The following is a 114,772-nucleotide window of genomic DNA, read 5'->3' as shown; positions in this document are numbered from 1 at the left end:
TTGTTTTCATGAGAAAGAAAGAGTAATCAGGGCCTAATTTCTTTTTTGCCCTAAGAATGCTTCTCAAATTTTAATTTTTTACTATTGTCTTTGATTGCTCTTTTTCCGGAGTCGTTCAATTCATTCTTTACAGTCACTTATTTTCATAAAAAAGGCCGCATGAGCCGGATGTTTTTTGGAATTTAGGTCTCAAACGTAAAACTCTCAAACGTAAAAATCTGAAACTTCAGAGTTTAATCCGGCATTTCCAAGAGATAAGGTTTTTATGCCTATTTTTATTGATACAAATATTTAAGTTTTTAAGAAAAAAGTATTTAATACTTGAAGATTATTGTTATATATTATTACTAAATTATGATTTAGTATTACAATTTCTTTCTATTAATACTAAACCATTCTATAAATACCGGAGGAACACAGGTCAATTACAGGGGTCTGACACCGGGATTTCCTTTTCGTTTTCCCTTTTTGTTTTCTTCCGGACTTATGATTAAAGATTGAAATTTGTGAGGGGTAAATTCTTGAAGCAGGAAGCTCAGGTACTGGGAATAAATAAGGTCCCAGCAAGGAAAAAAGACGGTTTGCAGGCTCAGGGAACTTGGGGCAAGTTTTCTCCTGCATCTTCACCTGTCCATTCCTCATTTCCTGCTTCATTTCCGCTCTCAGCAGCTTCCTATCCTGCCCCAGTTCCTTCTCCCTCTCCTTTTTCTTATATCTCTGCGGCCTCTTTCCCGGTTCCAGATTACCCGGCTTTTCCTTCCGGGCTTCCCTCTCTTGATCTGAACATTTACCGGGAACCCCACATAAAAGCCCTTATTAAAGAACAAAGCAGGGACCTTTACAGGCTAATAAAAAAGGTGCATTTTGACGGGCGGTATTACCGGGTAAAATGTGTGCGCTCCGGAGCCTGGGAACATTGCTGGGAGCTTGCAGTGAGAGTCCAGTTTTTCGGGATGATGCAGGGCCTGGCCGTCGAGCCGGAGCGGGTCGTTTCCGCAAAATCCAGAAAAATCATCTACAGGTCCCTTATCCTGGTAAATCCTTACGAGTTGTGGGACGAGGAACTTGTCGAAAGGTTATGGAACCTTCAGGAAAGAATCGAGTTCCTTATCTCAAAGATCCTCTTCCACGAATGCATCCATGTCCTGATCTTCCTTGGAAAATCCCTGCCCGCGGGTTTCGGGCAGACGGACATTTTCCTTGAATTCAGGGAGCTGCTTGAACTCGCAAAATCGGAACAGTTCTACGTAGAAAGGCAGGAAGTCCTGCACTGCCTCCGGAACCTGACCAGGCTTTCCCTCAGCCTTCCCGAAAACCATGGAAAAATTCCTGAACATGGGACAGATCCAGAGCCAGAACCAGAACCAGATCCAAAACCAGAACCAGAGCCAGTCCATGAACTCTATGAATTCCTGGTCCACGAAAAATACAGCATCAAAAAAACCGACCTGGCTTTCGGCCTTTCCTGGAGCAACGGGAAAATTTCCAGGGACTATGCGAAGATCGCAGCTCTGAAGTTCGGCTCCTGCCTCCCTTCCGATAAAAAGTTGTGGGATACAGAAGTCCGCAGGCTGCGCAGGGCTTTGAAAAAGCTCTACGACAGGCTTGACGAAGAACAGCACTCCCGACAGCCGGATTGAAAAATTCCCCTGAAAAGTCCAAAGCCCCGGATTCCCTTTTTATTTTCCAGAGTGTACTTCTTCTTCTTCTTCTTCTTCTTCTTCTTCTATTTCTTCTACTTCCCCTTCTGTGCGAATCCGGATAAATTCCTTTAAATCCGACTTCAAATAGCTCTCAATTTCTCCCCAGCCACTGTCCCTTGTTTCAGTAAAGAGAAAAGCAAAAACCGGATACTGCCTGTAGTCCAGCTTCCGAAGCTCCAGGGGCTTTTCGAAATGGGAAACAAAACCCTCGTAATCAAACGCTTCGATGTCTTCCGTTTCAATGTCATCCGGCTTTTTAGCAATCAAAAGGCAGTAAGTCCTGCTGTCCTTTTCCTTATTCTCATATTCATTTTCATCCCTTTCCTCATTCTCATTTTCATCCCTACCACTCTCTTCCTTCTCCCCGAGGATCTCTTCCCAGTTGGGTTCCAGCCCCTCGCAAAAATACCTGTGGACATTGATCCCGTATGCATAATACGCAATATCGGTGGTACACCACCCCGCAAACCGGATCGGGTTTACTTCCAAAGGTATCAGCCTGTTCCTTTTATCAACCCGCAGCTCAAGATGCAGCGGGAAATCCCGAAGCTCGATACCCCGCAGTTCCGCAACTTCATTTATTTTCCAAAGCAGTTTTCGGACTGCTTCCAGATAGGTCCCTATAGTCTTTTTTGAAGTCGTATAGACCTTATCTTCAACATCATCTTCCGACGGAAACAAATGCTCCAGGATATTCAGGACAACCGGCTTTCCCTCTCTGTTATAGTACGCATCCACCGCCAGTTCCGGCCCGTCAATGTGGTCTTCAAGCAAAAATTTCCCGGAGCTGAACACCTGAGCCGGGAACAGCCCTCTGATGGCTTCCATTTCCTGTTTCAGGGCTGGCAGGACCTTTTTCCATTCTTCCCCGCTGCTGACCTTATAAACCCCCGCACTGAAGAACCCGACTGCTGGTTTGATTATGAACGGCTTTTTGACAGTCTCAATATCCAGTTCATCAAGGCTTGCAAATTCCACTCCCTGATAGGAAAAGTCAGGATAGATCTGCTCCATCAGTTCCCTGAACCTGAGCTTATCTTTGAACAGGTCGATCCTTTCAGGGATGCCTGTGAAGCCCAGGTTGTCTGCTATCCAGGCAATGGCGTTTTCGGAGTTGCTGTAGACTTTGCAGGGGTTCCGGGTTTTGAGAAGTTCGATGAATTCGGCGTCTTTTAGGAGCTTGATTTCTTTGTTGAAACCCAGGCGTTTGGAGGTTGAGTTTTTCAGGACAGGCAGGTTCAGTTCTACGATGGTGTCCTATAGAATTTGAGAAACGTATGGCTCGTCTAAAATTATCAGATGTTCTACCCCCCGGTTTATGAATTTAGGCTTTTTGAGGTTATATGGTTTGGGAGTAAATGCCAATTTTAGGATCTTAAGGATAGTTATTAACTCTGGGATAAATGTGGGGTTGTGGACTAATTTTATGAAGATTAGCTTTTGAAATCCTGTCATTTCTTATGTTTTCTGAAATATACATTTATATATTTATCTCCAATAAAGTTACTTTTAAATATTGTAACTTTTTCTTAAAAGTATGGGTGATTTTAATGTTGAAGATTGGTACATAGAGCGCAGAGGGTTGTATGAACAACTATCTAAAGTTGCTCAAAGTATTTTGCAAAAATCTCTTGATAATAGATCTATAAATTATGCAAAAATCGAATACCGATCCAAAAGTTTTAGAAGCTTTCAAAGAAAATTTTTGGATAAAATTGAACAAAATAAAGATTATCGGCCTAATCAGATGAAAGATTTAGCAGGGATAAGGGTCATATGTTATGTTAATTCCGATTTAGAAAAAATTCGAGATATAATTAGGATTACATTTCCGATAACTAAATATAATGATAAACGAAAAACGCTAGGTCCAGAGGTATTTGGATATAGATCTGAACATTTCATTGCAGTCCTTCCAGAATCGTTAACACGAGATTCTAATTGTGAAAATTTGAATGGATTACAATTTGAAATACAGCTAAGAACAATTCTTGAACACTCTTGGGCAGAAATTGAACATGATAGGAACTACAAGTATAGAGGAGATTTGCCCAAAAGTATTAAAAGACGTCTTTTTTCATTATCCGCAGTCTTAGAACTTGCAGATAATGAGTTTGATTCTATTTCAAGAACAATCGATGAGTATTCTCAGGACATTATTACTAAGAAAATTGAAGGTAAGTTAGATGTCAAAATAGAAAAAAGCTCACTAAACGAATTTTTAAAACTTGAATTTGAAGATAATTCTCACATTTTTCCAAATTTGAGAGATTCAAGTACCTCACAAATAGTCTCTGAATTGAATGATATGGAAATCTTTACTTTGACTGATTTGAAAGGTCTGATCACAGAGGAGTATAAGGAAGTTCTCATGAAGTATGAGAGCAATGGGACTTTTGAATCGATAATTAGAGACTTGTTAATTATAAATTTTAAAGAAGATTATTTTAAAAAAGCTTGGAAAAGACGTTGGAATCTGACTTATGGAGGTAAAATCAAAACGTATCAGGAATTAGGTTTCGACAACATTACTGAAATTCTTGACAAATATAATATTGACTATTGACTATTATTAAGAAGATTACTGTGGGAATGTTTCTTCAGTAAATTGAGTATCGAAATAAAAATTAAAACAATACGTAGTAAATTGAGATTTTTATGGATGAAGAGGATAAATGCCCAATATGTGGCAAAGGAATTCGAGTTAATGAAGAGCTTATTAAAGAAGAGTCTGATGAAATTAAAGTGTATTTACAGGAGTATTCGTGCGGTCATAAAAGAAAACTTGATCAAATATGTTGCCCTGACCCCGGGATAATTGTATCTACTTATTCTAGATCCGATAATTTTAAAGTTGGAAGTAAGCTGCGAACATTAAGATTAAAATCGGGGTATGGAAAAAAAGCTTTAGAGCAGCTTGAAAGAGCTAGACGATGGTATCTATTATTTGAAGAAATATCTATTGGCACTAATGAAAAATATGAATTTGAATATTCTAAAGATGTAATGTATGCTTTTTTTATGAACTGTTTTCATGTTAAGGACTGGTTGATTGAAGATGATTCAATTCCTAAAATAAATTCGGAATATGTTGGAAAGTACATAAAAAATGACCAATGTTTACAAGTCTGTGGATCTATAGCAAACGGTGCTAAGCATCTTAACCTTCGGGAAACACAAGGAACAAATAAAAATTATGAAATTTTCCGATCCGACAGTATACATATCGATTCAACTGCCATAATTAACTCAAAATTTACTTTTTCAAGAAAAGAGAAGGAAAGTTGTGAACAAGGACGAACTAAGTACGAAGCTTTCAAGTTGGCTACAGAATGTCTTGAATCATGGGAGATTTTTTTTGAAAAGAATGATATCATATATATTGAAAGTTGAGATGTGCATTACATTTTTCACTTTTCTGGATAAAATTCCTTTCGGGTAATATCAAACCACTTAATAAAGGATTAATCCCCTCATTCTTCCAACAACATCTTCAGATTCTCCCCCTCCTCTCTCATATGTACCCTGATGCCCTCAACCCTCTTCCCGGCAACCTTCGAAAGCAACCCCCCAAATCGAAAAGAAAGCGTAGCAGTAAAAACACTCCCGCCATTGTAAGGCTCTATAGAAAAAGACCCTCCCGAACAGATCCGAGACTCCGGGAACAGCACCTTATACTCGATCAATTCATTCGGTACACAGCTGGTGATCTCAAAGCTCAATTTTTCCAGTCTGCCCCCGAGGTATTCTTCAGCATAAAGCACGGAGCCTTTTTCGAAATTTTTCCCTTTGACCCACCTGGCAAGTACGTGGTCTTTGTGCCAGGACCTGTAGTTTTCCGTAAAGTGGGTAAACCATTCGAAGATGGCTTCAGGTGGTCGGTTTATTATTACGGAATCTTTCAATGTCGTCATATTTTGCAGCCCCATTTTCCCCTTGTTTATATTATCGGCTGCGATACTTGTTTTTATCTCACGGGTCATCTAGCACTTTTTGATTCCGGCTTGGTTCGTGTTCCACAGTGGTTTAAAATTTGGATATTTCTTGCATCTCTTTTACTGTTGTGTTTCAGGTTTCATCATCCTGAAGATATCGAAATTTTTGCTTTTGAGGTCATTAATTGCGGATTCAAGAGAGTTTGTAGGGGGCGTTGCAGCATGTAACAATACGTTCTGAGTGTCCTGGCATACATAATTTGTTGATACTGACAAGGTTATTATGTCATATTTATCAAATCTCGAAGAGGTGGCGTTATGGAATTCTTTGAAATACTACTCAGGACCGTGGCCGGCCTTGTTGGATTATCGCTTATCCTGGGCGGATTTGCTGGATTCTGGTACGGAATTTACATGATAATTGTAGAGCTGAATACCGCTGATGGTGTCTTAATAGCGTTTGGTTCAATACTGGCCTTAACAATAGGAACTATTCTCGGTAAATTCGCCAGAGGTGATTATGATTTGAAGGAGGAGGACAGGCCTGGATTTAAAAAATAAAATTCAAAAAATTTTTGAGTTTTAGACTCCGATCCAGGTGATTATGCTTGATGATTATGCCTGGTTTTATGTGAGTGGTAGGTGGATGATATTTGCCGTGCTCTTGCTCAAAAAGCCTCTCCCGAACAGATAATGGACTCCGGGAACAACACCTTATATCCGATCAATTTTGGATTTTGAATTTGTTTGTATCTCTTTTGCTGTTGCTTCTTCTTTTTGGACGTGGTCTTCTTAATTTTTATTCTGGAAAAGCCGGACGCCTCTGGCGTCCGGTGAGAACCCCGGTACCTGAAAAACAAGTCGAAAAATGTTTAATGGGATAGTGCCCACTAATGAATACACTGATAAAATACTCCGGCAAATCGTCATAACCTGGGGACGGTGAAAATGGATTCGGGAATTCTTCTTTATGCTCTGGGAATGTGGTTTGTGCTTGTTATTGCAGCTATCCTGAACGCGACATTCAGAGAAGTATTCATAACCCCGAAATTGGGGGAACATGCGGGGCACGTTATCAGTACATTTACTTTCATGTGCATTATTTTAGCTTTGACCTATCTTTTTCTCGGATATCTGGATGCTGACCTTGCCAGGAACGATTTGCTTTTGATCGGGGCTTTCTGGCTGGTGTTGACCGTTGCGTTTGAATTTCTCTTCGGGCACTATGTTATGGGGCATCCCTGGGGGAAGCTGCTTGCGGATTACAATATTTTTAAGGGCAGGGTGTGGGTTCTCGTGCTTATTACCACTTTTCTTGCGCCGTGGCTGGTTGGTACCTATTTAGGAATGAGTCACATATAATATCAAGGATTTCAAAATTTGAGAATAAACCACGGATGAACACAGATGAACACGGATGGCTTAAAATCTGTGTCTATCCGTGTCCATCCGTGGTTCTTTAACGGGAAACCCATAGAGCACTCCTGGTCTGAAAATTTGAAGTTATATTTTCACCATTCCTTAATGAGGAAATGAAATAATTTGGGGAGAAGGTGCTGGGTCTTTAATGCAAATTATTCTTTTTTAAAAAAAATATTCTGTATACCTTTTTCTGAGAGGAGGTTTTCAGAGGTGCTTTCGGAGTGCTTCCGATGCTTTCGGAATGCTTTCAGGGGGGTTTCCGGCCTTTTAGAGGGGGGTCTCGCAAATCGGGGCTTTTCCTCCTGCATAGTATAATACGGTTTCAATTCGATTTAATTCGAAGATTTTAATACAGATGGAAGCCTGATTAAAATTACCTTCTTTATTGGGGTTACCTGCTTGATTAGAGTAACCCGATATTTATTTAGAAGTTTATTTATATTGTGACACTCATTCTGAGCATTTATCGGAAAAGTATTATATGGATTGGGAATATCCTTAATATATTAGTGGTGTGTAAAAAATGAAATCTTTCGCATTAGTCCGAGCAGACAACTCTGACAAAGTAAAAATAGCATTACATGATCTGGAACGGTATGGGGACATTCAGTTTTCAGCCTCTCCCAGAAGTATCGAAGCAAACTATGCCGACGAACTTCTTGTCAGTGTAATGGGAGTGTCCCTCAAGTCAAAGTGCAATTCTGCAGCACTCGTTGAACTGAAAAACCACGCCGGGTTGGCTATTAGCAGGTTGAAGAAGATTCATCCCCCGGCGCATGTAGTCATCATCAGTCCCAAACATAAAGTATTCGAGGAACTTTCAGGCAAGTTCCGGCTCTATCCGGAATTTGACCGGGTGCTAACCCCCCGGGAGAAGCCGGAAGTCCCGGATACTGTTCAGGAAATGGTGGAATCAGGTAAACAGGAAGAAGAAAGTAAAGAATTGGTGGCAGAAGAGCCGGTTAAGACTGAATAACGGCATGTGATCCGGTTTTGTTGAAACGTTCTTGTTTTACTCATAAATCCCGGACACATTCTGCTCCATTCTTTCCAGAAAAGCAGTTTGTAACTGCTTTTCTTCCTTACTGAAACCTGAAAAAACGGTGGTATCCCATTTCAGGGCTATTTTCATCATTTTTTCTTCCAGACTTCTCCCTTTCTTAGTAACGAAGACCCTGTATGCCCTTTTATCTCCCGGGTCCTGCTGCCTGTACGCATAGCCTGTGCTTTCCAGCTTTTTTGTTGCCCGTGCAGCGGTGGCTTTGTCCATTTTATACTTTCTTGCAAGGTCTTCCTGCCTTACCCCCTCCTTCTTTAAAAGGGACATCATAAAACTAAACTGTCCGCTGCCAATGCCGTATGGTTCCAGTTCCCTGTCAAGGAAGATCCGCTGATACCTGTAAATGTACGAAATTATTTTGCCTATCGGTTTTGAAGGGGAAGTTGTTCCTTATGCTTTATTTTTCATCTTTTTGTACATCCACGATGGTTGCATACGCAACTTTTTTATACAAACTGCCGCGTTAACATCTATAGTTGCAAGCGCAACAATCTGTGACAATCTTTTGGAAAAAGGAGTAATCTTCATGAAAGTTCTCGGATTGATAGGAAGTCCTCGGATTAAAGGAAACACTGCGAAACTCGTAAAGGAAATCCTTGCAGGCGCCTCGGAAAACGGAGCCGAGTCCGTCGTGTATAATCTCGCAAAAATGAATCTTAGTGGCTGCAAGGCCTGTTCCGCCTGCCTGAAGAAAGGGACCTGTATCCTTGAAGACGATATGCAGGAACTCTACAGGGAAATAGAGGAAGCCGATGTCCTGGTGCTTGGTTCTCCCGTCTACATGGGGGAAATCAGCGCCCAGGCCAAACCTTTTGTGGACCGCTTACACCCCCTTGTCCATGACAGTTCAAAACCCCTGGCCGGAAAGAAGCTCGTGCTCGCATACACCCAGGGCAACCCCAATGTGGATACCTACGGTAAGTATTTTGAGTATATGGAAGGGATCTTTTCACATGTGGGGTTCGAAGTGAAAGGCACGGTTGCCGCGGCCGGGACCCTAGGGATGAACGACATTCTTGAGCAGGAAGCGCTGCTGGTAAAGGCACGGGAGATCGGAAAGAATCTGCAATAAAAGGCGCCTTGAAAAACGACTCGCGGACCTTGAAAAACAGAACAATGAGAGTACTATTATGAAAACTAACAAAAAAATCCATCTTTTTATCATCTGCCTTACGGTCTTTTTTGGGATGTCGGCAGGGGCTCTGCTGGGGCCCGTGTTTCCGGAAATGGTAGGACCCCTGCAAACAACAGCGCAAAATATCGGGATGTTGGTTTCGGCCATAACCTTTTCCACAGCGCTATTTTCCCTGGTCCTCGGGCCCTTTACGGACCGCATACCGCGCAAAAAGATCCTTATTTTCTGCCTTGTTCTCTATGGATTTACAGGGCTTGCGGCTTATTTTGCAACGGATCTCGAAACCCTCCTTATCCTTCGTTTCCTTCAGGGAATAGGGGTTGCAGGCATGATGCTGCTCTCAATGCTGCTGATAGGGGATCTCTACTCTGGTCCTGAAAGGGTGCATGCTACAAGCAGGGTGGGCATGACAAATGCCATTGGTTCGGTGTTTTCCCCCCTTATAGGAGGCCTGCTGGCCTCACATAGCTGGAACCTGCCCTTCCTTTTCTATACCCTTACCCTGCCCCTGGCTCTATTTGCGGCGGTATGCCTTCCTGAAACAAAGTCCGTAGGGCCGGAGTACAGAGGAAAGGAATGTGGAAATCCGGGCAGAGAAAATGGCAGAGAACAGAACAGAGAAAATGGTAAAATTAAGAAAAACGGAACACCGAACAGAGCCAGAAACAAAAAGACTTTTGCGGAACTTTTAAAGCCATTTCTAGACATTAAAATCTTTTACACCATATTCCTGAGTTTTGCGGTTTTTTTCCTGCTCTATGCGCTGGTATTTTATCTGCCTTTCATGCTCAAGGCCGAATTCGGGTATACGTCAAAGGAATCGGGGCTTGCATTAAGCCTTATGGGAATAACGGTTATTCTGATTGCGTCAAGGGTGAAGGTTCTTGCGTTAAGGTATCCTCTGGTTTGCCTAGTAGGCGCAGGTTTCGGCTTTGCGGGCCTTACCGTGGCAATGATAGGCATTGTACACTCAAAAATCATAATCGTTTTTCTTTTGCTTCTCTTCGGCATGGGCTACGGGCTTTCCCAGATCATGGCTGATACCCTGATCCTCCAGATTGCACCGGAGGATTCCAAAGGCAGTATAATATCGGTGTACAATTCCATGAAATACCTGGGACAAACCCTCTCCCCGATTGTATTTGGCTTTGTTCTGGCCAGTTCAGGGCTTGAAACGGTCTTTCTGTTTGCGGGAGCTTTTGGGCTGGCAGTAGCGGGCCTGAGCTGGCTTGTAAGGGGCAAATTCAGGGCCGGAAGTGGGCATGAAGAAGTAGGGGAAAATACACGCGAACATAGAAATGTACACGAACAGGAATATGAAACCGGGTCTTTGTTTGTGGGAGAGAATTAACTTTTGTTGCAGGAATGTAGCTAAGCTTTTCAATCAAAAAGTTCAGTTATATTCTGCTCCATCCTTTCAAAAAGCGCAGCGTTAAGTCTTTTTTCCTCTTCACTGAAACCTGCTAGCACGATATTGTTCCACTTTATGGCTACTTCTTTCATTTTTGCTTCTATGTCCTTTCCTTTTTCAGTTAAAATGACATTGTATGCTCTTTTGTCTTCTGCATCCTGTTTCCTGTAGACATAGCCGGTTTCCTCCAGCTTTTTTATTGCTCGTGCAACGGTGGCTTTGTCTATTTTGTACATTCTGGCAAAGGTCTCCTGTTTTACTCCGTCCTTTAAGTAAAGCGACATCATAAAGCTAAACTGCCCGCTGCCGATGCCGTATGGTTCCAGTTCTTTGTCCAGGAAAATCCGCTGGTACCTGTAAATGTACGAAATTACTTTGCCTATCGGTTCCAGTTTTTCCATATCATTGTCCTCTTTTTATTGATTTTTGGAGGATTTGGTTTGAGTTGTCTGCTTAGTTGTATAAGCAGCGGAGTTACTTTAAATTGCTTCCTGCGGAAAAGTTCCGGGGGGAATTCTACAGCCTTCAGGATCCATATATAGTTGCCAAGGCAACTTATTTGTCATTTGTTGTGTAAACAACCATGTGGTGATAGAATGGAAAGCAAAATTGCCAGTTCATCCAAGCTTTCTTTTGAACCGGTGGCTATCCTCTGGAGTGATGAAAAACCCGAAGGAGCCCTCCAGTTCTCGGGGCTTGCGACTCTGGCCGGGGTAGTCAGGGACAAATCAGAGGAGATTTTCAGACCTGCCGGGGCGGTAGCCTGCCAGCAGATGGGGATCTACCTGTACAGGGAGGAAGAATCCAAAAACCCGAGGGCTATCCTGGGATTCACGGACCTGGCAGCCCGGAAGCACATCAGGAGAGTTATGGGAGACGACATGCTCACCTTTGCCGTGCCGTACAGGCTCTTTCTTGAGATGGAAACAGAGGTCGAAAACGGGCTCCTTGATTCTCCTTCGTGGGAGATACTTACAGGTGCCGAATAAGGATCATCGGAAAACATTTTAATGGGCAGTTCCATATTTATTTTAGGAAATTAAGTCCGGAATTTTTATCCTGCCGGGCATAGGTTTTCGATGGGGGGGCAATAGTTTATGGAAAACATGTTCAGATTTGCTGATGAGCTTGGGCCATTTAAGATCATTCACGTTTACGAACCTTCGGTTGACCTGAAGGCAGTGCTTGTGGTGGACAATGTGGCCAGGGGGCCTGCCATCGGCGGGGTCCGGATGGCGCCTGATGTGAGTACCGAGGAGTGTTTCAGGCTGGCACGGGCCATGACCCTGAAAAATGCCGCTTCCGATCTGCCCTACGGGGGAGGAAAGATCGTCATGTACGGGGACCCGAAGATGCCGCAGGAGAAGAAAAGCAAGATGCTCAGGGCGCTTGCCTCTGCTCTCAGGTATACGGACGAGTACATCTTTGCCCCTGACATGGGGACCGATGAGGTTTGCATGGCCTGTATTAAAGACGAGATCGGCAGGGTCGTCGGCCTGCCCTGTGAAGTCGGCGGGATTCCCCTGGACGAGATCGGGGCTACCGGCTGGGGAGTTACCCATGCAACGGAGGTTGCTCTCCGCTACTGCGATTTCGAGCTTAAAGGGGCAAGGGTGGCTATCCAGGGTTTCGGGGCTGTCGGGAAAAATGCAGCCCGTTTCCTCAGTGAAAGAGGGGCCGTGATTGTTGCCGTGGCCGACTCCCGGGGAACGGTCTATAATCCCGAAGGCCTTGATGTGGAGATCCTTACCATGCTCAAAAAAGAAGGGCAAAGCGTAACCGATTACCCTGTCGGGGAAAAGCTTGACCGGGACGCAGTCATAGGCGTTCCCTGTGAAATCTGGATCCCTGCCGCCCGCCCGGATGTGATAACCGAAGACAACGTGCATCTCCTGGACACTAAACTGGTGGTGGAGGGAGCCAACATCCCTATCACGGAAGGGGCGGAGAAAATCCTTCACGAAAGAGGAATTCTCTATATCCCCGATTTCATCGCAAATGCCGGGGGCGTGATCTGCGCGGCTTCCGAGTACCAGGGGTCCACCCAGTGTGCAGCCTTCGGGTCAATAGAAGAAAAGGTTCGCAAAAACACGGAACTCGTGCTTGAGGCGTCACAGAGAAAAGGAATCAGCCCCAGGGAAGCTGCTGTAAAACTTGCAATCGAAAGGGTAAAAAGTGCAATGAGATACAGGCGCTGGTCTATTTTTTCTTCTGCGCCCGGTTTTGTGTGATTTTAATTTTTTCCATTTTTTTCATCAGTATTTCTCGAAGCTTTTTCATTTTTTATGCCCGCAAAGCACCGCCGCTGCCCTGACTGCACTTTCCGGGCTGAAAAAGACAGGAATCCCGTTTGCCGCAAAAGCTGAAGCCATTTTCCGGGGGAACTTTCCTCCCGGGGAGCAGATGATAACCGGCTTTCCGGAATTTTCGGCAAATTCCTTTATATTTTCAGCTACTCCTTCCGAAAGCAGGGGCGGTCCCCAGAGCAGGCTTACTATGGCAATGTCGTATTCGTCCCCGAAAGCTTCCCGCAGGGCGGCCAGGTAGTGCTCGTCCCTTACATTTCCTGTCAGGTCCATGGGGTTTCTTACTGCCGCAAATGCAGGAAGGCTTCCTTTCAGCCTGCTGACAGCCTCAGGCGGGAGTTCGGAGACTTCAAGGCCGGCATCTTCACAGGCATCGGCAATGGAAATCCCTATTCCTCCGCCGTCGGTTATGATAAGGACTCTTTTTCCCCTGACCGGGGTGTAGCTGCTCAGGACTTTACAGGCATCTTTCAGCTCTTCATACCCTGCTACTTCAATGATCCCCGTTTTCCGAAAGGCGGCTTCATAGGCTTCGTACCTCCCGCTCACGGCGCCTGTATGGGAACTGGCTGCCTTTGCCCCGGTTTCCCGCTTCCCGACCTTGAGGGCAACAACGGGTTTTTTTCTTGCGCAGCGGGAGGCTACATCAAGGAACTTTCGGCCGTCTCCCACGGATTCGATATAGAGGACCGCGACTTTTGTGGCTTCATCGGCTGCGAGGAACTCAAGGCAGTCGTTTTCATCAATATCGGCTTTGTTCCCGTAACTTATTACCCTTGCAACCCCCATTTCCTCGTTTGCCATCTCGTCCATTATCATGGCTGCAAAGGACCCGCTCTGGGTAAGCACGGAAATTCCATTTCTGGGGGGCCTTTCGATCTTGTCGCTCCCGATAAAGAAGGTGTCCACCTTCGATACGGTATCATAGATCCCCAGGCAGTTCGGGCCTATAGCCCGGATCCCTTTTTCCTTGAGAAGGCTTTTCAGTTCGGCTTCCATCCTTTTTCCTTCCTCTCCGGTTTCCCGGAAACCCGAACTGACGATGACCGCCCCTTTTATGTTTTCAACGGTGCCTCTCAGGATTTCAAGGACAGCCGTAGCCGGGACTGCAAAGACGGCAATGTCGATTTCATCCTCTATTTCCTCCACCGAGGCGTAACATTTGAGCCCTTCTATCTCCCGGTAGCCCGGGTTTACCAGATATGTTTTTCCTTCAAAACCGATCTCACGGAGGCTTTCAAGGATTGTGTGAGAAAGCTTTTCGGGATTTGGGGAAGCTCCTATAAGGGCGATACTTTTGGGTTTAAAGAAGAAGTCCAGATTATCTCCACTGTGCATTCACAACCCCCGGTTTATTTGCCGCTAATATTTGCCACTAATATTTGCAGTTCGTATTTACAGTTCCTTATCCCTTCTTTCCGGCTCGAAGAGATGGGCAGGCCTCCCCCGGGCCCTTCCGGAAATGCGGCAATCCCGAAAATCCGGCTGGTGATTTTTACTCCCTGCAGTTCCTGTTACCCCTGCCGCAGGACCTCACCCGAAGGGTGCGAATTCTTCCCCATTATTCAGTACACACAATATACACAATATAATTTAGGACTCTTTTGTATATAAAATAGTTTCAATGCCCCTGTCCGTGTCCTGTTCCCCTATTTTTTGCGAGAGGGCGGCTGTTGTGAAATTAAAGATTTTTCCGTAATTTTCCGTAATTTTTCCCGCATCTCTCATAATTTTCTCCCTTTTATCTCCTTGTTATCCCGGAGATATTCAAAGGTCGCAGTATTTGCAGACAGACCTGTCGCACTCGCTGTTCTTGAATTTCCACTTCGTGCCCCATTTTTTGATTCCCTGGATAACCTGTATGAAGTCTTCCCCGCTTTCCGTAAGGAAATATTCGGACCTGCCGGGAACCTTGGAGTGGTCTGTTTGCTTTATGATCAGCCCTTCACTTTCAAGTTCCACCAGACGGGCTGAAAGAATTCTCGGGGTGACGCCGCCGAGCTTCCTTTTAAGTTCGTTAAAACCTTTTTCTTTCTTATCTCCTTTGTGCAGCTCCAGAAGGATGTGGATAGTCCATCGTTTTCCCATAATATTCATCGTTTTGTAAACAGTGCAGTTTTTCATGGTATAAACATGGATACTGTCCTTATATAAACAAGTATCTTTAAAATACTACTATTAAAAGGATACCCAACAAAAGATGGATGTATATCTTCTCCGGAAATTCCTTTATTAGGGATGCAGGAGTAAAATCTTTACGTAAATCCTGATATTTTTACAATAAATGTTGAGGCGATACCCATGAAGAAGACAATACCTGAAAAAAATGCTATTATCCAGCGCGACGGAGAAACCTACTTAATTGCCCCAAGGACCCCGGGAGGGCTTGTTGACCCCGCAACCCTGAGAAAGATTGCGGATGTTGCGGAGAAATACGGGGCTGCCACCCTGAAAATGACCTCCGAACAGAAGATGGCAATCGTGGGCTTACAGGAAGAGGACATTGACGCCGCCTGGGCAGATCTCGGTATGGACGCCGGAATGGTTGCCGGACCCTTTGTAAAGGCTGTCAAGATCTGCCTGGGTACGACCTTCTGCAGGAAAGGCCAGCAGGATGCCGTAGGCCTCGGGACGAAACTGGAAGCCAGGTACAGGGGAGTAAAGCTTCCTTACATGCTAAAAATGGCTGTTTCGGGCTGCCCGAGTTCCTGCTCCGAACCCGTAATTAAGGACGTCGGGGTCATGGGCACCGCAAAAGGCTACACTCTCATGGTAGGCGGGGCTGCCGGACTGAAACCGAGGCTCGCAGATGTCGTGGCAAAGGGTCTCACTGAAGACGAAGTCCTGGAAGCTGTCGACAGGATCATTGATTTCTTCAAGGAATACGGAGAAAACAGGAAGAGACTCGGAACAATCATAGACGAGATCGGCCTGGAAGAGTTCAAAAAGGAAGTAGGCCTCTGGGAAAAATAAGATTTTTTCCCATCACTTTTTCACTTTTAGGTTAACCCCTTCATTTTTTATTTTTAAAATTCGTTTCCTCCAAAAACGAATTTTTTATTTTTTATTTTTTGCTGCATTACTGCTGCATTATTTCTTTCAGATTTCCTTATCTTCCCGGTTAGATATCACAATACTTGCAGACTGCCTTTTCACATTCCTTGTTCTTGAACTTCCATTTCAGGCCCCATCTTTTGATGCCCATGATTATCTTTATGAAATCCATTCCGCTTTCCGTCAGGAAATACTCGGACTTCGGGGGATTCGTGGAGTTGTCGAGGTTTTTCTCGATAAGGCCTTCCTGTTCAAGCTCTGTAAGCCTTTCTGAAAGAGTCTTTGGGGTTATGGTTCCAAGCTTCCTTTTCAACTCATTGAAGCGTTTTTCCTTCTTTTCCCCTTTGTACAGTTCCAGAAGGATATGAATGGTCCACCTCTTCCCTACAATATTCATTGTCTTATACACGGTGCAGTCCTTGACATATACAGCACATTCTTTCATGGTATGAAGGTAGAAACTGTCTACTATATAAATTAGTATCTTTAATATATCAGTACCTAAAAGATACCATGTAAACAAGATATTGTGATCAATCATATTCCTTACCCGAAAAGATGCCATACGTCCGAAAACGGAATAAAAACGGCCGGATGCAGGGTGAAAAACGACAGGGTAAAAGAGGAGGCAAAAAATTTGAAACAAAATTTACCCGAAAAAGGCGCAATCGTTCAGAGAGACCGTGAAACATACGCAATAGCCCCCCACCTGCCCGGCGGAATTATGGACCCGTCAGTCCTCAGGAAACTTGCTGACGTTGCGGAAAAATACGGGGCTGCAGCCCTCAAGGCGACTTCTGCCCAGCGGATTGCAATCGTAGGGCTGAAAGAAGAAGACCTGGACGCTGCCTGGGCCGACCTCGGGATGGCGCCCGGAGCTGCCATAGGGCTCTGTGTCAGGAGCGTTAAGTTCTGTCCGGGTACGACTTTCTGCAAGCAGGGCAAGCAGGACGCAGTGGGTCTCGGCCTGAAACTGGACGAGAAGTACCACGGGATGCCCATGCCTTCCAAGTTCAAAATGGCAGTTTCCGGCTGCCCTAACTCCTGTTCCGAGCCCGCGATCAAGGATGTCGGGATTATGGGCACTGCAAAAGGGTACACCCTGATGGTCGGCGGCGCTGCTGGGGCAAAACCCAGGCTTGCCGAGCCCGTAGCAAAGGAACTTTCCGAAGAAGAAGTCCTGGAAGCCGTGGACAGGATCGTTAATTTCTACCAAAATTCCGGTACAAAAAAGAGGCTTGGCTCGTTCATCGAGAGTATTGGCCTGGAAGAATTCAAAAAACAGACCGGGCTGTGAGTGCCAGGCTTGCACTGCTGTCAATACACTTTAAATTGTTTCCTCCGATAAGGCCCGTAGCCCCATTTTCCTTTTATTTCCGGGGCTTCCAACGGGTCTTTCACAATTAAGACATTTAACAAGGAATTCAACAAGAAATTCAACATCTTAAAAATTTGGGTATATTGAGGATTTTCACACACTGTGAGCACTAAAATGTTGAACATTCTGATACATGGGGAGGGATTACCTTCCCCGGGATTCCGGCATATCTGGAGAAACCAGGTTAATCAAAAACTGAATACAAAACGGCCGAAGAGAGATTCACATGAAAATAACGGACATGAAATCAGCACCTGAAAAACCGAACCCTCACAATGTGAGTGTCCGCATGCTTTATGATAATGAAAATGCTCAGGCGGTACATATCGAACTCAAGCCCGGAGAAGCCCTGAAAAAACACATCACGCCGGTGGACGTGTTTTTCTACGTGCTCGAAGGAAACGGAGCCGTTGAGATCGGGGACGAACAGGTAGAAGTCAGCCGGGACATGCTAATAGAAAGTCCTGCAAAAATCCCCCACCGTCTTCTGAATCCCGGAGATGGGACTTTCAGGGTACTTGTCGTAAAAGCTCCAAGGCCGACGGAAAAAACACGCATGCTGTAAATTATTTCTTAATTTCCAGTGAGTGATCGGATAAAACCGCAGAAGGAACGGTGATAAAATGGTCGAAGAAAAAGTGAGTGAAGAAAAAAAGGTCGGAGGCAAAACGGTCAAAGAAATAAAGCCCGCTTCAGAGACCTTAAAACCCACAAAAATAGCGGTCGTTCGCTGTGATATCGTTTCAGAAGCCTGCCCCGGGGTTGGATGTTTCAAGGCGTTCAATGAGAGGGAATCCCATTTCGAAAATTACGATGAAAACGCACAGATGATTGCCTTCTTCACATGTGGGGGCTGCTCAGGTCGGAGAGTTTACCGCCTGCTAAAGGCGCTCAAAAAGCACGAACCTGATGTCGTGCACCTGAGTTCCTGCATGCTGATGGAAGGCTTTTATCCCAAATGCCCGCACCTCGACACCATCAGAAAAACAATCCGGAACGAAGGAATCGAAATTGTGGAGGGCACACACCACTGAAAATCTCATTACCCCTCCACCTTTTCCTTCCTTTGTTCTCCTTTCAACCATTCACGCTAACTTTCGTCCCACACTCCTCTATCAATGATTTACACACCCCAACCTTCGTCCCAATACCCCCTGGCTTGGAGTGTGGGGCTGGAAGTCTTATCCTTACAAACCTGATGTCCTTACAAACCTGATATTAATTTACGAAACTTTGAGAGGTCTAAAATTATGGTAAAACGGATGATTGTAAAAATTGACGAAGAAAAATGCACCGGCTGCGGAAAATGCGTTTCCCCCTGTGCCGAAGGCGCAATCCAGGTCATAAATGGCAAAGCAAAAGTCGTATCCGAAGAACTCTGCGACGGCATGGGCTTTTGCATAGGAGTCTGCCCCGAGGGTGCAATCACTATCGAAGAAAGGCACACAGTTGAATTCAACAGGGAAAAAGCCGAAGCCCAGCCAAGGCAGACCGACGTCTCCATCCGCTGCTTCAGCTGCGGCGCAGGCGAAGACACCCACTACCTCATGCCGCTCAGGCACAAAATGGAGAGCCTTTGGGTTTGCACTCGCTGCCTTCCGCAGCTTATCCACGGTTAAAAGTCCGCTTGAGCGAAACGAAGTGGAGCGAAACGGACCGCGTACTGCAGAGCCGCAACTCTGCTGGGTCTGCACTCGCTGCCTTCCGCAGCTTATCCACGGTTAAAAGTCCGCTTGAGCGAAACGAAGTGGAGCGAAACGGACCGCGTACTGCAGAGCCGCAACTCTGCTGGGTCTGCACTCGCTGCCTTCCGCAGCTTATCCACGGTTAAAAGTCCGCTTGAGCGAAACGAAGTGGAGCGAAACGGACCGCGTACTGCAGAGCCGCAACTCTGCTGGGTCTGCACTCGCTGCCTTCCGCAGCTTATCCACGGTTAAAAGTCCGCTTGAGGGAGCGAAGCGTACTCCCGAGCCTTATTCACGGTTAAGATCTGGTCTGTGAGGACGTTTTATTTGGTCCCCCGTATAACCGGATTAGGTATCTCGTGTCGTTCTTGTCTCCGGTCACCGAAGGTGAGCGGCCTTTCCAGAATTAAGAGAATAAATAAGAAAGACAAAAAAATTAAAAGTAGCCGGAGAAAACGTAAGGAATGGAACCGGTAAGAACACGAGCAAAAAAGGAATATACAGAAATAAATACAGTGTGTAAACATCCCTCTCACTTTCCGCAGATGTACACAAATGTATCATTCATTTACCGATTTGTCCGATATTCTTTGTATTATTGCGAGTTGGTTTTTATTTCATAACCATATTGAGAAAATAGATGGCATTTTTGTGGACTTCTGCGGAAGGTCAGATCCCTTCCAATTTTTCTTTTTTATTTCTCCTGTATATTTTTCGTGAAGGGCCGCCAGGCAAGCTGGCGGAGGAATTTTTAAATGATCAAATTGAAAAACGGTTTCCGGGTTCAAGTGGAATGGTTCAAGCGGAATATTTCCCGAACCCGTGGAACTTTAACGGGAGATCGGAGTTTCTGCTGCTAATTCTTTTCGAAAATTACTTATCATAATAATATTCAGCATTTACTGTGCAGAAGAAAAAGCTCCTCCTGGATATCGGCCTAAACGCCTATGAAGCTGCAGCCTACCTCTCCCTTTTGAAACTGGGGGTATCCGAAGCAAGCTCCGTCTACAGGGATGCGGAGGTGCCCTACGGGAAGATCTATACCGTCCTCGAGTCCCTGGCTGGGAAGGGGTTTGTGGAAGTCCAGACCTCAAGGCCCAAAAAGTTCAGGGCGGTAGACCCTGAGCTCGCTCTTGATGCTTTTTTTGAGAAAAAGAAAATTGAACTTGAAAGGGAAATGGCGCTTTTGAAAGGCTCTGTCGAGGAAGCAAAACAGGCCCTGGAAACCGTATCCCCTCAGAAGCGGATGAACGAGGTCTTCTGGACAACTGCCATCACGGAATCCGAAATTAAAAAGTTTGCCACCTCCGTCTACAGGGAAGTTAAAAAATCGGTCAATGTAATCCCTCCGGCTTTAGGGATGCCCGTAGTCGCCAATCTGCTTCCGGAAATCATAAAAGCCGTAGACAGGGGGGTTAAAATCCGGCTTCTTATTTCCCCTCGTTTCCTTGCTCTTGTTCCCGTGTTTTCAATGCAGGGGGAAGAAACTCTCGGGAAACTGAAAAAAGGTCTGGACATCAGGCTCAGCCAGAACTTTGACTCGTATTTCGGGGTCGTTGACGATAGTGTGGTAATCCTCTTCCAGCCTCATCCAAAAGATAAAGACCGCGTCCTTTCGGTAGTGAAAATCTGGGATGCCGGGCTTGCAAAAAACCTCCGGGAGGAGTTTGAAATTTTGTGGCAGGCAGGGGAAATCGTTGACCTAAAAGTAGAGCTTGAGAAAAAGAAGTGAATATAAGTGAAAATATAGTCACGCCTTCATTTGATGCGACATAAATTGCTTTATTACACATCGTTTTTTGTCGCATTAATTACGCTCGTGACTATAGGTGAAAATAGGTGAAAATAAGTAAAATTAATGAAAAGAAATGGAAACAAAGTTTTCTTTCATTATTCCTGTACGTTATTTCCTGGAAAAGCCGCGCTGAAGCGCGGGGGCAAGAACGGCAGGATAAGGCTATTCAGGTTGCGTCGGTTTCTTGCGATCAAAAAATATTATTACCATCCGCCCTTTTTAGGCACTGAATGATCATCGGCGTGCTGGGGCCCGAAGGCTCATATTCGGAAAGGGCGGCAAAGCTCTGGATGCGTAACAATGGCCTGGAAGCTGCGGAACTGCGGTATTTTGAGGATATCGAGGACGCTTTTTTTGCCGCGGCCAGAGGAAAAACGGATATTTCGGTAATTCCCATCGAAAATTCCATCGAGGGTTCGGTAGGTGTAACCCTGGACCTCCTCCGGGAAGACGGAGCAGTAATAAGCGGGGAGGTCGTGGTCAAAATCGAGCACTGCCTGCTCTCTAAAGGCAGCCCTGAAGCCATCAGGGTCATCCTCTCCCACCCCCAGGCCCTTGCCCAGTGCAGGCATTTCCTGAAAGTGAATTTCCCGCACGCGGAACTCAGGAGCACGGGCAGCACTTCCCATGCTGCAAGACTTGCCGGGGAGTTTGAGGAAATGGCAGCAATTGCCTCCCCCGAGGCTGCCGAAAAGTACGGGTTGAAGGTCTTGCTTTCCAACATCCAGGACCGGGAGGAAAACCATACCCGTTTCATTGTCTTGAGGGCTGAGGTATCCGGAAAATGCAGTCCTTCCGGCTGCAAGGGAGCGGGTAAGGAATCTGACCGGATACGAATCCAATGCAAAACTTCCTTGATCGCCTACCTGGCTAAAGACAGTCCCGGATCCCTCTACGGCTTGCTGGGGGCCTTTGCGGAGCGGGGGATCAACCTGACAAAGATCGAATCGCGGCCTTCCAAAAGGGAACTTGGAGACTATTATTTCTACATCGATTTCGAGGGCTCTGCCAGCGATGCACTTATAAAAGATGCCTTAGAAGATATTAAGGCAAAAGCTGATATCCTAAGAGTCCTTGGTTCATATCCGGCTTTAGGAAATTCGGAAGCTTAAGGCGCGGACTCCGGGACAGGGGACAAAGCTCCAGAGAGAGGCAGAAGCCCGTATCATACTTAAAAAAAGAATAATGTAAATAAAGTATAGGCCACTATCTTAAAATAAAATATCACACAAAAGTACAGGCTCAGATCACTAAAAGTACAGAGTTATACCATTAAAAGTACAGGCTAATAATTACTAAAAGTTACATATCACATTTATATAACCGGGACCGTAGTCCCGGTACTTAGAGGCGGCAGGATGGCTCTCGAGATTGAAAAAATAGTAACTAAACACGAATCGGCCCTTAAGAGGTACAGAGGCTTCTATTTCCTGGCGGACCTGCTTGCCGCGTTCCTGATCCTGTATGCCCTTTTCACGGTCTTCAACATGCAGGACATATTTTTCATGTTCCCCGTCTTTGAGCCTTATACAGGTGCAAGATACGATTTCTTAGGCTTTGAAATCTTTTTTGAGACGCTCGGGATGGCTTCTCTAGCCTTTGTCCTGTCCCTGGCTTTAACGGCAATCAGGCATTACAGGACCGGTAAGAAGGATGCTATTTCCCTGGTTGAGGAAAAGTACCCCGTGCTGAAAGAAAGGCTCAGGACCGCTTATGACAACCGGGAACTTGACAACATCATTGTCCAGGACCTGATTGGCAGCGTTATTCTCGATTCGAAGCCCGTGAAATCTTCAGCTTTCCTGAACCGGAAGAAGCTTGCAAAAAACTTCTTCATGATCGTATGTGCGGTTGTGGTCCTTGTCTATGTTGCCGAGACCGGCTACCAGGGCGAGTTCAGTCCGACGGACCTGGAAGAGGTCATCGAGGACATCCCCTTCCCGGGTTCGGATTCCGACCTTTTCTCGCTGGAGGACGGCGGTGGGACTTCCGAGGAAGAGCCCGGAGAAGACCTCTTCGGGGAACCTGCTGTCATTGTGGTGGAGGGCACGGAAGTGGACCTGAAAATACCTCCAGGGGCAGGACAGGGCTTTACCGTACAGGAAGAGGGGGAAGAGCGGGACGAGGAGTTTATCCAGTCCGCAGCCTACGACCCCGAAGCTATCGCTTCCCAGGCCTATTACGACAACCTCCCCGAAGGGTACAGGAGCATCATCCAGAGTTACTTTGAAGAACTTGCGGAAGAATGAGATAACAAATTTATCTAAAAGTTTGGGTTCCCATTGCCCGGGTAGGAAATCAGTTCCTATCATACTAGCTAACGAATTTATTCCTATTGTAAGAACCGGAAAATCATTATTGTAACACATCAAGTTAACACATTAAGTTAACACATCAAGTTAACACATTAAGTTAACACATCAAGTTAACACATCAAGTTAACACATTAAGTTAACACATCAAGTTAACACATTAAGTTAACACATCAAGTTAACACATCAAGGTTATGAATTATCCTGAGGGGCGGGAAGGGCCCCCGCAGGAAAAAAACGGAAAACGACAGAAAGGGTGAAGCATAATATGTACGAAAATGATGCAGATTCGGAGCAGGCCTCCATGACCTACCAGAACGCGGGCAGGATTTTCAAGAGTTTTTTTGAGGAGATCGGGAATGTCATCGTAGGCCAGAAAGAGGCAGTGGAGCAGATCACGATCGCCCTCCTCTGTGAAGGGCACGCTCTGGTGGAAAGTAATCCGGGGCTTGCAAAAACCCTTATGATCTCCACTATTTCAAAGGCAATGAACCTGAAGTTCAGCAGGATCCAGTGTACTCCTGATCTCATGCCCTCCGACATCACAGGGACCTACGTGATTGAGGAAAAAGAAAAAGGTAAGGAGTTCAGGTTTGAGCCGGGTCCCGTCTTTGCAAATATCGTGCTTGCAGACGAAATTAACAGGGCTTCTCCGAAGACCCAGTCTGCCCTGCTCGAGGCAATGCAGGAGAAGCAGGTGACTGTCGGAAACGATACCTACCTGCTGGACCGGCCTTTCTTCATCCTTGCGACCCAGAACCCCATTGAAATGGAAGGGACTTATCCCCTGCCCGAAGCCCAGCTTGACCGTTTCCTCCTGAAGATCCTGCTGGAATACCCCTCCTTTGAAGAGGAAATGGAAATCGTAAAGCGCTACACGAAATCCGAGGTCCCGCAGGTTACAAGGGGCCTGGACAAGTCCACCCTTCTCAATTTACAGAAACTCACAAGACAGGTCCCGATTTCGGACGAACTCACCCAGCGTGCCCTTTCTATCGTGACAATGACCCGGAAAGACAAAGAAAACATCGAATTTGGGGCTTCTCCACGTGCTTCCATAGGGCTTATCCTTGCTGCAAAAGCCCGCGCCCTCATTGAAGGCAGGAACTTTGTGAGCAAGGAAGATGTCGATACCATGGCCTACCCTGTACTCAGGCACAGGATAATCCTTACCTTCGAAGCCGAACGGAGCGGGATGACCTCCGATGAGGCAGTCGAAAAAATCCTCCAGAAAGTCAAATGAAGGGAGACCCCTTCGGTAAAATCTTTGAGTCGGCAGGAACGAAGCCAGGCAAGAAGTATCCAGGCAGGAATCGGCTTTTGATTGAAGATCCAGAATGACCCGCACAAAACAAAAAATAGAAACGGATTTTTTCAGGCAGCTTGACCGCTTTACCTTCTCGGTCCGGAAGCGTGTGTCCACGGTCTACGCAGGAAACCGCCCCTCTACCCGGAGCGGACACGGCATTGATACCATAGGGTTTCGGGAGTACGACCATAGTGACGAGCTCAAGGACATCGACTGGAAAGCCTATGCCCGGACCGAAAAACTCTATGTGCGGCAGTTCGAGGAAGAAAAGACTCTTACAACCCACATCCTGCTCGATTCCAGCAAAAGCATGGACTACCCCGGATACGGGACATCGAAGTTCGAATACGCGGCCATGCTCGCGGCTGGCTATGCCTACATGGTTACGAAATACAACGACAGGTTCGCCATTTCCACTTTTGGGGAGGATGTGGACATCCGCAAGCCCAGGAGGGGAAAGAAAAACCTCCTGCGGACAATCGACCACCTGAGCGAGCTCGAGCTTACGGGGGGGACCTCTATTGCCGAAAGTGTTGCAAAGTACAGCCGGGAGATCAAGTCCAGGTCCCTTGTCATCCTTATCTCTGACTTCCTTGAGGAACCCGAAGCCGTGGAATCTGCCGTGTACAGGCTCTCGGACCATGACCTCATCCTGATCCAGGTGCTGGACCCGACCGAAAAGAAGCTTCCCCTTGAGGGGAACAGCAAGCTTATTGACCTGGAAACCGGGGAAGAGATCAGGACCTATGTCAGTGAAAAGTTCAGGGGAAACTACCTGGAAAAGCTCGATGACCACAGTGCCCGGATCAGGAAAGCCTGCCTGAAGGTAGGGGCTGAGTTCTACACCTTTACGAGCGATACTCCCATCTTTGATGCGTTCTACCATACGATCAGGAGAAGGAGGCGCTGAAAAATGCCATTTGCAAACCCTCTTGCCCTTGCCGGCCTTTTGAGCATCATCCCTCTTATCATTCTCTACATGCTCCGGCCCAAACCTTCGGAGCTTTCAATTCCCTCTCTCATGTTTGTCCTGAAAATTGAGAGGGAGCGAAAAAGGGTCTACGCTTCGATCACGAAGATCGTAAAAGACCCTCTCTTCCTGGCCCAACTCCTGGTCCTGATCCTTCTTTCCCTTGCCGCCGCCGGCTACTTCTACACTGCGGAAGAACCCCTGAGCGGGGAACATACCGTGCTCATCCTGGACACTTCGGCAAGCATGCAGACTGAGTCTCGCTTTGAAGATGCGCTGGGACTTGCCGATACTTACCTCAGTAAGAAAAACAGCATCATCCTGGCTTCCAACGTGCCCCTGCTGGTCCTGGAAGGCGGGGGAGCTTCGGCTGCTAAGGACACCCTCAAGAATGTCCCGGAAGGGGCAGGGGTTGCCGACATCTCTGCGGCGGTCACCACCGGGATGCGTCTCCTGTCGCAGGAAGGTGGGAGGATCATCGTGATCTCGGACTTCACTTCCTGGGAAGGGGATGACCCTGTTGCTTCTAAGAACCTGGCAGAGTCCTACGGCATCCAGGTCAATTTCGTGAAAGTCGGAAAGCCCGCGGACAACGTGGGGATCATTAACGGCTGGATCGAAGCAACGGACGGGGACTACAGCTACACCTGCGTGGTTAAGAACTACAATACCCGGACCGAAAAGGTCGAACTTGAGACCGGCAGGGGAATTTCCGGGGGCAGCACGAAGCCTTTTACCCTTTCCGTCCCTGCGGGGGAGACCAAACAGTTCCAGCTTGCAGAACTGGACCCAGGAATTACCAGGGTAATGCTTACGGAAGACGACGACCTCCCTGCGGACAACAGTGCCTATATCTCGATTCCGGAAAGTTCCCTGCAAAACATCCTCTTTATCACGGATGACGGGAAGCTGCCTTCAAAAACCGCGCTCTCCCTGCTTCCAAACAGTGAAATCAAGGTCCGGAATAACGTCCCTGCGGACCTGAGTGCCTACACCCTGGTGGTGCTTGCCCAGAAGGAAACCCCTGTAGCTAACAGTTCTGTCGGAAGGATCGAAAGCTATGTGAGAGGCGGAGGAAATGCGGTTTTCATTGCAAGCGGGGCTTTTGTTCCGGAAAAGACCGACGTTGACCTGATTAAGATCCTCCCTGTAAAGCCCATAGGGATCGGAGAGGCTGAAGACGGGCTGGAAGTCGAGGAGGTCCGGGAAAGCAGTATTACCAAGGACGTGAAGACGGAGGAAATCTCTGTCAGGAAGTACCTGAACGCCACTGAGAGAACAGGTTCGACCACCCTGGCAGTCCTTGACAACGAGGTGCCTGTCCTGAGTTACTGGCAGATAGGGGAAGGCACCGTCTTTTACCTGGGTTTCAACGACGAACTCCAGGAAGGGGCCTGGAACAATTTCCACAACCTGCCCGAATACCCGGTCTTCTGGATAAAGCTCATTGAGTGGCTCGGAGGTGTCGGGGACATTGCCGATTATAACCTGGAGACCGGAACTGTAAGCTCCCTTTCGAAGACCGAGGATATACAAACCCCAAGCCGCACCCTGACTGCAAACCGCGTGCTCTTTGACGAAGTCGGGATCTATAATATCGCAGGCAAAAAAATAGCCGTTAACCTTTATGATGACCGGGAATCGGACACCACCGTGGACGCCTCGGAACTTATCCAGCGGGCTGTTGCGGATGACGAGCCCAAACTCGTGCGTTCAGATACCTATACAGCCAAAAAAGATATCAGTAACTACCTGATCGGAGTTCTTTTCCTGCTACTGCTACTTGAAATCCTTATCGTGCGCGGGAGGGGTGAACTTTGAACGTCTCCCTTGAACAGCCCGAAATGCTGCTCCTGGTAATCCCGGTAATCCTTGCAGGGTTCTACCTCCTGCGGAATACGAAAACGAAGCTTGTGGAATGGAGGATGCTGGTCGCTTTCCTCCTGGTCCTTGCCCTTGCTTCCCCTGTCACTCTGATGTCGAATGTCGTTAGTGAAGACAACCCTTCACTGATCGTGGTCTCGGACGAGACCGGCAGTATGGGTATTTTCCAGGAAGGAACGGGCACAGACCTCTACGAAGCCCTTACCGCAAAGACTCCCACCACCTTCATCCAGCTAACGGGAGACAAGACCAGCCTCGGGGACGCTGTCCTCCAGTACTCGGGCAGCGGAAGCCAGGTCGTGCTTGTGACCGACGGGAACAATAACGCAGGCAAAGACCTTACGGAAGCCCTGGAATTTGCCCGGGAAACCGATACCCGGGTTTACATGGTTGAACCCGAACTCGAGGTAAACGACCTCAGCGTACAGGTGCTAGGGGACAAGACCGTTGTCGTGGAAAACGAGAACGAGTTTGAAATCCTGGTTTCCCAGGCTAACGACGGACTTGCCAGTTATTTCCTTAAGGTCTACGTGGACGGGGAACTTTTCCAGAGCAAGCACTTTTCCCAGGATACCCGGGAGATGACTATTCCGATAACCCGGGCTTTTGGCACTCTCGGAGCCCATAACCTCAGGGTAGAGATCGAGCCTGACGGGGAAGACCTGAACGATATCAATAACGAGTTCGACAAAGCCCTCTACGTGGTCCCGAAACCGAAAATCACTCTCGTAACGGACGAGCCTGATTCCCCGCTTGGCCAGGTCCTGAGCAACCTCTACGAGGTCTCGGTGGTTAACGATTATCCCGGAGCAGATAAGATCGAGGACAGCAAAGCCCTTGTGCTGGATAACAGGTTCATAAACACCCTTTCCGAAAAGGAAGTAAAAGAGATCAAGACCTATGTCAGCGACGGTAACGGGCTGATCGTTGTGGGTGGAGAAGGGGCATATAATTACGGGAACTACCTGAACTCTTCCCTCGAAGCCCTCCTGCCTGTCATCTCGAAACCTTCCGAGTTCAAGGGAGGAAGGAGTCTTATTTTGGTTTTGGATGTCTCTCCGAGCACTCTAAAGAAAGATGTTAATGTGGCAGAAGGCATAAGTGAAGTTGAAAAGGGGACACTTGCAGATATTTTGGGCAATGCAATATGGATTATTCAAAATGAAAACTTAAAAGATGCAGATGTGGCGGTAGTTGCCTTTGGGAGTACAGGCGTTGATGTTTCCGAGGGTTTTGTTTATCTGGGCTTGCCCTACAATGTCCAGCTACTTGAAGAAAAGATTTCACAATTAAATCCACACTTAGAAAGTGAAACATCATTGGATGAAGGATTAGAAACTGCAAAGAGTTTACTGGAAAGTGAAGACGGCGAACTCGATGTTATCATTCTATCAGATGGTGGGATAGAAGACTCTTACCCGGAAAGTCTTGAAATTGCGAAAGAACTGCAAGGGATGGGTGTAAACTTTTACTTCATACACATAAGATCAAGCGCCAGCTCTCAGTATGATTCGAGAAGGAATCTCTATGCGGAAATGTTAATGAAAGAAGTAGATGGGGTATACCAGAGTTTAGATCCTAGGGTGGTAGATAATCCCCGGGCTACCATTGATTTCGAACCCACAGTAAAACCCCCCGAGGAAGAAGAAGACGAGGAAGAAGAACTCGAACTCGACGCCTACCCCCTCCTGGTGTATTCCCCTAACCATTTCATAACGCGAAACGTGGACGGAAATGTTACCGGGATGATCACCGGCTACAACGACGTTACCCCGAAAGCCGGGGCCGAACGCCTGATAATCACGGTTACCGGAAAGCCTGTCCTTACCACCTGGCGCTTCGGGCTTGGCAGGGTAGCTGCCCTTTCCACGGACAACGGGGAAGGAAGCGGAAGGCTCTGGGCTCCTGTCCTTTACTCCGGAAAGAACGCGCGGCTAATTTCAGGCATGAGCAACTGGGCTATCGGAAACCCCCGGGCTGAAGAAGGAGCCGTCCTTGACGGGCCGGATACCTGGCTCGGCACCCCGGCTGAGCTTACCCTGATAATGTACGAGGAAGGCATTCCTAAGCTTAAACTGGATGGGGAAGCTCTGGACCTTGCCCTTACGGGAAGGAACATCTACGAGACCACCGTAAGCCCTGACACTCCCGGCCTTCACGACATCTCCGGCTATCCCCTTGCCGTAAACTACCCCCTTGAATTCCGGGACGTTGGGATCAATAAAGAGGTTGAACCCCTGGTCCTGGCAACCGGCGGGAATATCTACGACGCAAGGGAAGCAAGAGCTCTCCTCCTGAAAGACGCCCGGCAAAACTCCGAACGGGAAGTTCAGGAACCAATGAGCCTGAAGATGTACGTGCTCCTTGCAGCCCTCCTGCTCTATCTCAGCGAAATCATTGTAAGGCGCATAAGGGAAATGAGGAGACTCAGGAAACTGCAGGCAGTGCAGGCAGCAAAGGAAGCAGCAGGAGAATAATTTCCTTTTTTTTCCTTTTTTTTGCTCTTCCCTTTTCTTTCTTCTTTTTCTTTCTCCCTCTTCTTTCTTCTTTTGCTCTTCCCTTTTCTTTCTTCTCTTGCTCCCCTGCCATCCTTTTTTCTACTTTTCCCGTCAGACGTCTCAGGTTCCTAGGCAGTCATTCAGGTGCCTTTTTTAGTTGTCCCAATGACCTCGATAGTCATTAGAATGTATTTTTTGGTTATTGTGGTGCCCATCTCAGTCATCAGAATATATATTTTGTATATTGTGATGCCCTTTTTCTGATTGGTCTTTAAATTCAAAACAGTGCTGTGTATGAACTCAATTTTAAGATTTCATTTTTGGAAAAAGCCGGTCAGCAAGCTGACCGGTGAGAATACCGGTACTTGAAAAGTAAATTGAAAAAGGTTTGTGGGGATAAGTTAATGCCGGAGTTACGGTTGTTGATTTGCTCTATGCCCCGCATTCTCACCGGGCGCCGTAGGCGGCCGGCTTTTCCCTGAAAATTCATAGAAATAAGCACGAGAACAGCTAAAAACAATAACAAGGATAAAATTTCAAGCCAAAAGCATTGAGAACAGCTAAAAACAAAATCAATGAGGACAGCTAAAAACAAAATCAATGAGGACAGCTAAAAACAAAAGCGCTGAGAACAGCTAAAAACAAGAACAAGAATAAAATTTCAAGCCAAAAGCACTGAGAACAGCTAAAAACAAAAAAATATGGACATTTGCCCTTTTTATCCCGCTTGTGATGGCTTTCAGTCTGGTTCTGTTTCAATTTTGCTTTTTGGGAAGGCCGCTTGCAAGCAAGCGGAAAAAACAGTCTGAGACAGCAATCCGGCTGTTCCGGATAAGTTCTTACATCTGCTCGAACCTACCCTTTTGTTTTTGTTCTCTTCCCTCTCTTTTTGAGCCCTTGTTTCCTGGGCAGCCTTTTTCAGATATGGGCAAGCACCAGCACGGTCATCTGCCCGAAAAAGCCGGAAAAGAGGGGGACCACCAGGTTATCATCGATTTTGTTGACTGCGGTTTCTGCGAGGGTTGCGAAAAAGGCCATGACCAGGGCCACGATGGGGTTTCCGAGAATAAGGAGCCCGACAACGAAGTCTACGAGGAGCTCGGCGCCTGAGCCTTCAAGGGACTTGTCATTTTTGAATGTTGTGTGAAACACTCTTCTTTTTCCGTAGAATTTTCCGATAAGGGCTGCAACAAGGTCTCCCAAGGTTGTCATCAGGATTGCGGCATAGGCGATTTCCCTGGAGAAAAGACAGATGACTGCTACTGCTCCCAGTGCAAAATAGATATGCCCTCCAAGCCTGCATCCTTCCTTTTCCCTGTACATTGTATGGAAAAAGGGGATTTTCATGTCCTGTTCAAGCCGGAAATAGTCGAGGACCAGGACAAAGATCAGGAAAAGCATGAGCACCCAGAGAACTTCCTGTTTTCCGAAATACTCGTAGATAAGCACAATAAGGACTGAAACCAGGTGCACGCTTTTTCTCAGGATTTCGAAAATAAGTTCTCCGGAAGACATGTTGTAGGAACTTTTGCGAAGATAGGATATAAAGTGTTTGATGCAAAATGCTGATAAAAAATGTTGAAAGGGATCAAGGGATCAGGGGGCATCAGGGGTCAAAGGGTCAGGGAGCTTCAGGGAGCTCAGTGTGGGGTACCTGGGGATTTTCAGGCACTCTGTGACTTTCTGTGGAGTCTCCTATCAGCTTTTTGATCACGTCCATGTCTTTTAGTACTTTCAGGCTCACAAAGCCGCCCACCAGGAGGTTCATGTAGTAGGTCAGGGCTCTCCAGGCAAGCACGGTGATTCCGAGGATGGAGGGGCTTACAAAGACTGAGAAGAGGGATGCTGCCCCGAATTCCGCGACCCCGCTTGCTCCGGGGGTTGCAGGGACTATCATGATCACAGCCATGAGGACCTGGGCTGCAAAGGCGGTAGGAATCGAAGGGGTTTCGGAAAGGCCCATCAGGATCAGGACCAGCAGGGAAAATTCCACGGTCCAGAAAACGAAGGTATAAGCTATGCCGTAGAAAAGCCCCTTTTTCCCGTCCGAGAAAAATAGCAGGATGCTTTCATGGAAATGGTCTATTTCCTGGTCAACCTGCTCCAGAATATGGGAAATTGCGGTGTCCGTGCGTTTCCCGAAGAAGGGGGACGCTTTGCTTAGCACCCGGTGGATTGCGCTTTTTACCTTTTCGGGTTTCCATAAGCTGTAGACAAAACACAGGAGAATAAGGAAGACCAGAGCGTTTGCAGTCAGGAAAGCCGCGTCAAACTCGTAGTTCGAGGTAATGTCCCCATAAATATGAAGGGCAAAGGGTAAGGACGCAAAGATGAAAAAGGCATCAAGTAACCTTTCCCCAAAAACGATTGCAGTTGCTCTGCCCAGGGGAATTTTGTTCTGGTGGAGCATGTGGACCCTGAGGGGTTCCCCACCTGCGGAAGAAGGCGTGATCCCGGCTGCAAAGGCGCTTGAAATGACAATTTCAATAACTCTGGCGAGGTTTACCTCGTGGCCCAGGGCTCTGCAAAGCGCCCGGGTCCGAAAGCCCCAGACAAAGTACGAAAAAAAATGCAATAGGGCGGCAGCAATTATATATTCGGGTTTTACCCTTTTGAGGGCTTCAATTGTTTCCGCATCAAAGGTAAAACCTGTCACAATGGCTACTGATGCCGCACTTATGAGCAGGGATGCGATCAGCCATTTTTTATACCTGTTCATGGTTATCTGTTTTTATTTTGCGTTTTAGTAAATCTATTAATCTGTAATGAGGTATTTTTCACCGAGATATGTATTCATCCCGTTTCTTTATGTATGATAAGCTAAATTCAATCATTTATATTTTTGGATAAGTCCGCTTTAACTTATTAGCCCTGAAAGGGACCTGTAAAATCAGAAACGGAATGCAAAGGGATGAATCAGAATGAATTGGAATGAAATGAAACTGCATGATTAGAAATGAAATGCAGCGGGATTAAACGGAAATTGAAGCATAATGAATTAAAATGAAAGGAGCAGAAAAACCGGAGATTAATCCGGTTTTTTAATAGGGACCTTTCACGACCCGTCATAGCTTGTGTCATAATCCGGGTTGAGGGTAATTTCTTTTATGCTTGAGTTTTTGTTGATCATGACCTCGGGCCAGACCTTAACTCCCGAATGGATGGTTGAGTTATTCCCGATGATTACCTTATGCCCGATAACCGTTCCGTTTTCCAGGCTGCAGTTTTCCCCGATTATGGTGTCATCGGCTACAATTGCCCCTGAGATGTTGGAATTTTCTCCGATTCGGACATGGTCAAAGAGGTAAGAGGAAAGGAGCTTTGCGTTGTCTTCGATTACGCAGTTAGAGCCGATTACGCTGTAAGGGCCAACAAGCACGTTGTCGCCTATGACCGAGTTTTCCCCTATGACGATAGGGCCTACAAGGGATGAATTCGAGCCTACGGACACGTTGTTCCCTATTTTCAGAGGGCCTCTTATCCTGGCGTTTTTCGCGGCGAAATGCCCTTCAATGGTTGTCCCGGGCAGGGCGTCGAGCATCCAGCGCTGGGCCTGCCTGTAGGCTGCCGAACTCCCGACATCGGTCCACTTTCCCCTTACAAGCACGCCGTTAATCTTCTCATCCGCGGCAAGCATGGCCGGGAAGAGGTCTTTTGCAAAATCGTACCTGGTATTTTCCGGGATCCAGTCAAAGATCGAGGGGTCGCAAACGTAGATTCCCGTGCTTGCAAGGTTGCTGAAAATCTGGCCTGACTTTGGCTTTTCAAGGAAGCGGTGGATCCGGTTGTTGATGTCCATGTCGGCAATCCCGAATTCCCTCGGGTCGTCGATGGAAAGGAGCCCGATTGTTATCGGGGCGTCATTTGCTTCGTGGAAGCGGTACATCTCCCTGAGGTCGAGGTTAAGGACGTGGTCTCCCCCAAGTACGATAAAAGGCTCATTTTTTAGGTATTCTTCGGCATTTTTTACCCCACCCGCGGTCCCCATTTTTTCTTTTTCATAAACGTAATCGATATGGACTCCGAAAATGTGTCCGTCTCCGAGCTGTTCTTCGATGCGCTCTCCCATATACCCCAGGGTCATCACTATTTCGTTGAACCCCTCTCTTGAAAGGTGTTCGATAAGATGGCGGACGGAAGGTTCATTGAGAATGGGAATACTGGGTTTGGGGTGCTTGAAGGTCAGCGGTCTTAACCTGGTCCCCGCACCTCCGCACATGATGCATGCCTTCATATTTCCTCACATGTTCTTTTTGAATATATTAGTAACTATTTTCAGCGGTAATTGATAATGGTTATTCAGGATATGTCCTATTTATCCGCCTATCAGGTGAATCTCAGCTTTATCCGCCAATTCGGAAAATCTCAGCTTTATCCGCCAATTCGGAAAATCTCAGCTTTATCCGCCAATTCGGAAAATCTCAGCTTTATCTGCCAATTCGGAAGATATTGGCTTTATCCGTCAATTCGGAAAATCTCAGTTTTATCCGTCACTTTGATCTCCCTTTCCCCTTCATACTCAGTAACAATGCCTGTTATACTCACAAAGTCCCCTTTATTTATTGATTCATCCAGGGCTTCAACTCCTGCATCACTTGGAACAAAAACAGTCAGTGGCTCGGAGTTGTAATCTACTTTTAAAAGCAGGTGCCCTCCTGTGTACGTAAAGCGTTTGCTCAGGACCTCGGCTTCGAGGTTCACCCGTTCCCCTACTTCGGACTCCGGGCTGTACTGCTTGAACTCTCCCCCGGACACTTTCCCTGCACCCGCAAATTCTAGCCCGAAGCAGAAATATGCGACTGAGATAGACGATAGTGCCATAAGGAGCAGCACTATTACTACTTTTTCTTCCTTTTCCATACTTCCCCCTTTCTCCGGAAGTTTGATCCCGGGACAACGACCCTGGGACCACTCCATAAACCGTAATCATCTTACAAATCCGGAGTAATTTTCTAAATCTGGAATTCCCCTATAAATTCTGAGTCACCCTGTAGTCCGGACTATTTTTACTCAAAATAATCGAGACAAGTTTCACCTTATAATCGAGACAAGTTTCACCTTATAATCGAGACAAGTTTAACTTCCATGATAAGGATAGTGCCTGCGAGTTCGTGGTTGAAGTCCAGGGTAGCGTGCGTTTCGGTTGAAGCAAGCACTTTTACCTCCCTTCCGCTGGGAGTTGTGATTTTCTCGCCTGCTTCAGGAGGGGTTTCAAGTCCCAGCCTGTCAAGGGGAATTTCCTGGACCATGTAGTCCCTGTATTCTCCGTAGGCTTCTCCAGGGGGGATTTTAAGGGTCTTTTCATCTCCCACTTTCATCCCCAAAACCCCTTTGTCCAGGCCTTTGATTACCTGGCTAGCATTAGCTCTGAAAAAGAGGGGGGTGTATTCCCTGGCTTCCTCGTATATGCCTGCTTCGAGTGCGCGCTCTTTTACGGTGGTTTCGAACACTTTGCCGTCTTCGAATTTTCCCGTATAATCCACAAGCACGTAATTGCCTGTTTCAACAGCCTGAGAATTCTCCATTTATTCTCCATCTCCTTTATTTTTTTGTGCCTCTTTCAATCCAGCTGCTACGAATCCAGCGACTGCTAATCCAACCGCTTTTAATCCCTCTGCTGTTAAGCCGGATGCTGGCGTTCTTTATGATCCGGGTTCCGGCAAAAAATGCAGCAGAAATGTGGCAGCTTCATATGCAGAAGCTGCCCGGGAACTCAGCTAGATTCGATTGAAACAAGTGTAATGTCGAAAATAAGGGTCTTTCCGGCAAGTTCGTGGTTGAAGTCAATGGTGGCGTGGGTCTCATTGACCGAGAGTACGGTAACCCTTGTTCCGTACATTGTCATGAGCTTTTGCCCCTCTACGGGAGGTTCCGGGAGGCCCAGGTCTTCCAGGGGAACTGCCTGGATATTAGCTTCATCGTATTCCCCGTATGCGTCTTCCGGCGGGATTGTCAGGGTTTTTTCTTCCCCTACTTTCATCCCTATCACACCTTCATCGAAGCCTGTGATCATCTGGCCTGCGCCTGCCTCGAAAGTCAGGGGGCTGTATTCCCTTCCTTCGATGTATATCCCGGCTTCGACGGCGACTTCTTCTATGGAAGTGTCAAAGACCGTGCCATCTTCGAGTTTTCCCACGTAATCCACATGGACCGTGTCTCCGGCTTTGGCGGTTTCTCCAGCCTGCCCGTCGTTTCCTGTGTCCGTGCAGCCGCTTCCCAGGAGCACGCAGGCCACGATCAGGATGCACCCGAGGATAAGTACCCCCCTCCCGGTTTTCATTCCGTTCAGGCCTCCGTGATGGAAACCAGTGTTACCTTGAAGGTCAGGGCTTTGCCTGCAAGCATGTGGTTGAAGTCTATCACGAAACCTTCTTCATCAACTTCAGTTATCGTGCCCCGGAGTCCGGTGTCCGTTGCCAGCTGCATCCCTACTTCAGGGGTAAACTCCACGGCTTCTGCAGGGAGTTTCCTGGCAAGTTCTTCACTGTATTCCCCATATGCATCTTCCGGTGGGATTGTCAGGGTCTTTTCTTCCCCCACTTTCATCCCGACCACGCCTTCGTCGAAGCCTTTGATCATCTGTCCCGCACCCACCGTAAAGGTAAGGGGCTCGTATTCTCTTTGCTCGTTGTATATCCCGGCTTCAACTGCGACCTCTTTTACAGAAGTGTCAAATACCGCGCCATCATCGAGTTCTCCTACGTAGTCTACGGAGATGGTGTCTCCGCTTTCTATGGTTTTTTCAGAATCGGCTTTGGAGTTCTCAGTCATAAAAATCAATAATTCAAAACGAAAGCATGTTACATAAAAGTGCTGATGGAATTAGGGTCATATCTGATGCTTATACTGGTATCAGGTACTTTACAGGCTTCTTTTTATTCCCAGGCTGCTTCCAGTTCTTTATCTTTTAGTTCTTTCCGGTACTCAAGATAGGAGTAAACGACCGTAACAAAGGCAGCCAGCAGCGCCGGCCCGAGTATGAAATACACTGCCAGATCCGGGAAAAACATGCCGAATAACGCCGCTATCCCTGCAATCTTGAAGAGTTTGCCCGCCAGCCGGTTAGTCCTTTTCCACACCCTCTCGCTGCTCAGGGTCCAGGGAGTCCGGACCCCGACAAACCAGTTCTGCTCTGCATTTTCCGTAAGAATCCCTATGTAATAGAACAGCAGCCCTATTCCCACCGGGAGCACGGAATTCGGACTGATCTCAATCCCGATGTTCCAGAGCAGCATCTGCACATGTACCGCAAGCAAAAAAAGGAGCATAAGGAAGATAAAACCTTCATAATGTTTCCTGAATTTCTCGATATTTGCCTTCCGGGGATCAACCCTGGGGACTACCAGAAAGAACAGGGCAAGTCCGGCCATAATAAGAGGCATGAAAAACAGCCCCCAGAACTTCGACATATACCCGTTCACCTCTCCGCTGGCGTCCCAGTGCGTGGCCATCTGCTCTGGCACCAGGGGGTAAAAGTAGATGGAAAGGATGAAGGAGAAGAGAACGATTCCGATGATCACAAGGGTGGATTTTTTCATGGGTAATTAATTATGGCTCTAAATATTTAAAGAGTAACTTCTAACTAATCTAGTAGTTTTTAAGATTGTTTCTAACCTGGAATTGCAATTTTGCTTTAACAGTACTTTTGTCTTAACCGGGTAAAATATTTTTTATTATTCGATATCTTTCAACCCCATTTAAGCCTCAGGATTCGCAAACTGAAAAATGAATTTAAAAGTATTGAACTTTTGGAAAAACGAATTTCCAGAAAACGAATTTCCAGAAAACGGATTTTTGGAAAAACTAATTTTCGGGAAAATAAATTATTTTGAAAATAGATATTTTTAATGCAAAAATCTTCTAAAAAGAAAAGTGGACCGGTCGGGTCTATATCCTCAAAGTTTATAGTCCTAAACATAGATTTTATATACATGACTAAATCGGTTGATGACATTCATTGCATGGACACCGGCTTTATAAATGCGAAGCAGAGATTGAAAAAGGCCGACATCGGGGAAGAAAACCGAAAGTTAATTGAAAATTTTTCAATTGCCTTGAGGCGGGAAGGGGCGGCAAAGTCAACTATCACATGGTATCTCAATTACACGACTCGTACGGTTCAACGACTTCAGGAAATGGGCTTTACTGAGACTTTGGACAAGCTGGACCCTGAAACCTTCGATAGGCTTTTAATTCATCTTGAAGATGAAAGGAAAATGTCACCTGGCACAATTCGAAATTATAAAAAATTAGTCAAAAAATTTTTCCGTTGGTCCACGGGCGGCAATCCCCCTAAGTGGATTAGGGAGCTTAAGCTCAAGACGATCGAAAGCCCCGTACAGCCTTCCGACATCCTGACGAAAGACGAGTTTACCCGGCTCCTTGAAGCTGGCAGGCATCCACGCGACAAAGCTATAATTGCCGTTCTTGCAGATGGGGGAATGAGGGTGGGGGCGCTTGCATCCTGCCGGGTCAAAAACGTTGAATTCAACCAGTATGGGGCCATGATCTACCTTTCAAAAACGGGAGTTAATAAAACAACACCCGCAAAGGGGATTCCTTTAACTTGGAGTTCAGGATATCTGAATCAATGGCTAGCCGTACATCCAGACAGGGAAAACCCCGAGGCTCCCTTATGGGTTACACTTGACAAAAACCAAGAGGCTGTGAGTTATAAGACGATTCGAAAAATGATAAAAACCACAGCAGAAAAGGCAGGCATAAAGAAAAGTGTTCATCCTCACTTACTACGGCACACGGCGATTACCAACTGGATACTTGACGGACTCAACGAGCAGGAGGTAAAACACCGGGCTGGGTGGAGTCGCGGCAGCACTCAAATGTTTAAGATTTACGCAAATTTCACAGATCAGGAAATCAATAATAGCATTTATGAAAAGTACGGGCTTAAAACCGAGGACACAAGACATGTTACGTTAACAAGATGCCCGAGATGTGATAACGTTTTGAAGTCGGAAGATAAGTTTTGCTCGCGTTGCTCGCTTGTACTCGATCAGGCAATGGCTGAAAAAATAGAAGCTGGAAACGATTTTGCCGATGATAAGATGGAAAAGTTAGTAAACGCAAAAATTGAGGAACTTGTTGAGGCTAGATTTAGGGAAATGTTGGGTCAGAAATGACATTATTCTTCATTTATATTCATATACTTTTAAAAAATATCTTTTTTATTACCTCTTTTTTAATCAATTCTTTACGGGTTTTTGATATTTTCTATTTAGGTCTATGTGTGGGTGCTTGAATAATTTTCAGGTACAAATTCTAAATTGAAGTTTACTATTGTATATATATATGATAAAACCCCTCACTTTACTAATTAATTAATTTATTTAAATTGTAAAGGTGAAAGTATGGAAAGAAACCGTAAAATTCAATTTTGTGTGAATGTTGAACCGCACCTTTTTGAAATGATAGAAGAAAGCCGCGGGATTGCTAAAAGGGCAACTTTTGTTGAGAACATCCTGAAAGAAAAATTAGAGGGAACAGCATGAGTGCAACCGTTGAATCAATCCTCGATATTGACCCTGAAATTATGGAACGGATGCCAAAAACATTTCGACTGTATTTCGAAATTGAAAGACGGGCACAAGAAAAATACCAGCAAATTCTGGCAGATGTTGCAGCAGGGAAAACAACCCTGGAAGAAGAAAGAAGGAAAAGGGGGATTTTGTGATAATGAGAGGGGAAGCTGAAATTCGCGAAGTGTTGCACGTAGTCCTCGAAGTCGCCAAACTTTGGACCACGGCAACGGAGTTAAAACACTCAACCGAGCAACACTCGGTCCTATTTGTGTTATATGTACCCAAATACACATATAATTATCCTACCCGTATATTTGGGTTATATCATTCTATATACTCCGTTTTTCGTTATCGTCTTCCCTCTCAACAGAGGGGCTAAATATGGAATATATATGCAACGTATCCGAAAAATATAAGCAAAAATCTATTTTTGATTTTTCCGGTCCTGGACTCTTCGAGGCCCGAACGGATACCATGAACACCCCGAGCCCTGAACAGGATCTTATTTTTAATCTATGGATGTCAGGGGAACAGGCACAAAACAAGATTAACCCGGTGGAAGCCCCGGCAGCTTATCAGGTGATAGACTCGCTAAATTGGAATCTATACCATGCATGGCAAGGAACCCGGGCAGCGGGGGCGCAGGCATGAACGAAGCCGTAACAATCCCTCCGGCAGTAATTAGAAAAAACGAATTCTTGAAAAGGTTTAACAGTGTGCCTTATGACCGGGAAGTTGACACCGAGGACATAAACGCGGACCTTGCAGAACTCGCATTAATGAACCCGGCTTTTTTTGATATGTTTAATAAGGGCCCTGAAAATTGGACATTTGCGGACATATCAGAAGTAATCAAGATATTAGCGGGGACTTATCCGAAATGGTCAATAAACCGGATCCTTGAAACTTATTGTTATGGCGGTAAAGCATGGGGGGAACTGGAAGAACCCACAAAACTTTCCCTGATTGAATCCGCGATCAACACGGCAGAACAAAAGGACTGGATAGAGGCAAAAAATACAGACGGTATACCTTTAGAATTTGATGGACTTTACGAACTCCACAGGACGAAAGAAGGGGACGTAAAAAAGGTAGTTCTCTACAATGAGGAAATAGCTGACAAGATCAGGAGAGAACTTAACACCCTGGCTTTCAAGGATCAGTTATATGTCTATTCAGAAGGCGTATACGTGGAAGGGGAAGCCCTTGTTAAAGCCGAAATTGCCCGGACGGTTAAAGCTATCAAAGCAGCGAAAAAAGGCAGCAACGCAAGCGTGAGAGGCGCAGACGCGGAGATCATGTATTATATCAGGTATGACGCCCCTCACATGAAATATCCTTTCAATCTGCACCCTGATATGATACCCGTTAACAATGGGATCATAAGGCTGAACTTTGAAACGGGACTGCCTGAGCTTATCCCTTTCAGCCCGAAATGGCTATTTAATTACAAGATTCCTACGGACTTTAACCCGAATGCAAGCAGCAAACCTATAGATAACGTCCTTCGGTCATACGTGGATGAAGTTGACTTAAAGGTACTTTATCAAATACCTGCACAGGCATTATTACAGGTAATGGGACGCGGGCCTTACAAGAAATGCTATTTATTGCAGGGCAGGAAGGACGCGGGGAAGTCTTCATACCTTGAATTGCTTTATAGAACCTTCGGGATTGAAAATAAAAGCGATGTCCCATTAAATGAGCTGGCAACCGGGGAACACAAGTTTAAGCTGGCGCGTTTAGTGGGAAAACTCCATAATATTCATGACGAACTCCCTAACTTTCCATTGAAGGAAACCGGGACTTTAAAAAGGCTGTTAGGTGCTTATTCTCATGACGTGGAGGTTAAAGGACGGCAGCCTTTCTCAGCGTTCATAACGGCGGTGCTTGTGTTCGCATGTAATACCCCTCCGAAGATCACGAACAACGATGTGAAGCGGGACGAGGCTTTCTGGGATAAGTGGGAATATGTGCTATTTCCTAACAGCTTTGAAAAGCGGGATAGATTCTATGAGGAAACATTTACCCCGGAGAACTTAAGCGGGTTTTTACATAACGTCATTGCTGCAGCCCTCCGGATAGGCAGAGAGGGAAAACTTTTGAAGGAGACCGACGGCCCAGATGTTAAGGATAAGTGGGCTAAATGTTCGGAACCTGTATATCAGTTTATTTCTAAAAACATGGAAAGAAGCCGGTATCCTACATATTTCTTGAAAGGGGATATGTTGGATATACTCATCAAATGGGGGAATGATGAAAACTTAGAGGATGATATACCACAATCAAAGGAAGCCCTTTCGAAGATCCTTAAAATATGTGGCGTGACAGAGGCAAAGCTTACCGGGAAGGACTCGGGGATCCAAAGCCCTGTTTATGTCTTCCCTTACAAATGGAAGGAGGACAGCAAATACAAGGCAGATATCAAAGAGTTCGAACTCAAGAGGGAACAAGCCAAATTTAATTAATTATCTTTTTTTTTTTCGTTTTTTTATGTCTATTTATTGGAGAGTTCTAGCTATCTTCAACAATTCATTTTGCGCGGATAGATAAACGCTTTCGGGAAGTACTCTTTATACTACTATCCGTACTATCCGGGTATATTTTACATTCTTGTACACAAAAAAAAATAAAAAAAAAAGATTAGGGGGGAGGAGTTGGAAAAACGCCGGATAGTGCGGATAGCAGTTTACACAGTTACAAACCATCTATAAGGTATCTCAGAAAATATACATTTTTGTACAAAAATATATAAGGTTATGAGTAGTATATAGTACTAGGCAATTTTGCATCTAAGCAGCAAACACTTTTAGGGGATAACGTGAAAAGCAACAACGGAAGCCACGAAAGAGAACAAAACCAAATAACCCGAGATTTACTTCTAAGCTACAACAACGAAATAATAAACGAAATAAGAAGCAGACTTAAAGGAAGCAGATTCACGGCTACACAGTCGGACGCAATCAAAATTAGGTATATGCAAACTCTTATTATGGGGCTCCGATGTGCAAACGAAATCCTAAAGGACGTTGAACTGAGCGAAATAAAAGAAGACCTCGAGGAACTCCGGGAAACCCTGGAACAGACAGGACCAGGCGCACACCGGGCAGCCTTCCCTATCCCGGGGGCTAACTAATGCCTTCGATATCACAGCTCCGAAAAGAAATAAACGAAATCCGAAGACTCGCAACCCTGCAGAACTCCGGGGACATATCCCAAACTATTGTATACAACCCTGCTTACGGGACTCCTGACCTATCAGGGATCACAGGGACCGGAACCATAATTTGCATACCTGATAATGGCAGGGATTACCTGGCGGACTTGTGGCAGGGACCTTATAGCCCTGAACCCTCCGGACCCCTCGGGGGGGCTATGGTCCTTAACTTAATACATGAAGATTGCGGGGAAAATTAATGGCTTTCCTGGAAGAACTCGAGGCGGACCTGGCAGACCTGACCAGGACAATAGAAAAGTATACCACACGATCACAGGAAGCCGGGGAACCCTCCGGAGCTGAGGACCTTAACCTGTTTCTTGAAGATCCGGACCTTGATAACCTGCTTGATATGCCGGACCTGGGGGAACTCCTGGCAGGCATCGAAGAGGATTATAAAAATCTGTTTTTGGGGGAAACATGGCTACCCTTGCTTCCATAAAAAAAGAATTACAAGCGATCAAGGCAGCAGCAGGAACCCGGGCGCGTGAATCACAGCCGCGGGAATGGGAAATAAAAGGCCTTGCGCAGTACAGGAACGCATTATTTCATCAGGACATTTTAAACAGGATACGCAAAGAACCCGTGGACCTTCCCTTCAATCCTGTGGACTACGGGCGGGACCTGGCATACTTTGAATATTGGAATGAAAATGTTTACCATTTTCCATATACGGCAGCAGATGAAGCGAAGATAAATAAAGAACTTACTGAAAGATTACTGAACCTAATTAACGCGGATGCAGCCCCTACAGTCACAGGCTGAAAAACCATAAGAAACGCACCGGAAGGAAAAACCCCTTAACTTCCTTGAGATGTGTTTTTATTTCTTTCAATATATGAAAGTCGTGGGTTAAGTCATTTATTGCACATCATATAGGAATATGCAAGTTCTCACCGATTAACCCTCTATGAAACGCAAAAAAAGGTAAAGAAAATCATAGCAATAACATAAAAAGATAACAAGAGGCTGAATTTAACCGATGACGAAAACGGGAAAAATGGCGATTTTACAAAGTACCAAAACGTAATAAATTGTAATATTAAAGATTCAAAAAGTATGAAACTAGCTACGGAATAAATGGAAATTTACAAGAAAGCAAGAGTTGGACCCGATAAAGCCCTTTCCGAAGCCTTCCCGGCCGGGATCACTCCAGATGACTACTCGGATGCCATGACCCTGGCTAGCTTCCATGGGCAGCAATTTTTTTCTCCTTTTTTGAGACTTTTTATTATTTTCTGGGTTTTTGATTGATTGCAGTCAATGAATGTGGAAAACAAACATACATTTTGACGATTCCAGAATATATTAAAAAGTCTCAAAGGTCTTTAATATTAAGTTTGTAAAAATATATCCACATTTGTTTCATCTGTAGATGAATAATAATATCCTTGGCCCAATAAGGTTTCATCCAGTGATAATGCACCAACTACCACGTTGGGGTTTGTTATTCCCGATTCTGTCGCAATTGATTTGGATATTATTATGATGCCCACTATATCATCATAAAGATCTGTTTCAGCTGGAATATTGTCAACGTAATAGTCAACCATCAAGCTTTTTGTTTTTGGAACAAAAATGACTCTTGCATCCTTCACTTCATAGTGAGTTTTTAAGATTTCGACTAGTTCTTCCTTTTTTTCTTCAGGAAACTTTATTGTTACTTCATCTGGTTCTTCATTTGATTCTTCATCGGTGCACCCACTTATAAACAAAAATGAAGTTAGAATACATAAAATTACAAGGAAAGAATAAATATATTTTATTTTCATTTAATCACCAACTTTTCCACAAAATTTAATATATAATTTATGATTAGTAAAGTTCTGACTGTGGACATACTATAAAATATTTGATTTATTAAATTTTTGGTCTTGTCCGTGAGCCATTGATCATGGTTGAAAAAAAGGGTATTATGCTTCGGAAATAGTAATAAGTCAAAAAATGGTTTGAGAATGGAAGAAAATGATCAAGGATTTTAAACAAAAAGTAAAAGTACGTTACTCTTGTTTCATATGAATACAAAAAAATTCACCGGGTCCTTGTGGAAATGAAGAATCTATCCGAAAAGCTCAAACCAATAAAAAATTTAGTTTCAAAAATTATCCCCCTACTTCTGTTCATCTCATTTCTAGCTATTTTTATTCTCATCTTATGGAAAGTCCCCCAATTGCAGGTTTCAAATCTAAGTGGCTCCCTGGATGACCCCACAAAAGCCGCCGAGCTGGAAGATAAATTCAGGTCAACTCTTGCTCAGTTATTAGGCGGAGTAGTTCTAATGCTTGGGCTTTATTTAACTCACAGGCGTGTCACAGCAACTGAAAAAACTGTAGCAATAACACAGGAGGGGCAGATCACAGAGAGATTTACGAGAGCTATTGAGCATTTAGGGAGTGCCGGTCAAGAATTAAGATTAGGTGGAATCTATGCTCTTGAACGAATAGCAAATGAGTCGGAGAAGGACCATTGGCCCATCATGGAGATTTTGACCGCCTTTATTCGAAAAAATTCCCTGAATAATAATATCAATGGGGATGAAAAAACGGAAGGTGAAAAATTATCAATTGATACTCAAGCAGCACTCGATGTTTTAAGAAGAAGAAACAGAGAACATGAGAAGAAAGAATTTCGGTTATTTGATTTGAGTGATACTTATTTAGCGGGGGCTAATCTTGGAGGGGCTCACCTTGAAGGGGCTCACCTTTTAGGGGCTGACCTTGGATGTGCTGACCTTAAAGAGGCTAACCTTAGAAAGGCTAACCTTGAAGGGGCTCACCTTTTAGGGGCTGACCTTGGATGGGCTGACCTTAAAGAGGCTAACCTTAGAAAGGCTAACCTTGAAGGGGCTAACCTTAGAGAGGCTAACCTTTTAGGGGCTAACCTTAGAGAGGCTAGCCTTGGATGTGCTGATCTTGTAAGGGCTGACCTTAAGGAGGCTAACCTTTTAGGGGCTAACCTTTTAGGGGCTAACCTTGGATGGGCTGACCTTAAAGAGGCTAACCTTGTAGGGGCTAACCTTAAAGAGGCTAACCTTAAAGAGGCTAACCTTGTAGGAGCTAACCTTTTTGGGGCTAACCTTGTAGAGGCTAACCTTGTAGGGGCTAACCTTGAAGGGGCTAACCTTAGAGAGGCTAACCTTTTAGGGGCTAACCTTAAGGAGGCTAGCCTTGGATGGGCTGATCTTGTAAGGGCTGACCTTGGAGGGGCATTAAATAATACCTCACTCGAACAACTTTCGAAAGTGAAAACCCTTTATGAAGCTAAATTAGATGAAAATTTTTTGAAATCTCTAAAGGAATCAAATCCTTCTCTGTTTGAAAAGCCTTCTAAATAAATGGACATAATGACTAAAACTCTCAAAAAAACAGATGGGTGGAATGAGAGTCGAACCCTTGAACCCCTACGGGAATGGGGATGCTTTAAAGATTAGCATTAGCAAAAAAAGAATTCGTTTAGGACTATTAAAAGTTTTTAAGTGGACCGGTCGGGAATTGAACCCGAGGCCTCTACCATGCCAAGGTAGCGATCTTCCCCTGATCTACCGGCCCATGTATTTATTATGCCACGAGCATTTCCTTTAAATCACAGTATCGTATATAAAACTGTCGGCAATAGGGCTGGGGTGTGGGTAAATTATTTTATGAACTGACCCGGGGCCGGAAATCGGGGCAAAAGTTATATATAGTAATCCGCGTATTAGAAGTGTTGTCGGATTGGGATGCTTTCCCAAATAAAGCCTTTCAATTGCGATAATTCAAAAAAAGCCTTTCACATTGGGCCCGTAGCTTAGCTTGGTGGAGCGCACGGCTGATAACCGTGAGGTCCTGCGTTCGAATCGCAGCGGGCCCACCACAATCTTATCTCTTTTCAGGAGAAACTCTAGGCTTTTTTAATACAGTGGCAGATTAAGCCTTTCACATTGGGCCCGTAGCTTAGCTTGGTGGAGCGCACGGCTGATAACCGTGAGGTCCTGCGTTCGAATCGCAGCGGGCCCACTATAAATTTTTCAAAGCTTTTCTTGTCTGTTTTGTAGTTTTCTTGTGTCTGTTTTCCTGATGGAATTTGCCTTTCAGGTCCGGCTTTCTCTAAAATCCTGTTAAACCTTTTGCCGATGGCCTTATTAAGAAGAGAAAATATCTAGCCAATAGTTTACCTGGCAGTAAACTCTTGTCTTCGGAAAAAAAGAAAATTTAAAGATAAGATAATCAAGGCACGGTTCGGGACGGAACAGTGCCCTGAATTTTAGCGCTTCGCTGTTAGCCTGAAAGTATTCAGGCAATATTCTTGAGGCGTTCGATGTTTTGAAGCACGTGTCTGCTTTCTGCTATGATCTCCTGTTCGATCTTGCCTACAATGCGGTCCATGGGAACCGTAAGCTTGTACAGCTTGATAGGCCTGCCCTTACCCTTTGACTTCTTTTCTTCCCGGATGTGAATCCAGTCGTTCTCGCGAAGGTAACGCATTGCGACGCTGACTTCCGGCTGTCTCAGGCCCGAAACTACCTCAATGCTCTGGGAAGAGATTTCCCTTCCTTTTGCAAGGCAGGCAAGGGTTAGGGCAACGGGCCTGCTTACATTTATTTTTCTAAACAGTTCGATCATTTCATATTCGGTGGATCCCATATATATGGGATTTTTCTCTAAAGCTGCATCTATATTTCTACCGCTTTCATCTACCATTAAATCACCCAAAGGATGATTATATTGTGAATTAATATAAATATTTACGTATTTATTCTTTTTAATAATTATCGATGTATCTTTATATTTTTCAATGTTAACGGTGTTCACATTCAGGATTCGTAGCCGATTGATTCTGTTTTTTAAAATTCAAGTCTGGTTGACGATTCTCTTCTCAAATCTATGAATAAATATACAAGCCCCATAAATCCCTCTTTTTTTGAAGAAAGTCCCTATTCCCTTCTACAGGAAATGGCTCGAATTTATGGGTGGGTTGTGTAGGATAGGGCGTTTGGAAAGGACAGCAGAGAGAAATAAAGAAATTTCTTAATAAATGTTCTGGAATATTATTGTGATTTTTGATGTGAACTTCAAGTGTTAAGTCTGCTTTTCAGGTGTGAAATATGAACTTCAGGTGTAGAATCTGCTTTCCAGGTGATGGCTACAGTATAATATGGGTTCCAAATGGATTCCAAATAACTCAAAATGGATTCCAAATAACTCAAAATGGATTCCAAACAACTCAAAATGGATTCCAAATAACTCAAAATGGATTCCAAATAACTCAAAATGGATTCCAAATAACTCAAAATGGATTCCACCTAAATTCAGGTGAGCTACACATGAACTTCAAATGAGGAAAGTGTGGAAAGGCGGATTTTGACTCTCGGGCTAAAAGTCCCTTTATCTGCTGCCTGGGGCTGGGAGGAATAGTTAACTAAAGTGGCAGCTAAAAGAGGTTTCTAAGGTTTCCCCCTGGTTTCCTGGTTTCCAGGTTTCGGGCTTTTGCTTTAAATAGGGGGAAGTCCCTTTGAATTTTGAATGTGTGAAACCGAAAAAGAGGTCTGAATGGACTCTTTTCCGATGTAACCAGGCGTCGTTCCTGCTTTGTGGAGACTCGGAACCGCTCATCAGCAGCGTCTTCAGGAGATGTTTTTGAGGCGTTCGATATTCTGAAGCACAACTTTGCTTTCGGCAAGGACGTTTTCTTCTATCCGGTTGATGATCTTTTCCATAGGCACGGTGAGCCTGTACAGTTTGATCGGGCGCCCTTTGCCCTGGTTCTTCTTTTCTTCTCTCATTTGGACCCAGTCGTTTTCACGGAGGTAGCGCATTGCAATGCTAACTTCCGGCTGCCTCAGGCCTGAAACCATTTCGATGTTCTGGGAAGAAATCTCTTCCCCCTTCGAGAGGCATGCGAGGGTGAGGGCTACCGGCCTGTTAATATTGAGCCTCCTGAGTAAATCCACCATTTCGTATTCAACTTCTCCCATTTTGAAATCGATGTCTCCTGGTATAAAATCATTCTCTGCCACGTCTATCATCTACCTTTCAACGCCGGACGCGTGCTTCCGGTACTTATCGTCAATCAGATATAGAAATAATATGCTACTTCATTTAGCAATAATATACGGTCTCATTTATAATATATTTTTACCTTTATATAGGATGGATTCGGAAACATCCCGCAGGATCTGGATATATCGGCTGATTTTAATAAAATACTCTCTCTCCATATATATAATTATATGTCCATAAAATACTTTTGGACCGTGAGCCCTCTGAATCCTGCCCTAAAAATCCCGATTATAATCCGAAACCCTGAAAAACAGGCTGTTAAATGGAGTTTTTTCATTAGTTTTTATCCTGAAGATTCCCGGTATTTCTCTGTCCACAGTGTGTAAAAAACAGGTTTGTTGGGGGCTGTGTGACACTTTTCATGCCGTTTCCGTAGAAATATGTCCTTGTATTGATACTGTGGCTCTAAAAATGTCCTGTTTAGGTAATTTTTGAGGCATGTTTTGGCAATACTTAAATACGTAATCCGGGCAGACTCTAACTTGATGACTGTCCCCCCGGAGAAAACCGCCGTATTCATCTGTCACTGCAGCGGAAATATTTCCGAACATGTTGACATCAAAGCCGTAAAAGCAGCTCTTAAAGCCGAAGGAATTTCTGTTTTTGATTATGAGTACCTCTGTTCGAGCCCTGGTCAGGACCTGATAAAAAGCAAGATTGAGGAAAAAGGCCTGGAGAAAGTTGTGATCGGCTCATGCACTCCTTCCAAACACGGACTCCTCTTTAATAAATGCGTCAAGGAAGCGGGCCTGAACAGGGCAATGCTCGAAATCGCAAACCTCAGGGAACAGTGTGCCTGGGTCCATCCTGATACAGCCGAAGCCACGGAAAAAGCAATCACCCTCCTCCGGGGGAAGCTGAAGCGTCTGGACCGTGGAGAGCCCCTGCAGGATATCAAGGTGGATATCTCCCCCCAGGCCCTGGTCATTGGTGGGGGTATAGCAGGGATAACCGCAGCCCTGAACCTTGCAGATAACGGGATCCCCACTTACCTCGTTGAAAAAGATTCGAGCATAGGCGGGCAGATGGCAAAGATCGGGAAGATTTTTTCCCCGGATAAGCTCGCGGAAGAGTGTGCCATGTGTTCGCTCAGTCCCCTGATGAACGAGGTTGCAGCTCATCCTAAAATTACCCTTTTGACCCGGACCGAAGTCGAAGCTGTCCGTGGAAGTGCCGGTAAATTCAAGGTAACGCTCCGGACCCGGCCCGGATACGTCCGGGATACTTGCACAGCCTGCGGGCGCTGCAGCCGCGTGTGCCCCGTTCTTGTGGAAAACGAGTTCAACTGCGGACATAAGGATAAAAAAGCAATTTCCATGCGCTTTTCCCAGTCCGTCCCAAAAACCTATTCTATCGACCCTGACCACTGCCTGCAGCTCAACGGGGTTCCCTGCGGGAAATGTGCCGAAGCCTGCAGGACAGAAGCAATCGATTTCGGGCAGCAGGAGGAAGTCCTTGAACTCAATTTCGGGGCAATTATTGCTGCAACAGGCTTCAAAGAATATGACGCTTCCCAAAAACCCCAGTACGGCTACGGGATCTTTGAAAACGTGCTGACCCAGATGGAACTTGCCCGGATGCTCGGGATCAACGGGCCCACAAAAGGAAAACTTTTGAGGCTTTCAGATGCCGCTGATGGCGGTAATTTGGATCTCGGCGATTTGGATGCCGGAAATTTGGATGCCGGAAATTCTAATCCTGATTCCTCTAATGCTTCTACTAATGATCCCTCTAATTCTCCCACCAATGCTCCTACTAATGATCCCTCTAATTCTCCCACCAATGCTCCTACTAATGATCCTGCCCTTAATTCCTCTGAAAGCTCCTCCCTAAAAGAAAAGCTGTCCGATCCCCCGGTCCCCGGGAGAATCGTCATGATCCAGTGTGTGGGTTCAAGGGATGAAAAAGCAGGGGGCATTCCCTACTGCTCCAGGTACTGCTGCATGGCTGCCCTGAAGCACGCAAGCCTGATAAGGAAAAAATATCCGGATACCGAAATCACGATCTGCTACATCGACATGCGGGCTTTTGGTTTTTACGAAAACTATTACAGGGCAGTCCAGGACATGGGTGTCTCCTTTGTGCGGGGGCGGCCTGCCGAAGTTATCCGAAAGTCGGACAAAAGCCTTATTGTGCGGGTAGAAGATACCCTGAACCGGAAAATTCTCGAACTCCCTGCCGACCTTGTGGTGCTTTCCGCCGCAATGCTGCCTTCTCCCGGCACCCGGGAAATTGCCGGGGTACTGAATGTGAGCCAGGACGAGACCGGCTTTATCAAGGAGAGGCATTCCAAGCTAAAACCCGTTGACAGCTCGGTGGACGGGATTTTTGTTTGCGGGACTGCCCAGGGGCCAAAGGACATCACGGACACCATCGCTCAGGCAGGGCTTGCTGCAGCGCGGGCCAGGGCGTTTATTGCGGACAGCCCGAAGGTCCTGGAGCATGAACTTGTAAGCATAAACCAGCTGACCTGCACCCGCTGCGGGGACTGCCTGAGCTGCCCCTTTGATGCTCTTTCTTTTTCCGAAAGCGGTCGGGTGGTTGTGGACCCCCTGGTCTGTACCGGCTGTGGGTACTGCACCGAGATCTGCGAAAGAGGGGCTGTCCAGGTTGCCGGTTTTACGAAAAGCCAGTTGAAAGCAGAAATAGAAGGGGTGCTTGAAGCCGGAGACCTGCTGGGCTTTGTAAACAGTGGGATTTCTTCCCTTACCTGCGACAACATAGGAAACAGCGTGCTCAGTTACCCCTCAAACGTCAAACTCGTTAAGGTGCCCACATGTCTGGTGGTTGATAAGGAACTCATCCGGCATGCCCTCAGGCACGGGGCAGCTTCCGTCCTTTTTGTGGAGGACCCCCCCGACAACCCCAGGGCCGAAATAATATTCCCCCTTGCGCTCAGGCACTTTGAAAAGCTAAAAGAGGAACTCGGAGCTGACGGTTGCCGGCTCCATTTCAAGAAAGCCTATGTTCCGAACACAAAAGGGCTTGCAGGCACTTTCACAAGCCTTGCCCGGGAAGGGGAGATGAACGGAGAGATGGTCAGATGAGGAGAGATGATCAGATGATGCTTATACATGTGAACGAATACGATACCCCGGAATGCGAAACCCTTGCAGAGACTGCTAAAAGAAGCATCCGAACCCCTGATTCTCTGGGCCTGGATCGCTGCATCCAGTGCGGGGCCTGTACGGCTTCCTGCCCTGCCGCCCGCTTCACGGACTACAGCCCCCGCCAGCTCGTAAAGAGGGTACTTGAAAACGACCGGAGCGTGCTGGAAGATGAAAGTATCTGGTCCTGTTTTTACTGCTACTCCTGCAACCTGCGCTGCCCCCGGAACAACAGCCCCGTGACAATCGTCCAGGTGCTCCGCCAGATGGCAATTAACGAAGGAATCGGACTTGAGAAGCTTGCCTACTTTGTCGATGCTGGGGAATATTTTGCAGAAAACGGAGCAAGCAGGATCCCCGGCCCCGGAGTCCGGAATATGGAGAAAGATCTCGGAGGGCGCTGGATAAGTTTTAAACGGGACCTTGACTCGATCCGGGCCGAACTAGGGCTAAAGCCCAGAGATATCAGGGACACGGGAAGCGAGGTACGGGCTATCCTTGAAGGCACAGGCTTTTTTGAAAGGGAAAAATGGATCCGGTCCGGTGGCAACGGGAATGTGTCGGGCTTTTCCCACCCTGCCAGTCCTGAAACCGTTAACCGTGAAACCGTCAACCATGAAGCCACCAGTCATGAAACTCCCCAGTGCGGAGTTTAAGAAAAACGAGTGTATAAGCGGAGATCTTAGTTTTGAAACCTATAGAGAATGTCCCGGACCGGAAGCTCTTATTGTTTAAGAGCTGCATGGTAAGCCAGGAGTATCCGGGGATCGAAAGTGCCACAGGCTATGCCTTTGATAGGCTTGGTGTGGACTATTTTGTTAATGAAGAGCAGTCCTGTTGCACCGGGATCGGGCATTATACGGACCTTTTCGAAGGGCTTACAACCGCCGCTATAGCCGCCCGGAACTTTGCCGTTGCCAGGAGATGCGGCTACCCGAACATCACATGTCTTTGCTCCACCTGTTATGCCGTAAACAAGGAAGCCTGCGAACTTCTCAATACCAATACTGAGGTCCGGGAAAAGGTCAATTCCATCTTCAGGGAACAAGGCCTGGATGACCTTGTCTACGAAAAAGGCGACATGGACCCCCGAAGTAGCTTCTACCATGCAGTTGAAGTCCTGCTGAGCAAAGTCGACCTTATCCGGGAGAAAAAACAGCTCGACTTTTCCGGGGTCAAAGCGGCAGCCCATCACGCCTGCCATTATTACAAAGTCAAGTACCAGGACGTGGTCGGAAACCCCGAAAACCCTCAGCTAATAGATGACATAGCAGAAGCCTGCGGAGCCGATATGGTCCGCTGGTACGAGGACCGCACGCTTACCTGCGGCATGGGCTTTTCCCAGCTTCACCTGAACAGGAATACCTCTCTCCAGGTCACAAAGGCAAAACTCGACAGCCTGAAAAACGCAGGTGTTGAACTCATGCTCCACATGTGCCCGAACTGCCAGATCCAGTACGACCGCTACCAGCCCGTAATCGAAAAAGAGTTCGGGGTCGAATACGATACAGTCCACATGAACATCGGCCAGTTCGTGGCCCTTGCGCTTGGAGCCGACCCGTATAAAGTCTGCGGCTTCCAGACCCATTCCGTGCCATTGGAAGGTTTTCTGGAGAGGATCGGAGCCCTGTAATAGGACTTTCGATTTTTAAGCCTGGAGTTCTGCTCCTTTTTTATTTTCCAGTTTTCCATTCCTTGTTCGGGTGCCATTTTCCATTCCTTTTTTTTCCTTAAGGGTGGCTGCTTGTGCAATGGTACGTATCCGGGATTTGATCTGCAAGAAAAAATACATTTTTTCCGCAACTTCCTTTTTTGACCTTATTCCAGCGTGAAAATCCATTAATTATTTATATTTCGGTACTGTGAGTTCAGAAATCTGAATTTGTGATTCAGCAAACCTTTATCAAACCTTAAATTTCACTCTCTTTCATTTCCATTCACTTTCAAACTCTCATTCACTATCATTTCATCATCGGAAAGGAGACTTACTTTTGGGAACTATCAGCGAGAAGATCTTTTCCCGGGCAACGGGAACCGAGGCAAAGGCAAACGATTTTGTGCTGGCAAACGTGGACTACGCAATGGCGCACGACGGCACCTCCATCCTGGCGGTAAAGGCTTTTAAGGAAATGGAGGTGGAAAAGGTCTGGGATCCTGAAAGGATCGTAATTCCCTTTGACCACATTGCCCCTGCGAACAATGAAACGGCTGCCGGGCTCCAGCACGAGATCCGGGACTGGGTTAAGGAGCAGCAGATCCCTAACTTCTATGAAGTGGGAGAGGGCATCTGCCACCAGGTACTGCCTGAAAACGGGTTTGCCCTGCCGGGAAAGCTGGTTGTTGGAGCAGATTCCCATTCCTGCACCTATGGGGCTTTCGGGGCTTTTGCAACCGGGGTCGGGGCAACGGACATGGCCGAGATCTTTGCCGCAGGCAAGCTCTGGTTCAAAGTGCCGGAAAGCATCAGGATGACCGTGGAAGGGGAACTTGGAAAAGGCGTCTATGCAAAGGACCTAACCCTCTACCTGATAGGAAAAACCGGGATAGCAGGCGCGACCTATAAGGCCTTGGAGTTTTACGGGCCTGCCATCAGCGGGCTTTCCGTTTCGGGCAGGATGACGCTGTGCAACATGGCAATCGAAATGGGGGCAAAAACAGGAATCGTACCCCCAGACGGAAAGACCTTCGAGTTCCTTAAAAACCGGGAAGCTGAACCCTTTGATCCGGTCTATGCCGACCCTGATGCCAGCTATGTTAAAGAAGTTACATATGATGCAGGGGACATCGAACCCCAGGTTGCCTGCCCCCACCAGGTGGACAATGTAAAGCCTGTCGGGGAACTGGAAGGCACCCATGTGGACCAGGTCTTCATCGGGACCTGCACCAACGGAAGGCTCGAAGATCTGGAAGTTGCAGCCGGGATCCTGAAAGGAAAGAAAGTTGCTGTCAGGACCATCGTGATTCCCGCATCCCGCTCGACTCTCCTTGCGGCAATTGAAAACGGGACCATGCAGACCCTCCTGAAAGCCGGGGTAACCATCTCGACTCCCGGCTGCGGGCCCTGTCTGGGAGCCCACCAGGGCGTGCTTGGGGAAGGGGAAGTCTGTGTCTCCACCGCCAACCGGAATTTCAGGGGCAGGATGGGCAAAGGCGGCTTTATCTACCTTGCTTCTCCTGCGACAGCCGCGGCTTCGGCCCTTTCCGGGGAAATCACGGACCCGAGGACAGTTTAAATATTTTCTCCCCAATATTTTCTCCCCTTTTCTTTCCCTTTATTTTTCCCCACTTTTTCCTTACCTTTTCGTTTTTAACTTCTCTATCTCCTTTTTTAGTCTCATTTTGCTCTTTATGGTAACACTGTAAAAACCCGGTACACATCCAGTGAGAATTTATACAATGAAATGCATATAAAAAGTGGAGGGAATATCTAATGTCTGAAGAATTAGATAAAGACAAGCTTTCACACTTGATTTCACACTGGATCGAACACAATGAGAGCCACAACAAGAGCTTCGTGGAATGGGCACAGAAAGCCAAGAAAGACGGCTTCCTTGATGCCTCCGAAGAAATCCTTGAAGCCGCTAAGAAAGTCGAGGAGGCGAATGAGCACCTGGCCAAGGCAAAAGAAGGGCTTTTCCATCTTGATTAAATTTTGATCTGGAAATACACTTTTTATCCTTAAATGCTGATTGTTAAGCACCGGGAAAGGAGCCTTAAGTGTCTCTATTCCCATCCCCTTTTTTTAATTTTGTTTCTTTACTACAGTTTCTTTACTTCATGAACCTGCTATGAACAGTTTCTCTCTCACGTCTCTTAAACCACTGATGAGTTCCTCTGTGCTTGTATCCTCTATAAATTTCAAGATGCTCTGTTCTTCTTCCTCATTGAGGGAATCATCATTAAGAAGCTCTTCTAGCAGGTCGGCTCCGAAAAAGTCTGCTGACGTTTTTCCATCTTTTCCTTTTTCATCCTTTGTTGTTTTTTCGGAATCATCTTCATTTTCAGGGGAAATCTGGCTTGAGAAGAGAGCAGAGAATTTATCTGTTTTCCCTGAGGGAGTTTTCTTATCTCTTGCTTCTGTTTCCACTCCCGTTTCTGTTTTTGCTTCCGTTTCCACTCCTGATCTTTCTCCGGGGTTTGCTTCTGTTTTTCCTCCGGTTTTCAATCCTGCTTCCAGCTCTGCTTCTATAATTGTTTCTGCCATAAGTTCCGCTGCTTCCTCTACTTCGGAATCGATCACTTTTTTCGCATCTTCAGTTCCTTCCTGAAGGAAAATTTCTTCTTTTTTCCTTTCCTTTTTCTTCCGGATTTCAGGTTTCTTTCCATCTTTCTCCGGGATTTTTTTCCCGCTCCCCTGATCCTGTTTTCCCCCTATTCTCCTTAAGATTCCTGTTTTTCCCAGGATTCCTGTTTTTTCCCCTGCTTTCCCTGCCCTTTGTTTCCTCCCTTTTTTCTCCATTTCCATTTGCTTCTCTACCCTTTTCCTGGTTTCTTCCTGGGCAGCAAGCACTTTATCTATGCGGGTTTCGATCTCCCTTTTCTTTTTCATCAGGCTTTTGATCTCAGCCCTGATTTCTTCCCTGTTTTTCATCAGTTTCTCTATATCGCTTTCATCTCCGTATTTCAGCCTGAATATGAGGTCTCTGAACACTTTCATTCATTGCCTCCTTACATCTCAAATGAGAACATTGTTGATACTATGGGAGGGATCAGGGTCATTGAAATTCCTGAAATCCCTGACATGAGCCCCCCATAGAAAAATAATTTGTAATTTCCTCCCCCTTCCACGATTTTCACGACTATTGCGTTTGAGATCGTGAGGGTAAGCACAACTGCAAGCGTGAAACTGTCAAGAAAGGGCACTTTGTCCGTCACATTGAACATGCTAATCCCCATTTCGGAAATCCCGCTCATATCCCCGTGCATCGAGATGTGTGCCTCGTTCATGGTTGATACAAGCTCGCTGAATTTACGGATAATTTCCATGACAAAGATCAGGAGTCCAACCATCACCCCATGCAGGACTATTGCAAGTCCACGAAAGCCCGAACTGACCATTTTTCGCTTCATCCGGAGCAGGACTATTGCGAGGCTTGAGGAAGAAACGATGCTTCCGATTTCCGCAGGATCTCCCCCGAGTTCGACGGCGTCGGTAAAGATCTTCGAGGACCTGTTGATCAGTTCGGAACCCGTTTCCCCTACGAACTTTTCCCAGCAGAGGCTTGTTTTGATCCCCATGGAAAGGCCCAGGTGTAGCGTTTCAACTCCTCTTCCCAGGCAACCCACATTTCCCCTGTCCAGGTTTTCCATTGCACTGCTGATGGTGATCCCCGCGGTTCCGGCAAGGGTTCCCAGGGTCTTTACAAAGGCAGGGAAACTGCTGTCCCTCTCGTCTATTTTCCGGTCATCGATCATTGCAAGGATGCCGATAGGAAGTGTGAAGAGGGGCACGGCCAGAAGGATCAGTTCTACCTTTGTCCCGTGGATGAAAAGGAAGCTTATGGAAAGCGTTCCCAGGGGGAGGAGGACCCGGGTTAAGAGCTCTATCTGTTTCTGTTCCCTTGATCTGTGCTGGAGCTTATGGATCTTCTTTTCGGCGGGGGTTGCTTTGTATATTATGTAAAGCGCCAGGCATGAGGTAAAAATCGTTAAAAGGACTGTCATTGAGGCGAGAGTCTCTATGTTTCCTATATCGTAGATCATCACGGATATGAGAATTATGGTCACCACGAGGGTCATTGATACCATAAGGGCGGTGTATCCGTCGGTCCATTTCCTCAGGGACTCCACACTTCGTTCGTATTCATTCGAATATATTTCTTCCCGTGTGATTTTTTCGTGTTTCAGGAAATTTTTTTCCGGCTCCCCTGATGAGAGAATGTTTGCCATTCTGCCGAAAAATTTCGCCAGGTAAGCATCCTGCATTTTTTGCGAGATATACTTGCAGGCCTTTGCGTATTCATACCCCCATTTCGAAGCAAGGGTATGGACCTGTTTGAAATATACCGAGGCTTCATATTCCTTCTGGGCTCCGGCGTTATCGAAGATCCTGTTCCTTTCGATGTCTGCCGTGGAAATCGCCGCCATGTACGTGAGCAGGAAAAGCATATCGTCGCTTATCCTTTCAACTACCTTCAAGCCAGCCAGCTTTTTTCTTATTTCCTCAATGCCTAACCTTTTTCCTGCCTCTGAATTGCCGAGCTTTTTCCCTATGGATGCATAGCTAAACTTTTTTCCTGCCTCTGAATTGCCGAACTTTTCCCCTATCCCCATATTGCCGATCCTTCTAACTATATTCATTATGTAACCCCCGCCTCCTCAACCCGGATCAGCATGTCAAACAGGTCATAGAAATTGATGATTTTTGCCTGATGAATTTTTTTGAGGATTTTTGCTCTTTTGTCAAGTTCTGCATAAATTCTCCTTGCCTGGTTTTCAGGGATCCCCATGCGTGGGGCGATCTTTTGCTCCAGCAGGTAGGAATTGTTCTTCCCCGTAAATTTGAATGTGTCAGTGGCAGGGTCCCATTTGAAAATGTCCATGAAATTAAAAGCCTGGTTTATGGAGTCATAGCCCACTATTTCGTTTACGGTGAGCACCCTTCTGCCGAGCCCTTTTCCGGGCACGTTTACCGCGCTCTGGATGAGAACCACGTTCAGGTTATCCACATAATTTTTAGGGACGCTGATAGGATCCCCGGTTAGCCTCTGGATCAGCTTTTCAACGGAGGCGGCGTGGAATGTGGACATTACCGGGTGCCCTGTCTGCATGGCCTGGAAGGCAATGTTTCCTTCAACGCCGCGGATTTCCCCGATAATGATCTCGTTCGGGCGCTGGCGCAGGGCTGCTTTCAGAAGGTCGAACATCGAAACCTCGGAGTTGCTTTCTTCCCGTGAGGTCCTCGTAACTTCCCGGGTCCAGTTCTTATGTGGCACCTGCAGTTCCGGGGTATCTTCGATGGAAACGATCTTGGAATTGGGAGGGAGAAAGGTGGTCACTGCGTTCATCATGGTGGTTTTTCCCGAAGCCGTTTCCCCGGAAACAAAGCAGTTCATCCCTGCCCTGAGCATCATCCACATGTAAGCAGCCATTGTGTAGTCGAGGGTCCCGAATTCGATCAGCTCGAGGATTGAGATTGGGGTTCCCATGAACTTTCTGATTGTGAAGTTGCTGCCCCGCTTTGAGACATCTTCCCCGAAGACGATGTTGATCCTGGACCCGTCGGGAAGTGCAGTATCAACAATGGGGTCCCGGTAGGTAATGGGTTTACCCACCTTTTCGGACATCTGTATGACAAAAGAGTTGAGTTCCTCCATCTCCTGAAACGAGTTTGTCGTCTTCAGGGCAGAAAAAACCTTGTGTTCTACAAAGATCCTGCCAAGTCCGCTGCAGCTGATATCTTCTATGTTCGTATCCGCAAGCAAGGGCTCCAGCACCCCCATCCCTACCTTGTCCCTTATCATGAGATATTTGACGGCTCTGAATTCTTCGGGTGTTACCTGGACTTGCTGCTTATTTTTATTATTGAAAACCCGGCCAACATTCCTGAAACATTTGTTTAAGAGCCCCTTTGCGTTTTCATCCTTTTCCCCTGATTTTTCCCCATCGCCCTGTTCTGCTTCTTCTCCATTGCTTTTTTTCGTTTCTCCTGATTTTTTTCCCTTTCCCCTTTTTGCTTCCCCTGCTTTTCCCTCTGGATTTCCCTCTGGATTTCCCTCTGGATTTCCCTCTGGATTTCTCTCTAACGTTTCATTTACAATGCAGACCTTTTCAAGCACTTCTTTTAGCAGTCTCTTTCTCTCTTCAGGGTCTTTCGTATTTACTTCCAGGTCCTGGACAACGTCTACAAGCACTCTTTCCACATCTGTCAGGAGGCTGTCAACGTTCTGGAAAATAGAGGGCTCGATAGGAATGTAATAGTTTCTCATGTCTTCATTATCCGGATAAATATGGACAGCAAGCCCTCCTCCTATGGGGTAGATCAGGTTGGGGAACCTCTTGTTTTTCAAAGCCCTTGATATATGGGGATAGAATTCCGGAATGCCGATTTCTTCAAGTGGAACCCTGCACAGGTAGTCAAGGATGTGGCGGTTTTCTTCCCTGTCCACGAATTCCTTAAATTCGGGAGAAAGCCTGGCATACACTTGCTTTCGGGAACGTCCGCCGTTATCCGGGCCAGGCAGCGGGTCAAAAGGCAGAGCTTCCATTTTCAAATCCTCATCCGGTTTTTCGTTCTTCTGTCGCCGAAATCTTTCTACCGCTTCTTCCGGATCCTTCACTTTTCTCCAGTATATTTAAGTCCCGGTTTTCAGGTTTCACTGCTTTATTTTTTTCAGTTTCAGCTGTTTTTTCTGCTGATCTTTTTTGGTCTACTAACTTTTCTTCTACTGGTCTTCCTTCTATCTTCGTATTTCCAGGGGTTAGCGGATTTCCTTTTTCAGGCCTTCACTTTCGAGACCGGGATGATTTTCAACCCGTATTCGCTTTCTACATCAAAACTCAGCATGTTGCCGATTTCCTTCCTTGCTCCCCGGAGCTTCTGGATTTCCATGGTCTTTATCCACTGGTCCCCTACATGTTCTATCCTGAGTTCCATGTAGGCGTCGCAGATTGATCTTATCCGGGAGAGAAGTGCTTCTGAGAACGAATAACCGTGGACGCTTATGAGGATGGTTTTTCCCCTATCGCAGAGCTTTACACATTCGGTAAAAAAGTTTAATATGGCATTTTCCGGGGAATTCACGACAAAAGCTGTTAGGGAATCGATAAGGACAAGCTCTTCTTCACTTCTTTTGATGCATTCGAGGAGCATCAGGAGCAGTTTTTCACTAATTTGGGGATTTTCTTCAATGTAGTTAGCGTCTATTTCGAGTATTCTGGACCTTCCTATTATGAAATAGTCGTAGACGTCAAGGGCCAGCTTTTCCATCTGCCTCAGCATATCTTTTGCTGTCTTTTCAGTCGTAAGGGCGAGCACGGTTTTTCCCTGGTCCAGAGCTCCCCACATAATCTGCTGCAGGAGGATGGATTTGCCACTATCGTTTCCTCCTTCAAGCAGGCTCAGGGAACCAACAGGTACGCCTCCTTCCATCTTCCTGTCAATCTCCAGGTGTCCAAAAGATATGACCTCAAGAGGGGCTTTTTCCTCCCCCGTAATTTCTTCTAGCATTTCTTCAAGGGAGTCCTCTGCGCCAAATAATGATCCATTCCCCTGAATTTCCTCCCCCGGAGCCCTGTCACTCATCTCTTTCCCCATCCAATTCTTTATTTTTCAGTCTTTAATGTCCTTTTTCTACACCAATCTTCATGGATTATCTTTCAGTTTTCAATCCCCTTTTATACTAATCTTAACGGGTTTCATTTCTACCTTTTAAAATATACCGAATCTCCCGCTCCATTCGGGGTTGTTACCTGTATCCAGTTTTCACTGTTGTTCCCTATGGGGTCTGAGGCATTCAGCCTGACCTGCATTTCCATTATCTCCCCTGCGTCAAAGATCCCGGGGTTTATCAGGTCGGGGGAAATGCTGTGCACCTTCCAGTGGTTCCCGGCAAGAGGGGCAGTTTCTTCTTGGTACGGAGCCCAGACGGTTTTTGTTGTGTTGGATGAGTTGCAGTACAGGACGATCACATCCATATATTCGAAATCCCCGATTTTCACGGCTCCGGTGTTATTAACGGAAAGAAGGATATCAACACCGTCTGTTGTGGCCCCTATTATCTCTATTTCTGTTTTGAGCATCTCGTTTTTGTTTTCCTGCATCTCCACGAAAGAATCCGAAAGCACGTCTGCCATGTAAAACCCTCCTCTGGAGCAGACATAGGATGCAAGAAGAATGGCTGAAACCGAGACCATTGCTGCAATGATTGACCCAAACCCCATTATGCCACCTCATTATGCCACCGTGAAATAGGTCTCTTCCGAAACTCCGTTGTACGCATTGAACTTGATGAAATATTTTTCTCCGCTTACAAACGCATAAGATTCTGAAAGTTTAATTGTGATTTTAAGCGTCTCTCCGGTGTCCCAGTTGTCATCCGCACCCTGTTCTATTGAATAGCTCCAGGTCGGCGTCGAACTTGCGCTTTCGTCATACGCTATCCGCTCAAAGTTCCCGGCCCGGCCGAAAAAAAGGTCCGATTCATCTATCAGACCTGAGGATATCTGGCTGCAACCTATGTTCTTGACCCAGACGCAGACCTCCGTTTCATCGGAGCTAACCATTTCATGAAGTATCGCCGTATCTGTCAGGATCTGGTCCCCCATTGCGTCTGCGCGGCTCATGATGGGGTCCCCTGCGGTAATGACGGAAGGGTACACGGCTGAAATAAATGCAAATGCACAGATTACGGAAGCTGTCGTTAGAATCGCAGCACTTATCGAATCCCCACTCAATAGTTTGCCCCCCGGCTTATTTCCTGGCCTGGCCTTTTCCCTGTTTTCTCTCGAATTCAGTTAAAAGCCAGTTCTGTTTTTTTGTCTTTTTTCTCCCCTTCCCAGCCGGTCTCCCCATAGATAGGCTGGATTCTTCCTCCGGATTTCCCCGGATTCAGGATTGTACTCAAATGCGAAAGCACCACTATGTTTTCCTTCATGCTTACCCTGCTTTCTTCGGCAGGTTCTTCAATGGAAAGATTTGCAATATTCTGAAGAACACCCTTTAACTCATCGGAAAGGTGTCCAGTGACGTTGTAGAGGTTCAGGAGTTCATCTAGGTTGCTGTGCCCGACAGTCCTGACCGCATAATCCACCCAGCGCATCAGTTCCACGATCATGGGGGTGTCTATCTCTTTTCGCCCGGAATCTGCGGGTTCCTGTACAGGAATTTCCTGTGTTTTTCCTTCCTGTTTCACGCTCTCCCGTGCAGTTTGGATTGCCTCCGGGTTTATTGCACCTGGATTGCCTCCGATTATCCCCTGCCGTTCCTTATCAGCCGGGGAATTTCCCGGAACCGTGGGAGGGCTTTCAAATCCCTCTTCCGGGAGCTTTTCTTCGGTATTTTCTCCCTCCACCGGTATCTCTTTTTTCGGTGCCTCAACCGTCGGTGCTCCCTGGCTCTGGATTCCGCAGAAAGGATTATCTGTCCTGTTCATCTGGTCCCTGATATCTACGAGTAACTCTCTCATTTCTCCTTTTATGATCTTGAATTCGGTTTCAAGTCCGGCTACTCTTTTATCCAGTTCCATGCTAAACACCTGAAAAAAGGTTAATATCCCTCATCCGGCCCCTCAAGTTATTGAAAGTAATAAAAAGAGAGGGGGTGGGGATCACTCCCCTATTTTCGAAATTATCTCAGGCACATCACAGTGTCAATCTGCGGCGGTGTAACTCTTGATACCGGAACGATTGCACCAACTGATGGTTTGAGCTCAAGCCTGAACTCCTGGTTTACCGCAGTGGTGTTGGTTAACAGTTCGGCTCCATCGGGCACAGTGATGTTGAGTTCTACTTTCTCGTGCAGTTCAAGTACATCGTCCTCGTCATTGTCTCCCACGAATCTCTTGGACCAGGTCGTATTTGGATTATAGAGGCTGCTGTCGGTGTAAGACACGACCATCATGCCAGCATCACTATTTTCCCCTATGTCAACTGGTGACTGCCCTGCTGTAAGCTGGATAGTTGTGAGGATATAACCAACCGTGCCATCTGTACCCCCTTCTATTGCAATAACATCTCCACAAAGTTCAACAGAGGAAGTTGTCTGTTTTACACCCTCATCAATAGTTTTCTTGGCGGTATCGGAGGTTGTGAACCCGGCTCCGAGAACTACGTAAGAGAATACGGCTGCTACCACTACAAAGGCGGTCAGCACGATTGCTGATTCGAGCCCGGTGAAGGCCCGTTCGTCTTTACGGAAGATACTAAAAATCCCTTTCATGTTTTCACTCCTCATATTTTTTTGTTTTTGACTAAAAGTATATAGAAATCACTAAAGACCCCACCTCCCTACCCTGGATTTGAGCCTTATGGCTATCGGGTGGTTAGTAGTTCTTCCAGTAAATGACCCCTATATACATACCCACAATTTTACAACAGATAGTATAACTTTACTAACATATTAACTTTGCCCAAATAATTTTATAGTTACTATATCTGCATTTATTCTAAAAAATTGAATTTAAACAAAAAAATTGTTTAATCCTGGGCTTATTTTGAGAATTGATATTTCAAATCTCAGGAACTTTGGAGGAGCAGCCTTCAGTTTTTGGGATTTTTATTCCAATCTATTATAACAGATTTCCAATATTTCTTATGTTATATCCGGGTATAATATTTTTATTTTGTAAAAGAGATGTTTAATTCAATAAATTAAACAGTATATGTATTAATACAATCTAAATAAAAAATATGGGGCGGAGTTTTAATAAAATTTTTCCAACTCACGCTTTGTTTCTTCGGGGGAAAACTTCTGCCTGACAAGAGGTTTTTCCCGGATTACCGGTACCAGTTCTTCGAGGGTTTTCCGGTTGTTTTTAAAGAAAATTCCGTTAGGAATCCTTTCTCCCCATTCCAGGGCTCTTTCGAAGGCTTTGAGGCGGTCGGAGGGGTCGTATCCCTCTTCAAGTTTGTATACCCGGTCCCTGTACCATTTGAACGTATTTACCTTGTTGAAGGTCACGCAGGGCTGGAGGATGTCCAGGAGGGCGAAACCTTTGTGGGAAATGGCGGCTTTCATTAATTCTTTCAGGTACCTGGGATCGCCTGCAAAGCCCCGGGCAACAAAGCTGCAGTCCAGGGAGATTGCCAGGGCAAGCGGGTTCATGGGTTCCGAGAGAGAGCCGAAGGGCTGGACCTTCGAACGGGTGCCCTGGTCCGAGGTGGGAGAGGCCTGGCCCTTGGTCAGCCCGTAGATCTGGTTGTCGTGCACGAGCAGGGTTACGTTCGGGTTCCTGCGGATGGCGTGGATGAAATGGTTTCCCCCTTCCCCGTAGCAGTCCCCGTCCCCGGCAACGGCGATCACGTGCAGGGCATCGTTGGCAAGTTTTGCGGCTGTAGCGACAGGGAGAGTCCTTCCGTGCAGCCCGTTGAAGGTGTGGCATTTCATATAGTGAGGCAATTTCCCACTCTGGCCTATCCCGGAGACAAGCAGGACTTCCCAGGGCTCTATGTCAAGTTCCACCAGCGCTTGCTTGAGGCTTGAAAGGATCTGGAAGTTCCCGCAGCCCGGACACCAGGCAGGGACCTGGCCTTCATAGGCTTCAAATGTAGGCATGCAAATCCTCCTTCAGGCTCTCAATGGTAAAGGGCCTCCCGTCGTAGCGCGTGATCAGGTGTGTAAACTCAAATCCGGTTTCGGCCCTGAAAAGCTTTGCAAACTGTCCGGAGGCATTGTTTTCGATACAGATTGCAAGGTCTGCATTTTCCAGAAGGTCCAGATAGTCGAACCTGTCGCTTTCCGGGAGAGGGTATATTTCGCTGAAATGCAGCATCGAAATCTTCTGCTCCTTCGAAAAGATGTCCACGACCTCTCTTATCACCCCGTAGGTAGAGCCATGTCCCACAAGCACGATTTTTGGGGATGCGTCTCCGTAAAGGTACGGAGCTTCCATTTCTTTCCGGATAAGGGGCATTTTTTCCAGGAGCCTTTTTCGGACCATTTCTATCCGGGTTTCCGAGTCTTCAATGATATGCCCTTTCTCATCGTGTTCATCACTGTCTGTTACGACCAGGTGTTTCCCGGCTTCTCCCGGGACTGCAAGGAGGGAGACGCCTGTGCCGGATAAGGCATGGCGTTTGTATTCCCCGGAACCTTCAAGGTCCGCTTCACGGAGGCGGTAATCGTTGTAGATAAGGCGTCCCGGGTCGAAGCCCTCAAAGGTCCACTGGGAATCTCCAAGGTACTGGTCGGATTGGATAAAGATGGGGACCTGGTACTTCTCCGCAAGTTCGAAGGCTTTGTTTGTCAGGTGGAAAGCCTGCTTCGGGGTTCCCGGGTCGAAGATGACCCTGGGAAATTCCCCATGTCCCGCATAAAGGACAAAGAGGAGGTCTGCCTGTTCGGTCCGGGTTGGAAGGCCCGTTGCCGGGCCCGGGCGCTGTATTTCGGCTATCACGATCGGGGTCTCGGTCATGCCTGCCAGGGAGAGGCCTTCTACCATCAGGGCAAACCCTCCTCCCGAGGTCCCTGTCATGGCTCTGGCCCCGGCAAAGGAGGCACCTATCGCCATGTTAATGGCTGCTACCTCGTCTTCTGCCTGTTCGACAATTATCCCGTGCTCCCCTGCTTTTGAGGCAAGGAAATTCATGATCCCGGTGGAAGGTGTCATCGGGTAGGCGGAATAGTACTTGCAGCCGGACATAAGGGCTCCCAGCCCTATTGCCTGGAGCCCGTTTATCAGCATGAGTTTCCTGTTCCCTGTTTCCTCAAGCCTGAACGCTTCACAGCGGGGACAGCTGGAAAGGGCGTAATCGTATCCTGCCCGGGCACAGGCAATGTTTTTCTCGATTATTTCGTCCCCTTTCTTCTTGAATGCCGTTTTCAGGATTCCTTCCAGGGCTTCCAGCCCCATCCCCAGTATCCCCAGCACGGCTCCTGTTGCCACGGTATTTACCATTACCCTGTTCTTCCCCACATCAAGGGCAATTTTTTTGAAAGGTACGTCTATGAATTCCGGCTCTTCGAATGTCTTTTTGATGCTTTCGGAATCATAAAGGATTATCCCCTCTTCTCCCAGGCTTTTCCTGTGCGTCTCGATTGTGTTCAGGTCAAGGGCTACAAGGATGTCCAGAACGTCCCTGGACGCCGTCACCCGCCTGTCTGAAAAGCGGACCTGGTAAAAATTATGTCCTCCGCGGATCCGGGACATGTAGTCCTGGTGCGTAAATACATGAAAACCGTTTCGGGAAAAGACTTTTGCAAGAGCGCCTCCAATGGTTTGCAGGCCCTGCCCTGCTTCTCCCCCTACTCGTAGCGTGTAGTCCAGAAATTTTACCCCCCGGTGTTTTCTGTTACTTTTGTTCGAATCAGAACTATGCCGCTGAATACAAATAATTAATAATAATAACTGAAATTATCCGTCTCTACAAATGCAGGCAGCACATTTTTCTTTTTATCTTTCTTCATGTGCGTTCTGCTGCTGATCTATTACAGTCTCCCCCTGAACATATATTATAATTAGTGCTTATATAATCTTGCTTCCGATACTGAAATTAATTAAATTTCCCTATGAGAAAATCGAGACATTCAAGTACTTAATAGATGAATACCCTTTATCCAAAAAAAAGGCAGAGTAAACGCAGGAATAAGATTTTTCATATTTATCAGGTCTTTTCCAGAGAAAAATCAAACTTTCTCGAGGAAACAAAAAAGGTTCTGCTGGATAATAATGGATTCCAGGGCCATGTAGAAATTCTGGACAGCGGAGGAGAATAAGTTAAGATGACATTGAGTGATTTGATAAAAGATTTCTTCATGAAAGGCAGGGGAGTAGCTCTTGGGTTTCCTCTTATCTTTCTTGGAGCTGTTCTCTTTACGGTCAACAAAGTCCTTGGTGGAATAACTGTATTAATCGGGATTATTTTACTTTCACTGAGTGATTATTTCCTTGAAAACGAGGACGATGAGCTGGATGAAGATATATAATAACCATTGTTAAACTCATTGGAATGCTGGCAATTCTGGCATTCCGAAAGTCCTAAAAATGCTTCTGATTATGAATTTTCCAAAAATAATTAAAATAAATATAGTGTTTTCCCGAAAAGGAAACAGGCTGTCAGAACGAGTCCTAGAATCAGTATTTCCATATGCAGCAGGGTGTACAATATTGCAAAGCATATAATAAGAGTAACTGCACAGGCCAGATTATCAATAGGGTTGCTCATGCATGTCTCCATATCCTATTTAGAAGCGTGTACTGTAATAAGCGTTTCTACTTTGTATAAAATTTTAATAATAACCGGAAGTATAATAAACCAGGAATAACTCTGCCCCTGGCAGACAAAACAGCAGTATTAACGTAAGTTTCCTTGAAATGCCCGGCACTTCTAAATTATGATTCAAGGACCCGGTTCTTTTTTAAAAATAAAGCCCCATCAATGCTAAAAAAGTTGGTGAGTATGGGGGTGCCTGATAATAAAGGGTTTTTCTGAAAACATCGGACTTTTCTCAAAAAACTTGAAGGAAAAAAGGAGGGGGAAGGGGAACGAAAAAAAGACCGGAAAAGAGGACGTAGGGACTGGAATAAAAAAGGGACTGGAATAAAAAAGGGACTGGAATAAAGACCGAGGGCCTGAAATAAAAAAAGGGGAAGAATAAATTAATAAATTTTTCAGAACTTCCCGCGACCGAGCTGAGCGTGTGCCCTGGCGAGGTGGCCTGCTGCCTGGGCTCCTATAAGGGAAATCTCTCCTGCGAGCACGGTGGCTGCAACGATTTCCGCAAGCTTCCTGGCATTTGCTCCCGGGGGGTCTCCTGCGCCTGCGGCTCCGAGGAGGTTCAGGCATTCCCTCTGGGTACCCAGGCCTGTTCCTCCTCCCACGGTTCCCAGGGGAAGGGCAGGAAGGGTTACTGTGCAGTGGATTTCTTCATATTTTGTAAGTTCCATGCTCGTGATTGCGGTGCTGCCTTCGACAACGTGGGCTGCGTCCTGTCCGCAGGCAAGGTAGATTGCGGCAATAATGTTTGCGGCGTGGGCATTGAAACCGATCGCTCCTGCTCTTGCCGAGCCCAGAAGGTTTTTGCTGTAGTTCACCTCGGCCATGGACTCAGGAGTGCATTTCAAGGTATTTTTTACGATTTCTGCGGGGATGGTCACCTCAGCCACAACGGTCCTTCCTCTCCCAAGGATGGTGTTTATCGACGCCGGCTTTTTATCGGTGCACATGTTGCCTGACAGGGAAATCGGTTCTGCTCCGAATTCGTCCTCGATCAGGTGGAGTACGGCGTTAGTTGCGATGGTCACCATGTTCATGCCCATGGCGTCCTTTGTGTCATAGGAGAACCTAAGGTACACATAGGTCCCGGCAACGAAAGGTTTTACACTGAGGAGTTTTCCGAAGCGTGTGGTCTTTTCGGCGACCTCTTTCATCTGTTCGAAAATTGCGGGACTTTTTACCCATTCATAAAACTTTTTAGCCCGGTCAAGGCTTTCGAGTTTGAAAACAGGAGCCCGTGTCATTTCGTCCTCGAAGATCCTGACATTTGCTCCCCCGCATTTCGTAATGGCTGAACAGCCGCGGTTTACGCTTGCCACCAGGGCTCCTTCGGTCGTGGCAAGGGGTACATAGTACTCGGAGTCTGCGTATTCCCCGTTTACTTTCAGACGCCCCGCAACCCCCAGGGGGAGCTGGATTGCCCCGATCATGTTTTCGATATTCTTCTTTGTTGTAGTCTCCACATCGAAGGAAAAGTTCTGGATATGTTCGAACTCAAGTTTTGCAAACTCCTGAATCGCAAGCCTCCTGAGCTTCACGGCAGTTTCAGGGTCCGCAACTTCTTCAATTTTGCGAAGGGCGATATCTCCGTCCAGGATTTTCTGTAAAAGAAGTTTTTCATTTTCATCAAGTTCATAGCTTTCTAGAGGCATGGAATCACCGAAATCTGGGTCCTTATCTTGTTTCAATAGGCTTATTGTTTCAATAGGCTCAGTTACCTTTTAATGCTAAACCAATCAGGCTTAATTAGCTTCCAATGCTATAATTCGTCATATTAATTTAAATTCGGCATTTTTATACTAAATATACTCCTATTAACATATAATTCATTCCTTAAAGTGGTTTAATTCATTCCTTTAAGTGGTTTTTTAAGTTTTTATTTTGCTCAGGACAAGTGAATTGCAAGAGTCACATAAAAAACTTTGCAAGTTTGCATGGTCTGCATTCGACGTAAAGCCGGGCTGTATCCGGTCAGAAACCATTTAGACATGATTTCTGATAGTTTAGGGCCAGGATCAGGGAAGAAGTTGAACTTTGATAGTGTCAGTTCATATGTAATTTACAAAAATTTAGAAAAGAATTTCCGTGAGCTTCCGTGAACCGGGGATTATTGTAAAAAAGTTGAAGTTGAGGGACAGGTAACGGGGTCAAAAATCGATCAGTAAGATCAGAAACTGATGATCAGCTGGTTTTCTTCCTGATACTGGAGAAACACTTCAGCAACATCTCTGGAACAGATAAACTCGATTCCTGGAATTAATTCTTCTTTTTTAAGCCCTATCATATCCGACGCGAGCTGGCAGCAACGGAACTCCACTCCCATCTCGATGCACTCCTGCATCATGGCGTCATATTTGGGCGACCCCCTGGTCTTGTCTTTCTTTCCAAGTAACACTCCCATGGGCCCCCAGAGAATTACCAGTACATCAAGCCCCTTACTCCGATAGTACTTAGCAAATTTGAGGGTTTCCTGCGGGCTGGTGCTTTCATACACCATATTTTTGAGCAGCAGTAATACCTTTTTGACCTTTGTCATAAAAACCCCATGGCCTGAATAATACTTTTCTGAAACAGATTACTTTGATGTATATAAAGTTTCACATTGGAATTATATAAATATGGATTTCTTCCGACTTTTATTAAATAATTCTAGCGCATTACTAATAAATAAGGACTGTTTACATGATCCGCAGCCTCAAAATATTTCCGGATGCTCTGGTCTCCGTCAGTTAAATTGAAATAATTTTTAATGTGCCAGCTGCTCTGGTCCCCTTCAGTTAAATTGAAATAATTTTGAATGTGCCAACTGCTCTGGTTCCCCTTCAGTTAAATTGAAACAACTTTGAATGTTCCAGCTAATTAACTCCAGACCACTTCAAACCCTTAGATAATGAATACCTTTTCTGCTTTAAACCTTTTGAACCGTCGGAACCCCAAACCTCCTATTAAACTCCGGCTGTTGCAAACCCTGATGCCGGCTCCTTTATTTCTTGAAATTACCGGGTACCTGTACTTTCGAGTTGCTTAGTCTCTGAACCCCGTACCTTTGAGCTTTTAAAGCCACTGGGGCCCTATTTTGGAGCTGTTGAAGTTCCTGAACACTGTAACTTTGAGTTTTTGAGCCAATTATCCCTTACCCAATGGTTATGTTTCCTAACCACCCATTCAAATCTTTGAGCCGATAATCCCCGGATATCTTAAGGAATTACCTCTAATTCCGGTTCGAGATTGACCATTAACGGGAATTGGTCAGGTAGATGCTGTACCTGTACTGGACTATAATCCTTTGCTGCTGAGCCTTTTTATTGTTAAGCAGGGCAAGGGTTTCATTCAGCTCGGTTGCCAGATCGCTGACACTTACGTCGTCCTCAAGGACTTTGAGTATGCCGTACTCTTCTTCCAGCTGTAAGGTCCTGTCATTCTTGAGTTCCTCAAGTATGTCATTTCCGAATGTATAGGCTTCCTCGGTCACAGGTTCTGCGTTTTCAGGGGCTTTGAGGGGTGCGCTTCCTCGGGGGTTTTTGGGTTCGGTTTCATCTCCCCTGTTCACAAAGACCGGCCCACTGCTTTTTATCTGATTTACGGTTTTTTTCTTTGTAAACTTCCGGATAAAGCTTTTTATTGATTCCATTAGCTTTTCGATTAATTTTATCATACTTTTACCTCATTATTCCAGTGGCTGGCAAATCCTTAGCTCTCTTTTCCTGATCCGTAATTCTGCCTCCGGGGTTTCCAGTGCAGACACCGTTTCACTGGTTCTTTCTTCAAAATTTCTTAAAAATCAAAGGAGAATATCTTTCCCACAAAAAGTGGTACGACCAGTATCATCAGGGCTGAAATAAGGCACATGACCGCTCCGTAAAAATATATCTTGTAGTTTCCTCCTCCATCCACTACTTTTACGACCAGGGAATCCGCGATTGTAAGGATTATAATTGCCCCTATGGTGAATTTATACAAAAAATCTATATTACTCCCTACACTGAACATGCTCATGCCAAGTCCCGCCGTACTGCTTGCTCCCTGGAACTCTGAAAAGTGCGAATCGTACATCTGCGTCAGGACTTCACTGAATTTTTTCATCATTTCAATAATGAATATGAGCAGACCGGTCATCACGGCATGCATTACCACGTTCAGGCCTATGAATCCCTTGCTGACCATTTTTCGTTTCATCCGGAGCAGGACGATTGCAAGGCTCGAAGAAGAGACAATTTTCCCTATTTCCAGAGGGTCTCCTCCCAGGTTGACCGCATGATTGTAAATTTTTGTGCACCTGTTGATCAGTTCGGAGCCGCTTTCCCCTATGAACTTTTCCCAGCACAGGTCCGGGTCCAGGTCAAGGGTAAGCCTGGTATAGAGCCTGTCTATGAGAGGTTCCAGGTGTCCGACGCTTTCCCGGTCAAGTTTTTTCATTGCTGTTGAGGTAGTGACACCCATGGTCCCTGAAAGGGAACCAAGGCTCTTTGCAAATGCGGGAAAGCTTTTGTCCCTCTGTTCTATCTTCAGGTCATCGATCATGCCCACGATCCCTATGGGAGCCATGAATGCTGCTGCAGTCAGGAAAATATAGGGGATCCGGACATTTTCATAAACAAGGACTCCCACTGCAAGGGCTCCCAGAGGGAGCAATATAAGGCTTAAAGCTGCTACTATGTGCTGTTCCCTGGATTTTTGCTCCAGGGAGTGGAGTTTGATCTCGGAGGGGGCCGAATCATATAGGATAAGTATACCCATGCCGCAGATGAAAACCATAATGAAGAGGACCAGGGCTGCCATAACCTCTACGTCTCCCATATCATAGATCATTGTCGAGATTAGTAGCATCGTCACGATAAGGGAAACCGAAACAAGGAGGGCGGTGTACCCGTCGGTCCATTTTTTCAGGGATTCGACGTCGTTTTCATACTGGTTGGAGTATATCTCTCCCATCGTTTCCCTTTCATTCATCAGAAAATCTTTCTCGGATTCTCCGGAAGCAAGAGCAGTTGCCATCCTACCAAATAAATCGCTCAGGTTACTATTGGATATTTTTTTCGAGATCAGCTTGCAGGCTTTTGAGTATTCATACCCCATTTTCACGGCAAGGATATGCATTTTTTTGAAATAGATGGCGATTGAATATTCTTCCCTTTCGGAGGCATATTTGAAGATTTTGTCCCTCTGGATGTCTGCTGTGGAAATCGCTGTCATATAGGTGAGGAGGAAGAAAATATCATCACTGGTCTTTTGATCTTCTTTCATTAGATCAGGCCCTCCTCCTCTATCTTGATCATCATTGCAAAAAGGTCATAAAATCCGGTCACTTTCGCCTCGTGCAGCTTCCTCAGGATCCGCTCTCTGCGCTCGATGTCCTTGTATATTTTTTTGGTCTGGTTCTCGGGGATCCCGAGTTTAGGGGCTATCCTGTTTTCGAGGAGGTACGAGTTCATGTCTGCTACAAATTCGAAACTGTCAGTGGAAGAGTCCCAGCGGAACACTTCAATAAAGGAGAATGTGTCGCTTACAGGGTCATACCCGACTATTTCGTTTACGCTGGTCACTCTCCTTATCATCCCTTTTCCAGGGAGGTGGATGGCGTTCTGGCAGATCACCAGGTTCAGGTTGTCCATGTAGGTCTTGGGGACATTGATAGGGTCTCCTGTGATCCTCTGGATCAGCTTTTCAACGGACGATGCGTGGAAGGTAGACATGACCGGGTGCCCTGTCTGCATGGCCTGGAAAGCGATGTTCCCTTCAACACCTCTGATTTCTCCGATCATGATCTCGTTCGGGCGCTGACGCAGGGCTGCCCTTAGGAGGTCAAACATCGAGACTTCAGAGTTGCTTTCTTCCCTGGAAGCCCTTGTCACCTCCCTCGTCCAGTTCTTGAGAGGGACCTGCAGTTCGGGGGTGTCTTCAATGGACACGACTTTCCCGTCGGGGGGGAGGAAGGTTGTAAGGGCATTTAGAAGAGTGGTTTTCCCTGATGCTGTTTCCCCCGCAATGAAACAGCTCATCCCCTGTTTGAGCAGGATCCAGAGATATGCGGCTATGGTGTAGTCAAGGGACCCGAATTCTATCAGGTCGAGGATGGACAGCGGAGTGCCTGCAAACTTCCGGATCGTAAAGTTGCTACCCCTTTTCGAGACGTCTTCCCCGAAAACTATATTGATCCTTGACCCGTCCGGGAGGGTGGCATCGACAATCGGGTCCCGGTAGGTAATGGGTTTTCCTATTTTTTCCGAAACTTTAACGACGAAGGAATTGAGGTCTCCCATATCCTTGAACGTGATCATTGTTTTCAGGCCGGAAAATATCTTATGTTCGACAAAGATGTGCCCGAGCCCGCTGCAGCTGATATCTTCTATATAGGGGTCCTTGAGGAGTGGTTCGAGTACTCCCAGCCCGACCTTGTCCCGGAGGATGATATACTTTATTGCCTGGTATTCCCTGGGGGTTACGTATATTTTTTCGATGTTTTTGAGCTTGAAGAGCTGGTTCAGGTATTTGAGGACCTTGTTTAAAAAATCAAACCATGTCCCTTTCTGTTCGGCCCCATCCTCTCTTATCACACAGGTCCTTTCAATAAGTTCGAGCAGATGGGTTTCCCTTTCTTCGGGGGTTTCGGCTTCAAGTTCGGTGCCGTCCACAAGGTCTACGAATATCTCTTCCAGGTCCATCAGGAGGCGTTCTATATCCTGGCCAAGCGTTGGCTCAATGGGCACGTAGTAGTCCCTTATATCCTCCCTGTCAGGGTAAATATGGATAGGGACTCCGTTATCCACGGCATATATGAGGTTAGGGTGTTCGAGCCCTTTCAGTGCCCTTGTAATTTTCATATAAAAGGTAGGGACTCCGATTTTGTCAAGAGGAAGGGTCTGGATATAGCCCAGAACATGCTGGTTTTCTTCCTCCTGAACAAACTCCTAAAGGTTGTCCGGGAGTCTGAAGAAACCGCATTGTGACGCATCTTCTATGAGTGTATTCGCGGATTCGAAGAGAGCTTCCTCCATTTTTCCACCTTATGCCCTTGCTTTTGAAATTGGAATTATCTTGAATCCGAAATTGGGTCTGATATCAAAACTGAAGATGTTTCCGGTTGCTTTCTGGGCTCCCCGGACCTTTGAGATTTCCATGCTTTTTACAAGCTGTTCTCCCATCTGTTCTATTTTAAGGTGGAGGTGAACATCGCAGATTGAACGGAGCCTTACGAGAAGCATCTCCGAAAAGGCATATCCGTGAGCTGTGATAAGGATGGTTTTTCCCCGGTCACAGAGTTTCTTACATCTCGTAAAAAAATCAAGTATTTCATTTTCTGGGAGGTCGACCACGAAAACGGTTAATGAATCGATAATTATGAGGTCTTCTCTGGAGCTTTCAATTGTTTTCAGCATAACCTGCAGGAGGTTTTCAGCGGTTTCCCTGTTTCCCTTTGCAAGGTTCTCCTGAATAGGGTAGATTTTTGCCCTTCCGACAATGTAATAATCCGTAATATCCAGGGCCAGGCTTTCCATCTGTTTTAGAAGGCTTCGGTTGGTGTTTTCGGTAGTAAACATGAGCACTTTTTTCTGGCCGTCAAGTCCACCCTTCATTAGCTGCTGCATAAGGACTGATTTTCCGCTGTCATTTGCCCCTTCTATTAAGCCCAGGGACGATACGGGGATTCCCCCTCCCATTTTGCTGTCAATTTCAGAATTCCCGGAAGATATGATGTCCGCCAGGGTGTCGTCTTTTCCGTACGTTTTACCCGCATCCATGTCTACCACCGGATTTGTCCGGATTTCCTTTTTTCTCTTGTTTTTCCTTGCTGCCCGGGATCGTCCCCGTGCAGGGGTTTTATATATATTTTTAATTTATTAATTTATCATGGAAGAAAAATTTCCGGATTGTATGAAGATTTTTACTCTCTTCCCCCTCGGCTGGTTTCTTTCTTCTCTCCATAGTCCCGAAGAGTTTTATCCGAGCTTTTATCCGAGCTTTTATCCGAACTTTTATCCGAACTTTTGTTTGAATTTTTGTTTGAACTTTTGTTTGAACTTTTGTTTGAATCCGTGCTCAACCTCTAAAATACTTTGATGAATGAATCCCGTTCGGGGTTGTTATTTGTATCCAGTTATTCAGGCTGTCTGTGAGAACAGCTTCCCCGGTATTCACCCTGATTCTTATTTCCATCTCTTCGTCAGGGTCAAAGATTCCGGGATTTATTGCGTCCCGGGTGATATCCCTCACAACCCAGCTGTTTTCTGCCGGCTCCGTGCCTTTAAGATAGGGGACCCAGATGGTTTTCATGGTCCCTGAGGCGTTGTAGTGGACGATAACGTCCATGCTCTCGAATTCCCGTATTTTCACCTTGCCGGTATTCCTTACCACTGCGTTGATGAAAACCCCGTTTGTGCTGATATTTTCTATTTCAATATCTGTCCTGAGGATTTCGTTGTTACTGTCCTGCATCTCTTTGATTGACCCTGAAAGTGTGTCGACCATGTAAATCCCTCCCTGCACACAGACATAGGATGCGGACAGAATAAGTGCTATAGCTATTGCCGACGAAATTATTGTTCCGAAACCCACTCAGGACACCGCAAAATAGTCTTCATCCGAGACGCCGTTGTAAGTAATAAATTTGATAAAATATTCGTTTCCCGAGCTTACCGAAGTCCTGACCGTGATCTTGATCGTGTCACTCTTCTGCCACTCCCCTGTACCGCCGTTTTCGATTGAATATCTCCAGCCCGGAACTCCAGTTCCAGTTTCGTCATAAGGGATCCTCATAAAATTCCCGCTTTCCCCGAAAAAGAGGTCCGAATTGTCGACGAGGTTTGGAGAGATATGATTATTCCCTACATTCTTTATCCAGATGTATACTTCCGTGCCTTCCGGGTTGCTGGCTGCATGAATGATCTTTATGTTCGTGTCAATTTGATCCTTGAGGATATTTGTGGAGCTTACTACCGGATCTCCCGCGCTGAGAATTGACGGGGTTACTGCAGCTACGAATCCAGCAGCACAGATGACGGATGCTATCGTGATAATCGCAGTACTTATCGTTTCTCCACTCATGGCGTATCATATCAGTTTAATGACAGTCCATTTTGCTTGCTTCCTTCTCCGTTCCGGGAACTTTTATCGTAGAAGCTTTGCGTATTCTGACCGGATTCCCCTGGGTTCAGGATTTCGTTTAACTGGGATATTACGGTAATGTTGTCTTTCATTGTTGCCTGGCTATCTTCAAGCACATCGGCTGTGGAGAGTTTTGCAATGTTCATTATGACATTTTTTGCATTCTCTGAAAGTTGTCCGGTAAGGGCATAGAGTTCCAGGACCTCCTCAAGCTTCTTCCTGCCTACAGTACTGAGTGTGTAATCGGTCCACCTCATCAGCCCTACAAGGGTATAGGTGTTGATTCCGTTTTCTATTGTAATCTTCGGAACCTCCTGGTGTGTTCCTTCGGGTTCTGCCTGTTTTGCCTGTTCTTCCTGAATCTCAGGCCCCTCTGCGATTTTCGGAACTTTCGGTGCTGGCTCCTGAGGCATTTCCTGAATTTCAAGCTGGCTTTCAGTTTTTTCATCTTCAGGATTTTCAAGTCTGAACTTCTTCACTTCAACTGCACTAAATTTTTCCTCGATAGGTAACGCTTTTGCTTCGGAGACTTCTTCGTTTTCCTCGTTAATCATATCTTCAATATCTTCTGCAGCCGGAATCTCTTTTATTTGGGGATTTTCAATTGCAGGAAACCTGTTTGTTTCCGGTAATTTTTCTCTCATCCCGGCCATATTTCCTATTGCCTGTCCCGGGCTTCGGAAGGGGTTTTCCATGTCATTGACCGTCTCCCGGACATCCAGGAGCAAGGCTTTGATTTCCCCTTTGATGATTTTGAATTCGGTTTCCAGGGTTGCGACTCTGTCCTCAATTTCCATGGCCGTACCTCATAAAAAAGAAAGGGTTGGGGGTTAATCCCCCTTTTACATTTACATAATTACTGTGAAGGCGTCAAGGTCGAAAGGTGTTGTCCTTGTTACCGGGAGGGTTGCACCGATCTTGGGCTTTACCTCAAGCTTGAACTCTCTGTTCACAGCATCATCTGCTGTCTGTAACTTGGCACTGTCCGGGACAGTAATGTTGAGTTCAACCTTTTCGTGCTGTTCGAGAACCTTGTCTCCATCATTGTCTCCAATGAAAGTCTTGCTCCAGGTTACATTGGATTCATAGAGCCCGGCGTCCCAGTAAGAGACAACAAGCATGTCATCTGTGCTGTTCTCTCCAATGTCAACGGGGGCCTGCCCGGCGGTGAGCTGGATGGTTACGAGAAGGTTGTCGAGGGTGTTGTCGGTGCTTCCTTCTACACCGATTACGTCTCCAGCGAGTTCGATGGAGGAGGTTGCCTGCTTGATACCTTCATCAACGGTTGCTTTTGCTGTGTCGGAGGTGGAGAAACCTGCACCGAGCACTACGTAGGAGAAGACTGCTGCCACGACGATGAAAGCGGTCAGAACGATTGCGGATTCAAGCCCTGTGAAGGCTTTTTCATCCTTTCCAAATCTGCCGAATAATTTGTTAAACTTCATTAGCATACACCTTTTTTCTCTATATAGTTTTTTATTTTTTTCATGCATGTGCGGGTTATTAGTTTTTTTATATATGTCTTCCCGCATGTATATATTAAAAAATTATTAGGTTTGTGCACCAACCTCTATATTTTTTTCAATATATAAATGTTTACTAAAATAACATTATTATAATAATCCTTTTTACCTTTTCTTAAAAATAATTTCAAGAATAATAAGAAATTTTTTATTATATCTTTTACTTTTTACTCTAAAAACAGTGTCATGCAAATCTTTGTAATCTTATTTATCAATGCTATAAACTTTATATTTTCATGAGTCATTTTATATATCTATCTTTATTATCACAAACTTTATATACTATGCATTCTCCCCTAAATGTCTAATCTTTTTTAGTATATTATTCACGATCGTTCTTCGTTAATCTCTTTTTTCAATGGGTGCGATATTGGGCTTCACCCTTTTGATATTGTATGAATATTTCTTTATCGGGTTCTTGATAAGCAGGGCAGATTCATAATTTTTTTAGGTATATATAAAATGAGTTATCTAAATAAACTACTATGATATTGATAAACTACTATTAATTTACTTAACTTATAATTAGTTCAATGAAATAATGGGTGTTATAAAAATTGAAATTAAAGAAAAGAGGCAATTGAAATAATTGAACTTAATCAAAAACAACCTGAACAAAACCTCTCTGATAAAAAGCAAATGAAAAACAGCCTGAACAAAAACGATCTGAAAAAGAGCAAATGAAGAAAAGCAAATGATGATGATCCCGGAGAGTTCCGGTAAAAGCTGCAAAATTATATCACAAAAAATTCATTTTTTAAAAATTAAAGGGGAGGTAAGCCGGAGCTTACCTGACGATTACAACAACAACCCCGTTGACGTCAAGGACGTCGACTTCCCTGCCGGCGGAAATAACTTCTTTCCTTATCTCAACGGCTTCGGGCTCGAGTTCGATTGTTTCTCCGTTTACGTCCACAACGATTTTTCCGGAGGCTGCCTGTTCCTCAATAACTGCAGGGTCTGCTGCTTTGAGGGCTTTTACGATTGCTCCTGCTTCTTTCCTGAACCTGGGGCCCAGGATACCCATGTCCGGTTTGACTTCTACGGGCACGTGTTCGAAAGAAGGAGCGCCTTCGATCAGTTCTACTTCCGTGTTCGTGGCGCCTGTAATGTCTCCTGTGTCGATGTTTGCGTTATAGAGCTCAATCTTCTTCAGGGGGGCGTTCAGGGCAATTTTCCGGTCCGACTTGTACCTGCGGACTTCACTCGTGATGTCTTTGATAAGTTCTCCTGCAGCTTCGAATTCCTTGCTGATCAGGCTTTCGTCCGCTTCAGGCCAGGGCTGTGTGTGGACGCTTTCCCTGCCGAGTCTGGAGTAGAGCTCTTCTGCGAAGAAGGGGACGAAGGGTGCGAGCAGGCGGGAGAGGGTGTCCGTTGTCCTGTAGAGCACGTACTGTGCGGCTTTCTTGCCTTCGGGCTCGTCGCCGTAGAGCCTGCCTTTCACAAGTTCCAGGTAGTTGTCAGCAAGGACTTCCCAGGCAAAACCCCTGATGGCCTTGAAGGTGGAATCGAACTGGTAGCCGTCCATTTCTTCTGTGGAGCTCTGTACGAGCCTGTTCAGTTTGCTCAAGAGCCACCTGTCGATTGCTAGCAGGTTTTCTGTCTGGAAGTTCTCAGCGTCTTCAGACCCGAATTCTTTCAGGTGGGACATGGAGAAGCGGTAGATGCTCCACATCTTCTGGAGGAACCTGGAAGCTGAGACCACATCCTTCCACCTGAACATAACGTCCGAACCGGTGGAGCCGCCAACGGCACCCCACTGCCTGAAGGCATCAGCACTGTAGTCCTTGAGAACTTCTTCGGGAGAGATAACGTTTCCAAGCGACTTGCTCATCTTGTGCCCATCCGGGCCGAGCACCATCCCGTTGACCACGATGGAGTCCCAGGGCCTTTTGCCTTCCAGGGCCAGACTCCTGAGGATCGTGTAAAAAGCCCAGGTCCGGATGATGTCATGCCCCTGGGGGCGGATCTGGGTCGGAAGCCGCAGTTCCCGGTCGCTTTCCCAGCCCGATACGTGCAGTGCGGTGATAGACGAGTCCATCCAGGTGTCCAGCACATCGGTTTCAGGCTCAAACTCCGTGGAGCCGCAGGTACAGGCTCTCTTTGGTACGTTTTCATTGGGGTCGATCGGGAGCCAGCTTTCCTCGGCGATCATTACTTCCCCGCAATGTTTGCAGTACCAGATGGGAATAGGGGTTGCAAAGATCCTCTGCCTGGAAATGCACCAGTCCCATTCCATGGTCCCTGTCCAGTTCTCAAGCCTGACCTTCATGTACTCGGGGACCCACTCTATCTCGTCGGCTTTTTCCAGGATGCCTTTCTGGTTGATCTTGACAAACCACTGGGGCTCGGAAAGGATTTCAATGGGTGTGCTGCAGCGCCAGCAGAGTCCTACATTCTGGTCCAGGGGTTTCTGGTCGTAGATGAAGCCTTCGGACTTAAGGTCCTCGATGACAACCTGCCTGCACTCCTTAAGACCCAGGCCTTCGTACTTGCCTGCTGCTTTTGTCATCTTTCCTTCTTTGTCGATGGCTTTGATAAGGGGGAGGTGATGCTTGGTCCACCAGCGTACGTCCTGCTTGTCCCCGAAGGTACAGATCATAACTGCGCCTGTCCCGAACCCGGATTCGACTGCGTCGTCTGTGATTAGGGGAACTTCCTGCCCGAAGAGGGGAACTTTGATCGTTTTTCCCACGAACTCTTTATAACGCTCGTCTTCTGGGTGAACGGCCACAGCCACACAGGCAGCCATGAGTTCGGGCCTGGTGGTGGCGATGTCGACCTTATCGAAGTGGACGAAGTTCAGCTTTGTCTGCCCTGCTTCGTACTCGACTTCCGCAAAAGCGATGGCAGTTTCACAGCGCGGGCACCAGTTGACCGGGTGTTCTTCATGGTAGATATGCCCGCCGTTGTACATTTTGACAAAGGACTTCTGGGTCTTTACGAAGTACTCGGGTTCCATGGTGACGAATTCGTTGCTCCAGTCCACGGAGAAGCCCAGGCGCAGCATGGTCTGGCGCATCTTATCGATGTTTCCGGCAGTAAGTTCCCGGCACATCTTACGGAATTCCGCTCTTGGGACCTGGTTTTTCGTAATTCCGTGGATTTCTTCAACCTTTACTTCGGTAGGCAGCCCGTGGCAGTCCCAGCCCTGGGGAAACATAACGTTATACCCGCGCATCCTCTTATAGCGGGCGACAAAGTCGATATAGCACCAGTTAAGGGCGTTTCCGATGTGGAAGTTGCCTGTGGGATATGGTGGGGGGGTATCAATGATATACTGGGGGCGGGAGTCTTCTCCCCAGTTGAAGTGGTACATGGAGAGGTTCCACTGCTCCATCCATTTCGGTTCAACTTCATGAGGGTTATATTCTTTTGGAATTTCCGATTCCGTCATGTAAAAACACTCCGATGATTGGGGAATAGTGTAAGAATTTCTTGGCTTTTAGAGTGCTTGCGATTATTTAAATATATCTGGTTTGGGGCAGATACGAGAGCTCCAATCTAAAAGCCGGAATCGCTGTAACCTTCCACTCTTTATAAAGAAAACGGGTTAAAAAGCAGGAAATAGGTCGAAAGAGGAGAGTTTGAAAAAAAGGGTTTCTTTATAAAAAACCTTTAAGTGCTTTTTTGACTTTTAAGTGCCTTGCTTTTCCCGGAAGGATGATTCAGGAATAATGGGGAAATGTAAGAATATGTTAAATTAAATTTTTTTCTTTATTCCTTCTATATTTTCTCTTTATTCTTTCTTTAAGCATAGCGCCAGGCATCATGGATGTGCATCGCATTCATCCCCAGGCTCTGGGGCGGATATATGTCGTTTTCAGGGGTGTCTCCGACGGAGAGAACTTCGTGGGGTTCGAGGCCCAGCTGGTCGAGAGCCATTTGAAAGAGCCGGGTATCAGGTTTCTTTATTTTGTGGTCTGAAGAGAGGATTACATGGTCAAAATAATCATATAAGCCTAAGAAACGTAATTCCTGTTCAGTAAAGACCCTCTGGGCATTGGAAACGATGCATTTGGGAACATGCCTGTATTTTTCAAGAAGTGCCCGGCTCTGGGGGTAAGCTTCCAGCTTTTTGATGGATGCGGTCCTGAATATTTTCGCAGTTTCGATACCCAGCCAGCAGGGGTCAATTTCACGGTAAGCGTTTTCGGCACAGATCTCTGCAAATATCTCTTCGATACGGATGTCGGGGTGCTGTTGTCCGGAGTTATTTAGCCGGTCTATGACCTTCCACTTATATACTTCTCTTAGCCTTTCGGGTTCTATCCTTACTCCCTGGTAGAGCATCCAGTGGCTGACACGCTGGTTAGTTTCCCTGCTTCTCTCATCGGTTTTAATGTTGATGAGGGTTTTATAACAGTCAAAAATTAAGCCTTTTATCCTTCCGTTTTGTAGCATTGATACCCTCCAATTTAATTTCTTCATTTTTTTCAATATTTCTTCTTTTTTCGTTTTGTCTATGATTTTTTCTCTTATTACCTCTAATAATACGGATGAATATATAGTTTGCCCAAATACCTATATATATTGCTCATACATCTATATACTTTGGCTTCTTTCAAATGGACAGCTGATAAGATTCGGCCATAAAAATTCAACGCAAAATCCCCGAATCTTCAGGGCAGAGGCAGTTGATCCTGAGAGACAGGGCAGAGGCCGGATACAAGACCAAAATACCAAATATATTAAAAAAGATTTCGGAATTTTTTCCGGAAATCGGAAGAGTGGTGGGAAATGTGACAGAATGGTATGGATATTGAAAAAATGGCTATAGGATGTGTATAAAAAAGGAGGGGGAAGCAACAAGGGAAGACCCGGGCTATCCGGGCCGCTTAACAGGCTTGAATTGTGAAGACGCTTCTTATTTTTTCAAAGTTAATCTTTTACCCCATAAAACTCCCAGGCATCCTCGATCTGCATGGCGCACATCCCGAGTTTGTGAGCGGGCAGAATCTCATTTTCATATGAGTCTCCGATGGACAGTACACACTTTGGTTCGAGTTCCAGTCCCAGTTTCTTGAGCGCTTCCATGAAGAGCCTGAGGTCCGGTTTTTTATATCCGAGGTCTGAGGAAAATATCACGAAATCGAAGTAGTCGTAGAAGCCAAGGTATCTCAGTTCCATTTCGGAAAAGACCCGCTGCCCGTTGGAGATTATGCATTTAGGAATGTTTATACAGTGCTCGATCAGCTTTATGCTCTGGGGAAAGGGCCGGAGTTTTCGGATAGACGCCGCTCTGAATACCTTTGCGGTTTCGACTCCCAATTTTTTTTCATCAATTCTCCAGACTGCGTGATCTTTGCAGATCTCACTGAAGACCTCTTCCACCTTTACTTCCGGGTATTCTTCTTCGGACCTGTCCATCCTTTCCTTTACTTTCAATTCATAAGTATGCCGCAGTTTTTCAGGCCTGATCTTTACACCCTGGTATGCAAGCCACATTGTCACCCTTTCGTAGGTCTCCATGTCATCTTCGTCAGTGTGGATATCGATAAGAGTCTGGTAGCAGTCAAAGATGATCCCTTTTATGGGACTCCCCTCACATACGGTTCTTGTTATCGAAACCCTTTCTATCACAGGTGGGACACTTAGTTCTCCGGTCTTTTCCATCCGGTAGCTTTTAAGTACGCTTTCGATTCCTTCCCCCTGTATCTTGTAGCTTTCCAACATATTTCCTCTCCCTGAAGTGCCCACTCACAGAATCTCTTTCCTTAACATGTCTTCCACAAAATATCTTCCTCTTGAACTATATTATTCACGTTTCCTTATATGTTTATAGGTGAAGTTTCTTTTTAATCAATAGACAAATTTCTAAAAAGTCATAATCTATGTAAAAAAGGTGCTTAAAAAATGTACTCATATGTGGCTTTTCAAAATTTTCAAAGCTTTTTTAAAAAAGAATTTACGGGGTTAACTCCCGTGTTATAGGTTCATTTCTTCAGTCCGAACTTCTCCCAGGCTTCCTCAATTTGCATGGCCCGCATCCCCAGCTTTCTGGCAGGGAGGAGCTCATTTTCATAGGAATCTCCGACAGACATCACGCACTTGGGCTGGAACTCTAGGCCCATCCTCTTAAGTGCGGTCATGAAAAGCCTCAGGTCCGGTTTCTTGTACCCGACGTCCGAGGAAAAGATCACGAAATCGAAGTAGTCATAAAGTCCCAGGTACCTCAGTTCAAGTTCGGAAAAAACCCGCTGCCCGTTGGAGATGATGCATTTCGGGATATTGATGCAGTGCTCGATCAGTCTTATACTCTGGGGAAACGGGAGGAGTTTTCGGATTGAAGCAGCCCTGAAGACCCTTGAGGTGTCAACACCCAGGCGTTTTTCGTTGATCCTCCACACTGCATTTTCCCCGCAGATCTCTGCAAAAACCTCTTCAACCCTCACCTCGGGGTATGTTTCCGGAGACTCGTCCATCCTTTCCTTTACCTTCAGCATATAGGAATCCTTGAGTTTCTCCGGTTTTACATCGACTCCCTGATATGCCAGCCACCTGCTAACCGTTTTATAGGTTTCATGGCTGTGCTCATCGGTGTCAATATCAATAAGGGTCTGGTAGCAGTCAAAAATGACCCCTTTGATCTGGCAGCTTTCAAATATTTCTTCTCCTTCTTCTTCTTCTTCTCCTTCTTCTTCTTCTCTTTCCCCGGGCTTTTCGATGGGATAGCTCAGGAATGTACTCCGTCTTCCCGCTATTTCCGGTTCGTAGATTTCTGAAATATTTTCCCCTCCCTTATTCCCCTTTTCACCTGACAACCCTCAAAAATGCCAGGGCTTCTTAACAATTTCAATTGATATGGTTATTTGATAAGTTAATCTATAGTCAAGGGCCCAAAATCCTTCACCCGCCTCAAGCGAAAGTTTAACCACCGAAAGCACGGAAAACACGGAATAAAGGAAATAGGGCACAATCCTTCCGTGCTTTCCGTGTCTTCCGTGGTTATAATGTAAGTGTAAATATTTACGTCTGGGACTATAGATATCATGAGTTCCGCTACCTGAAAAGGAAACTTTCCGGTCCCTGAATTGATCTTCCTGAATTGATTTCCCTGAATTGATTTCCCTGAATTGATTTCCCTGAATTGATTTCCCTGAATTGATTTCCCTGAATTGATTCCCCTGAATTGATTCCCCTGAATTGATTCCCCTGAATTGATTCCCCTGAATTGATTCCCCTGAATTGATTCCCCTGTTTTAATATATTAACCGGTACTGTGGGGAATTCCCCTTCCATCTCCCCGGCTCCCTTAGCAAAATGTCCCTTTAATTATATAGTATTGACCTTTATTAACCTTGCATACCCTATTCATGCCCTGAAGGCCTCATCAAAATAACCCTGCAAGATACAGGTTTGTAAAAATAGGTTTCACTATTTGTTAATTATTTGTAGAGTTCCCCTGCCCTTTCACCTGTTAGGTTCCAAACATGCCATGGCTTCTCTGATAAGATAATCTCGATAGTTTTCCTGGTGAAGCCTTGCTGAACGGAGCAGTCCCACACTCATATAGAAAGGCAAGGTCTTCGTAATTCTTGAAAAATCCTTTTCATTCCGGCTGTATTCCCAGAGCAAATGTCCTATGTAGGGTTCGGCCTTCCATCCCCCTCCTTTGTTCTGCTCGAAATAATTTTTAAGTTCCGCGGAGAGGATTCCCAGGTCCCGGACGGGGTTTGCATGGAACCAGGAGCTTTCGAAATCAAGGGCATAGGGTTTGCCTTTGTAAAAGATGTAGTTTGAGGGGTGGACGTCCCTGTGAATCATGCATCCTTGTTTTCGGTCAAGCAGGTCGCTGTACCACCATTCTCCGAGAAAATGGTTGAAAGTTTCCCGGGTTTTGTAGTCAAGCCCCAGATGGTCCAGAACGTCGTGGTAGTTTTTGAACTCATTTTCTTTGTTGTAGGAAGAAAGGGTGTTGTCGTGAAGCCTGCGGAGCATATGTGACATCCTGGTAAGTATTTCGTAAAGATTTGTATCGTGTTTGAAGTACCAGCCGAGCGATTTCCCTGGCACATGTTCGGTTACAAGGGCGCAGTTGAAATCCTCGTTCACGGCAAGGGGCTTTGCAACATTTATATAAGAAGCTGCCAGCTCAAGCTTCTTGAATTCGTTCTTCATGGCTTTGCAGGCATCATATTTTTTTAACCTGTCCGTGGGTTCGGCAAAATATTTTGCCATTACACTGAAATGTTCTCCTTTGAAGTGATACCTGCAGACGGTATGGGATGAGCGACCATTCTTGAAAACCTTAACACAGCATCGTTTATCCCGGACCCTTTGTCCCACCACTTCTTCGACAAGCCAATCCCTGAAAGGGTCCCCTGGCTTCAGTGTATTTACATGGCATTCCACCACTCAAATTGCCCCCTCTATTTTTTAACTCGCGCCCCTTAGGATAGCGCTCCCCGGTAATATGTAATACTTTGCTAGAAAATATACATTTATACTAACTACATACCTATAGTTCAGATTACTTATATACATTATGAGCTTTTGGCTTTTGATGGGGCATACGGAGTCTTCTGTGGTAAAATCTACGAATTCAAATTACCGAAACAATGGTAGAGAGCCAGCGATTAGGAAGGTTCCGGATGAAGCCGATATCCCTATTTTTCAGGCTAGCTGATTCATCAATATGGAATTGTTTTCCGATTCCGAGCTTCATCTTTCAAATCCGGGCTCTCCGACATTTCCACCCCTCACCTTTCAAACGCAGGTCCCCCGACGTCTGCCCTATTGTTATAGCCCCGTTCTTCCCAGTATCCTCTGTATTCGGAATCACTGAGTTCGATTCTTACGATCCACTTTGCCCACTTGTACCCGTATTTGCTCTCGGCAACGAGCTGCAGGGGAAAGCCTCTTTCCGGGGGAAGGGTCACATCGTTTAGCCCGTAGGCAAGGATTATGTCGTTTTCCAGAAGGTAGTCCAGTTCCAGGGCAGTGGAATACCCGTCTGCACTGTAGAAGATAACCGTGCTGACATTTTCCATGACCCCCACTTCTTCAAAGAGGTCGGCTATTTTCACTCCTGTCCACTTTCCGGTAAAACCCCAGCCTTCCACGCAGTCCAGGTCCACGACCTTCGAGGTCCTGGGCAGTGCCTTAATTTCTTCATAGCTGAACTCCATGGGGTTTTCTACAAGGCCGTCTACCTGCAGGCGGTAGCTCTCCCTGTCTATATACTGGGTCCCCTGGATGGCGTTGTTGCGCTGTTCGGCTATAGGCGTTAATTCCTGCCCGGCGTAAAAGGTAGTCTCTGACTCGTTATCATAGACTCCTGGCTCTTGCTGATCTTCGGAAACACAACCTGAAAAAGTGCTGATACTGAAAAAAAGGAGTATTAAGGTTGTAATTAGTAGGATTCGTTTCATGATCTTCCTGCCCCCTCACACTTGCTTTTATCTTTCTAAAAATATATTCCGCCTTAGATAAATCCTTATTCAGGTACGAAATTTTTAAGAGCTTCAACTCAGGAAGTGAAGAACATTCAAAAAAATAGAAAATATAAAATGACAGGTACTCTATTTTCATAGAGGTGTTAGCGTGCTTAAACTCTATAATGAAATACCTGATTCTTGTAAATGGAAAACAGTTGAGGCAATTAATAAGGGGTGGTCGAATGATCAAAAATATTATATCCAGACGACGGATGGTAGGAAATTATTACTCAGAATATCGGACATAAGGCAATATGAGAATAAGAAATGGGATTTTGAAGCAATAAAACGGCTTGATAAAATTGACATTTTAATGTCGCGCCCGATTGATTTTGGAATTTGTAATAACGGCCAATCCGTTTATTCTTTACTAACCTGGATTAAAGGGGAGGACGCAAGAACTGTTCTTCCCGCGCTAAGCAACAAAGAGCAATACCAGCTCGGTGTTAAAGCTGGAGAAGCATTAAGAATTATGCACCAAATTCCTGCGGCAAAAAATCAGATGCCATGGTCGGAGCGTTTCAATCGTAAAATAAACAGAAATATTACTTACTATAAAGCCTGTGGGATTTATCTGAAGGGGGCAGATAAAATAATCAAATATATCGAACAAAATCGATACCTGCTGGAAAATCGCCCCCAGTGTTTTCAACATGGTGACTACCATGTCGGAAATATGATTGTTACAAAGTCCGGAGAACTGGGAATCATTGATTTTGACAGGCTTGATTACGGCGATCCTTGGGAGGAATTCAATCGCATTACCTGGTGTGCAGATATAAGTGCCGTGTTTGCTTCGGGACGTATAAATGGATATTTTGGTCATGATGTGCCTGCTTTATTTTTCAGATTAATGGCTTTATATATTGCAAGTACCCAGCTTTCATCAGTTCCCTGGGCAATTCAATTCGGACAGGAAGAAGTCAACAAGGCGCTCGGACAAGCCGAAAATGTTTTGGAATGGTATGATGGATTTGAAACATACATGCCAAAATGGTATGTTTCCACCTCTCCTGAATAAGCACAATTGATACTCTAATTCAGATGCACGTTCTCTCCCTGTCCTCTTTCTTTATCGGGTTATGTAGAAATCCCGTATATTGCTTGAAATGGCCCTGGTTTTTGTGAGAGGGTCTAATGCTGATTCCGGTTCCGGGAATTCTCATTTTCGTATCGATTACAAGGGCCCTCACCACCCGCAAAGCGGGCGGCTTTTCCTGAAATATATGAAAAAAGTGCTTGCAAAATAAACTTCCATTATTAGCTGCCATTATTAACTGGTGTTATTAGCTGACATTGTTAGCTTTCACTTTTATTCGATTCACTTCACGTCAATTATCCTTATTTTTTTAATTATCCAGACATATCTTTTGACAACTTACATACTATTTTTCTTCATTGTAATATACTTCATGGAAAAGCCGGTCAGCAAGCTGACCGGTGAGAACGCCGGTACCTGAAAAGCAAATCGAAAAAAGGTTTTCGGGAATCTCTGAATAGGGGAATTACAGCTACCCTTTCCGGGTTGATTTAGATCGTTTTTCCACAAAGCCAGTAAAAAGAGAATATAAAAAAAGAGAATAAAAAGGGTTTGAAAAAAATACCTGGGGAAGCCTTTTCAGGCCTCGTCGTATCCGATCTCCTCTTTTGTAAGGTAGCAGGCAGGGTCATCCGCCCAGACGTTCCCGTAGACGGCTTCAGCCCGCACCCGGAAGTTCCCGTTGCAGACATCGAACCATTTGCAGTGGGCGCAGCGGTCCCCGTTTTCCTTGATCAGGGGTTTCCGGTTCTTGAGCCCGGCCATCAGTTTGTCGGAAAGGTCGGTCCAGATCTCGCTGAAGGGCCTCTCACGGACGTTTCCAAAGGAGTAGTGTCTCCAGAACTGGTCGGCGTGCACGGCCCCGTCCCAGGACACGCAGCCGAAACCTATCCCTGAGGAGTTGCCCTGGTTCATGGAAAGGAGCTCGAAGACTTCGGCTGCCCTTTCCGGGTTTTCTTTCAGGAGCTTCAGGTAGAGGTAGGGGCCGTCGCAGTGGTTGTCCACAGTCAGGACTTCTGCGGGGAAGCCTTTTTCGTGCAGGGCTTTTGTCCTCTCCATGATGAGGTCCACGGCTTTCCTGGACTCTTCAAGGGAAAGGTCCTCGTCAACCATTTTAGAGCCCCTGCCGGCATAGACCAGGTGGTAGAAGCAGACCCTGGGGATATTTTCTTCCTCGAGGAGGTCAAAAATGGCGGGAATGTCCCGGACATTTTGTTTGTTGATGGTAAAGCGAAGCCCGACCTTTATGCCTTCGGCCTGGCAGTTGTGCAGGCCCTCGAGAGCAGCATCGAAGGCTCCCTTTACGCCCCTGAATTTGTCGTTCGTTTCCCTGACTCCGTCAAAGGATATGCCTACGTAGGAAAGGCCCACTTCCTTCAACTTCTTTGCCAGGCTTTTGTCGATGAGGGTCCCGTTAGTGGAAATTACTGCCCTCATCCCTTTTTCCCTTGCATAAGCCGCAAGTTCGGGGAGGTCTTTTCGCATTGTCGGCTCGCCTCCGGAAAAGAGCATAACGGGAGAGCCGAAGGCTGCAAGGTCGTCGATCAGGGCTTTGCCTTCCTCTGTTGAGAGTTCGTCTTTGAATTCGACATCTTTTGCCTGGGCATAGCAATGAACGCATTTCAGGTTGCAGCGGCGGGTCATGTTCCAGACCACGACCGGTTTCTTGTCTTTTGAAAACTGCAGCAGGTGGGAGGGCAGCCTCTTTGAGTCCCGGCCGTAACGCAGGGCATCGGAGGGTTCCACGGTTCCGCAGTAGAGTTTTGAAATGCCTATCATGTTCAATCCTTCGAAATGGACATTGTTTTTCAAAATTTTAAATGTTGTTTTTTGAAGCCGGTTTTTACACTGTTAACTTCCGTTTCAACCGGTTTCAACCGGTTTTAGCATTTTACTTAATACGGGTTATGCTTCAGACCTTTTCCAGTTTGTTTTCGAGGTTCTGAACCGGTTTTTCAGGACTTCGGGCAGGGGATTAAAGCTTTTTCTTCAGGACTTCGAGCAAAGCTTCAAAGGTAAATTCTCCGGGAACCGCATCCACGTTTACCCCGAGACTCTCCAGGGTGTTTGCGGTCGGGGTCCCGATAGCGCCTACAACTGCCCGGCTCAGGGCTTCTTTTACTTCTTCTCCTGCTCCCATCTTTTCCGCCTGCTTCATGAAACCCCTGACCATCATGGAGCTTGTAAAGGCAAAAGCGCTTACTTCCCCGGCAAGGGTGCGCTCGATGAGCTCTTTCTGGAGCTCTCCTTCGGGTATGGTAAGGGTGTATACCTTTGTCTCAAATACCGTAGCTCCGCAATTTTCCAGGCCCTCGATGAGCAGCCTCGAGCCGTATGCGCTCCTTGCGGCATCCACGGTTTTTCCCTTTACTTCGGGGCAAAGGGCTTCCACAATTCCTTCCGAACTGTAGTCCCCGGGCAAAAAGGGCTTTTCTACTCCTATTTTCACGAGTTCTTTTTCCGTATTAGGGCCGATTGCAATTACCCGGCTCTTTTTTAGGGCTTCGGTAAAGCTTTCCCTTTTGCCTTCCGGGAGCTTGTCCAGGGTGAAGGTGATCCCGTTTGCACTTGTGAAAATCACGTAGTCTGAAACCCCTTCCAGGACCCTCTGCACGAAGGGCTCGAACTCCTCGTCCTTCATGTCTTCCAGCCGGATCATGGGGGCGTAAAAGGACTCAAAACCGTAGTCCCTGGCAAGGGCTTCGGACTTTTCCCGATAGCTTTCGGGCCTCATGATCGCAAGTACGGGGAGCTTTGCTTCGTTTGCGTCTCCTATTACTTCGCCTATCGTTTCGCCTGTCATATGCCTGATCCTCCGGAGTTCCGGTTTAAAACTCGGTCCCCGTAAGCTGTTCCCCGAGGATGTCATGGAGGCGGACAACGTCTCCTACCACTGTGATAGCAGGCGCTTTTACACCCCTTTCTTCTGCCAGGTCCGCGATGCTTGCAAGAGTACCCACGGTCACCCGCTGGTCGGGCCGGGTGCCTCTCTCGATAAGGGCGACCGGGGTTTCGGAGTCTTTCCCGTTTTTCATGAGCTCTTCGGCATTCCGCCTGAGCATCTTTACCCCCATCAGGATCACGATAGTCCCTTCAAACTTTGCCAGGGCGTCCCAGTTGAGCCCGCTTTCTTCCTTTGTGGGGTCTTCATGTCCCGTAATGAAAGTTACCATGGAGGTGCTTTCCCTGTGAGTAACGGGAATTCCGGCATATGCAGGCACTGCGATTGCGGAGGTTATCCCGGGCACTATTTCGAATTCGATGCCTTCCTGCACGAGGGCCTCTGCTTCCTCTCCGCCTCTCCCAAAAACGTAAGGGTCTCCGCCTTTCAGCCGGACAACCATCTTGCCTTCCTTAGCTTTTTGTACAATCGCTTCATTGATTTTGTTCTGGGTGAGGGTGTGCTTCCCGGCAAATTTTCCGGCATCGATCTTTTCCGCACTATCCGGCATTGAACTCAGGATCACTTTTCCCGGAAGCTGGTCATAGATGATGACTTCAGCTGTGTCGATTAACCGGCGGGCTTTCAGGGTGAGGAGTTCAGGGTCCCCCGGACCCGAACCCACGAGATATACTTTTCCGTAATTTCCTGACATGTGACTATGATTCCTTTTAATTTTTAGATAGAAAATGCAATCTGGAGATGTTAACGAGCTTTTAGAATATATATTATCCTGAAAATCGCTCCAGAAATAATACAACAAATTTCCGTTTGCAGCCCGTAAATATCAAAATCATTAAATTTCCTGTTTTACAATTGAATTTTTACAGTATAGATTATTTCTTGTTCGTCGATAATAAAGAGTTTGAAATTGGGTCATGAAGAGTTGGTATAGTCACAAGCGTAATTAATGCGACAAAAAATGATGCGCAATCAAGCAATTTATGTCGCATCAAATGCAGGCGTGACTATAATTGGGTCATAAAGAGTTCGAAACCCGGAAATCAGGAGCTGAAATCAGGAGCTGAAATTTAAGTAGTAATTTTCAGGACCTATGTTTCCAAAGCTATATTGATTCTCATGCTAAAATATATATTTGCTTATTATATTTTTTTATTGATGTATTCGTATGCCAGAGATCTTGATAAGTTGAAATTCCGAGTTGGGAATCAGTACAATTGGGAGGGGATATATTGCAAGGTGAGCCTGAACTTCTACCGCTGCAAAAGCTTGGAGCCAGGGAAGATGAGCAGAATTCCGGTGTTATTAATTTAGGACTTTTTTTACCCGGGGTGTCGGCAGATCAGGGTAATCGGCTCTGGGTAAGGGTTATTTACGAAAAGGACCAGTTTCTCCAGGCCATACAGCCAAAGAATTTTGAACTGGCACATTCAGTAGACCCTGAGTACGGGGATTACTGGTCTGCAACAATAAAGATCAGGCCCGAAGACAGGCCAGCTTCCGGCTCTGCATGGGGCAGCTCCGGGAAGTATGTCTACCGCTACTGCCTGAAAAACCCGGACATTCAGGAGCCTATCGACTGGGTTATCGATCCCTTTGCCCGGGAGTTCGGGGTCGGAAAATTGTCCTCATTTACTCTGGGGTACAAAAAACAGTATGAATGGAAGTGGAGCCCGGATGAATCTGTCTGGAAAACCCCTCCTTTAGAGGATATTATCCTGTACGAACTGATGATCAGTGAGTTTGCGTCCGATATTGACGGAACGGTTTCTCGTCTGGATTACCTGGCGGACCTGGGGATTAACTGCATCGAGCTGATGCCCCTTTCCAATGTCGAGAAGAGGGTGGACTGGGGGTTTACCCCGATCGGGTATTTCGGTGTGGATGATCGCTTCGGAAACAGGAAAGACCTTCAAAGGCTGGTAGATGCGGCTCACCGGAAAAATATCGCTGTCATAGTGGATTCCGTCTATGCCCATACCAGCCACCTTTTCCCATATCATTATGTTTATGACAAACTCGGATGGCCCGAAGTTGAGAACCCTTTTATGGGCTCCTTTGCTGAAAACGTCTATGGGAAAAGTACGGATTTTAACCGTAAATTTACCCGTGATTTCTTTTTGACAGTCAACCATCACTGGCTTGACTGCTACCATGTGGACGGTTTTCGCTATGACTACGTCCCCGGGTACTGGCTTGAGGGTTCGGAAAACGGCTATACTAAGCTTGTGAAGGACACGTACCAGCTTGTCAAAGCAAAAAAAGATGCCACTAGTCACTGGCAGCGCTTTTTCAAAGGAAATTCCGTAAACCTTATTCAGTGCGCCGAACAGCTTCAAAAGCCGATTGATGTCCTGAACAGTACCTATAGTAATTGTACCTGGCAAAATGGAACCCTGCATGCGGCAAGGGGCGCCGGGAGTAACCCCGAAGGGCTTTCTTCCCTGGGGCTGTTTTTTGGCCTTTTCGGTTACCCGGCAGAGGTTTCGCATAACGGGGACAGAATCACAAAAACTGCACTCCAGTATATTGAAAACCACGATCATTCCCGTTTTGTCTGCAAGTTCGGGACAGTTTTCCCTGAAAATGAGAATAATGAACTCCTGAAGGAAGGTAATCGTGCACTCTGGTACAAAGTGCAGCCCTACCTGATAGGCATGTTCACGGCCAGGGGTATTCCCATGCTCTGGCAGGGGCAGGAATTCGGGGAAAATTACTACCTCCCCGAAGAAGGGTGGGGACGAGTGCTTTTGTACCGGCCCGTGCGCTGGGACTATTTCTATACTCCTGAAGGCAAGTCTACGGTCAGCCTCGTCAGGAAACTGGTAAAGCTTCGAAGGGAGAACCCGCAGTTTTCAAGAGGAGAGCACTTTTTCTATAATGATTCCCTGTACCTGTCCAGGAAGGTAATACTCTTTTCCCGGAAATACGGGAACCTTTTTAGCCTGATTGCCCTGAACTTCGGAGACCGGGACCAGACGGTACCTTTCATCTTCTCCCATGAAGGCAGTTACAGGGAGGAACTCCACGGCCAGGAAAATTTGGCAAAGGTCTCTGCAGGGGAAGAGGTTCAGCTTTTTGTCCCGAGTAATTACGGGAGGGTCTGGACACTTGAATCCTGACACATAAGTCAGAAACCTGGTCGAATGCTGGAATCCTGATACATATGTCAGAAACCTGATCGAATGCTGGAATCCTGATACATATGCCAGAAACCTGGTCGGATACTCGAAACCTGATCTCTCCTGTGTGGGCGGACCGATTGGATGCTGAAACCGGGTATGGCTTGATTTGGTTTTAGAGGGTAAGAGATTTAGCTTTAAAAATTGGCTGTATTCTGCTCTTCTTCTGTCCTTTTCCTTCCTGCCCTTTTTCTTCCTGTACTTTTTCCTCCTTTGAGGTTTTTCTCCTGTGCCCTGTCAGTGGTAATTCATAAATACTCCTGACAATATTAATTGGATTCATCATGCTTCGCGTAACATTTCTCGGTACAGGAGGTTCTCTCCCTACCCGCAACAGGAACCCTTCCGCGGTGATGGTCAATCGGGAAGGAGAACTTATCCTTTTTGACTGCGGGGAAGGTACTCAGCAGCAGATGATGCGGGCAAAGACAGGGATGATGAGCCTGTCCTCTATTTTTGTCAGCCATTTCCACGCGGACCACTTCCTGGGGATTCCGGGCCTCATCCAGACCATGTCTTTCATGGGCAGGAAGGAGCCTCTCGTAATTTACGGCCCGAAGCATACGCGGGAATTCACGGAACTCTTCCGGGCTCTCGGGTACTTCAACCTGAAGTATGAAATCAGGGGTGTGGACCTGAAACCAGGAGATGTTGTTGAGGGAGACGGGTATGTAATCCGCGCCCTTGAAACCGTGCACAGTATCCCGAGCCTGGGATATGCCCTTGTCGAAGACATGCGGCCCGGCCGTTTCAACCGGGAGAGAGCTGTCGAACTTGGAGTTCCCCCTGGCCCTCTTTTTGCAAAGCTCCACAGGGGAGAACCCGTTGAAGTGGAAGGAAAAACCGTCAGGCCGGAAGAAGTTGTAGGTGACCCCCGTCCCGGGAGGACCATAGTCTATACCGGGGACACCAGGCCCTGTGAAGCCGTGCTCGAAGCCAGCAGGGATGCCGACCTCCTGATCCACGACGGGAGCTTTGCCGACGAGATGGCCGACTGGGCGGAAGAGTCGATGCACTCAACTGCAGGGGAAGTTGCGGCCCTTGCAAAGGATGCCGGGGTCAGGCAGCTTGTTTTGACCCATGTCAGTTCTCGCTACTCTGATGATGTGGAGCCCATAATTAATGATTCGAAAAAGATATTCGAAAATGTCATCGTGGCAGAAGACCTGATGGAACTTGAAATCCCTTTAAGGCAGGAATGAATATTCGGTATTTTACGCTTTAATTAAGTCTACGGCCTGATATTTCCAAATACCGTCGTTCATTTCCGAAGTATTTTTAGAAAAAGTATTTTTAGAAAAAAGATTTCGAGAAGAAAATCTCCCGGAAAAGATATCCGGGAACTCAGACGAGGGTCCAGTCCAGTTTATTATCTTCTGCGTCGTAAAGGAAAACTTTCATGGTCTTGTCTTCGACTTCGTAAGTCGGCCTTACTCCCAGGTAGAGGGTATCTCCTTCCTTAATGTCGAGTTTCCCTTTTACCCTTCCGAAGTACACTCTGCCTTTAGTGTCCTTTTCTTCGACTGTTATGCCTTTCCACATCAAGTTTTCTATTATGTTTAAAACCACGCATTCAAATCGGTCGGTTTCTCGTATTTCATTCATGAGGATCCCTTCACACGCTTGTTTCAAGTCCCTTTTGTGGACCTTTTTCAATCTCAGTTCGGAGTTTGTTCAGACTTTTTACTTCAGATCTGGTTTAGACCTTTTACTTCAGATCTGGTTTAGACCTTTTACTTCAGATCTGGTTTAGACCTTTTACTTCAGATCTTTATTTAAGCCTTTATTTCCGATCTCAATTCAGATAAGATGCCGATTTTTCTAAATAAAGCTATTCCCAGAGCTTAATGGCTGATCTATTTGAAAGCTGGTTGTTCAGTTCTTGAAAAAGAGGTTTTGAAAAAAGGATTAACGGTGAACCAAAACAACCACCGCCCAGATAATTCATTAATGTGTTGGAAATTTATCACCATACAAAAAACTCATCTCTAATGAGCAATTCATTGCAGCACGGAAAACTCCTTCCTGAAAAGCTCATACGTAGAGCCCGCTTGGGTCCTGGGTAGGCTCATTTTTTCCGAGTTTTGAAAAGGCTTTTTCGAAGTCTTCTGCCCTGACTGTTTCCCTGTCTTCAATAATTACCTGGTGCAGGGCGGTTTTCAGGACCTTTTCGACCAGGTCCCTGCCTGAAAGCCCTTTTGCTTTCTTTGCCAGGGCTTTGAAATCGCAGTCTTCTACGGGAAGGGGGAAGGTCTTTACGTTGGATTCGAAGATCTGCCTTATCTCTTCTTCTCCGGGGAGCACGAACTCGATCTCTTCTTCAAACCTGCTCCTTACCGCAGCGTCCAGGGATTGGGCCCTGTTTGTGGAACCTATGGTGCAGACCCCTTCGCGTTCTTCGATTCCGTCCATCTCGGTCAGGAGGGCGTTTACGATTTCACTTACGTCTCCCCTGAGTTCCTGGAAGCGTCTGTCCAGGGCTATGGCATCCAGTTCGTCGATGAAAATGATGCACGGCGCCATTTCTTCCGCCCTGTCGTATAGCTGGTGGATCTGCCTGGAACTGTCTCCTACGTATTCCCCAATCAGCTGGGTGGCTTTGACGGGGATGATGGGAACGTCAGTCTTGTTTGCAAGGGCTTTTGCAAGCATGGTTTTCCCGGTTCCCGAGGGGCCGAAAAAGAGGATGTTCCTCGGAGCCCATTTCCCGAAACGTTCCGGTTCATCAAGGAAGCGTTCGATCAATTTGCATTTCCTTTTTGCGTTTTCCTGTCCTATCACGTCATCGAAGACAACATCGCTCTTGATTTCATTTGTGGAGAAAAGGCTGTTTTCTTCCTCTGTTACGATGATTGACGTGTTCATCCCGATCAGCGACTCGGCAGGTTCGACATCGATTATCCGGTACGCAAAGTCCGGAAACATCCTTCGGTCAAAGAGGTAATCTCCCTTGCGGGCAACGTAGCCGTTCCATTGTTCCCGAGCGTAGAACTCAAAAACGTCTCTGTTTTCAACTATGGGGTACTCTTCCATCATTCCACTCATCGGGTACCCTTCAGGTTTCAGGATTAGCAGCTCGGAAGTGGATTTTCCGAATTCCGTACTGGTTGCATGACTCTTTTTTGTGTTCACTCGGTGGGAGACAGTTCGCACTTTGTTATCAACTCGAATGCTTTTCTTTAATTAATATGTAAATCAAGGGAACTAATAAAATTAACCCTTTAAAGCAATTTACATTTTGGGGGCAGCTTTCGTGACCATATTCAGGGGAAAGATCTGCTTTTGAAGTTGCTTGCATCCCTGAATTCGTATTTATGTTTCAGGAATTGTATTTATGTTTCAGGAATTGTATTTGTGTTTCAGGAATTGTATTTGTGTTTCAGGAATTGTATTTATGTTTCAGGAATTGTGTTATTTTTTCCGAAATCCTGGTTTACATTTCCAGAGTTATGGGATTTTCCGGAAACCGTTTTTGTGTTAGGAAGTTTTATTGATTTGAGGGGATGGGGGGTTATAGCTCACATCTCTATTTAAAATCTCTCTTGGCCGGATATGTGCTTTCTTCTTCAGGGAAATAATTCCCATTAATTCCCATGATGCTTTTTTTGCTAACTATCCCGGCTTCTGAATAGAAAGAAGCCCTGGCAAGTAACAATTATATAGGCATATATTCAAATAATATGTGCTTATGTATTGCGGGATATAATACTAATGTAAAATATTATATATGAGTAAGAAATTATATGAATATGGTACTCAGGTACTTTTTCGCTTAATGTGCGTTAATTTGAATCCCGTACATATAATAATGCCAGCATAGCTAATGTTGGAAGAAAGCAAAAGCTAATATATTAAAACTATATTATAAAATTATCGAATATTTAATTTAGAGCATGGTTTTTATGTTTACAATGCAGAACACGGAAGGTTTCGATCAGGTCACTCTTGATAGGATGAATTCAGAAGTTAAGAAAATCATGAGTAAGCACGATCCGAAATCTAAGAATTACACGAAAAATTACGAAAAGATCGAAGAGCAGGTCTTTGATCGGTACTGTACTGAAGTCTTCAGGCCTTCTCTGAAACTCTGAAACTCTCCCGTGAGGGAGACAGGATTGTTCTTACGAACATCCTCTTTCTTTTTTTTCATAATTTCTTCAAGTTTTTATTTTGTATCTTCTATTTTTTACCCTTTCAATTCACCAATACATACATTTTTTTATTATGTGCCCTCCATTTTCACCCTTTCAATTTAATACTTTGTATTTTTTTATTATGTATCCTCTTTTTTATCCTTTCAATTCAATACTTAGCATGTTTTTTTGTTTTTAGTCCTCTATTTTTTGCCCTTTTAATTCAATACTTAGCATGTTTTTTTGTTTTTAGTCCTCTATTTTTTGCCCTTTTAATTCAATACTTAGCATGTTTTTTTGTTTTTAGTCCTCTATTTTTTGCCCTTTTAATTCAATACTTAGCATGTTTTTTATAGTTTTATTTCTTATATTTCTCCATGTTTTTGAAAAAAGGCTTCATTTTTTTAATACTGGCTCTTGCATTTTTACTGATGTTTTCGACCCTGGCGGTAGCTGAAAATTCAACGCTTGGAGAAGGGGTTCCGGATACTGCTGTGAACTCGGAAGCTGACCTTTTCACCCAGATGAAAAACAATATAGATCTCTATAATGAGAACATCAGCTCGGTCCCGAGTTTTGTGACGAACCTTGTCGATAGCAAGGAAATCCTTTTTATCATTACTCTCGATGATGGTTCGGAAATGAATGTCCACGGCTCTACTGATGAAAAAGGGGTGTTTGTGCTTTTTGAGGAGATAAACGACACTTCAGGCCTTGAAGATGCCCTTCTCGTCAGGAGCGATGAATCCACTGCCCGTGAAATAATGAACTCCAGTGATCCCGCTTACACCCTGAGACTGGCGTTAAAAGAGAAGACCGTAGTTATTGAAAACGCAAGTTTCTTTGAAGGTATCGTACTCTGGTTTGCGAAATCCTCTCTTGCAGACATCCTGTTTTGAGTTTTCTCAATCCCGTCTACTTTAATTCTTTTTTACTATTTTTTTCACTACTTTTTACATTAATTTTTACATTACCACTTATCATGCTTTTATTTTGTTACGTTTGCATTAATGACTAAAATAATGCAGTCTGAAGGCTTTGATTCCTCTTTGAATGGCAGGGAATACATAATTCACGAACATTTTTATATCCAGACTCCTTATTCTCAACATGCACTTTTCGGGCAAAAATAAGGTTCTGGCTGTCCTGTTCGCGGCTCTTCTGCTCATGCCGATGGCAGGTGCGGTTTCGGAGTCCGGGGACATCAGGGAAGCGGAATTTTTTAAAGCTCCTGACGAAGCTGCGAACGGAGAAAATGGTCTCTTCGATGAATTGAGTGTGAAAGCCGAGCTTTACAATGAGAATTTTGATGAAGTTCCCATGCTTTTTAAAAGGCTGGTTGGAAGCCAGGAAATTGCTTTGCAGATCAAGCAGGATGACGAGAATATGCTCTATGCGACTGCGATTATGAGGGGCGGAATGGTGGGGGAGTTTTACAGTTACGATACACCTGAAGATCCGATCTCGAAATTCGGTCCCTCCATGACTGTGGAAACTGATGAGCAGACGGTTCATCAAATCCTTGACTCGGAAGACCCGCTTAAAGAAGCTGTCCAGAGTATGAATGAGGGGACGCTTGTAGTGGAGGTTGAGGGTTTTTTCAGAAAAGCTGTCCTCTGGACAATAACAAAGCTTTATTCCTGATGGAAATCAAGAATAAACCAGGAATTAATCGAAAATTATCGAGAATACATCTTTTTTAGAACTGGAACTCCCGGTCTGAACTGGGACACAGTTTTGTCTTTTGAAGGTCGGCTGTGCCCTGGAAGGCAGTTCAAATCGGTGGTACCCCGGAGCCTGAGTGCAATCGGGAACCACCATTTCTTTTTTGAATTTTTTTTCAGGTCAGTGCCTTATAAATTCTCCGGGGTAGGTGAAGCTTCCTTTTTTCATCATCACGCCAGTATTTATGCTCGTATTGATTCCGGTATGCACTTCATCGCCCATGATCACCCCGAGCTTCCTCCGCCCGGTATCAACGACCCTTCCTTTGACCATTATTTTTATGTTCCTCCCGTCGTGCCGGAGGTTTGCAATTTTTGTGCCAGCTCCAAAGTTGCACCTGTGCCCGATTATGCTATCTCCCGCATAGCTCAGGTGTCCCACGTGGGTGTCTTCCATGACGATCGTGTTCTTGATTTCAACGGCGTTTCCTATCCTGATATGGTTCCCAATCGCAGTGGATGGCCGGATAAAGCAATTAGGCCCGATGTCACAGTCTTTCCCGATTACCACGGGCCCTTCAATGTAGGAACCGCTTCGGATAAGAGTTCCTTTCCCAATTGCAATTTCCCCTTTCAGGGTTACATTCGGCTCTACTGTGCCTTCGCATTTTCCTTTAAGGTCTTTCAGCAGGTATTCGGTAGCCTTCAAGAGGTCCCAGGGGTACCCGATATCTATCCACTCGGCTGCCAGGGGCCTGTAGCCTACGGGCGCTCCACTGTCAATAAGCATCTGGATGGAGTCCGTAATCTCCAGTTCCCTCCTCTCGGAAGGCCGGGTCCTGTCAATGTATTCGAATATGGATTTCCTGAATAGGTAGATCCCGGCGTTTGCAAGGTTTGTGGGGGGCCTTTTCGGCTTTTCCAGGATTTTTACAACTTTTTCACCTTCAGTCTCAAGCACCCCGAAGTCCGAGGGGTTCTCGACCTCTTTTACGCAGATAACTGCTTCTTCTTTCCTTGCTGCCAGGGCTTTCAGGTCGTCTGCCCCGACCAGCATGTCTCCGTTAAGCACCAGGAAAGTGTCCCCTACATGCCCGCGGGCACAGCCGATTGCGTCGGCGGTCCCGAGCTGTTCTTTCTGGCGGACATAGTCGATGCTGACATCCCAGGCTTTTCCGTCCCCGAAATATTCCCGGATCTGCTCTTCCATATAGCCGATAATGAAAACAAACCCGTCAACACCTGCTTCCACTGCAGCATCTACTATGTGCTCCAGGATGGGTTTGTTCGCAACCGGAAGCATTACTTTCGGGCAGTCGGAAGTCAGGGGCTCCATCCGGGTTCCTTTCCCTGCTGCAAGGATAACTGCTTTCATGCAAGTGCCTCCTTTACGATTTTTTCAGCCATTTCAAAGATCCCATCAACGTTTTCCCTGGCTTCGGCCGTGATCCTTACCTTGGCTTCGGTCCCCGAAGGGCGGACAAGTACCCAGCCGTTTTTCATTTCCACACGGATGCCGTCGATATCCAGGACTTTTCCCAGGGGTTCGAGCTTTGCCTTCACTTTTTCCATGAATTCGGCTTTCTTTTCGTTTGCACAGGGCAGGGCGCCCCTTTTTGTTGCATAATGGGGAAGTTCTCTCCTGAGTTCGCTGAGCGGCTTTTCTTTCACGATTTCAAGCAGCTTTGCAGCGGCATAAATCCCGTCAGGGCAGTAGGAGATTCGCGGGAAAATCCAGCTTCCCGAAGGTTCTCCCCCATATACGGCTCCATGCTGCTTGATGCCTTCCGCCACATAGACATCCCCTACCCTTGTCCTCACCATTTCGGAAGCAGGGAGGGAGTCGTCAACCATCATGGAGGTGTCCACGGGCACCACAACCGTGCCCCCGTTCTCCCCGCATTCGTAGCGTCCGAAGATTGCAAGCATCTCGTCCCCGGAGACAAAGTTTCCTTTCTCGTCTACAGCCATCATCCTGTCTGCATCCCCGTCGTGGGCGATTCCGAGGTCGGCTTCAAAGCTTACAACGGCTTTTTTGAGCATGGAGAGGTTCTCGTCGGAAGGCTCCGGGTTCCGGGCAGGGAAGTGCCCGTCCGGCTGGGCGTTGAGGGTTATGACCTCACAGCCTAGCTCCCGCAGGAGGTAGGGAGTAATGGTCCCTCCGGCCCCGCAGCCGCAGTCCAGCACCACGCGAAGGGGTGCTCCCTCCGCAAGTTTTTCTATCATGTCCATATGGCTGCGGACAGCATCCCCGTTTTCCGTAACCTTCCCTATCCTGTCCCAGGAGGCGAGGGAATAGCCGGAATTTTCAATTGCATCCTCGATTTCCTCCTGCTGGGCGGAGTCAAAGGCCATCCCGTCAGGGTTCCATAGCTTGATTCCTACATATTCCGAAGGGTTATGGGAGGCCGTAACCATGACCCCGCAGTCATAGTCCCGGGCTGCGTAGGCGAGGGTGGGGGTGCTCACAAGCCCGACCCTTGTAACGGTACAGCCTGTCGAGGTCAGCCCTGCGATCAGGGCGTGCTCTATCATGGAGGCAGCGGTCCTTGGGTCTTTTCCGATTACTGCTGTTTTTTTTCGACTTCCCAGTACAAGCCCTACTTTCAGGGCAAGTTCGGGGCTGATCTCTCTATTTGCAATTCCTCTGATTCCTGATGATCCGAACAGTTTCATTTATTCCACTCCGACATTTCCGGAAAAGCGATGGTACTTCCTCCTATATGGTTTTTCCTTCATTCCACTGTGGAGCTCATTCCACTGTAACGCTCTTTGCAAGGTTGCGTGGTTTGTCTATTGAACAGTCCCTGGCAAGGGCGGTATAGTACGCAAGGAGCTGCAGGACCACAGTACTCAGAATCGGGGCCAGGAGTTCATCCGTGCTGGGAACTCTGAGCACCACATCCACATATTTTGCAATCTCGGTATCTTCCGCGTCCGCAACAGCAATAACGACTGCATCCCTCGCTTTAACTTCCTTTATGTTGCTGAGCATCTTTTCGTAGGTATGCCCTCTGGTTGCAATGGCGACTACCGGTGTTTTTTCGTCCAGCAGGGCAATTGGCCCGTGTTTGAGTTCCCCTGCAGCAAAGCCCTCTGCGTGTATGTATGAAATTTCCTTGAGTTTGAGGGCTCCTTCAAGGGCTACGGGGTAGTTCAGGTTCCTGCCCAGGAAAAAGTAGCTCTTTGCATCGGCAAAGGCTTCGGCACATTCCTTTACTGTTTCTTTCCTGTTCAGGATCTGCTGGATCTGGCCGGGAATCTTTCTCATCTGAATTATAAAGTCCTTGACGTAGTCCGGGCTTACTTTGCCCCTCAACTGGGCAAATTTCATGGCAAGCAGGTAAATTACGGTTAACTGGGCCGTAAAGGTCTTTGTGGCTGCAACCCCTATTTCAGGGCCTGCCCGGGTGTAAATAATACTGTCCGTTTCCCTGGTGATTGTGCTACCCACAACGTTCGTGACCGAGAGGGTGGGGCAATAGTATGATTTGATGCCCCTGACAGCTGCGAGGGTATCAGCGGTTTCCCCTGACTGGGTAATTGCGATTGCAAGGGTCCTTTCGTCCATTACCGGGTTCCGGTACCTGTACTCGGAACAGACATCAATATCGGAGTGTATGCCTGCCAGCTGTTCAAAGAGGTACTTTCCGAGAAGCCCTGCGTTCCAGGAAGTCCCGCAGGCCAGGACCTGGACCCGGGAAAGCCAGCGGATCTCTTTCTCGCTCATGTTCAGGTCTTCCAGGAATATGTCTCCTTCGAGTTCCGATATCTTGCCTGCCAGGGTATTGTGGATAGAGTTGACCTGTTCGTGGATCTCTTTTAGCATGAAATGCTCGTACCCGGCTTTTTCAGCAGCTTCGATATTCCATTCGATCTTTTCGACTCTTCTTTCCAGGGGATTTCCGTCAAAGTCATATACTTCAACTGTTTTCGGAGTCAGTATCGCCATTTCAAAGTCATTTACGAAAATAACGTCCCTTGTATGGTTAAGGAAAGCCGTAACATCCGAGGCTGCAAAGTTTTCCCCGTTTCCGACCCCTATGACAAGAGGGCTGTCTTTCCTGGCAACGAAAAGTTTCCCGGGTTCATCGGAAGAAAGAACTCCGATTGCATAAGACCCCTCAATCTCAGCCAGGGCATTGCGAAGCCCTGTTAACAGGTCAAACCGTTTTTCGCTTGCTTCCGGACTCCCGTAGACCTGCCTGTGCAGGAGGTGTGCGATTACCTCTGTATCGGTCTCGGACTTGAACTCGTAGCCTTCCTCGATCAGCCTTTCCTTCAATTTCATGTAATTTTCGATAATCCCGTTGTGCACTACCGAGATTTTAACCTCGTTTCCCGAGGTATGAGGGTGAGAATTTATTGTGCTCGGACGGCCGTGGGTTGCCCAGCGGGTATGCCCTATCCCCAACTTGCCTCCCAGTTTTTCCGGAAGTTCAGCTTCAAGGTTTACGATTTTTCCTACTGTTTTGTAAGTCTCAAGCTTTTCGTTCTGGACAGTGATGCCCGCAGAGTCGTATCCGCGGTATTCGAGTTTCTTTAAAGATTCTATGAGCATCGGTGTGGCAGGTTTTTCTCCCGCGTATCCTACAATTCCGCACATTTTTTATCCCCCTTTTGACATCACAGGACCACCGAACTACGGGGAAGGTGCCTGTGTACGGTCTTTCCCGATTCGACCTGGCAGTCGACGGCAATCGTGACTCCGGCTTTTACGAGCACCCTGCATCCGATGTTGTTGTCGTCGCCCACAATTGTTCCGAGTTTCGGGGCATTGTGTATGACGCCGTTCATGTTGATCTCCAGGTTTTCCTTTTCTTCCGCAACGAAGTAAGAGCCCAGGGTGTTATTGCTGCCGATTATGGAATTTGAAACACAGCAGTGGGATGAAATCCTGCAGTCGTTCATTATAATGCTGTTCTGGATTTCTGTAAAAGGCCGGATAGAGACGTTGTCTCCTATGGTTGTCGAAGAAAGGATCACGACGTTTGGTCCGATGTCGCAGTTTTCCCCGATCATAACAGGGCCCACTATGTATGTGCCTGACCTTATCTTTGTGTTTTTCCCGACCGACACTTTCCCTTTTGTAACTACGTTGTCTTCCAGTTTTCCTTCCGTCACTGTCTCTGTTGCGGCATTCAGTACGATGGAATTTGCTTTCAGGAGGTCCCAGGCGTGGACCGCGTCCAGCCATTTGGAATCAGTGGGAACAGCGGTAACCGTTTTCCCCTCATCGATCATTAGCTGCAGGGTGTCTGTTATGGCATATTCTCCATATTCGGATATGGGAGTTTTTTCTATGGTTTCGAAAACCTGTGGTGTAAAGACGTAGATTCCGGTATTTACTATACGGCTTACATCGCCCGGCCTTTTTTCCAGGATTTGCTTAACCTTCTTCCCTTCGGTCAGCACGACCCCGTAACCTTCGGTTTCCTCCATTTTTACGGTCAGGAGGCTTGCGTCCCCTTCGCAGTTCGAAAGGAGGTCTGCGATAGTCCTGGCTTCTACCAGGTTGTCCCCGTTCAGGACAAGAAACGCGGTATCATCGGGACCGATCAACTCCTTTGCCTGTTTGATTGCATGGGCTGTCCCGAGCTGGGCTTTTTGTTCCACATATTTTATGTTGACCCCGAAATTCAACCCATCTTCAAAATAGTCCATTATGCGTTCTTTTTCGTATCCAATAACCAGTATGATCTCTTTGACCCCATTTTCTTCGAGTGAATTTATGACATGTTCCAGGATAGGCTTGTTGGCTACCGGAAGCATAACCTTAGAACGAGTAAGGGTAAGAGGCCTGCAGCGCAGCCCCTCCCCTGCTGCAAGGATGATGGCTTTCATAATATAAATGAATCTTTTTTAGAATTTATACATTGCCTTCAAAAGTTCCTGCTAGCTCCAGATCGGTACGAACCGGTATATAGAGCATCGTAGGGTATTGTTGCAGTTCCCGATGGGATGTGGTCACTATTCAATATTTTGCCGAGGTCCTTTTATTTTGTAGAGTTTTGTAGAAGTTCTTTTGCAGGGGTTCTTTAAAAAGGTGTATGAAAAACTGTTCATTAAAGCTGTTCATTAAAGCTGTTCATTAAAGCTGTTCATTAAAAAAGTTTGTGAAGAACGATTCGTGAAAAAAGGCAGCAGGGGCAAGATAAGGTTTATGAAAGTGTTCGTTAAAAAATGTTCGTTAAAAAATGTTCGTTAAAAAATGTTCGTTAAAAAATGTTCGTTAAAAAATGTTCGTTAAAAAAAGTGGCAGGTGACAGATGAGGTTTTATATCATCCGTACCAGGTAAAGAGCCCTGCCACATACACAAGATAAGCTCCCAGGATAAGGGCGCCCTCCCATCTTTCCAGCTTTTTGCCAGTTAGCCCGAAGATAATGAGGGCGAGCATGATTACAAGCATGAAGGGAAAGTCGTACCCTGCTAACTGGTCTGAAACCGGTAGCAAGCGGATCTGAGATGAGGCTCCGAGGATCATTGCAATGTCCATGGTGTTTGCCCCGAGGATGTTTCCTATGGAAAGGTCCTGATGGCCTTTTTTAAGGGATGCGATTGCAGTTGCAAGTTCGGGAAGGGAGGTCCCTACTGCCACCATGGTCAGGGCTATGATCACTTCCGGGATGCCCAACCATTCCGCGATCTTTATTCCGGAATCGACCAGGATTCTGCTCCCTATGACAACCGAGAGGGCCCCTATAACGAAGAAGACAATGTCCTTTTGCATTTCCTTGATTTTGACCTTTCCGGACCCTGCCCTTTCTTTTCCGAAGATTTTGTACTGGGTCTTCGAGGCGTGATAAAGGAACGCGAAAAAGACCAGAAGGAGGACCAATCCGTCAGGCCCGGAAATTCCTCCGTCCCGGCTCAAAAGGATCAGGACGATTCCTGAGAGGAGCATCAGGCCGCTTTTTATCGGAAATGTGTGGTCCCGGACCGGGATTGCCTTTACGACTATGATCGAACCCAGTACAAGGCCCGTATTGCAGATTGCAGAACCTACGGCATTGCCTATCGTCATGTCGGTATGCCCGATATAGGCTGCAGTTGCGGACACTGCGAATTCCGGGGCTGTGGTCGCGAAGCTTACGATGGTAGCCCCTATGATCATTTTTGGGATCCCACTTTTATTTGAGATTGCCACGGCTGATTCTATGAACCAGTCCGATCCCTTGCTGATCATCGCAAGGCTCAACAGAAAAAGAAAGATCGAAAGTAAATCCATGGCACCCCTTAACAGCGACAAGGGATATAACTCAAACGCCTTGAGTTTCCAGTTCGACCGTTTTGATTTACCCATAAATAATTACAAAATATCTGGATTCTGTTTTTACTCATTTGGGTAACCCATACAAAGTTATAATTAGATAAAAAGGAATATTTGTTAGAAGATTTATTTCAATCATTCGGAGGTTGATTTTAATCGTTATGGGGGATTAATTTCAATCATTAGAAGATTTATTTCAATCATTTGGAGGTTGATTTTAATCGTTATGGGGATTAATTTCAATCATTAGGGGATTAATTTCGATCCTGAGGTGACACTGACTCCAATCCGGTAAAGTTGACTTCAATTCTCAGAGGTCGTTTTTTCTCGGTTAGGAGCTTGATCTCGATCATATTGTATGGGGGGATTTTTATAAAGATTCGGATGAAACTGAATATTCTGGTAGTTTTAATGCTCATTGCCTCTCTTCTGGTCAGCGGCTGTTCGGATAACGGTGCAGATGAACAGGAAAGCGGGCTTGAAGGTGAGGTTGAAGGTGAGGTTGAAGGTGAGGTTGAAGGTGAGGTTGAAGGTGAAGCTGCTGATGGGCTTGGCCCGGTAACTTCTGAAACCATCGTAATCGGAACCAAACTTTTTCAGGAATCTTACATAACAGCGCATATGATTTCACTTTTGCTCGAAGATCGCGGATACAATACCGATGTGAAGGAGAACCTCGGGGGCACGCTTGTAAATTACGAGGCTCTGAAAAAAGGGGACATCCATTCTTACGTGGATTATACGGGGACCATCTACAGCCAGATCCTGAAAAAACCGCCCCTTGAGGAATGGGACCCTGAGCTCGTATACGAAGAATCCGAGCAAGGGCTCCTTGAGGGGGACGGAATTGTAATTGCTGCCAGCCTGGGCTTCGAAAACGCCTATGCCATTGCCGTGGATGAGGGATGGGCGGAAAGCAACGAGGTTTTCACGATAAGTGATCTTGCACCCCATGCCCCTGATATGGAAATTGGCACCGACCCCGAATTTGCCACGCGGGAAGACGGGCTGCCCCAGATCGACCGGGTCTACGGGTTCACGTTCAAGAACTACAACCCCATGGTTCCGGGCATAATGTATGAAGCCATCAAGAATGAAGAAGTGGATGCCATAAGTGCCTATACCACTGACACCCGAAATGACCTTTACGAACTGAAGGTGCTTGAGGACGATCAAAACGCCCTGCCTCCATACGATGCGGTAGTGCTGGTTTCGGCCGAGTTTGAGGAGGAGTACCCCGAAATCGTGGCGATACTTGCGGAACTCGAAGGCAGGATTGATTCGGATACCATGCGGCAGCTTAACGGAGAGTACGACATCGAAAATCGGGAAGCCAGGGACATCGCGCGGGCCTTCCTTGTGGAAGAAGGCCTGATTTCGGGCTGATTCCGGAGCTCTTTTAGGTACGTTATCCTTGAGGAGTTTCAGGACTCTTACAAGTTTCGGTACTCTGCCGAGGTTTGGCGGTCCGGGGATCTTTTTCGTCCCGGATTGTTCCAGATTTTTGCTTTACTCCGAATTTCTTTAAGGTTAAACACCAAACCGGGTTAAGCGCTCTGCCAGTCTAATTGCTCTGCCAGTCTAATTGCTCTGCCAGTCTAATTGCTCTGCCAGTCTAAGTTCTCTAAAGGCTTCAGTACCGGGTTTCGGTATCGTGTTCAGAATCTCTGCAAAGTTTCAGTTTAATTCATGAAGTTCAAAAAACTTTTTAACCGAATCGAGTCCGTCAGGCTCGAAAACGTAACGAAGAAGTATGGGGACCGTTTCGCCGTCAGGGACCTGGACCTTGAGGTCAGGGGAGGGGAACTTATGATCCTGATCGGGCGCAGCGGTTCCGGGAAAACTACTACCCTTCGGATGATCAACCGCCTGATAGAACCCGATATCGGGAGAGTGTCCATAAACGGAGAGGATGTGGGGGACTTCGACCCGGTACGGCTCAGGCGGAGCATCGGGTATGTGATCCAGAACATCGGTCTGCTCCCGCACCTGAAAGTCTCGGAAAACATCGGACTCATCCTGAAACTGGAAGGGTGGGATGAAGTAAAAATCCGGGAAAGGGTCAGCGAACTTCTGAATTTCGTATCCCTGCCTCCTGAAAGTTTCATGGACCGCTATCCTCACCAGCTTAGCGGGGGACAACAGCAGAGGATCGGGCTTGCAAGGGCTCTTGCTATGGACCCTCCGCTGCTCCTTATGGACGAACCTTTCGGGGCACTTGACCCTCTTCTCAGGACCCAGCTCCAGGACGAGTTCTGCAAAATAAAAAAGGAACTCGGGAAGACCATCGTTTTCGTTACCCATGACATCAATGAAGCTTTCAAGCTGGGGGACCGGGTTGCCATTATGGATAACGCTTCTCTTGTTCAGGTGGGAACTCCCGAAGAACTGATCTTTGAGCCTTCAAGTGAGCTTGTTTCTGAAATTGTTGACTCGAAAAGAAAATACAGGCACATGGAAGCGTTGAAAGTAAGGGATATGGCGCAGCCCCTTGATCCCGGATATTTCCTGGAAGGAAATCTACCTGCCGAAATTGCTCTTAGAAAAATGGTTGATGACGGACTTGAAGTCGCTTTCGTGTTTAAAGAATCCGGGACTGTGGGAAAAATTTCATTAAATGAAGTCCTGAAGGCCGGAAAGACCGGGAAAAGCCTGAAAGAAATCTCAAAATCCCTTCTCGTAGTTCCTGCAGATGCTTCACTTTTCGAGGCCCTGATGCAGCTCAAGGAAGAGGAGGAGTCCATGGCGCTGGTCCTGGAAGGGGCAATTCCGGTAGGTCTTCTTTTTTCCGACAGGGTTCTCCAGGGACTGATCTAAAAGTTTGATCTAAAAGTTTGGTCTAAAAGTTTGATCTAAAAGTTTGATCTAAAAGTTTGATCTAAAAGTTTGATCTAAAAGTTTGATCTAAAATTCCGATCTAAACTTGAGGCAGCTTATGGAATGGTGGGTTACCTGAGCGAAGTCGTCCAGATTATAAATGAAGTTTTAACGGAAGTCCAGAGGGTCTGGAATACCCAGGTCCTTTCGCTTCGCACCCTTGAACACCTCTATATGTTCGCAATTGCGCTTTTTGTCTCCATCCTTGCGGGCGTAGCTGTGGGAGTCCTTATTTACCGGAACCCGAAGCTTGCAGACCCGGTCCTGAACGGCCTGAACGTTGTGGAGACAATTCCGGATGTTGCGCTCCTTGTACTCCTACTTCCCATTTTCGGGATAGGTACAGGCCCGACGGTTGCTGCTTCGATCCTCTATTCCATCCTGCCCATAGCCAGAAATACGTATACGGGCCTTGCAAACGTTCCCAGGGAATATGTAGAGATCGCCGAAGCCCTGGGGCTTAATCCCGGGGAAATCCTTATGAGAGTACGTTTTCCCCTGGCGCTGCCCCTGATAGCAGGAGGTATCCGGATAGCTGTCGTGTTCACCATGGGAGTCGTGACACTTGGGGGCTTGATCGCTGCAGGAGGGCTTGGAGCAGCTCTCCAGAACGGGATACAGCTCTATGACATGGGGACAATCCTGGTAACAGGAGCCTGGGTCGGGCTGCTGGCAGTAATCCTGGACGGGGGAGCAGGCATTATTGAGAACAGGCTGAAGGTGAGGTACGGGACATGGTCATAAACGCAGAAATTCTGGAAGCTACCCTTGAACACCTTTTCCTGGCTTATACGGCACTTCTTGCAGGAATTATCGTTGCCGTCCCTCTGGTCCTTCTCTCATTGTACAGTAAGAGGCTGGCTTCAATGGTCATGAGGTTTTCCAATCTTGTCCAGGCAGTCCCGAGTTTTGCGGTTGTAGCCGTTGTAGTCCCTCTTATCGGGATAGGCTTTACCCCGGCAGTCATTGCCATTATGCTGCGTGTCCTGCTTCCGATTATCAAGAACACTTATATAGGGCTTTTCAACGTAGACCCTGCTCTAATCGATTCTGCAAAGGGAATAGGGCTGACGGAGTTCCAGATAATCCGTAATGTCCGGTTGCCCAATGCCTATCCTGCCATATTTGCAGGGCTCAAGTTTGCTGCCATCCTTGCAAACAGCATAGCCGTGCTGACAGCCCTTATAGGAGGCGGGGGACTAGGGTCAATGATTTTCGAAGGGCTTACCAACTTTAATACTGCAAAAATCCTTGCAGGAACCCTTCCGGTTATAGCCATTGCCCTTTTCCTTGACTTCTTCTTCTCGGTGTTGGAACGCCGTTTGACCCCGAAATACCTTGAAAATGATGCCTAAAAATGAAACTTAGCGATGAGATCTAAATTTGAGATCTATAAATGAGATGTAGAGATGAGATTTGTTTTTTAAATTTGTTTTTATCGGTTTTTACCGGGTTTTAGATTATTATATTTAATGGTCTTTTTATTGTTTAGTTTTTCAGAATAATTTTTCACCTCTTCTTTGTGCCTCAGCAACTTATGCCTCTACCTCCACACCCTTCCAGAAAGCTACATAATTCTTGAGTTCCTTTGCAGCAGGTTCTGGGTCCGGATAATGCCATGCAGCGGCTTTGTTGACCTCTCCTTCCACAACCACGTCATAATAGTTTGCTTTCCCTTTCCAGGGGCAGGTAGTGTGGGTTTCGCTTTCCTTAAAGTATTCTCTGTTTACGGATTCTGGCGGGAAATAGAGGTTCCCTTCGATTATTTTAGGTTCATCGCTTTCTGCGAGCACCTTTCCCTTCCATGTTGCTTTTGCCATTTCTTTCACTCCCTAAGAAAGGTTTTCTTGTAACCGGATTTCAAGGTAAAAGGCTTTTTAATTGAGAATTTTCGGGTAATACTTCCCTGAACCGGTAACATTTCCCCTAACCGGTAATACTTCCCTGAAAATAGATTGGCAGGCATTGTAAAAAAACTATTCCTTCTCCTGGGATTTCCTTTCTCATTTTATATTTGATGAAAGTACTCGTGCAGCAGGTTCCCGGGGGTTTGAGGATCATAAGTCAAATTTATATATGACAATTTATATCTATTAGGGGTTATCGGGCAGTAAGTCCTCAAGGAGGTTAACAATCAGGAGTCAAATTTATATAAAACAATTGTATGATACTGTATACATTACTAAGCATTTTTGTGTTTTTTGGCAACAACACCTTGACATGTCTTACCGTTCAATTTATCTCGGATGTCCACTAAGGATTTTTATTAAGTGTACGCATTATTACAGGGAATCTCATGCTTGATCCGATACTTCTACTTGGGCTGGTAGTTGCCGTGCTTATCATGTCCCTTGCCGCACAGGCACTCAGCCGTTATTTCCGGATTCCTTTTATCATTTTCCTGTTGATCGAAGGAATTATCGTAGGGCCCGAAGTCCTGAACCTGCTGGATCCTGCCCTCTACATCGAGGGGCTCAGTGCTATCGTGGCAATCTCGGTAGCCGTTATTGTTTTTGACGGTGGGCTTCACATTGACCTGAAGCATATCAGGATGGTTCAGGAAAGTGTCCTGAAACTGACAACAATCGGAGTCCTTGTAACCTTTCTGGGAACCACGGTTTTGACCAGCCTCTTGATAGGGATCCCTCTCGAACTAGCCGCCCTTTTCGGAGCCCTTGTCACGGCAACAGGGCCGACAGTGATCTCTCCCATTGTAAGAAACATCCAGATCAGCCACAAGCTCGGCAAGATCCTGGAGCTTGAAGGGGTCCTGAATGATGCTGCCAGTGTGATCCTTGCAGCAATGGTCTTCGAATGGGTCGCAGCAGAACTCTCCGGGACGGATGCGGTAGTCTTTATCCTTTACAGGTTGGGAATCGGAATTGCTCTGGGTTCTTTCAGCGGTTTTGCTCTCCGCTGGTTCTTTACCCGGGGGACGGCGATCAGCAAACAGACCGCAAGGCTGGTTTCCCTTACCGCCGTGTTTGCCTGCTTCGTCCTTTCAGAATACCTTGGCAATGAGTCAGGGATTCTGGCTGTAGCTGTCTTCGGGATCATCCTCGGAACTTCGGAATTTCCTTACAAGGAGACCATCAAGGAATTCAAGAGCGACATTGTGATTGTGATGCTCTCCCTGATTTTCATCCTGCTTGCGGCAATGCTAAAATTCGAGGATATCCAGAGGATAGGGGCAAGCGGGATAGCCCTTGTGCTGCTTCTCGTGTTCCTGATCCGCCCGGTGGCGGTCTTCGTTTCAATGTGGAACTCTCGGATCGGCACGAATGAGAAACTTTTCATTTCCTTCGTTGGGCCCAGGGGCGTTGTGCCGACTTCGGTTGCGACTTATTTTGCAATCAAGCTTGATTCGATGGGCATTCCCGGGGGGCAGACCCTTGTGGGGCTTGTCTTCCTTACGGTTATCATCACGGTCTTCATGAGTGGCAGCCTGTCAAAAAAAGTGGCAGATATACTGGAGGTAATCCCTATGGAAATCCTTATCATTGGTGGAGGAAAGGTAGGCAGGATTCTTGCCGAACGCTTTGACAGAAGAGGAGAAAATGTTGTAGTTGTGGACATTTCCGAGGATAACTGCAAGAAGTGCATGGAACTCGGAATCCGGATCGTCCAGGGCGATGCCGGGGATGTAAATGTCCTGAAAAAGGCAGGAATTGAAAATGCCAAATATGTGGTTGCGACAACCAATAAGGACAACACGAACCTTCTCTTCTGCCAGATTGCAAAAGCTTCTTTCGGATTCAGGGGTGACCAGCTGGTAGCCAGGGTAAACGAGATCGAAAACCTGCAGGCTTTCTGGGATCTGGGCATCCGCGCCATGAGTCCGGCCACGACAACGGCAGTTGTGCTTGACAACATGATCGGAAGGCCCCACCTTTTCTCCATGTGCGAGGTCGGGGGTGAAGGGGACATGATGGAAGTCAAGGTCACTAACCCCAAAGTAGTCGGAAAAGCCATCAAAGATATCCAGTTCCCTGAAAAGAGCCTCCTTG

At 46.3% G+C, this 114,772-nt stretch carries 107 protein-coding genes, 3 tRNA genes and 1 pseudogene (2 of these 111 running past the window's edge); 52 read left to right on the top strand and 59 right to left on the bottom strand.

Features of this window, described 5'->3' with window-relative positions:
- Together MSMTP_RS12715 and MSMTP_RS12710 are read left to right on the top strand one after the other, a co-directional pair.
- A protein-coding gene (locus tag MSMTP_RS12715) for a choice-of-anchor W domain-containing protein (protein WP_304413659.1) crosses the window boundary here: on the top strand, nt 1-26 show its 3' end. Its footprint begins 670 nt before the window's first position; only the last 26 of its 696 coding nucleotides appear in the window; the start codon falls outside the window, past its left edge; the stop codon is at nt 24-26.
- 495 nt (nt 27-521) lie between these two features.
- Nucleotides 522-1,640 (top strand): hypothetical protein, encoded by a 1,119-nt coding sequence (locus tag MSMTP_RS12710; RefSeq protein ID WP_048180028.1) that lies wholly within the window; start codon nt 522-524, stop codon nt 1,638-1,640.
- Between the two features lie 39 nt (nt 1,641-1,679).
- On the opposite strand, the gene MSMTP_RS12705 is transcribed toward MSMTP_RS12710, so the two are convergent.
- On the bottom strand, nt 1,680-2,717 hold the full coding sequence (locus MSMTP_RS12705; protein WP_231582776.1) for an ATP-grasp domain-containing protein: 1,038 nt from the start codon (nt 2,715-2,717) through the stop codon (nt 1,680-1,682).
- Between the two features lie 568 nt (nt 2,718-3,285).
- On the opposite strand from MSMTP_RS12705, the gene MSMTP_RS12700 reads away from it, so the two are divergent.
- Nucleotides 3,286-4,269, top strand: coding sequence for a GTP pyrophosphokinase family protein (locus MSMTP_RS12700; RefSeq protein ID WP_197076083.1), 984 nt, complete (start codon nt 3,286-3,288; stop codon nt 4,267-4,269).
- Nucleotides 4,270-4,361: 92 nt separating this feature from the next.
- A complete protein-coding gene (locus MSMTP_RS12695; protein WP_048180022.1) occupies nt 4,362-5,096 on the top strand; it encodes a hypothetical protein in 735 nt (244 codons plus the stop codon).
- A gap of 80 nt (nt 5,097-5,176) precedes the next feature.
- Here the strand turns inward: MSMTP_RS12695 and MSMTP_RS12690 are convergent, their stop codons facing one another.
- Together MSMTP_RS12690 and MSMTP_RS19385 are read right to left on the bottom strand one after the other, a co-directional pair.
- Entirely contained in the window at nt 5,177-5,686 is a 510-nt protein-coding gene (locus MSMTP_RS12690) for an SRPBCC family protein (RefSeq protein WP_048180019.1), read from the bottom strand.
- A 105-nt stretch (nt 5,687-5,791) separates the two neighbouring features.
- Nucleotides 5,792-5,932: pseudogene (locus MSMTP_RS19385) on the bottom strand (ISH3 family transposase); the annotation flags it as partial.
- 24 nt (nt 5,933-5,956) lie between these two features.
- Between MSMTP_RS19385 and MSMTP_RS12685 the strand changes: the two are divergent.
- From MSMTP_RS12685 to MSMTP_RS12675, 3 genes are all read left to right on the top strand, one after another.
- Nucleotides 5,957-6,199: a hypothetical protein gene (locus MSMTP_RS12685; protein WP_048180016.1), complete on the top strand. Its 243-nt coding sequence runs from the start codon at nt 5,957-5,959 to the stop codon at nt 6,197-6,199.
- Nucleotides 6,200-6,586: 387 nt separating this feature from the next.
- Nucleotides 6,587-7,000: a hypothetical protein gene (locus tag MSMTP_RS12680; protein WP_048180013.1), complete on the top strand. Its 414-nt coding sequence runs from the start codon at nt 6,587-6,589 to the stop codon at nt 6,998-7,000.
- Nucleotides 7,001-7,583: 583 nt separating this feature from the next.
- A complete protein-coding gene (locus MSMTP_RS12675) occupies nt 7,584-8,036 on the top strand; it encodes a DUF356 domain-containing protein (protein WP_048180012.1) in 453 nt (150 codons plus the stop codon).
- 36 nt (nt 8,037-8,072) lie between these two features.
- Here the strand turns inward: MSMTP_RS12675 and MSMTP_RS12670 are convergent, their stop codons facing one another.
- Entirely contained in the window at nt 8,073-8,414 is a 342-nt protein-coding gene (locus MSMTP_RS12670; protein WP_255351050.1) for a MarR family winged helix-turn-helix transcriptional regulator, read from the bottom strand.
- A 232-nt stretch (nt 8,415-8,646) separates the two neighbouring features.
- Here MSMTP_RS12670 and MSMTP_RS12665 point away from each other — a divergent pair, with 232 nt between their 5' ends.
- On the top strand, nt 8,647-9,192 hold the full coding sequence (locus MSMTP_RS12665) for a flavodoxin family protein (RefSeq protein ID WP_048180007.1): 546 nt from the start codon (nt 8,647-8,649) through the stop codon (nt 9,190-9,192).
- 58 nt (nt 9,193-9,250) lie between these two features.
- On the top strand, nt 9,251-10,606 hold the full coding sequence (locus MSMTP_RS12660) for an MFS transporter (RefSeq protein ID WP_048180006.1): 1,356 nt from the start codon (nt 9,251-9,253) through the stop codon (nt 10,604-10,606).
- 29 nt (nt 10,607-10,635) lie between these two features.
- Here the strand turns inward: MSMTP_RS12660 and MSMTP_RS12655 are convergent, their stop codons facing one another.
- Nucleotides 10,636-11,067, bottom strand: a complete 432-nt coding sequence (locus MSMTP_RS12655; RefSeq protein ID WP_048180003.1) for a MarR family winged helix-turn-helix transcriptional regulator — start codon at nt 11,065-11,067, stop codon at nt 10,636-10,638.
- A 195-nt stretch (nt 11,068-11,262) separates the two neighbouring features.
- On the opposite strand from MSMTP_RS12655, the gene MSMTP_RS12650 reads away from it, so the two are divergent.
- Together MSMTP_RS12650 and MSMTP_RS12645 are read left to right on the top strand one after the other, a co-directional pair.
- A complete protein-coding gene (locus MSMTP_RS12650; protein ID WP_052718399.1) occupies nt 11,263-11,655 on the top strand; it encodes a DUF169 domain-containing protein in 393 nt (130 codons plus the stop codon).
- A gap of 108 nt (nt 11,656-11,763) precedes the next feature.
- The gene (locus MSMTP_RS12645) at nt 11,764-12,897 is read left to right on the top strand and encodes a Glu/Leu/Phe/Val dehydrogenase (RefSeq protein WP_231582775.1); all 1,134 of its coding nucleotides are present in this window, start codon (nt 11,764-11,766) and stop codon (nt 12,895-12,897) included.
- A gap of 45 nt (nt 12,898-12,942) precedes the next feature.
- On the opposite strand, the gene MSMTP_RS12640 is transcribed toward MSMTP_RS12645, so the two are convergent.
- The 3 genes from MSMTP_RS12640 to MSMTP_RS12635 form a co-directional block, all read right to left on the bottom strand.
- Nucleotides 12,943-14,310: an acetate--CoA ligase family protein gene (locus tag MSMTP_RS12640; RefSeq protein ID WP_048180001.1), complete on the bottom strand. Its 1,368-nt coding sequence runs from the start codon at nt 14,308-14,310 to the stop codon at nt 12,943-12,945.
- 255 nt (nt 14,311-14,565) lie between these two features.
- Nucleotides 14,566-14,700: a hypothetical protein gene (locus MSMTP_RS20220; protein WP_255350973.1), complete on the bottom strand. Its 135-nt coding sequence runs from the start codon at nt 14,698-14,700 to the stop codon at nt 14,566-14,568.
- A 39-nt stretch (nt 14,701-14,739) separates the two neighbouring features.
- On the bottom strand, nt 14,740-15,096 hold the full coding sequence (locus MSMTP_RS12635; RefSeq protein ID WP_048179998.1) for a helix-turn-helix domain-containing protein: 357 nt from the start codon (nt 15,094-15,096) through the stop codon (nt 14,740-14,742).
- 177 nt (nt 15,097-15,273) lie between these two features.
- Between MSMTP_RS12635 and MSMTP_RS12630 the strand changes: the two genes are divergently transcribed.
- Entirely contained in the window at nt 15,274-15,945 is a 672-nt protein-coding gene (locus tag MSMTP_RS12630) for an NAD(P)/FAD-dependent oxidoreductase (RefSeq protein ID WP_048179996.1), read from the top strand.
- A 148-nt stretch (nt 15,946-16,093) separates the two neighbouring features.
- Here MSMTP_RS12630 and MSMTP_RS12625 read toward each other — a convergent pair whose 3' ends face one another.
- Nucleotides 16,094-16,471, bottom strand: a complete 378-nt coding sequence (locus MSMTP_RS12625; protein WP_048179993.1) for a helix-turn-helix domain-containing protein — start codon at nt 16,469-16,471, stop codon at nt 16,094-16,096.
- A gap of 192 nt (nt 16,472-16,663) precedes the next feature.
- Here MSMTP_RS12625 and MSMTP_RS12620 point away from each other — a divergent pair, with 192 nt between their 5' ends.
- The 11 genes from MSMTP_RS12620 (at nt 16,664) to MSMTP_RS12555 (ending at nt 29,836) form a co-directional block, all read left to right on the top strand.
- Nucleotides 16,664-17,323 carry an NAD(P)/FAD-dependent oxidoreductase gene (locus tag MSMTP_RS12620; RefSeq protein WP_048183545.1) on the top strand — a complete coding sequence of 220 codons (660 nt, stop codon included), beginning with the start codon at nt 16,664-16,666 and terminating at the stop codon, nt 17,321-17,323.
- Nucleotides 17,324-17,630: 307 nt separating this feature from the next.
- Entirely contained in the window at nt 17,631-17,969 is a 339-nt protein-coding gene (locus tag MSMTP_RS12610; RefSeq protein ID WP_048179988.1) for a cupin domain-containing protein, read from the top strand.
- Nucleotides 17,970-18,027: 58 nt separating this feature from the next.
- The gene (locus tag MSMTP_RS12605) at nt 18,028-18,438 is read left to right on the top strand and encodes a CGGC domain-containing protein (RefSeq protein WP_082090617.1); all 411 of its coding nucleotides are present in this window, start codon (nt 18,028-18,030) and stop codon (nt 18,436-18,438) included.
- Between the two features lie 216 nt (nt 18,439-18,654).
- Nucleotides 18,655-19,023, top strand: coding sequence for an ATP-binding protein (locus MSMTP_RS12600; RefSeq protein WP_048179987.1), 369 nt, complete (start codon nt 18,655-18,657; stop codon nt 19,021-19,023).
- Between the two features lie 970 nt (nt 19,024-19,993).
- The gene (locus MSMTP_RS12590; RefSeq protein WP_048179982.1) at nt 19,994-20,821 is read left to right on the top strand and encodes a TrmB family transcriptional regulator; all 828 of its coding nucleotides are present in this window, start codon (nt 19,994-19,996) and stop codon (nt 20,819-20,821) included.
- A 293-nt stretch (nt 20,822-21,114) separates the two neighbouring features.
- Nucleotides 21,115-21,996, top strand: a complete 882-nt coding sequence (pheA, locus tag MSMTP_RS12580) for a prephenate dehydratase (RefSeq protein ID WP_048179976.1) — start codon at nt 21,115-21,117, stop codon at nt 21,994-21,996.
- A 246-nt stretch (nt 21,997-22,242) separates the two neighbouring features.
- On the top strand, nt 22,243-23,133 hold the full coding sequence (locus MSMTP_RS12575) for a hypothetical protein (protein WP_048179974.1): 891 nt from the start codon (nt 22,243-22,245) through the stop codon (nt 23,131-23,133).
- A 331-nt stretch (nt 23,134-23,464) separates the two neighbouring features.
- Nucleotides 23,465-24,439, top strand: coding sequence for a MoxR family ATPase (locus MSMTP_RS12570; protein ID WP_048179972.1), 975 nt, complete (start codon nt 23,465-23,467; stop codon nt 24,437-24,439).
- 94 nt (nt 24,440-24,533) lie between these two features.
- Entirely contained in the window at nt 24,534-25,415 is an 882-nt protein-coding gene (locus MSMTP_RS12565; protein ID WP_048179969.1) for a DUF58 domain-containing protein, read from the top strand.
- Nucleotides 25,416-25,418: 3 nt separating this feature from the next.
- Nucleotides 25,419-27,296 carry a VWA domain-containing protein gene (locus MSMTP_RS12560; RefSeq protein ID WP_048179966.1) on the top strand — a complete coding sequence of 626 codons (1,878 nt, stop codon included), beginning with the start codon at nt 25,419-25,421 and terminating at the stop codon, nt 27,294-27,296.
- A complete protein-coding gene (locus MSMTP_RS12555; protein ID WP_048179963.1) occupies nt 27,293-29,836 on the top strand; it encodes a hypothetical protein in 2,544 nt (847 codons plus the stop codon). Before MSMTP_RS12560 ends, MSMTP_RS12555 begins: the two co-directional genes overlap by 4 nt.
- A gap of 939 nt (nt 29,837-30,775) precedes the next feature.
- Here MSMTP_RS12555 and MSMTP_RS12550 read toward each other — a convergent pair.
- From MSMTP_RS12550 to MSMTP_RS12515, 8 genes are all read right to left on the bottom strand, one after another.
- The gene (locus MSMTP_RS12550) at nt 30,776-31,372 is read right to left on the bottom strand and encodes a diacylglycerol/polyprenol kinase family protein (protein ID WP_048179959.1); all 597 of its coding nucleotides are present in this window, start codon (nt 31,370-31,372) and stop codon (nt 30,776-30,778) included.
- Nucleotides 31,373-31,478: 106 nt separating this feature from the next.
- Nucleotides 31,479-32,576 (bottom strand): flippase-like domain-containing protein, encoded by a 1,098-nt coding sequence (locus MSMTP_RS12545; RefSeq protein ID WP_048179956.1) that lies wholly within the window; start codon nt 32,574-32,576, stop codon nt 31,479-31,481.
- A gap of 336 nt (nt 32,577-32,912) precedes the next feature.
- Nucleotides 32,913-34,091 (bottom strand): sugar phosphate nucleotidyltransferase, encoded by a 1,179-nt coding sequence (locus MSMTP_RS12540; protein WP_048179953.1) that lies wholly within the window; start codon nt 34,089-34,091, stop codon nt 32,913-32,915.
- Between the two features lie 221 nt (nt 34,092-34,312).
- Nucleotides 34,313-34,717 carry an OB-fold nucleic acid binding domain-containing protein gene (locus tag MSMTP_RS12535; protein WP_048179950.1) on the bottom strand — a complete coding sequence of 135 codons (405 nt, stop codon included), beginning with the start codon at nt 34,715-34,717 and terminating at the stop codon, nt 34,313-34,315.
- A gap of 194 nt (nt 34,718-34,911) precedes the next feature.
- Nucleotides 34,912-35,382 carry a peptidylprolyl isomerase gene (locus MSMTP_RS12530; protein WP_048179947.1) on the bottom strand — a complete coding sequence of 157 codons (471 nt, stop codon included), beginning with the start codon at nt 35,380-35,382 and terminating at the stop codon, nt 34,912-34,914.
- Between the two features lie 188 nt (nt 35,383-35,570).
- A complete protein-coding gene (locus MSMTP_RS12525) occupies nt 35,571-36,137 on the bottom strand; it encodes a peptidylprolyl isomerase (protein WP_048179945.1) in 567 nt (188 codons plus the stop codon).
- Nucleotides 36,138-36,142: 5 nt separating this feature from the next.
- Nucleotides 36,143-36,628, bottom strand: coding sequence for a peptidylprolyl isomerase (locus tag MSMTP_RS12520; RefSeq protein WP_048179942.1), 486 nt, complete (start codon nt 36,626-36,628; stop codon nt 36,143-36,145).
- 104 nt (nt 36,629-36,732) lie between these two features.
- Nucleotides 36,733-37,395: an SdpI family protein gene (locus MSMTP_RS12515; RefSeq protein WP_048179939.1), complete on the bottom strand. Its 663-nt coding sequence runs from the start codon at nt 37,393-37,395 to the stop codon at nt 36,733-36,735.
- A 393-nt stretch (nt 37,396-37,788) separates the two neighbouring features.
- Here MSMTP_RS12515 and MSMTP_RS12510 point away from each other — a divergent pair, with 393 nt between their 5' ends.
- From MSMTP_RS12510 to MSMTP_RS19375, 8 genes are all read left to right on the top strand, one after another.
- The gene (locus MSMTP_RS12510) at nt 37,789-38,997 is read left to right on the top strand and encodes a site-specific integrase (RefSeq protein WP_048183540.1); all 1,209 of its coding nucleotides are present in this window, start codon (nt 37,789-37,791) and stop codon (nt 38,995-38,997) included.
- A 365-nt stretch (nt 38,998-39,362) separates the two neighbouring features.
- Nucleotides 39,363-39,548, top strand: a complete 186-nt coding sequence (locus MSMTP_RS12505; protein WP_048179936.1) for a hypothetical protein — start codon at nt 39,363-39,365, stop codon at nt 39,546-39,548.
- A 627-nt stretch (nt 39,549-40,175) separates the two neighbouring features.
- Nucleotides 40,176-41,864 (top strand): DUF5906 domain-containing protein, encoded by a 1,689-nt coding sequence (locus MSMTP_RS12490; protein WP_156153830.1) that lies wholly within the window; start codon nt 40,176-40,178, stop codon nt 41,862-41,864.
- A gap of 524 nt (nt 41,865-42,388) precedes the next feature.
- Nucleotides 42,389-42,532 carry a hypothetical protein gene (locus MSMTP_RS19380; RefSeq protein WP_156153829.1) on the top strand — a complete coding sequence of 48 codons (144 nt, stop codon included), beginning with the start codon at nt 42,389-42,391 and terminating at the stop codon, nt 42,530-42,532.
- A complete protein-coding gene (locus MSMTP_RS12480; RefSeq protein ID WP_048179920.1) occupies nt 42,532-42,813 on the top strand; it encodes a hypothetical protein in 282 nt (93 codons plus the stop codon). Before MSMTP_RS19380 ends, MSMTP_RS12480 begins: the two co-directional genes overlap by 1 nt.
- Nucleotides 42,813-43,055, top strand: a complete 243-nt coding sequence (locus MSMTP_RS12475) for a hypothetical protein (protein ID WP_048179917.1) — start codon at nt 42,813-42,815, stop codon at nt 43,053-43,055. Before MSMTP_RS12480 ends, MSMTP_RS12475 begins: the two co-directional genes overlap by 1 nt.
- Nucleotides 43,034-43,378: a hypothetical protein gene (locus MSMTP_RS12470; RefSeq protein ID WP_048179914.1), complete on the top strand. Its 345-nt coding sequence runs from the start codon at nt 43,034-43,036 to the stop codon at nt 43,376-43,378. Before MSMTP_RS12475 ends, MSMTP_RS12470 begins: the two co-directional genes overlap by 22 nt.
- Nucleotides 43,379-43,693: 315 nt before the next feature.
- Nucleotides 43,694-43,867 carry a hypothetical protein gene (locus MSMTP_RS19375; protein WP_156153828.1) on the top strand — a complete coding sequence of 58 codons (174 nt, stop codon included), beginning with the start codon at nt 43,694-43,696 and terminating at the stop codon, nt 43,865-43,867.
- 80 nt (nt 43,868-43,947) lie between these two features.
- Here MSMTP_RS19375 and MSMTP_RS12465 read toward each other — a convergent pair whose 3' ends face one another.
- The gene (locus tag MSMTP_RS12465) at nt 43,948-44,385 is read right to left on the bottom strand and encodes a hypothetical protein (protein WP_048179912.1); all 438 of its coding nucleotides are present in this window, start codon (nt 44,383-44,385) and stop codon (nt 43,948-43,950) included.
- Between the two features lie 278 nt (nt 44,386-44,663).
- On the opposite strand from MSMTP_RS12465, the gene MSMTP_RS12460 reads away from it, so the two are divergent.
- Nucleotides 44,664-45,947: a pentapeptide repeat-containing protein gene (locus tag MSMTP_RS12460; RefSeq protein ID WP_052718398.1), complete on the top strand. Its 1,284-nt coding sequence runs from the start codon at nt 44,664-44,666 to the stop codon at nt 45,945-45,947.
- Nucleotides 45,948-46,089: 142 nt separating this feature from the next.
- On the opposite strand, the gene MSMTP_RS12455 is transcribed toward MSMTP_RS12460, so the two are convergent.
- A tRNA-Ala gene (locus MSMTP_RS12455) sits at nt 46,090-46,161 on the bottom strand.
- 227 nt (nt 46,162-46,388) lie between these two features.
- Between MSMTP_RS12455 and MSMTP_RS12450 the strand changes: the two genes are divergently transcribed.
- Nucleotides 46,389-46,465 (top strand) — tRNA-Ile (locus MSMTP_RS12450).
- Nucleotides 46,466-46,534: 69 nt separating this feature from the next.
- Nucleotides 46,535-46,608 (top strand) — tRNA-Ile (locus MSMTP_RS12445).
- Between the two features lie 276 nt (nt 46,609-46,884).
- Here the strand turns inward: MSMTP_RS12445 and MSMTP_RS12440 are convergent.
- The gene (locus tag MSMTP_RS12440) at nt 46,885-47,292 is read right to left on the bottom strand and encodes a transcriptional regulator (RefSeq protein WP_048179909.1); all 408 of its coding nucleotides are present in this window, start codon (nt 47,290-47,292) and stop codon (nt 46,885-46,887) included.
- Between the two features lie 454 nt (nt 47,293-47,746).
- Between MSMTP_RS12440 and MSMTP_RS12435 the strand changes: the two genes are divergently transcribed.
- A complete protein-coding gene (locus tag MSMTP_RS12435; RefSeq protein WP_156153827.1) occupies nt 47,747-47,908 on the top strand; it encodes a hypothetical protein in 162 nt (53 codons plus the stop codon).
- A 307-nt stretch (nt 47,909-48,215) separates the two neighbouring features.
- Here MSMTP_RS12435 and MSMTP_RS12430 read toward each other — a convergent pair whose 3' ends face one another.
- Nucleotides 48,216-48,617 (bottom strand): transcriptional regulator, encoded by a 402-nt coding sequence (locus MSMTP_RS12430; RefSeq protein WP_048179904.1) that lies wholly within the window; start codon nt 48,615-48,617, stop codon nt 48,216-48,218.
- A 519-nt stretch (nt 48,618-49,136) separates the two neighbouring features.
- Here MSMTP_RS12430 and hdrA point away from each other — a divergent pair.
- The 5 genes from hdrA (at nt 49,137) to MSMTP_RS12400 (ending at nt 55,407) form a co-directional block, all read left to right on the top strand.
- Nucleotides 49,137-51,698 (top strand): ferredoxin:CoB-CoM heterodisulfide reductase subunit HdrA, encoded by a 2,562-nt coding sequence (hdrA, locus tag MSMTP_RS20020; protein WP_048179902.1) that lies wholly within the window; start codon nt 49,137-49,139, stop codon nt 51,696-51,698.
- Entirely contained in the window at nt 51,695-52,414 is a 720-nt protein-coding gene (hdrC, locus tag MSMTP_RS12420; RefSeq protein WP_231582774.1) for a ferredoxin:CoB-CoM heterodisulfide reductase subunit HdrC, read from the top strand. The genes hdrA and hdrC overlap by 4 nt, the downstream gene beginning before the upstream one ends.
- A gap of 32 nt (nt 52,415-52,446) precedes the next feature.
- Entirely contained in the window at nt 52,447-53,391 is a 945-nt protein-coding gene (gene hdrB / locus MSMTP_RS12415; RefSeq protein ID WP_048179899.1) for a ferredoxin:CoB-CoM heterodisulfide reductase subunit HdrB, read from the top strand.
- Nucleotides 53,392-53,758: 367 nt separating this feature from the next.
- A complete protein-coding gene (gene hacA / locus MSMTP_RS12405) occupies nt 53,759-54,991 on the top strand; it encodes a homoaconitase large subunit (RefSeq protein ID WP_255351049.1) in 1,233 nt (410 codons plus the stop codon).
- Between the two features lie 197 nt (nt 54,992-55,188).
- The gene (locus MSMTP_RS12400; protein WP_231582773.1) at nt 55,189-55,407 is read left to right on the top strand and encodes a hypothetical protein; all 219 of its coding nucleotides are present in this window, start codon (nt 55,189-55,191) and stop codon (nt 55,405-55,407) included.
- 126 nt (nt 55,408-55,533) lie between these two features.
- Here MSMTP_RS12400 and MSMTP_RS12395 read toward each other — a convergent pair whose 3' ends face one another.
- The 10 genes from MSMTP_RS12395 to MSMTP_RS12350 all read right to left on the bottom strand — a co-directional run bounded on the left by MSMTP_RS12395 (nt 55,534) and on the right by MSMTP_RS12350 (nt 66,682).
- On the bottom strand, nt 55,534-56,415 hold the full coding sequence (locus tag MSMTP_RS12395) for a hypothetical protein (RefSeq protein ID WP_048179890.1): 882 nt from the start codon (nt 56,413-56,415) through the stop codon (nt 55,534-55,536).
- Nucleotides 56,416-56,426: 11 nt separating this feature from the next.
- On the bottom strand, nt 56,427-58,058 hold the full coding sequence (gene flaJ / locus MSMTP_RS12390) for an archaellar assembly protein FlaJ (RefSeq protein WP_231582772.1): 1,632 nt from the start codon (nt 58,056-58,058) through the stop codon (nt 56,427-56,429).
- Nucleotides 58,058-59,965 carry a type II/IV secretion system ATPase subunit gene (locus MSMTP_RS12385; RefSeq protein ID WP_048183525.1) on the bottom strand — a complete coding sequence of 636 codons (1,908 nt, stop codon included), beginning with the start codon at nt 59,963-59,965 and terminating at the stop codon, nt 58,058-58,060. Before MSMTP_RS12385 ends, flaJ begins: the two co-directional genes overlap by 1 nt.
- 230 nt (nt 59,966-60,195) lie before the next feature.
- A complete protein-coding gene (locus MSMTP_RS12380; RefSeq protein WP_082090746.1) occupies nt 60,196-61,002 on the bottom strand; it encodes an ATPase domain-containing protein in 807 nt (268 codons plus the stop codon).
- Between the two features lie 119 nt (nt 61,003-61,121).
- On the bottom strand, nt 61,122-61,640 hold the full coding sequence (locus MSMTP_RS12375) for a hypothetical protein (RefSeq protein ID WP_048179888.1): 519 nt from the start codon (nt 61,638-61,640) through the stop codon (nt 61,122-61,124).
- Nucleotides 61,641-61,652: 12 nt separating this feature from the next.
- Nucleotides 61,653-62,153, bottom strand: a complete 501-nt coding sequence (locus MSMTP_RS12370) for a hypothetical protein (protein WP_048179885.1) — start codon at nt 62,151-62,153, stop codon at nt 61,653-61,655.
- Nucleotides 62,154-62,209: 56 nt separating this feature from the next.
- Nucleotides 62,210-62,944, bottom strand: coding sequence for a FlaD/FlaE family flagellar protein (locus MSMTP_RS12365; protein ID WP_048179882.1), 735 nt, complete (start codon nt 62,942-62,944; stop codon nt 62,210-62,212).
- Nucleotides 62,945-63,045: 101 nt separating this feature from the next.
- A complete protein-coding gene (locus tag MSMTP_RS12360; RefSeq protein WP_052718397.1) occupies nt 63,046-63,636 on the bottom strand; it encodes an archaellin/type IV pilin N-terminal domain-containing protein in 591 nt (196 codons plus the stop codon).
- A gap of 483 nt (nt 63,637-64,119) precedes the next feature.
- Entirely contained in the window at nt 64,120-64,971 is an 852-nt protein-coding gene (locus MSMTP_RS12355; RefSeq protein WP_048179879.1) for a 2-oxoacid:ferredoxin oxidoreductase subunit beta, read from the bottom strand.
- Nucleotides 64,958-66,682: a 2-oxoacid:acceptor oxidoreductase subunit alpha gene (locus MSMTP_RS12350; protein ID WP_082090616.1), complete on the bottom strand. Its 1,725-nt coding sequence runs from the start codon at nt 66,680-66,682 to the stop codon at nt 64,958-64,960. Before MSMTP_RS12350 ends, MSMTP_RS12355 begins: the two co-directional genes overlap by 14 nt.
- A gap of 455 nt (nt 66,683-67,137) precedes the next feature.
- Between MSMTP_RS12350 and MSMTP_RS12345 the strand changes: the two genes are divergently transcribed.
- On the top strand, nt 67,138-67,341 hold the full coding sequence (locus tag MSMTP_RS12345; RefSeq protein WP_048179873.1) for a hypothetical protein: 204 nt from the start codon (nt 67,138-67,140) through the stop codon (nt 67,339-67,341).
- A gap of 685 nt (nt 67,342-68,026) precedes the next feature.
- Here MSMTP_RS12345 and hmgA read toward each other — a convergent pair.
- The 16 genes from hmgA to MSMTP_RS12260 all read right to left on the bottom strand — a co-directional run bounded on the left by hmgA (nt 68,027) and on the right by MSMTP_RS12260 (nt 87,630).
- Nucleotides 68,027-69,283, bottom strand: a complete 1,257-nt coding sequence (gene hmgA, locus MSMTP_RS12340; RefSeq protein ID WP_048179868.1) for a hydroxymethylglutaryl-CoA reductase (NADPH) — start codon at nt 69,281-69,283, stop codon at nt 68,027-68,029.
- Between the two features lie 515 nt (nt 69,284-69,798).
- Nucleotides 69,799-70,167: a DsrE family protein gene (locus MSMTP_RS12335; protein ID WP_048179863.1), complete on the bottom strand. Its 369-nt coding sequence runs from the start codon at nt 70,165-70,167 to the stop codon at nt 69,799-69,801.
- Nucleotides 70,168-70,866: 699 nt separating this feature from the next.
- Nucleotides 70,867-71,286, bottom strand: a complete 420-nt coding sequence (locus MSMTP_RS12330) for a hypothetical protein (protein ID WP_048179861.1) — start codon at nt 71,284-71,286, stop codon at nt 70,867-70,869.
- A gap of 119 nt (nt 71,287-71,405) precedes the next feature.
- Nucleotides 71,406-72,875, bottom strand: coding sequence for an archaellar assembly protein FlaJ (locus tag MSMTP_RS12325; protein WP_082090615.1), 1,470 nt, complete (start codon nt 72,873-72,875; stop codon nt 71,406-71,408).
- Entirely contained in the window at nt 72,875-74,452 is a 1,578-nt protein-coding gene (locus MSMTP_RS18575) for a type II/IV secretion system ATPase subunit (RefSeq protein WP_231582771.1), read from the bottom strand. The genes MSMTP_RS12325 and MSMTP_RS18575 overlap by 1 nt, the downstream gene beginning before the upstream one ends.
- Before the next feature lie 183 nt (nt 74,453-74,635).
- Entirely contained in the window at nt 74,636-75,370 is a 735-nt protein-coding gene (locus tag MSMTP_RS12315; RefSeq protein WP_048179858.1) for an ATPase domain-containing protein, read from the bottom strand.
- Between the two features lie 298 nt (nt 75,371-75,668).
- The gene (locus tag MSMTP_RS12310) at nt 75,669-76,097 is read right to left on the bottom strand and encodes a hypothetical protein (RefSeq protein WP_231582770.1); all 429 of its coding nucleotides are present in this window, start codon (nt 76,095-76,097) and stop codon (nt 75,669-75,671) included.
- Nucleotides 76,098-76,184: 87 nt separating this feature from the next.
- Nucleotides 76,185-76,673 (bottom strand): hypothetical protein, encoded by a 489-nt coding sequence (locus MSMTP_RS12305; protein WP_048179854.1) that lies wholly within the window; start codon nt 76,671-76,673, stop codon nt 76,185-76,187.
- Between the two features lie 11 nt (nt 76,674-76,684).
- Complete coding sequence (locus MSMTP_RS12300; protein WP_048179850.1) at nt 76,685-77,530, bottom strand: hypothetical protein; 846 nt, start codon at nt 77,528-77,530, stop codon at nt 76,685-76,687.
- 51 nt (nt 77,531-77,581) lie between these two features.
- Nucleotides 77,582-78,178 (bottom strand): archaellin/type IV pilin N-terminal domain-containing protein, encoded by a 597-nt coding sequence (locus MSMTP_RS12295; protein WP_048179849.1) that lies wholly within the window; start codon nt 78,176-78,178, stop codon nt 77,582-77,584.
- Between the two features lie 865 nt (nt 78,179-79,043).
- The gene (locus tag MSMTP_RS12290; protein ID WP_048179846.1) at nt 79,044-81,653 is read right to left on the bottom strand and encodes a valine--tRNA ligase; all 2,610 of its coding nucleotides are present in this window, start codon (nt 81,651-81,653) and stop codon (nt 79,044-79,046) included.
- A 353-nt stretch (nt 81,654-82,006) separates the two neighbouring features.
- Nucleotides 82,007-82,660, bottom strand: coding sequence for an HAD family hydrolase (locus MSMTP_RS12285; RefSeq protein ID WP_048179843.1), 654 nt, complete (start codon nt 82,658-82,660; stop codon nt 82,007-82,009).
- 477 nt (nt 82,661-83,137) lie between these two features.
- The gene (locus MSMTP_RS12280; RefSeq protein ID WP_082090614.1) at nt 83,138-83,932 is read right to left on the bottom strand and encodes an HAD family hydrolase; all 795 of its coding nucleotides are present in this window, start codon (nt 83,930-83,932) and stop codon (nt 83,138-83,140) included.
- A 260-nt stretch (nt 83,933-84,192) separates the two neighbouring features.
- The gene (locus tag MSMTP_RS12275) at nt 84,193-84,864 is read right to left on the bottom strand and encodes an HAD family hydrolase (protein WP_048183508.1); all 672 of its coding nucleotides are present in this window, start codon (nt 84,862-84,864) and stop codon (nt 84,193-84,195) included.
- A gap of 805 nt (nt 84,865-85,669) precedes the next feature.
- Nucleotides 85,670-86,614 (bottom strand): phosphotransferase, encoded by a 945-nt coding sequence (locus tag MSMTP_RS12265; protein WP_048179837.1) that lies wholly within the window; start codon nt 86,612-86,614, stop codon nt 85,670-85,672.
- A gap of 344 nt (nt 86,615-86,958) precedes the next feature.
- A complete protein-coding gene (locus MSMTP_RS12260; protein ID WP_048179835.1) occupies nt 86,959-87,630 on the bottom strand; it encodes a molybdopterin-dependent oxidoreductase in 672 nt (223 codons plus the stop codon).
- A 172-nt stretch (nt 87,631-87,802) separates the two neighbouring features.
- On the opposite strand from MSMTP_RS12260, the gene MSMTP_RS12255 reads away from it, so the two are divergent.
- A complete protein-coding gene (locus tag MSMTP_RS12255; RefSeq protein ID WP_048179832.1) occupies nt 87,803-88,717 on the top strand; it encodes an aminoglycoside phosphotransferase family protein in 915 nt (304 codons plus the stop codon).
- A gap of 597 nt (nt 88,718-89,314) precedes the next feature.
- On the opposite strand, the gene ahbC is transcribed toward MSMTP_RS12255, so the two are convergent.
- The 3 genes from ahbC to cobA form a co-directional block, all read right to left on the bottom strand.
- Nucleotides 89,315-90,514 (bottom strand): 12,18-didecarboxysiroheme deacetylase, encoded by a 1,200-nt coding sequence (gene ahbC, locus MSMTP_RS12250; protein WP_048179831.1) that lies wholly within the window; start codon nt 90,512-90,514, stop codon nt 89,315-89,317.
- Nucleotides 90,515-90,710: 196 nt separating this feature from the next.
- The gene (locus tag MSMTP_RS12245) at nt 90,711-91,538 is read right to left on the bottom strand and encodes a uroporphyrinogen-III synthase (RefSeq protein WP_048179828.1); all 828 of its coding nucleotides are present in this window, start codon (nt 91,536-91,538) and stop codon (nt 90,711-90,713) included.
- A 25-nt stretch (nt 91,539-91,563) separates the two neighbouring features.
- Nucleotides 91,564-92,331 (bottom strand): uroporphyrinogen-III C-methyltransferase, encoded by a 768-nt coding sequence (gene cobA, locus MSMTP_RS12240; RefSeq protein ID WP_048179824.1) that lies wholly within the window; start codon nt 92,329-92,331, stop codon nt 91,564-91,566.
- Nucleotides 92,332-92,869: 538 nt separating this feature from the next.
- On the opposite strand from cobA, the gene MSMTP_RS12235 reads away from it, so the two are divergent.
- Complete coding sequence (locus MSMTP_RS12235) at nt 92,870-94,759, top strand: alpha-amylase family glycosyl hydrolase (RefSeq protein WP_048179821.1); 1,890 nt, start codon at nt 92,870-92,872, stop codon at nt 94,757-94,759.
- 175 nt (nt 94,760-94,934) lie between these two features.
- Here MSMTP_RS12235 and MSMTP_RS19365 read toward each other — a convergent pair whose 3' ends face one another.
- Nucleotides 94,935-95,105: a hypothetical protein gene (locus tag MSMTP_RS19365; protein WP_156153826.1), complete on the bottom strand. Its 171-nt coding sequence runs from the start codon at nt 95,103-95,105 to the stop codon at nt 94,935-94,937.
- On the opposite strand from MSMTP_RS19365, the gene rnz reads away from it, so the two are divergent.
- Entirely contained in the window at nt 95,104-96,021 is a 918-nt protein-coding gene (gene rnz, locus MSMTP_RS12230) for a ribonuclease Z (protein ID WP_048179818.1), read from the top strand. The genes MSMTP_RS19365 and rnz overlap by 2 nt on opposite strands.
- 142 nt (nt 96,022-96,163) lie before the next feature.
- On the opposite strand, the gene MSMTP_RS12225 is transcribed toward rnz, so the two are convergent.
- Nucleotides 96,164-96,424, bottom strand: a complete 261-nt coding sequence (locus MSMTP_RS12225) for a hypothetical protein (protein WP_048179816.1) — start codon at nt 96,422-96,424, stop codon at nt 96,164-96,166.
- A gap of 429 nt (nt 96,425-96,853) precedes the next feature.
- A complete protein-coding gene (locus MSMTP_RS12220; RefSeq protein ID WP_048179813.1) occupies nt 96,854-97,972 on the bottom strand; it encodes an AAA family ATPase in 1,119 nt (372 codons plus the stop codon).
- 749 nt (nt 97,973-98,721) lie between these two features.
- Here MSMTP_RS12220 and MSMTP_RS12215 point away from each other — a divergent pair.
- The 3 genes from MSMTP_RS12215 (at nt 98,722) to MSMTP_RS12205 (ending at nt 100,596) form a co-directional block, all read left to right on the top strand.
- Nucleotides 98,722-98,910 carry a hypothetical protein gene (locus MSMTP_RS12215; protein WP_048179811.1) on the top strand — a complete coding sequence of 63 codons (189 nt, stop codon included), beginning with the start codon at nt 98,722-98,724 and terminating at the stop codon, nt 98,908-98,910.
- A gap of 473 nt (nt 98,911-99,383) precedes the next feature.
- Entirely contained in the window at nt 99,384-99,851 is a 468-nt protein-coding gene (locus MSMTP_RS12210; protein ID WP_156153824.1) for a hypothetical protein, read from the top strand.
- A gap of 211 nt (nt 99,852-100,062) precedes the next feature.
- Nucleotides 100,063-100,596: a hypothetical protein gene (locus MSMTP_RS12205; RefSeq protein WP_048179806.1), complete on the top strand. Its 534-nt coding sequence runs from the start codon at nt 100,063-100,065 to the stop codon at nt 100,594-100,596.
- Nucleotides 100,597-100,797: 201 nt separating this feature from the next.
- Here the strand turns inward: MSMTP_RS12205 and glmU (MSMTP_RS12200) are convergent, their stop codons facing one another.
- The 5 genes from glmU (MSMTP_RS12200) to MSMTP_RS12180 all read right to left on the bottom strand — a co-directional run bounded on the left by glmU (MSMTP_RS12200) (nt 100,798) and on the right by MSMTP_RS12180 (nt 107,846).
- Nucleotides 100,798-101,991, bottom strand: a complete 1,194-nt coding sequence (gene glmU, locus MSMTP_RS12200) for a bifunctional sugar-1-phosphate nucleotidylyltransferase/acetyltransferase (RefSeq protein ID WP_048179803.1) — start codon at nt 101,989-101,991, stop codon at nt 100,798-100,800.
- Entirely contained in the window at nt 101,988-103,292 is a 1,305-nt protein-coding gene (glmM, locus tag MSMTP_RS12195) for a phosphoglucosamine mutase (protein WP_048179800.1), read from the bottom strand. The genes glmU (MSMTP_RS12200) and glmM overlap by 4 nt, the downstream gene beginning before the upstream one ends.
- Before the next feature lie 76 nt (nt 103,293-103,368).
- Nucleotides 103,369-105,222 carry a glutamine--fructose-6-phosphate transaminase (isomerizing) gene (gene glmS / locus MSMTP_RS12190; RefSeq protein ID WP_048179797.1) on the bottom strand — a complete coding sequence of 618 codons (1,854 nt, stop codon included), beginning with the start codon at nt 105,220-105,222 and terminating at the stop codon, nt 103,369-103,371.
- Between the two features lie 20 nt (nt 105,223-105,242).
- Nucleotides 105,243-106,460: a bifunctional sugar-1-phosphate nucleotidylyltransferase/acetyltransferase gene (glmU, locus tag MSMTP_RS12185; RefSeq protein ID WP_048179794.1), complete on the bottom strand. Its 1,218-nt coding sequence runs from the start codon at nt 106,458-106,460 to the stop codon at nt 105,243-105,245.
- Between the two features lie 438 nt (nt 106,461-106,898).
- Nucleotides 106,899-107,846: a calcium/sodium antiporter gene (locus MSMTP_RS12180; protein ID WP_048179792.1), complete on the bottom strand. Its 948-nt coding sequence runs from the start codon at nt 107,844-107,846 to the stop codon at nt 106,899-106,901.
- 426 nt (nt 107,847-108,272) lie between these two features.
- Here MSMTP_RS12180 and MSMTP_RS12175 point away from each other — a divergent pair, with 426 nt between their 5' ends.
- From MSMTP_RS12175 to MSMTP_RS12160, 4 genes are all read left to right on the top strand, one after another.
- A complete protein-coding gene (locus MSMTP_RS12175) occupies nt 108,273-109,274 on the top strand; it encodes a glycine betaine ABC transporter substrate-binding protein (protein WP_048179789.1) in 1,002 nt (333 codons plus the stop codon).
- A gap of 303 nt (nt 109,275-109,577) precedes the next feature.
- Entirely contained in the window at nt 109,578-110,705 is a 1,128-nt protein-coding gene (locus MSMTP_RS12170; RefSeq protein ID WP_048179787.1) for an ABC transporter ATP-binding protein, read from the top strand.
- A 123-nt stretch (nt 110,706-110,828) separates the two neighbouring features.
- Nucleotides 110,829-111,509, top strand: coding sequence for an ABC transporter permease (locus MSMTP_RS12165; protein ID WP_048179785.1), 681 nt, complete (start codon nt 110,829-110,831; stop codon nt 111,507-111,509).
- Entirely contained in the window at nt 111,500-112,120 is a 621-nt protein-coding gene (locus tag MSMTP_RS12160; protein WP_048179782.1) for an ABC transporter permease, read from the top strand. The genes MSMTP_RS12165 and MSMTP_RS12160 overlap by 10 nt, the downstream gene beginning before the upstream one ends.
- Nucleotides 112,121-112,300: 180 nt before the next feature.
- Here the strand turns inward: MSMTP_RS12160 and MSMTP_RS12155 are convergent, their stop codons facing one another.
- Complete coding sequence (locus MSMTP_RS12155; protein ID WP_048179779.1) at nt 112,301-112,585, bottom strand: DUF427 domain-containing protein; 285 nt, start codon at nt 112,583-112,585, stop codon at nt 112,301-112,303.
- Nucleotides 112,586-113,061: 476 nt separating this feature from the next.
- On the opposite strand from MSMTP_RS12155, the gene MSMTP_RS12150 reads away from it, so the two are divergent.
- A protein-coding gene (locus MSMTP_RS12150) for a cation:proton antiporter (RefSeq protein ID WP_048179776.1) crosses the window boundary here: on the top strand, nt 113,062-114,772 show its 5' portion. The gene runs 128 nt beyond the window's last position; only the first 1,711 of its 1,839 coding nucleotides appear in the window; the start codon lies at nt 113,062-113,064; its stop codon lies off the right edge, out of view.

It is taken from the genome of Methanosarcina sp. MTP4 (assembly GCF_000970045.1).
Classification (GTDB): Archaea; Halobacteriota; Methanosarcinia; order Methanosarcinales; family Methanosarcinaceae; genus MTP4.
Note: the sequence above shows the minus strand (reverse complement) of the source record. Positions and strands in the feature narration are given on the sequence as shown.

What these genes read in the sequence shown, in the direction of transcription:
- MSMTP_RS12215 (WP_048179811.1), top strand. Translation starts at nt 98,722, where the DNA reads ATGTTTACAATGCAGAACACGGAAGGTTTCGATCAGGTCACTCTTGAT.
- hdrC (WP_231582774.1), top strand. Translation starts at nt 51,695, where the DNA reads ATGAGGAGAGATGATCAGATGATGCTTATACATGTGAACGAATACGAT.
- MSMTP_RS12325 (WP_082090615.1), bottom strand. Translation starts at nt 72,875, where the DNA reads ATGAAAGAAGATCAAAAGACCAGTGATGATATTTTCTTCCTCCTCACC.
- MSMTP_RS12475 (WP_048179917.1), top strand. Translation starts at nt 42,813, where the DNA reads ATGGCTTTCCTGGAAGAACTCGAGGCGGACCTGGCAGACCTGACCAGG.
- MSMTP_RS12290 (WP_048179846.1), bottom strand. Translation starts at nt 81,653, where the DNA reads ATGACGGAATCGGAAATTCCAAAAGAATATAACCCTCATGAAGTTGAA.
- hmgA (WP_048179868.1), bottom strand. Translation starts at nt 69,283, where the DNA reads ATGCCTCTAGAAAGCTATGAACTTGATGAAAATGAAAAACTTCTTTTA.
- MSMTP_RS12170 (WP_048179787.1), top strand. Translation starts at nt 109,578, where the DNA reads ATGAAGTTCAAAAAACTTTTTAACCGAATCGAGTCCGTCAGGCTCGAA.
- MSMTP_RS12680 (WP_048180013.1), top strand. Translation starts at nt 6,587, where the DNA reads ATGGATTCGGGAATTCTTCTTTATGCTCTGGGAATGTGGTTTGTGCTT.
- MSMTP_RS12310 (WP_231582770.1), bottom strand. Translation starts at nt 76,097, where the DNA reads ATGGTCGACACACTTTCAGGGTCAATCAAAGAGATGCAGGACAGTAAC.
- MSMTP_RS12480 (WP_048179920.1), top strand. Translation starts at nt 42,532, where the DNA reads ATGCCTTCGATATCACAGCTCCGAAAAGAAATAAACGAAATCCGAAGA.
- MSMTP_RS12360 (WP_052718397.1), bottom strand. Translation starts at nt 63,636, where the DNA reads ATGAAAGGGATTTTTAGTATCTTCCGTAAAGACGAACGGGCCTTCACC.
- MSMTP_RS12165 (WP_048179785.1), top strand. Translation starts at nt 110,829, where the DNA reads ATGGTGGGTTACCTGAGCGAAGTCGTCCAGATTATAAATGAAGTTTTA.
- MSMTP_RS12335 (WP_048179863.1), bottom strand. Translation starts at nt 70,167, where the DNA reads ATGACAAAGGTCAAAAAGGTATTACTGCTGCTCAAAAATATGGTGTAT.
- flaJ (WP_231582772.1), bottom strand. Translation starts at nt 58,058, where the DNA reads ATGAATATAGTTAGAAGGATCGGCAATATGGGGATAGGGGAAAAGTTC.
- MSMTP_RS12635 (WP_048179998.1), bottom strand. Translation starts at nt 15,096, where the DNA reads ATGAAAAACTGCACTGTTTACAAAACGATGAATATTATGGGAAAACGA.
- MSMTP_RS12400 (WP_231582773.1), top strand. Translation starts at nt 55,189, where the DNA reads ATGTCTGAAGAATTAGATAAAGACAAGCTTTCACACTTGATTTCACAC.
- MSMTP_RS12175 (WP_048179789.1), top strand. Translation starts at nt 108,273, where the DNA reads ATGAAACTGAATATTCTGGTAGTTTTAATGCTCATTGCCTCTCTTCTG.
- MSMTP_RS12550 (WP_048179959.1), bottom strand. Translation starts at nt 31,372, where the DNA reads ATGTCTTCCGGAGAACTTATTTTCGAAATCCTGAGAAAAAGCGTGCAC.
- MSMTP_RS12205 (WP_048179806.1), top strand. Translation starts at nt 100,063, where the DNA reads ATGCACTTTTCGGGCAAAAATAAGGTTCTGGCTGTCCTGTTCGCGGCT.
- MSMTP_RS12510 (WP_048183540.1), top strand. Translation starts at nt 37,789, where the DNA reads ATGACTAAATCGGTTGATGACATTCATTGCATGGACACCGGCTTTATA.
- MSMTP_RS12570 (WP_048179972.1), top strand. Translation starts at nt 23,465, where the DNA reads ATGTACGAAAATGATGCAGATTCGGAGCAGGCCTCCATGACCTACCAG.
- MSMTP_RS12520 (WP_048179942.1), bottom strand. Translation starts at nt 36,628, where the DNA reads ATGACTGAGAACTCCAAAGCCGATTCTGAAAAAACCATAGAAAGCGGA.
- MSMTP_RS12540 (WP_048179953.1), bottom strand. Translation starts at nt 34,091, where the DNA reads ATGAAGGCATGCATCATGTGCGGAGGTGCGGGGACCAGGTTAAGACCG.
- MSMTP_RS12565 (WP_048179969.1), top strand. Translation starts at nt 24,534, where the DNA reads ATGACCCGCACAAAACAAAAAATAGAAACGGATTTTTTCAGGCAGCTT.
- MSMTP_RS12210 (WP_156153824.1), top strand. Translation starts at nt 99,384, where the DNA reads ATGTTTTCGACCCTGGCGGTAGCTGAAAATTCAACGCTTGGAGAAGGG.
- MSMTP_RS19365 (WP_156153826.1), bottom strand. Translation starts at nt 95,105, where the DNA reads ATGATGAATCCAATTAATATTGTCAGGAGTATTTATGAATTACCACTG.
- MSMTP_RS12435 (WP_156153827.1), top strand. Translation starts at nt 47,747, where the DNA reads ATGGGTTCCAAATGGATTCCAAATAACTCAAAATGGATTCCAAATAAC.
- MSMTP_RS12600 (WP_048179987.1), top strand. Translation starts at nt 18,655, where the DNA reads ATGGTAAAACGGATGATTGTAAAAATTGACGAAGAAAAATGCACCGGC.
- MSMTP_RS12375 (WP_048179888.1), bottom strand. Translation starts at nt 61,640, where the DNA reads ATGGGGTTTGGGTCAATCATTGCAGCAATGGTCTCGGTTTCAGCCATT.
- MSMTP_RS12560 (WP_048179966.1), top strand. Translation starts at nt 25,419, where the DNA reads ATGCCATTTGCAAACCCTCTTGCCCTTGCCGGCCTTTTGAGCATCATC.
- MSMTP_RS12295 (WP_048179849.1), bottom strand. Translation starts at nt 78,178, where the DNA reads ATGAAGTTTAACAAATTATTCGGCAGATTTGGAAAGGATGAAAAAGCC.
- MSMTP_RS12605 (WP_082090617.1), top strand. Translation starts at nt 18,028, where the DNA reads ATGGTCGAAGAAAAAGTGAGTGAAGAAAAAAAGGTCGGAGGCAAAACG.
- MSMTP_RS12430 (WP_048179904.1), bottom strand. Translation starts at nt 48,617, where the DNA reads ATGATAGACGTGGCAGAGAATGATTTTATACCAGGAGACATCGATTTC.
- MSMTP_RS12380 (WP_082090746.1), bottom strand. Translation starts at nt 61,002, where the DNA reads ATGAGTGACAGGGCTCCGGGGGAGGAAATTCAGGGGAATGGATCATTA.
- MSMTP_RS12655 (WP_048180003.1), bottom strand. Translation starts at nt 11,067, where the DNA reads ATGGAAAAACTGGAACCGATAGGCAAAGTAATTTCGTACATTTACAGG.
- MSMTP_RS18575 (WP_231582771.1), bottom strand. Translation starts at nt 74,452, where the DNA reads ATGAAAATTACAAGGGCACTGAAAGGGCTCGAACACCCTAACCTCATA.
- MSMTP_RS12535 (WP_048179950.1), bottom strand. Translation starts at nt 34,717, where the DNA reads ATGGAAAAGGAAGAAAAAGTAGTAATAGTGCTGCTCCTTATGGCACTA.
- MSMTP_RS12225 (WP_048179816.1), bottom strand. Translation starts at nt 96,424, where the DNA reads ATGAATGAAATACGAGAAACCGACCGATTTGAATGCGTGGTTTTAAAC.
- MSMTP_RS12665 (WP_048180007.1), top strand. Translation starts at nt 8,647, where the DNA reads ATGAAAGTTCTCGGATTGATAGGAAGTCCTCGGATTAAAGGAAACACT.
- cobA (WP_048179824.1), bottom strand. Translation starts at nt 92,331, where the DNA reads ATGTCAGGAAATTACGGAAAAGTATATCTCGTGGGTTCGGGTCCGGGG.
- MSMTP_RS12300 (WP_048179850.1), bottom strand. Translation starts at nt 77,530, where the DNA reads ATGGAAATTGAGGACAGAGTCGCAACCCTGGAAACCGAATTCAAAATC.
- MSMTP_RS12330 (WP_048179861.1), bottom strand. Translation starts at nt 71,286, where the DNA reads ATGATAAAATTAATCGAAAAGCTAATGGAATCAATAAAAAGCTTTATC.
- MSMTP_RS12260 (WP_048179835.1), bottom strand. Translation starts at nt 87,630, where the DNA reads ATGAAACGAATCCTACTAATTACAACCTTAATACTCCTTTTTTTCAGT.
- MSMTP_RS12640 (WP_048180001.1), bottom strand. Translation starts at nt 14,310, where the DNA reads ATGCACAGTGGAGATAATCTGGACTTCTTCTTTAAACCCAAAAGTATC.
- rnz (WP_048179818.1), top strand. Translation starts at nt 95,104, where the DNA reads ATGCTTCGCGTAACATTTCTCGGTACAGGAGGTTCTCTCCCTACCCGC.
- MSMTP_RS12315 (WP_048179858.1), bottom strand. Translation starts at nt 75,370, where the DNA reads ATGGATGCGGGTAAAACGTACGGAAAAGACGACACCCTGGCGGACATC.
- MSMTP_RS12525 (WP_048179945.1), bottom strand. Translation starts at nt 36,137, where the DNA reads ATGAAAACCGGGAGGGGGGTACTTATCCTCGGGTGCATCCTGATCGTG.
- MSMTP_RS12695 (WP_048180022.1), top strand. Translation starts at nt 4,362, where the DNA reads ATGGATGAAGAGGATAAATGCCCAATATGTGGCAAAGGAATTCGAGTT.
- MSMTP_RS12245 (WP_048179828.1), bottom strand. Translation starts at nt 91,538, where the DNA reads ATGACAGGCGAAACGATAGGCGAAGTAATAGGAGACGCAAACGAAGCA.
- MSMTP_RS12305 (WP_048179854.1), bottom strand. Translation starts at nt 76,673, where the DNA reads ATGAGTGGAGAAACGATAAGTACTGCGATTATCACGATAGCATCCGTC.
- MSMTP_RS12530 (WP_048179947.1), bottom strand. Translation starts at nt 35,382, where the DNA reads ATGGAGAATTCTCAGGCTGTTGAAACAGGCAATTACGTGCTTGTGGAT.
- MSMTP_RS12545 (WP_048179956.1), bottom strand. Translation starts at nt 32,576, where the DNA reads ATGAACAGGTATAAAAAATGGCTGATCGCATCCCTGCTCATAAGTGCG.
- MSMTP_RS12465 (WP_048179912.1), bottom strand. Translation starts at nt 44,385, where the DNA reads ATGAAAATAAAATATATTTATTCTTTCCTTGTAATTTTATGTATTCTA.
- MSMTP_RS12490 (WP_156153830.1), top strand. Translation starts at nt 40,176, where the DNA reads ATGAACCCGGCTTTTTTTGATATGTTTAATAAGGGCCCTGAAAATTGG.
- MSMTP_RS12660 (WP_048180006.1), top strand. Translation starts at nt 9,251, where the DNA reads ATGAAAACTAACAAAAAAATCCATCTTTTTATCATCTGCCTTACGGTC.
- MSMTP_RS12505 (WP_048179936.1), top strand. Translation starts at nt 39,363, where the DNA reads ATGAGTGCAACCGTTGAATCAATCCTCGATATTGACCCTGAAATTATG.
- MSMTP_RS12690 (WP_048180019.1), bottom strand. Translation starts at nt 5,686, where the DNA reads ATGACCCGTGAGATAAAAACAAGTATCGCAGCCGATAATATAAACAAG.
- MSMTP_RS12685 (WP_048180016.1), top strand. Translation starts at nt 5,957, where the DNA reads ATGGAATTCTTTGAAATACTACTCAGGACCGTGGCCGGCCTTGTTGGA.
- MSMTP_RS12470 (WP_048179914.1), top strand. Translation starts at nt 43,034, where the DNA reads ATGGCTACCCTTGCTTCCATAAAAAAAGAATTACAAGCGATCAAGGCA.
- MSMTP_RS12355 (WP_048179879.1), bottom strand. Translation starts at nt 64,971, where the DNA reads ATGCCTACATTTGAAGCCTATGAAGGCCAGGTCCCTGCCTGGTGTCCG.
- MSMTP_RS12460 (WP_052718398.1), top strand. Translation starts at nt 44,664, where the DNA reads ATGAAGAATCTATCCGAAAAGCTCAAACCAATAAAAAATTTAGTTTCA.
- MSMTP_RS12385 (WP_048183525.1), bottom strand. Translation starts at nt 59,965, where the DNA reads ATGGAAGCTCTGCCTTTTGACCCGCTGCCTGGCCCGGATAACGGCGGA.
- MSMTP_RS12160 (WP_048179782.1), top strand. Translation starts at nt 111,500, where the DNA reads ATGGTCATAAACGCAGAAATTCTGGAAGCTACCCTTGAACACCTTTTC.
- glmS (WP_048179797.1), bottom strand. Translation starts at nt 105,222, where the DNA reads ATGTGCGGAATTGTAGGATACGCGGGAGAAAAACCTGCCACACCGATG.
- MSMTP_RS12180 (WP_048179792.1), bottom strand. Translation starts at nt 107,846, where the DNA reads ATGGATTTACTTTCGATCTTTCTTTTTCTGTTGAGCCTTGCGATGATC.
- glmM (WP_048179800.1), bottom strand. Translation starts at nt 103,292, where the DNA reads ATGAAACTGTTCGGATCATCAGGAATCAGAGGAATTGCAAATAGAGAG.
- ahbC (WP_048179831.1), bottom strand. Translation starts at nt 90,514, where the DNA reads ATGATAGGCATTTCAAAACTCTACTGCGGAACCGTGGAACCCTCCGAT.
- MSMTP_RS20220 (WP_255350973.1), bottom strand. Translation starts at nt 14,700, where the DNA reads ATGAGAGATGCGGGAAAAATTACGGAAAATTACGGAAAAATCTTTAAT.
- MSMTP_RS12515 (WP_048179939.1), bottom strand. Translation starts at nt 37,395, where the DNA reads ATGAAAAAATCCACCCTTGTGATCATCGGAATCGTTCTCTTCTCCTTC.
- MSMTP_RS12345 (WP_048179873.1), top strand. Translation starts at nt 67,138, where the DNA reads ATGACATTGAGTGATTTGATAAAAGATTTCTTCATGAAAGGCAGGGGA.
- MSMTP_RS12610 (WP_048179988.1), top strand. Translation starts at nt 17,631, where the DNA reads ATGAAAATAACGGACATGAAATCAGCACCTGAAAAACCGAACCCTCAC.
- pheA (WP_048179976.1), top strand. Translation starts at nt 21,115, where the DNA reads ATGATCATCGGCGTGCTGGGGCCCGAAGGCTCATATTCGGAAAGGGCG.
- MSMTP_RS12285 (WP_048179843.1), bottom strand. Translation starts at nt 82,660, where the DNA reads ATGCTACAAAACGGAAGGATAAAAGGCTTAATTTTTGACTGTTATAAA.
- MSMTP_RS12675 (WP_048180012.1), top strand. Translation starts at nt 7,584, where the DNA reads ATGAAATCTTTCGCATTAGTCCGAGCAGACAACTCTGACAAAGTAAAA.
- MSMTP_RS12650 (WP_052718399.1), top strand. Translation starts at nt 11,263, where the DNA reads ATGGAAAGCAAAATTGCCAGTTCATCCAAGCTTTCTTTTGAACCGGTG.
- MSMTP_RS19375 (WP_156153828.1), top strand. Translation starts at nt 43,694, where the DNA reads ATGGAAATTTACAAGAAAGCAAGAGTTGGACCCGATAAAGCCCTTTCC.
- MSMTP_RS12625 (WP_048179993.1), bottom strand. Translation starts at nt 16,471, where the DNA reads ATGAAAGAATGTGCTGTATATGTCAAGGACTGCACCGTGTATAAGACA.
- hdrA (WP_048179902.1), top strand. Translation starts at nt 49,137, where the DNA reads ATGACTGTCCCCCCGGAGAAAACCGCCGTATTCATCTGTCACTGCAGC.
- MSMTP_RS12440 (WP_048179909.1), bottom strand. Translation starts at nt 47,292, where the DNA reads ATGGTAGATGAAAGCGGTAGAAATATAGATGCAGCTTTAGAGAAAAAT.
- MSMTP_RS12280 (WP_082090614.1), bottom strand. Translation starts at nt 83,932, where the DNA reads ATGTTGGAAAGCTACAAGATACAGGGGGAAGGAATCGAAAGCGTACTT.
- MSMTP_RS12575 (WP_048179974.1), top strand. Translation starts at nt 22,243, where the DNA reads ATGGCTCTCGAGATTGAAAAAATAGTAACTAAACACGAATCGGCCCTT.
- MSMTP_RS12155 (WP_048179779.1), bottom strand. Translation starts at nt 112,585, where the DNA reads ATGGCAAAAGCAACATGGAAGGGAAAGGTGCTCGCAGAAAGCGATGAA.
- MSMTP_RS12705 (WP_231582776.1), bottom strand. Translation starts at nt 2,717, where the DNA reads ATGGAGCAGATCTATCCTGACTTTTCCTATCAGGGAGTGGAATTTGCA.
- glmU (WP_048179794.1), bottom strand. Translation starts at nt 106,460, where the DNA reads ATGAAAGCCATCATCCTTGCAGCAGGGGAGGGGCTGCGCTGCAGGCCT.
- MSMTP_RS19380 (WP_156153829.1), top strand. Translation starts at nt 42,389, where the DNA reads ATGGGGCTCCGATGTGCAAACGAAATCCTAAAGGACGTTGAACTGAGC.
- MSMTP_RS12645 (WP_231582775.1), top strand. Translation starts at nt 11,764, where the DNA reads ATGGAAAACATGTTCAGATTTGCTGATGAGCTTGGGCCATTTAAGATC.
- glmU (WP_048179803.1), bottom strand. Translation starts at nt 101,991, where the DNA reads ATGAAAGCAGTTATCCTTGCAGCAGGGAAAGGAACCCGGATGGAGCCC.
- MSMTP_RS12395 (WP_048179890.1), bottom strand. Translation starts at nt 56,415, where the DNA reads ATGAAAGTGTTCAGAGACCTCATATTCAGGCTGAAATACGGAGATGAA.
- MSMTP_RS12630 (WP_048179996.1), top strand. Translation starts at nt 15,274, where the DNA reads ATGAAGAAGACAATACCTGAAAAAAATGCTATTATCCAGCGCGACGGA.
- MSMTP_RS12365 (WP_048179882.1), bottom strand. Translation starts at nt 62,944, where the DNA reads ATGGAACTGGATAAAAGAGTAGCCGGACTTGAAACCGAATTCAAGATC.